Source organism: Nostoc sp. LEGE 06077 (assembly GCF_015207705.1).
Taxonomy (GTDB): Bacteria; Cyanobacteriota; Cyanobacteriia; order Cyanobacteriales; family Nostocaceae; genus Nostoc_B.
The window spans coordinates 1-86000 of the sequence record NZ_JADEWI010000023.1 but is presented as its reverse complement, the minus strand read 5'-3'; the positions used below and the strand labels follow the sequence as shown (position 1 = coordinate 86000).

The 86000-nt window shown below is 40.3% G+C and carries 62 protein-coding genes and 1 riboswitch; of the genes, 21 read left to right on the top strand and 41 right to left on the bottom strand.

What is annotated here, in order from left to right; all coding sequences use genetic code 11:
• Positions 1–129: 129 nt before the first annotated feature.
• The 18 genes from IQ244_RS16365 to IQ244_RS16280 all read right to left on the bottom strand — a co-directional run bounded on the left by IQ244_RS16365 (position 130) and on the right by IQ244_RS16280 (position 22964).
• Positions 130–1281, bottom strand: a complete 1152-nt coding sequence (locus tag IQ244_RS16365; protein WP_193895880.1) for a glycosyltransferase family 4 protein — start codon at positions 1279–1281, stop codon at positions 130–132.
• A gap of 1 nt (position 1282) precedes the next feature.
• Positions 1283–2140: a hypothetical protein gene (locus tag IQ244_RS16360; RefSeq protein WP_193895878.1), complete on the bottom strand. Its 858-nt coding sequence runs from the start codon at positions 2138–2140 to the stop codon at positions 1283–1285.
• A gap of 216 nt (positions 2141–2356) precedes the next feature.
• Positions 2357–4207: a heterocyst formation ABC transporter subunit HepA gene (gene hepA / locus IQ244_RS16355; RefSeq protein ID WP_193895876.1), complete on the bottom strand. Its 1851-nt coding sequence runs from the start codon at positions 4205–4207 to the stop codon at positions 2357–2359.
• 157 nt (positions 4208–4364) lie between these two features.
• Positions 4365–5108 (bottom strand): heterocyst development glycosyltransferase HepC, encoded by a 744-nt coding sequence (gene hepC, locus IQ244_RS16350; RefSeq protein WP_193895873.1) that lies wholly within the window; start codon positions 5106–5108, stop codon positions 4365–4367.
• A 660-nt stretch (positions 5109–5768) separates the two neighbouring features.
• Complete coding sequence (locus IQ244_RS16345) at positions 5769–7997, bottom strand: GumC family protein (protein ID WP_193895871.1); 2229 nt, start codon at positions 7995–7997, stop codon at positions 5769–5771.
• A 57-nt stretch (positions 7998–8054) separates the two neighbouring features.
• Positions 8055–9143: a glycosyltransferase gene (locus IQ244_RS16340; RefSeq protein ID WP_193895869.1), complete on the bottom strand. Its 1089-nt coding sequence runs from the start codon at positions 9141–9143 to the stop codon at positions 8055–8057.
• 475 nt (positions 9144–9618) lie between these two features.
• Entirely contained in the window at positions 9619–10932 is a 1314-nt protein-coding gene (locus IQ244_RS16335) for an NAD(P)H-dependent oxidoreductase (protein ID WP_193895867.1), read from the bottom strand.
• A gap of 66 nt (positions 10933–10998) precedes the next feature.
• Positions 10999–11568 carry a dTDP-4-dehydrorhamnose 3,5-epimerase gene (rfbC, locus tag IQ244_RS16330; protein ID WP_193895865.1) on the bottom strand — a complete coding sequence of 190 codons (570 nt, stop codon included), beginning with the start codon at positions 11566–11568 and terminating at the stop codon, positions 10999–11001.
• 32 nt (positions 11569–11600) lie between these two features.
• Positions 11601–12449, bottom strand: coding sequence for a phytanoyl-CoA dioxygenase (locus tag IQ244_RS16325; RefSeq protein WP_193895888.1), 849 nt, complete (start codon positions 12447–12449; stop codon positions 11601–11603).
• 64 nt (positions 12450–12513) lie between these two features.
• A complete protein-coding gene (locus tag IQ244_RS16320) occupies positions 12514–13347 on the bottom strand; it encodes a phytanoyl-CoA dioxygenase family protein (RefSeq protein WP_193895863.1) in 834 nt (277 codons plus the stop codon).
• Positions 13348–13354: 7 nt separating this feature from the next.
• On the bottom strand, positions 13355–14398 hold the full coding sequence (locus IQ244_RS16315; RefSeq protein WP_193895861.1) for a glycosyltransferase family 2 protein: 1044 nt from the start codon (positions 14396–14398) through the stop codon (positions 13355–13357).
• Between the two features lie 30 nt (positions 14399–14428).
• Positions 14429–15394 (bottom strand): glycosyltransferase family 2 protein, encoded by a 966-nt coding sequence (locus IQ244_RS16310; RefSeq protein ID WP_193895859.1) that lies wholly within the window; start codon positions 15392–15394, stop codon positions 14429–14431.
• Between the two features lie 102 nt (positions 15395–15496).
• Positions 15497–16525 carry an SDR family oxidoreductase gene (locus IQ244_RS16305; protein WP_193895857.1) on the bottom strand — a complete coding sequence of 343 codons (1029 nt, stop codon included), beginning with the start codon at positions 16523–16525 and terminating at the stop codon, positions 15497–15499.
• Between the two features lie 129 nt (positions 16526–16654).
• Positions 16655–17869, bottom strand: coding sequence for an L-2-hydroxyglutarate oxidase (lhgO, locus tag IQ244_RS16300; protein WP_193895854.1), 1215 nt, complete (start codon positions 17867–17869; stop codon positions 16655–16657).
• A 124-nt stretch (positions 17870–17993) separates the two neighbouring features.
• Positions 17994–18767, bottom strand: coding sequence for a glucose-1-phosphate cytidylyltransferase (gene rfbF, locus IQ244_RS16295; RefSeq protein ID WP_193895852.1), 774 nt, complete (start codon positions 18765–18767; stop codon positions 17994–17996).
• A 451-nt stretch (positions 18768–19218) separates the two neighbouring features.
• Positions 19219–21399: a tetratricopeptide repeat protein gene (locus tag IQ244_RS16290; protein WP_193895850.1), complete on the bottom strand. Its 2181-nt coding sequence runs from the start codon at positions 21397–21399 to the stop codon at positions 19219–19221.
• Positions 21400–21456: 57 nt separating this feature from the next.
• The gene (locus tag IQ244_RS16285) at positions 21457–22239 is read right to left on the bottom strand and encodes a PP2C family serine/threonine-protein phosphatase (RefSeq protein ID WP_193895848.1); all 783 of its coding nucleotides are present in this window, start codon (positions 22237–22239) and stop codon (positions 21457–21459) included.
• A 50-nt stretch (positions 22240–22289) separates the two neighbouring features.
• Positions 22290–22964: a vWA domain-containing protein gene (locus IQ244_RS16280; protein ID WP_193895846.1), complete on the bottom strand. Its 675-nt coding sequence runs from the start codon at positions 22962–22964 to the stop codon at positions 22290–22292.
• A 906-nt stretch (positions 22965–23870) separates the two neighbouring features.
• On the opposite strand from IQ244_RS16280, the gene IQ244_RS16275 reads away from it, so the two are divergent.
• The 3 genes from IQ244_RS16275 to IQ244_RS16265 all read left to right on the top strand — a co-directional run bounded on the left by IQ244_RS16275 (position 23871) and on the right by IQ244_RS16265 (position 27591).
• On the top strand, positions 23871–25250 hold the full coding sequence (locus IQ244_RS16275) for a response regulator (RefSeq protein WP_193895844.1): 1380 nt from the start codon (positions 23871–23873) through the stop codon (positions 25248–25250).
• Positions 25251–25403: 153 nt separating this feature from the next.
• A complete protein-coding gene (locus IQ244_RS16270) occupies positions 25404–26384 on the top strand; it encodes an aldo/keto reductase (protein WP_193895842.1) in 981 nt (326 codons plus the stop codon).
• Between the two features lie 169 nt (positions 26385–26553).
• Entirely contained in the window at positions 26554–27591 is a 1038-nt protein-coding gene (locus tag IQ244_RS16265) for an aldo/keto reductase (RefSeq protein WP_193895839.1), read from the top strand.
• Between the two features lie 67 nt (positions 27592–27658).
• Here the strand turns inward: IQ244_RS16265 and IQ244_RS16260 are convergent, their stop codons facing one another.
• The 3 genes from IQ244_RS16260 to IQ244_RS16250 all read right to left on the bottom strand — a co-directional run bounded on the left by IQ244_RS16260 (position 27659) and on the right by IQ244_RS16250 (position 32605).
• Positions 27659–29563, bottom strand: coding sequence for a DUF3352 domain-containing protein (locus tag IQ244_RS16260; RefSeq protein WP_193895837.1), 1905 nt, complete (start codon positions 29561–29563; stop codon positions 27659–27661).
• A gap of 352 nt (positions 29564–29915) precedes the next feature.
• The gene (thiO, locus tag IQ244_RS16255; protein WP_193895835.1) at positions 29916–31871 is read right to left on the bottom strand and encodes a glycine oxidase ThiO; all 1956 of its coding nucleotides are present in this window, start codon (positions 31869–31871) and stop codon (positions 29916–29918) included.
• A gap of 266 nt (positions 31872–32137) precedes the next feature.
• Positions 32138–32605, bottom strand: coding sequence for a hypothetical protein (locus tag IQ244_RS16250; RefSeq protein WP_193895833.1), 468 nt, complete (start codon positions 32603–32605; stop codon positions 32138–32140).
• A 453-nt stretch (positions 32606–33058) separates the two neighbouring features.
• Between IQ244_RS16250 and cimA the strand changes: the two genes are divergently transcribed.
• From cimA to IQ244_RS16235, 3 genes are all read left to right on the top strand, one after another.
• The gene (cimA, locus tag IQ244_RS16245) at positions 33059–34693 is read left to right on the top strand and encodes a citramalate synthase (RefSeq protein WP_193895831.1); all 1635 of its coding nucleotides are present in this window, start codon (positions 33059–33061) and stop codon (positions 34691–34693) included.
• Positions 34694–34826: 133 nt separating this feature from the next.
• Complete coding sequence (locus IQ244_RS16240; RefSeq protein WP_193895829.1) at positions 34827–35444, top strand: Uma2 family endonuclease; 618 nt, start codon at positions 34827–34829, stop codon at positions 35442–35444.
• Positions 35445–35753: 309 nt separating this feature from the next.
• On the top strand, positions 35754–38453 hold the full coding sequence (locus IQ244_RS16235; protein ID WP_322746075.1) for a CHAT domain-containing tetratricopeptide repeat protein: 2700 nt from the start codon (positions 35754–35756) through the stop codon (positions 38451–38453).
• Positions 38454–38798: 345 nt separating this feature from the next.
• Here the strand turns inward: IQ244_RS16235 and IQ244_RS16230 are convergent, their stop codons facing one another.
• Positions 38799–39032: a hypothetical protein gene (locus tag IQ244_RS16230; protein ID WP_193895827.1), complete on the bottom strand. Its 234-nt coding sequence runs from the start codon at positions 39030–39032 to the stop codon at positions 38799–38801.
• 161 nt (positions 39033–39193) lie between these two features.
• Here IQ244_RS16230 and IQ244_RS16225 point away from each other — a divergent pair, with 161 nt between their 5' ends.
• Positions 39194–41281: an NAD(P)/FAD-dependent oxidoreductase gene (locus tag IQ244_RS16225; RefSeq protein ID WP_193895825.1), complete on the top strand. Its 2088-nt coding sequence runs from the start codon at positions 39194–39196 to the stop codon at positions 41279–41281.
• Positions 41282–41323: 42 nt separating this feature from the next.
• Positions 41324–41725 (top strand): hypothetical protein, encoded by a 402-nt coding sequence (locus IQ244_RS16220; protein WP_193895823.1) that lies wholly within the window; start codon positions 41324–41326, stop codon positions 41723–41725.
• A gap of 65 nt (positions 41726–41790) precedes the next feature.
• Here IQ244_RS16220 and IQ244_RS16215 read toward each other — a convergent pair whose 3' ends face one another.
• Positions 41791–43374 (bottom strand): hypothetical protein, encoded by a 1584-nt coding sequence (locus IQ244_RS16215; RefSeq protein WP_193895820.1) that lies wholly within the window; start codon positions 43372–43374, stop codon positions 41791–41793.
• A 757-nt stretch (positions 43375–44131) separates the two neighbouring features.
• On the opposite strand from IQ244_RS16215, the gene IQ244_RS16210 reads away from it, so the two are divergent.
• Positions 44132–44365 (top strand): hypothetical protein, encoded by a 234-nt coding sequence (locus tag IQ244_RS16210; protein ID WP_193895818.1) that lies wholly within the window; start codon positions 44132–44134, stop codon positions 44363–44365.
• 255 nt (positions 44366–44620) lie between these two features.
• Here IQ244_RS16210 and IQ244_RS16205 read toward each other — a convergent pair whose 3' ends face one another.
• The 3 genes from IQ244_RS16205 to IQ244_RS16195 all read right to left on the bottom strand — a co-directional run bounded on the left by IQ244_RS16205 (position 44621) and on the right by IQ244_RS16195 (position 48077).
• Positions 44621–46114: a hypothetical protein gene (locus tag IQ244_RS16205; RefSeq protein WP_193895817.1), complete on the bottom strand. Its 1494-nt coding sequence runs from the start codon at positions 46112–46114 to the stop codon at positions 44621–44623.
• 86 nt (positions 46115–46200) lie between these two features.
• Positions 46201–46962: a TIGR03943 family putative permease subunit gene (locus tag IQ244_RS16200; protein ID WP_193895815.1), complete on the bottom strand. Its 762-nt coding sequence runs from the start codon at positions 46960–46962 to the stop codon at positions 46201–46203.
• 59 nt (positions 46963–47021) lie between these two features.
• Positions 47022–48077 (bottom strand): permease, encoded by a 1056-nt coding sequence (locus IQ244_RS16195; protein WP_193895813.1) that lies wholly within the window; start codon positions 48075–48077, stop codon positions 47022–47024.
• 830 nt (positions 48078–48907) lie between these two features.
• On the opposite strand from IQ244_RS16195, the gene IQ244_RS16190 reads away from it, so the two are divergent.
• Entirely contained in the window at positions 48908–50266 is a 1359-nt protein-coding gene (locus IQ244_RS16190; RefSeq protein WP_193895811.1) for a sensor histidine kinase, read from the top strand.
• A 229-nt stretch (positions 50267–50495) separates the two neighbouring features.
• Here the strand turns inward: IQ244_RS16190 and IQ244_RS33390 are convergent, their stop codons facing one another.
• The 8 genes from IQ244_RS33390 to IQ244_RS16150 all read right to left on the bottom strand — a co-directional run bounded on the left by IQ244_RS33390 (position 50496) and on the right by IQ244_RS16150 (position 60757).
• Positions 50496–51878 carry a DUF2808 domain-containing protein gene (locus tag IQ244_RS33390; protein WP_193895809.1) on the bottom strand — a complete coding sequence of 461 codons (1383 nt, stop codon included), beginning with the start codon at positions 51876–51878 and terminating at the stop codon, positions 50496–50498.
• A 297-nt stretch (positions 51879–52175) separates the two neighbouring features.
• A complete protein-coding gene (locus IQ244_RS16180) occupies positions 52176–53669 on the bottom strand; it encodes a glycosyl hydrolase family 57 (RefSeq protein WP_193895807.1) in 1494 nt (497 codons plus the stop codon).
• A gap of 78 nt (positions 53670–53747) precedes the next feature.
• The gene (locus IQ244_RS16175) at positions 53748–54623 is read right to left on the bottom strand and encodes an SDR family NAD(P)-dependent oxidoreductase (protein WP_193895805.1); all 876 of its coding nucleotides are present in this window, start codon (positions 54621–54623) and stop codon (positions 53748–53750) included.
• Positions 54624–55397: 774 nt separating this feature from the next.
• Entirely contained in the window at positions 55398–55931 is a 534-nt protein-coding gene (locus IQ244_RS16170) for a helix-hairpin-helix domain-containing protein (RefSeq protein WP_193895884.1), read from the bottom strand.
• Positions 55932–55945: 14 nt separating this feature from the next.
• Positions 55946–56320 (bottom strand): NINE protein, encoded by a 375-nt coding sequence (locus tag IQ244_RS16165; RefSeq protein ID WP_193895803.1) that lies wholly within the window; start codon positions 56318–56320, stop codon positions 55946–55948.
• A gap of 278 nt (positions 56321–56598) precedes the next feature.
• Complete coding sequence (locus IQ244_RS16160; protein WP_193895801.1) at positions 56599–59067, bottom strand: BsuBI/PstI family type II restriction endonuclease; 2469 nt, start codon at positions 59065–59067, stop codon at positions 56599–56601.
• A gap of 81 nt (positions 59068–59148) precedes the next feature.
• Positions 59149–60522: a phosphomethylpyrimidine synthase gene (gene thiC / locus IQ244_RS16155; RefSeq protein WP_193895799.1), complete on the bottom strand. Its 1374-nt coding sequence runs from the start codon at positions 60520–60522 to the stop codon at positions 59149–59151.
• Between the two features lie 8 nt (positions 60523–60530).
• Positions 60531–60627: riboswitch (TPP riboswitch) on the bottom strand.
• Entirely contained in the window at positions 60593–60757 is a 165-nt protein-coding gene (locus IQ244_RS16150) for a hypothetical protein (protein ID WP_193895797.1), read from the bottom strand. (Overlaps the previous riboswitch by 35 nt.)
• 169 nt (positions 60758–60926) lie before the next feature.
• On the opposite strand from IQ244_RS16150, the gene IQ244_RS16145 reads away from it, so the two are divergent.
• The 4 genes from IQ244_RS16145 (at position 60927) to IQ244_RS16130 (ending at position 66666) form a co-directional block, all read left to right on the top strand.
• Entirely contained in the window at positions 60927–61556 is a 630-nt protein-coding gene (locus tag IQ244_RS16145; protein WP_193895795.1) for an rRNA large subunit pseudouridine synthase E, read from the top strand.
• 199 nt (positions 61557–61755) lie between these two features.
• On the top strand, positions 61756–63081 hold the full coding sequence (locus IQ244_RS16140) for a PAS domain-containing sensor histidine kinase (RefSeq protein ID WP_193895793.1): 1326 nt from the start codon (positions 61756–61758) through the stop codon (positions 63079–63081).
• 251 nt (positions 63082–63332) lie between these two features.
• Positions 63333–65321 carry a serine/threonine phosphatase gene (locus tag IQ244_RS16135; protein WP_193895792.1) on the top strand — a complete coding sequence of 663 codons (1989 nt, stop codon included), beginning with the start codon at positions 63333–63335 and terminating at the stop codon, positions 65319–65321.
• A gap of 88 nt (positions 65322–65409) precedes the next feature.
• On the top strand, positions 65410–66666 hold the full coding sequence (locus tag IQ244_RS16130; RefSeq protein WP_193895790.1) for a protein kinase domain-containing protein: 1257 nt from the start codon (positions 65410–65412) through the stop codon (positions 66664–66666).
• Positions 66667–66703: 37 nt separating this feature from the next.
• Here the strand turns inward: IQ244_RS16130 and IQ244_RS16125 are convergent, their stop codons facing one another.
• Positions 66704–66922 (bottom strand): DUF4327 family protein, encoded by a 219-nt coding sequence (locus IQ244_RS16125; protein WP_015112211.1) that lies wholly within the window; start codon positions 66920–66922, stop codon positions 66704–66706.
• 629 nt (positions 66923–67551) lie between these two features.
• Here IQ244_RS16125 and IQ244_RS16120 point away from each other — a divergent pair.
• The 3 genes from IQ244_RS16120 to IQ244_RS16100 all read left to right on the top strand — a co-directional run bounded on the left by IQ244_RS16120 (position 67552) and on the right by IQ244_RS16100 (position 74358).
• The gene (locus IQ244_RS16120; protein ID WP_193895788.1) at positions 67552–67938 is read left to right on the top strand and encodes a tetratricopeptide repeat protein; all 387 of its coding nucleotides are present in this window, start codon (positions 67552–67554) and stop codon (positions 67936–67938) included.
• A 53-nt stretch (positions 67939–67991) separates the two neighbouring features.
• Positions 67992–72044 (top strand): methyltransferase domain-containing protein, encoded by a 4053-nt coding sequence (locus IQ244_RS32530; RefSeq protein WP_228058949.1) that lies wholly within the window; start codon positions 67992–67994, stop codon positions 72042–72044.
• 181 nt (positions 72045–72225) lie between these two features.
• Positions 72226–74358, top strand: a complete 2133-nt coding sequence (locus IQ244_RS16100) for a glycosyl transferase family 1 (RefSeq protein ID WP_193895786.1) — start codon at positions 72226–72228, stop codon at positions 74356–74358.
• A gap of 73 nt (positions 74359–74431) precedes the next feature.
• Here the strand turns inward: IQ244_RS16100 and IQ244_RS16095 are convergent, their stop codons facing one another.
• The gene (locus IQ244_RS16095) at positions 74432–76702 is read right to left on the bottom strand and encodes a RelA/SpoT family protein (protein ID WP_193895784.1); all 2271 of its coding nucleotides are present in this window, start codon (positions 76700–76702) and stop codon (positions 74432–74434) included.
• 286 nt (positions 76703–76988) lie between these two features.
• Here IQ244_RS16095 and patD point away from each other — a divergent pair, with 286 nt between their 5' ends.
• Positions 76989–77348 carry a heterocyst frequency control protein PatD gene (gene patD / locus IQ244_RS16090; protein ID WP_193895782.1) on the top strand — a complete coding sequence of 120 codons (360 nt, stop codon included), beginning with the start codon at positions 76989–76991 and terminating at the stop codon, positions 77346–77348.
• Between the two features lie 336 nt (positions 77349–77684).
• Here the strand turns inward: patD and IQ244_RS16085 are convergent, their stop codons facing one another.
• From IQ244_RS16085 to IQ244_RS16065, 5 genes are all read right to left on the bottom strand, one after another.
• Positions 77685–79133 carry a sensor histidine kinase gene (locus IQ244_RS16085; protein ID WP_193895780.1) on the bottom strand — a complete coding sequence of 483 codons (1449 nt, stop codon included), beginning with the start codon at positions 79131–79133 and terminating at the stop codon, positions 77685–77687.
• 371 nt (positions 79134–79504) lie between these two features.
• Entirely contained in the window at positions 79505–80068 is a 564-nt protein-coding gene (hpsU, locus tag IQ244_RS16080) for a hormogonium polysaccharide biosynthesis acetyltransferase HpsU (RefSeq protein ID WP_193895778.1), read from the bottom strand.
• Positions 80069–80220: 152 nt separating this feature from the next.
• Positions 80221–81162: a glycosyltransferase family 2 protein gene (locus IQ244_RS16075; protein ID WP_193895776.1), complete on the bottom strand. Its 942-nt coding sequence runs from the start codon at positions 81160–81162 to the stop codon at positions 80221–80223.
• 15 nt (positions 81163–81177) lie between these two features.
• Entirely contained in the window at positions 81178–82110 is a 933-nt protein-coding gene (locus IQ244_RS16070) for a glycosyltransferase (protein ID WP_193895774.1), read from the bottom strand.
• A gap of 134 nt (positions 82111–82244) precedes the next feature.
• The gene (locus tag IQ244_RS16065; RefSeq protein WP_193895772.1) at positions 82245–83042 is read right to left on the bottom strand and encodes a hypothetical protein; all 798 of its coding nucleotides are present in this window, start codon (positions 83040–83042) and stop codon (positions 82245–82247) included.
• Between the two features lie 179 nt (positions 83043–83221).
• On the opposite strand from IQ244_RS16065, the gene cobU reads away from it, so the two are divergent.
• The 3 genes from cobU to IQ244_RS16050 all read left to right on the top strand — a co-directional run bounded on the left by cobU (position 83222) and on the right by IQ244_RS16050 (position 85503).
• Positions 83222–83779 carry a bifunctional adenosylcobinamide kinase/adenosylcobinamide-phosphate guanylyltransferase gene (gene cobU / locus IQ244_RS16060; RefSeq protein WP_193895770.1) on the top strand — a complete coding sequence of 186 codons (558 nt, stop codon included), beginning with the start codon at positions 83222–83224 and terminating at the stop codon, positions 83777–83779.
• A 129-nt stretch (positions 83780–83908) separates the two neighbouring features.
• Positions 83909–84340 carry a hypothetical protein gene (locus IQ244_RS16055; RefSeq protein ID WP_193895768.1) on the top strand — a complete coding sequence of 144 codons (432 nt, stop codon included), beginning with the start codon at positions 83909–83911 and terminating at the stop codon, positions 84338–84340.
• 200 nt (positions 84341–84540) lie between these two features.
• Positions 84541–85503: a ribonuclease Z gene (locus IQ244_RS16050; RefSeq protein ID WP_193895766.1), complete on the top strand. Its 963-nt coding sequence runs from the start codon at positions 84541–84543 to the stop codon at positions 85501–85503.
• Positions 85504–86000 lie beyond the last annotated feature (497 nt).

The window sequence follows — 86000 nt, the reverse complement described above, 5'->3', positions numbered from 1 at the left end:
AATTACCCCTCCCCAACCCTCCCCTTGGCAAGGTGGGGTGTATTTTATCTGCCTGAGAATTGATATATAAACAAACAGGTAGAGATATTTGTAAATCATTGATGATTGCTATATAAGTGTTTTTCCATGTCAGACTTCAGACTTGAGACTTTCTGCACGAGCATGAAATTCAGCGATAGTTTTGCTATAAATTTCTGACAAACGCTGAATATGAGCATCCATCGTAAATTCTTCGTGATACCAAGCTTCGCCTTTTTCACCCATTAATCTAGCTTTGGCATAATTTGTGGCTAATTCATTAATTGCAGCTGCTAACTGTGCAACATTATTAGGCGCAACTAAAATCCCGGTTTTGTTATCTTGTACGTGTTCAGGAATTCCACCGACAGCACTAGCAATAACAGACCGATAGCGTGCATAAGCTTCTAATGTTACAAGTCCCGCAGGTTCCGGCCAAAGACTGGGAAAAATCACCGCCAAGCACTGTTGATAAAGGGTTTCTAATTGGTCAGAATTACACCAACCATGCCAAGTAATGCGATCGCTTAACCCCAAGTCATGGGCTAATTTTTCCATATTGGCCTTATCCCAACCATCACCAGCAATATCTAAGTGAATATGTCGCTCAGTTTTGGCTAAGGCTTTGAGTAACCACTCTAAACCTTTATCGGGAACAATCCGACCAGCAAATAAAATTCGCTGATTTTGATAAATTGTCCGAGTCAGAGCTTCTGTTGCAACTTTGGGTAATTGCACACCACAACGCAGCGTCATTACTCGTTCTGGTGATATACCCGCCTGAATAATTTGCTGACGCACATATTCACTATTAGCGATGAGGGGAATTTTCAGTTTTTTCAAATTACTCAGCGGATTGGCAGCATTCCACCAATTACCCAGAATTTTTTGTGGTCGCCGACTACCACAACCATCGACTAGATGACCCCAAACACAACCAAGGGGATTCATCACGCGATCGCAAATTTTGCCGCGGTCGGCTAGATATTTTGTGCCACTGGGACAGTAGCTACAGTGATTGTGTAGGGTAAAAATTGCCGGACATTCTTCGCGTAAATCTGCTAAAAATTCTGGATCGTGAATATGCAGTAATTTGAACTGCTTTTGATCCACTATCTGAATAGAATCCAGAGGGCGATCGCTAACTTCAATAATTCGAGAATTTACTAAAGAAGCTACATAAGTTTCTATTCCTCCTCCTCCATTTATATTAGTGTTAGTACAGTGATGAATCATTTGTATATTGGTTACGTTTTTGCTCATTTTATAGACCGGCATTAAACCAAAATTTGTGTCTGACATCGTTTACATAATGTCTTAAGGCAATATGTTTAGCAGCATAACGATCAGGATAAACAAATTGGTCATCTACGTTGATAATATATTTATCTGCCGCCAATGGTTTAGCATCGTCATTATGCATAGCTAAATGCACTACAGTTTGGTCTGTATAAAAGATAGGTGAATCGACAAATTTTTCTACTCTTTCTAGTGGATTGTACCAATCTAGTTGTTTTTTGAGAATAAAAAAGCCTGCATTTACCGGATTTAGTTTGTCAGTAGCTTCTAAAAGAATGCGCTCATCTAAAGAAGGTTTACAATCAGGTAAATACCAAGTAGAGCTATCATCAGATTCACATAATTTAATTAAATCCGTCGCCCCAGGAAAAAACAAAATATCAGCATCGGTGTAAATTGTTGGCTCTGTAATAGAGAGTGACATCAATGCTGCTAATCTTCTCCACATAGCCATTGTGGGGCGATGGGGATGATTCAAGGCATAGTCAAAAATATAATGAGGAATTTGTGGATTAGCTAGGTCTTTCCAATCAACAACATCTACACAAGGGTGAATATTGCATAATATATTCCGAGAATTTATTGTATAGCTACCATCAGAGATGACGGTAAATTTATTAGGAATCCCAACATGGCGAATAAATGAGCGAATGCTGGCAACTTGTACAGGTAAATCTCTTTCACAAGAAAAAGAATAAACGTTGATATCAGCCTTGCGAGATTGTTGAATAGGAAATTTGCTAATTTTAGCAACCAATTTCGTATATAAATTGCTAATAAATTGCCCTTGAATTCTGGCAGCATGGTAGCCAATATTTACCATTTAATTCACCTCAAAAATATAGAAAAATTATTAAATGTAAATGAGCTTTTTATAGAGACGTTGTATATATAGTGTTTTCGACTCTGGTGGGTTACAAAATTACCCCTCCCCAACCCTCCCCTTGGTAAGGGGAGGGTGCGCGACAGCGCGGGTGGGGTGTATTTCATCTACCTGAGAATTGCTATAACGCCTCTACAGAATTTATCGAGTAATTTATTACCCCGCTTGACCCATTTCGTATTGAGTCTTGTGATACTCCCAAAGCTTGCCTTTTAGCTCTAGGAGTTCTTGATATTTACCTTGTTCAACGATGCGCCCTTGTTCTAAAACAACGACTTTATCGGCGTTGGCGATAGTAGAAAGACGGTGAGCGATCGCAATTACTGTCCGACCTACAGATAGTTTTTCCAATGATTCTTGAATCAAGCGTTCGGTGACGGAATCTAGGGCGCTGGTGGCTTCATCTAAAATCAAAATTTCTGGGTCACGTAGCAAAGCCCGTGCGATCGCAATTCGCTGGCGTTGTCCTCCAGATAATCTTACGCCTCTATCTCCTAATTTGGTGTCAAAACCTTCGGGCATTTCTTCAATAAATTCCAGCGCATTTGCTAGACGCGCAGCTTCTCGAATATCTGCTGCGGTTGCGCCGGTTGTCCCATAAGCAATATTTTGCCAAACAGAAGTGTTGAAAATAAATGTGTCTTGACTGACTACTGCAATTTTATGTCGCAATGAAGTTATGTCAAATTTTTGAACATCAATTCCATCAATCATCACATGACCTTCTGTCGGGTCGTAAAATCTCGGAATTAAGTCAATTAAGGTGCTTTTACCTGCGCCAGTTGCACCGACTAACGCTGTAGTTTTGGCTTTTTCAATGCTTAATGTAACATTATTTAGCACTAAGTGATTGGGGTCATAACCAAAATCTACAGAAACAATATCAATAGAATGTTTTAACTCAGCAAATTTAATTTTGCCATTATGTAAGTAGGTTTTATCATCAGTTCTCACTAAATCTTTGATGTTGTCTGCTGCACCTACAAGTGTACTCAGATGCGCTCTCGTACCATTAATATCTTGAATAATGGGTACAACTCGAAATAACACAAAGAAAAATGTGAGTAATGACGCTACCTGGAGGGTGCCATTCACCACAAAAAATGTAAAAGCAAAAATAATCATGCCGATGAGAATTGTACTAGCTATACTTTCGGCTAGAGGTCTCACCAATGCCCAAATTAAGATAACTTTTTTGGAAGTACTGACTACATTATCACTAGCTTGATAAAATCGTTGTCGCTCAAAAGCTTGAGTACCAAACGCCTGTACGGTGCGAATTCCGTTAATAAATTCTATGGCTGTGGAAGTAAAGTGACCGTTAGCAATAGAAGTACTAAAACTTGTTTCTCTAGCACGCGCATTGAGGGTTGATAAACCTACACCTGCTAAGGTAAATAAAAGTAGAGAAATGATAGACAACTGCCATGATAATAAAAACATCGAGATAAAGTAGACAGTGGCAGTGATAGTTCTAGTCATCAAAAAAGCCGCACCGCTAAACCACTGTTTAATGCGTTCAATTTCTGTGGTAATTGTATTTATCAGTTCACCAGAACGCGTTGTTGCAAAGTAACTCAAAGGTAAACTTTGCAACTGTTCAAAAATTTGCTTACGCAGGCGATCGGCTAAATAAAGTTGAGTGCTTTCTGTATATACTTGTGCCAAGTAATTGAAACCAGCTCTTATCCAAGTACTCAATAAAATCAGCAAAGATATGCGATATAGTCTACTAACTGCCGAAGTATTGGCGGCTAAAATCCAGATATCAAACCACTCGACACCAGTTTGAATAGGTTTAGCATTGGGATTAGTTAAATTTTGCAAAAACGAAAGCAAAAACCCAATACTAAAGCCTTCAAATGTGGCTGCTAAGAAGGAAAATACTAAAGCAAATATAGCAACTTTGCGGAAATGTTTAAATTCTCGCAATATGAGATAGTTTTCTTGCCAGAATTTACTCGCCTTAAATAAATTGTTTAATTGTTGTTTTAGTTTAACAAGCATGAGTTTTGAACAAATATTTCCTAATTCCTACAGGTTGCTATAGATGCTCTGTGATTATTTGGCTCTAGCTTAAGTGCGGCAAATGAAGTCATCAATTACCGCACTGCTTGGAGAGGTTTGGAGCTAAATAGAGAAGATAGCAGTCAATAATTAGTAATTATGAATTATTAATTATTAAGTTTGATTCTGTCTGGACTGGCCAAGAACTTGTAATGACAGGTAATTGATTAAGTTGTAGTTGTGCTTCTGCACTCAATCGGATAGCTGCTTCTAAAGTCCAACAACGAGACCCCATAAAACTCATATCACCCCGCAGTACATTGAATAACTGTGGTAAATTTTCGAGACCATATTGACGCATCCAACGACCTAACGGTGTAATGTTGCGCTTGGTTGTGGTAGAGAACTTAATAGCTCGAAAGAGTTTACCGCGTTCTCCTACATACCACTCACCAGAAAATAGTGATGCAGGTGAGGTAATTTGCAACAAGACAAGCAATATCATCATGACTGGAGTTAGTAATAGCAGCATCGCTAAAGCCGCAATCCAATCAATGATTCGCAGGAACCATCTCCAAGGTTGGCTATTTTGTTTAAACAGTAAATTTTCTGAAGATCCGTAAAGAAACATCGGCTTATGAGCTTCTTTACAAGCATCCGCCCAAAACTTTACCCAAGTCTCACCAATTTTAGGGTCTACACTGACCAAATTCACCGGAGAATGTTTTAAGCAATCAATTAATAATTGCTTGTTTTCTAAAGCTGGTAAATATGGCTGTTGAAGTTTATCGGGGGACTTGACTAACAACTGACCTCGCCGCCATTGGAGTGTGCAGTATGCAGTGCTTGACGGAGTTGCACTATAAGCAGTCTGTAGAGTACGAACTAATGAGCTAGTCATGTGTCTTTGGATTAGTACGATAATAAATTGCTGATCTCGAAGGCGATTCATGCCAAAGACTTTGATCTGAATCTTGTCTTGCTCTCAAAATTAGTAGATGACTGATGACAAAAATATGCTTCAAATATTCATCTTGCAGAAGTTTGCTGCTCTGAAGATGGCGAAATAACAAAGATAATAACTAGGTAGATAGCAATCAATATTTGGGGAAATCTTGCAGGTAAACTCGCTGTTTTTTAGATAGCAAAGATATTGGATAGATGTAGAGGTAAATCATCCAATTACTCTTTTGCTCCATCCTTGGTAAGTTTGTGGGATTTGGTCTACCTTGGTTGTTAATTTGTTGAGTCGAAGAAAACTAGTCCACTTTTATCTTTTAGCTGCTTGAAAGGAGCTTTAATCTCTAGGATATAAGAGTCTGTAGAAATGACTATATACTGAAGTAGATTCTTTATTTAGTCTTTAAATTAGTAGGAATTAAAGATCATAATTATAAAGTAGATATGAATATACTGAATTTTTCATACGTAAAGAGGATTTAATTTTAACAATAAAAATGTTTGAGCAAGACATTTATTTTGGCAGAAATGTGCAAAAAAAATATGTGCGATCGCCTCTACCAAAAGAGCGATCGCACATATCTAAAATGTATCGTTTTTACTATTTCTCTACTGCTTGTTTCAAAGCCAAACGATATTCTTTGGGATATTGGACAAAACTACTGTCAGAGCTAGAAACGCCATTAGCTACGACTCCAATCAGATTTAGCTTCCTCAACATACCTGTAGCTTGAGCAAGTTGGTTGCGAGTCACAACACCCATACTAGCTACCAACACCACACTGCGACAGGACGATGCTGTTAACATAGCATCTACCAATCCTAAGACTGGTGGTGCATCTATCAGTACCAAATCATAGTTATCTTCAAAGGTTCGCATCAGTTGGATCATCCGGGGAGAACTCAACAGATGCGCCGGATCGGTAGGTTTCGGCCCCGCCGTCAAAATATCGATGTAGGCTGAACCTAAAGATTGAATCCCAATCTGATTTGGTAATGTCACTTCACTACTGAGTAAAGTTGATAGTCCTTGCTCATTCGGCAAATTTAGCTGTTCGTGCAAACTGGGATCGCGTAAATTAGCATCAATTAGTAGTACTCGTTTGTGTAACCGCGCCGCACTCATCGCTAAACCCAACGCCATACCAGATTTCGCTTCATCAGGTAACGCTGAAGTAATCATCAAAGACTTCAAACTAGATACAGTATTGAGCAGTTCAATATTTTTGTAAATTAAATCCAGCGATTCCCAACGAGGTGGCGACTGTAACACCTGAATTGTCCAAGGCGCAGATGTTTCTGGCTTACCAAAAGGCAACTTAATAATTGAATCTCTGGCTTTGGCTGGGGGAAGTTTGGGTGTTGTTCCCAACAAAGGTAAAGCTACTTGTTTTTCTAACTCAGCAGTTGTATGTACAGCATCATCAGAAGCCTCCCGTAAAAAGGCCGCAATACCTCCCAACATTAACCCCACAACAGCACCTAATAAAAGATTTTGTTGTAAGTTGGGGCCTAGCTGTACGCCATTGTGAGGTTCTTCCACAACTTCCCAATTAAATCCACCTTTGGCTAGTTCTTGACGCAATTGTTGTTCGGCTCTTAACAGTTGCTCTAACCTTTCCCGGCTAAATTGCAGCTGTGGTTGGATGCGATTGTAATAAGCTAACAAAGGCGGGAAGCGTTTGATTTCCAGCCGTAATTGAGTTTCTTTTTGCGCCAAAGTTTGATCGCGGGCGCTCAACGCAACTATAGTTGTTTGGGTTTCTACTAGTTGACTAGCAAGGTTTAAATCAATTTGGCCAAACTGTCCCTGTTCTAACAGCGAGTCTCTAGAACTAACTACGCCATAAGACTTTGTACCTAAAGTCCTACCTACTTCTTGTTCTAATAATGCTTTTTGGCTAGTCAATTGTTCTTGCAACTTCTGCACATTGGGCGTTTCATCTGTGAAGCGCAAGCGTTCTTGAGCTAGTGCTAGTTCAGTTTTTTGGATTTCGTTGAGTAACCCTTGATAGCGAGTAGACTGACTCAGGCGAGAAGCAACTAAGGCATTTTGGGGAGAACGGTTAAGTTGTTCTTCTAAAGATTTTTGCCGTGCTATGGCTTCTTGATATTGAGAGCGCGTTGTGCGGCGTTCTTGCTCAACATTATTCAACGCATCTTCTAGGGCTTTGGCTTGAGCCACTGGATCGATTAAATTCTGGTTGCGGCGGAATCTTTGCAAATTTGACTCAGCTGCGTTTACCTCTTCACTGGCCTTACTCAACTGTTCCCGAATAATTTGCAGCCCTTTTTGTAGACGAGAATCCTGTTGTTGTTTGTTGTATTCAACATAAACTTCCCGAACAGCCGTCAATACTTTTTGCGTCTTCACCGGGTCTCTATCGGTGTATTCTACTTGGAAAATTTTTGTGGCGACATTATCTTCTTTGCTTTTTAATTGATTTAACGCTAAAGCACCTTTAATCTCACCTATACTGATGTCTGGATATTCCCGACGAAGTTTATCAACTGCTTTTTGAATCAGTCCTGAACTTTGCATAAGATTTAGCTGGGTAGCTGTGTCTATCTCTACATTGGATTCAGTAAACTGATTTTCTACTCCACCTGTTTCTTTTTTACCTTGATAGTTAGGCTCTACTAGCAGTTGCATTGAGCTTTTGTAAGTAGGCTTTGTCTTAGCAGTCATAATTGCTGCCATTGCAATTGAAGCCACAAATACTGCCACAAACCAAGGAAACCTGCGAATAAAAACTGCTAATAGTTGTCCATAACCCGGCTCTGTGTCAGCAATTGTATTTACACTGGGATTAAGACTAGTCTGAACCACTTTTATTATCCTTCTCTGCGAGACGCTACACGAACAACTAACAAGCCAGATGAATAATTAATGAGTTATACAAGTTTGATCAATAAGTTGCTCAACCTTCTTAAAAAATACTGGTTCTGAAAAATTGTTCACTGCGTGATTACGAATATTTTCATAATTCCAAGTGATGCGTCCGGACTCTAGTAATGCAGCTTGTAGAGAGTCTGGTGTTTGTCTTTTAAAAAAGACTCCAGTTATACCATGTATTTGAGTATCTAAAACGCCACCAGCGCCATAGGCAATTACTGGTGTGCCACTAGCATTGGCTTCTACGGGAACTAATCCATAGTCTTCTAAGGCAGCAACAATCACCGATTTAGCTTGAGAAAATAAGTCTTTACGTTGGCGATCGCTCACATGACCTAAAAATTCGATATTATCTAATGCCTTGGCTTTTAAACGTGCTTGTTCTGGGCCATCACCGGAGATTAATAACCGCCACCCCAACCAATTAAAGGCTTCGACGATTATATCTAGCCGCTTATAACTGATCATCCGTGCCGATGCCAAAAAATAATCTTCTTTAGTATCTGAATAAACAAAGTTACTGGTATCAATTGGATAGTTAACTACAATTGCTGGCTTGCCATAAATTTGTTGAATTCTCTTAGCAACAACGCTGGAATTAGCAATGTAAAGGTCAGGTTCCTGAGCATATTTCAGGTCTACATTCCGCATTAACTGAAAAATTTGTTCAATTAATGGCGCAAAATATCGATAATCTCCATACTCTCGTAAATATGTTTCTGTATCCCACAAAAAACGGGTGACATTATGACAAAAACAAACATGGCGAGCATCAGGACGTTTGCGTACAGCTTTGGCAAAGCTGGTGCTACTGCTGATAATTAAATCGTAGTCTTGCAAATCCAAAGCCCGAAAGGCTGGAAAGTAAAAGGGTGCCATCATTCTAAAATATTTAGCTGCACCCGGAATTTTTTGTAAAAAAGTTGTGTTGACTATCCTCTCACCTAAATCAATAGTTTTTTGGGGGTCGTATAAAGAAGTAAAAACATCTGCTTCGGGGTAGCGCTTACATAATAATTCAAATACGCGCTCTGCCCCTCCACGCTGAGTTAAGTAATCATGGACGAGAGCAATTTTCATAGATTTTATTCAATCTGCTACTAAATTTTGAGAGATAAGTATTTTAGTCAATTACTGCTAAATCTTTCGTGTTTAGCACTATAAAATTTTACAATTAAGTTATTAGTTCATTAGAATACTTTTTTGGCAATATTTATCTGATTTTTATCTTAGTTAAGTTATTTATAATAGTTACTTCTTGCTAAAAATCTTTGTTCAGTAAAAATATTTCTTTAGACATAGAATAAAATTTGAAGTTGCCTTTCCACGCTATAGCCAGCCTAGAACATCGATTTAATAATCAAGAACTTAACCTCCCAGTCCCCTTTCCTTCTCTGTGTCGGAGAGAGGTTGGAGGAGAGGTTATTCTAGAATTACTAAATTTGTGTTCTAGGCGCAGTAGAAAAATTGAGCGACTCAGATACCCGACTTCTTCAAGAAGTCGGGTATCTGTTTATCTAAAAATAATTGAGGCTGGCTATATCAAAAGCAAGTATTAACCAACAGCCACGAGAACTTTTTCCGATGCAAAATAAGCATTTTGTTCAGCGCGGAGTTGATCGCAAAGTCTGCCTTCTGGTAACTCTACATCATCGTAAGTGAGAACTTGATCACGAGGAATATCTCGTTTTAAGCGACAGCCTTCAGCTAAACCCATTGGTAAAAGTTTTTCTGCCTGAACAATAGGAGAATTTTCACATTGACCGTAGGTCATATAGTAACCAATTCCATCAAGTGTTTCTCCGGCTTGCAAGTCAACTTTGGCAGTTGTGACGACATCTACCAATGGTTTACCAATAGGAGCCATAACAGCATCGCGGAAAAGGACAGCACGCGCCACCGATAGGGGAACTTCAAAATGGCAGAGGTGATAAGGAGTATAGAAGCTATAGAGAGGCCCTTCACCTAATTTGTAGAGGTTGAGATAGTGGCGTTGTTTGGGGTCATCATGGGTGGCGAAGACAAATACACCAGGGCCGGGTTTAGCACCAACTACATAATCAACTATCCCGCCTAATTCTTTGAGTTGGTCAATATCATACATATTGGTCATTTCATCAACATGACCTGCGAAGTCATAGCCGAGCATTCCCCGCTTGGCGACTTGCATTCCGGTGGCGTTAGCAACGATCGCCTGCTCGAAGGAAATTTTGCTACCATCAGCAAAGCTTGTCACCATGTGAGCTTTTTGTCCCCAGCGTTTAGCAAATCCTTCTTGGGTTGTGGGGTTGCGATAGGGGTCTTGCAATCCTTTGATGTTACCGCACAGTAATGGTGTCAGACCGATGCTCTGGACAAATCTGTAAAGATTCATTTCTACCCCTGGTTGGTCGCCATCGCAAGCGCTGAGAATCACACCAGCCTTGTCAGCGTAAACTTTCAGGATAGAGCCAACTGTACCGTCAAGTTCGGCATTCATCATAATGACGTGTTTGCGATGAGCGATCGCTTCCATGACAACATGAGCGCCAAATTCGACTGCGCCAGTCACTTCAATAATTGCTTCGATGCTTTCTGATTGGCAGATAACTTTAGCATCATCTGTAACGACATATCTACCGCTGGCGATCGCATCTTCTAAATCGCTGACTGTGTTAACAACTTGAATATCTTCAATCCCCGCTTCTGTATAAGCTCGTTTAGCTCCATCAATACTGCGATTGAAGATAGCAACTAACTCCATTCCCGGTACTGAATTAATAATTTGGTTGGCAATTCCTCGCCCCATAAAACCAGCACCAATCATTCCCACTTTGATGGGATTACCAGCCGCTGCACGAGCTTTTAAAGCGTTATCAATAATAATCATGAAATTCCTCTGATTGCTATTTTTATGTATTAAACAGACAGATATCAGCAGTTAATAAACCACTAACTATACACTTGCTGTAACTTCTTCACCTTCTCCCACACGCATCATACTTAACAAAGGCCAATTTAAATCTTTTTCGGAAATTTCTGTGACTTCTACAGGCCATTCAATGTTAAAAAATGGGTCATCATAACGCAAACCTCTTTCATATCCTGGTGTATAAAATTCACCAACTTGATAAATTACTTCCGCATCATCTGTTAATGCTTGATAGCCGTGGGCAAACATTTCTGGTACATACAAAGCCCGGCGATTATCTGCGGTTAGTTCCACACCAATATGAGATAAAAATGTAGGAGAATCAGGACGCATATCAATAATTACGTCATAAATTGCCCCTTTAGTGCAGCGAACTAATTTTGTTTCGGCTGCGGGTTGTAGTTGATAGTGCATTCCCCGCAAAGTGCCTTTTTTGTAGTTATAAGATAAGTTGCATTGAGCGACAACTGGCTTTAAACCGTGAGCTTCAAACTCTTGAGCGCAGAAATAACGAGCAAAAAAACCACGATGATCGCTTCTTGCTTCTAAATCAATAATGTAAGCATCTTGAAGATTTGTAGCGGTGAAAATCATGAATTACCTCGATATAAATGTGGGCTAATTAGTTAAACAACAGCTTTGTCTACTTCAGATATAGAAAGTTCGGCTCTGGGATAAGTATCATCCCAGAATTGTGTACAAAGGTCTGGTCTTTCTGGCGGGTTAGCGGTGTAACAAAAGAATAGTGTTGACCGCGTTTGGGTGCGAACAGTTCCATGATGTAAAGTATTTTTGGTATCGACAAAAATGACTGTACCTGCTGGCCCTGGGCAAGATTTCCAAGCTGATTTAGGAATGACCTTTTTCACTTGTTCATCATCAATCCCCATATAGCTTGACTTCCAAAGTTGGTAGTAAAGTATCCAATACTTCCAACTAAATAAGGGGGTTAAAGAACGAGGAAGATATTCAAAAGGCCCAGTTTTTGCTTCTACATCATTCAAGCAAACAAAGATTTTGATCAGGCGGCGGTCTTCTGCATCGCTATGCCATAATAGAGTGCCAAATTGATGATCGCTAGGAAAATCTTGGCGTAAATGTACACCATGAAAAGTAATCGGAACCCCAATATAATTTTCAATGATGTTGATTAGCCTTTCCTGGGTTGCCCAATTATAAAACTCTGGTAGACCTGTAACTGTGGTAATTTGCGGCCACTTTTCTGCTAGATGTTCGTTGTTGGGATTTTGCATCCGAGACAATTGCTCGTAAGCAGCTTTGAGTAGTTCTGAGGTAGAATCTAAGCCTAAATCTGCCAATGTTGTCACGCAAACGCCATCTTTTTGCAGCGCCTCAAGAATTAGGCGATCGCGTTTTTCTAATGCAGGTAAATTTTTTCTATGTTGCCAACGTTTGAGGCTAAAAACCAAATCGGAGTATAGAGAAGATATTTTGTATTTAATTGTCTTCAGCATGACTTGAGCATTGAAATTATGATGAGTCAAAAGTTGGGAATTACTTGAGTGACTTTCTGTGCTACTAAGAAATTTCTTGCAGCATTTCTGGTTTGCTAAAAGTATCATCCCAATATTGAGTACAAAGTTCTGGGCGCTTGGGTGGGTTAGCGGTATAGACAAAAAATAGTGCTAACCGTGCTTCTGTGCGAATAGTACCGTGATGTAAAGCCGTTCTCGGATCTGCAATCACTACTGTACCTGCTGCGCCTGGGCAAGATTTCCAAGCTGATTTGGGAATAATTTTTTGTACTTCTTCATCGTTAATTCCTAAGTAGCCGGACTGCCAAAGTTGGTAGTCAATTCGATAGGAATTTAAATGAGGAAAAGATGTTAAATGTAAAGGAATATACTCAAATGGCCCGTGCTTTTCTGCAACATCATGGAGATAAATAATTACCTTGACTATTTTGCGGTCTTCGGAATCTTTATGCCACAATAATGTGCCGAATTGGTGTTCATTGGGAAAGTCTTTGCGTAGATGGACACCGTGGAAAGTAACAGGTAAACCTATGTAGTTTTCAACTATTTTTAATAGTCTGTTGTCTTGTCCCCAATTAAAAAATTCTGGTAAATCTGTAACTGTATAAATTTGTGGTAATTTTTCACTCAAATGGGTGTTATTGACATCTGCCATTCTGCTTAATTGTTGATAAGCAGCTTTTAACATTTCTGGGGTGGATGTTAAGCCTAAGTCAGTGAGTGAGGTTACATAAGCGCCTTCCCGTTTGAGAGTGTTAACAATTTGGCGATCGCTTTCTTCTAGCACAGGCAGTTTGGGTGCATATTGCCAGAGTTTTATTCTATAAGCTAACTCTGAGTTCAGTGTTGCCATTTTGCCTTGAAGTGTATTTAGCATAGGATGATTACTTGGTTTTGATAATTGATTTAAGTTGCGATCGCCTGTTATTTGCTGTTCGTACTTCTTGCGGTGTTGGTTCGTTAGCTTCGGCAAGTTTCAATTCTTTTAAAGCCATCACATCAAAAGCAGAAAGACTTACTAAAGCCACAAAGGGAATCGCTACCTTAATGGCAGATACAGGCCATCTTCTTAAAGCACCTAAAAAAACTTTTAAATTAACTTCCTTGCCATTTTGCAACAACATCCGTCGGCAAAATTGCTTAGAATATCCACATTCTCCTAATTTCAAAATGACTTCGGGAATGTGTTTGTATTGCATTAGTAGTGCAGATTTTGGCTCTTTTTGCCAATAACTCACGCCCACAATACATTCTAAATAAGTCTCTTTGGTGACAATTATTTTGCCGTGTGCAGCACAATAACCAGCCAAGTATGCTAAAGATATCCAATTACTCGCCGCATTTGGCCAAATTTCTAAGGCGCGTTTGATTAAGTCGCTGCGGTAAACACTAGCAGTCAGGAAAATAACTGCACCAACACTTTTAGCAAAGCAATGTTCAAATATAGCTTGACTATCACCACCGCCATCTTCTACATCAGCATCAAACCAGCGATTACCAACAATTGTTGGGGGATGAACTGGTTCACCAGTAATTTTATTGCGTCCAGAAAAGTTGAGAAATAATAAGCCTAAATCTTCATGTTGTTTGAGCTTGTTAATCACATAAAGAATGGCTCTATCTTGAATTGGATCATCATCACCAATTGTCCAAACATATTTGGATGTTGCAGAACTTAGGCAATACATAATATTTCTCATTACGCCTAAGTTCTCAGAATTTTTGTGAGACTTAAAAGTGATGTTACTCAGGTTTGCTTGCCATTTTTGAATCACAGTCTGAGTATGATCTGTAGAACAGTTATCTGAAACTAAAATTTCACATTCAGACTCAAAGCCTTGAATTGCTTTTGCTAACCAAGCTAACTGTTTATCAAGTAATGCAGCACGATTATAAGTAGGTATAGCAATAGTCAGTAATTTATTCATAATTTCAGGAATAATGTTCGTCAAGCATCACTAAGTTTCGCTGTAAAAACTCGATTTAGTTACTTTTGGTAAAAACAGCAATTTACGTGTAGATACAATTACTAAAATGAGATAAGCAATAATAATATTCATTGCTAAAGCTGGCCATCTTCTTAAAGCTCCTAAGAAAATTATCCAGTCACTTTTGGTAATGATATTCTGCAAAATCATTTGTAGACAAAATGTTTGAGAATATCCAATCTCTAAAAGTTTTGCATATATTTCCGGGATATAAATATATCTCATCATGATTGACCATTTTGGATCTTGCTCTAAATAACTAGCGTGCATTGTACATTCTAAATAGTTATCTTTAGTAACAATCACGCTGCCGTGAAGCGCACAAAATCCTGTCCAATATGCTTGAGAAGCTAAATTTTTACAAGAAGATGTCCACTGTTGTAAAGCGCGTTTGACTAATGCTGTTTGATAAACAGTTGCTGTCATAAAAATTACGCCACCAAAACTTTCTTTTAGATAACGTTGTAATGCAGCTTTACCATCAGTTAGGGGAGCATCACTATCACTATTAAACCAACGTTCTACAGTGATTTGATTGGTTAATTTATCTCGTCCACAGCAGTTAAGAAAGATTAGTGCTGTATCAGGATTCTGCTGGATTGTTTTTAATAAAAATGCTAGAGCATTTTCCTGGATTGGGTCATCATCTCCCACAGTCCAAACATATTTGCTACTAGCAGCTTGAATACAGGCAGCAATGTTAGGCATTAAACCTATATTCTCTTGATTTCTCTGAGATTTAAATGTTGTTTTACTAAAGATAGACTGCCATTTTTTAATGATTTCTTGAGTGTGATCTGTAGAACAATTATCAGAAATAATAATTTCACATTCAGCTTCAAATCCTTGAATAGCTTTTGCTACCCAGCAAAGTTGCTTTTCTAGAAGTTCAGCGCGATTATATGTAGGTATAGCAATGGTAAGTAGTTTATTCATTTTTTTAGGCAAAAAAATAATTTCAAAATGAGGTTTACTGGTACTATCTAGATACCCGAATTCTTAAAGAATTCGGGTATCTAAGTTATCTAATATCAGTACTTACTTTCTATTCCAGAAAAAATCTTTGTCAATTTGTTCAGTACGGATGAGATACTCTAGCTGTTTTAAGCGAGTAAAGCCTCTAAACAAAAAGGTGTCTTCAGTCATATCAATTTGACTGAATAAGTTAAACAGTTGTTGTGCGCCTAATTGAGCATTCCAATCACATTTGAAACCAGGGAGAATACTGTTAATTTTCTCGAAGGATACGCGATAACTGCGATTATCTGCACCATTTTGACCAAAGCTTAATTTACAGCCAGGGAAAGCATCAGCAATAATTTCGGCAATTTCTTTGACTCGATAGTTATTACTGGTATCGCCAACGTTAAAAACTTGATTGTGTACGACATCACGCGGTGCTTCTAAAGCACAAACAATGGCTTTACAAATATCTAGTGCGTGAACTAATGGCCGCCAAGGTGTACCATCACTGATCATTTTGATTTCTTTGCTTGTCCAAGCTAACCCGGCGAGGTTGTTCAACACGATATCAAATCGCATTCTGGGGGAAGCGCCAAAGGCTGTGGCGTTCCGCATAAATGTCGGTGAAAAATCATCATCCGCAAGGGGTGTAACATCTCGTTCGACGAGGGTTTTACATTCGGCGTAGGCGGTTTGCGGATTTACGGAAGATTCTTCTGTCACATCGCCTTCGGTAGCGACACCATAAACACTACACGAAGACATATAGACGAAGCGGCGTACACCCATTGTTTTAGCTAAGTTAGCGAGGCGTACAGAACCTAAATGATTGATTTCGTAGGTGATATTTGGTGCTAATTGTCCGGTGGGATCGTTAGATAGTTCCGCCATGTGAACGATCGCTTCTACACCTTCTAAATCTTCGGGGGTGATGTGACGGATATCTTTATTGAGGGTTTTGGCTGTAACTTCTGTACCGTTGTATAGCCAGCCAACTTTATAAAAGCCTGTATCAACACCAATAACTTCATGGCCACGTTCAATTAACAGAGGAGGCAATAAAGAACCTAGATAGCCTTCTGTTCCAGTTACTAATATTTTCATTGTGGGAAATTCCTTTAAAAGTTTTAAGTAGTGTTGAATGTTTTTTGGGCGGGCAAGATTGCCCACCCTACAATATATTTCCGGGACTGTGGTATGTTTACACCACTCCCTACTCCCCACTCCCAATACTTATGCAACAATTACAGTTTCAAGATGGGATTGTTGGGGAACTTGAGAGGCGATCGCTTTGCCAATTTCTAAGGAAGATGTGGCTGCTGGTGAGGGTGCATTGCAGACATGGATGGAGTTTTGACCAGGAATGATCAAAAAGTCATCTACTAGTTTGCCGTCATCCATTAAAGCTTGGGCGCGAACTCCCGCATGGGTGGGAACTAAATCTTCGGCTTGGACTTCGGGAATGAGTGTTTGCAAGCTTTTGACAAATGCTGCTTTGCTGAAAGAACGAATGATTTCTTGAATACCTTCATCAGCGTGTTTAGCTGCAAGTTTCCAGAAACCGGGATAAGTCATCACCTCGGCAAAATCTCTCAAGTCAAAGTCAGTTTTTTTGTAACCTTCCCGCTTGAGGCTGAGAACAGCATTCGGCCCAGCATGAACTGTACCATCAATCATTTTGGTAAAGTGAACGCCGAGGAAAGGGAAATCGGGGTTAGGCACTGGATAAATCAGGGTTTTCACCAAATAGCGTTTTTCGGGGGTGAGTTCGTAATATTCGCCCCGGAAAGGTACGATTTTGGCTTTGGGTTCTACTCCACCTAACTTAGCAATGCGATCGCTATGCAATCCGGCACAATTGATCACAAATTTAGTTTCAAAGTTACCGTTATTAGTTTCCAGTACTTGATTGTTACCACTGGCAGCAATTTTTAATACTTTGGTATTGAGGCGTAAATCTCCGCCTTGCTTTTCAATTAATTGGGCGTATTTTAAACAAACTTGCTTGTAATTAACAATACCAGTTGAAAATACCCGAATGCCAGCGACACAACTAACATGAGGTTCAATTTCTTTTACTTCTTCTGGGCTAATTTTCTGAACTTGTAAACCGTTTTCTAAGCCGCGTTTGTAGAGATTTTCTAACCGTGGTAGTTCTTGCTCATTGGTAGCAACAATGACTTTACCGCAGATTTCATGGTCAATTTCATGCTCTTGGCAAAATTCCACCATTGAGCGGCTACCATCTCGACAAAATTTAGCTTTAAAACTCCCTGGTTTGTAATAAATACCAGAGTGAATTACGCCACTATTATTACCGGTTTGGTGAAATGCCCAGTTGCTTTCTTTTTCTAATACTAGAATGCGTGCTTGTGGATAGCGTTTACCCAAGGACATCGCTGTTGATAAACCTACTATGCCACCGCCGATAATCGCAAAATCGTACATTGGTATTACTGCACTTGAAATAATTGTGAATATGTCAATGGTTAATGCTCAATGGTCAAAAGGCAAGAGCTAGAAGCGCAAAGTATGAAATTTCACACTTCACACTTCACACTTCCCACTTCCCTTACCATACTTGCCAAGGAGCCTTACCACTTTGCCATAGGTCTTCGAGATAATTTTTATCGCGTAAGGTATCCATTGGTTGCCAAAAACCATTGTGTCTAAAAGCAGACAACTGCTCCATATCAGCCAGCTTTTCTAATGGTTCTTTCTCCCAAACGGTTGTGTCATCCGCAATTAAATCAATAACTTCTGGTTCGAGAATAAAATAACCACCATTTACCCAAGCACCATCACCATCGCGCTTTTCTCGGAAGCTGGTAATTTTAGTTTGTTCTTGTTCTAAGGAAATAGCTCCAAAACGTCCGGCTGGTTGTACAGCGGTGAGTGTGGCTAATGTCTTTTGTTGTTGGTGAAATTTAATTAGCTCGGTGATATTTACATCACTGACACCATCACCATAAGTAAAGCAGAAAGTATCATTGCCTACGTGTTCAACAACTCGTTTTAAGCGTCCCCCGGTCATAGTTTGATCACCTGTATTCACTAAGGTGACACGCCAAGGTTCTGCATAACCAGAATGCACATTCATCTGGTTAAAACGCATATCAAAAGTTACATCTGACATATATAAAAAGTAGTTAGCAAAATACTCTTTAATGACGTAACCTTTGTAACCACAACAAATAATGAAATCATTAATACCATGTGCCGAATAAGTCTTCATGATATGCCAAAGAATTGGTTTACCACCAATTTCAACCATCGGCTTGGGCTTGATACTGGTTTCTTCACTGAGGCGTGTACCAAGTCCACCAGCCAAAATCACCGCTTTCATGCAATTACCTCGGAGATTTGTAGGGAATTATTATTTTGAATTTCTGGAGATGAAGAGGATGCACTTGGTTTGAGAAAAATTGTTTTTCTCTGTTTTTCTCCGTAAATAATCTAACTAGAATTTTTGCTACTTGTATGAAGGGAAAGTAAATTAAAATCTTTTATGTGTAAAAGGTTTATGAATAGTTTTTACACGGAAAATTTTCTCACTTAAATAAATATAAATGTTACTAAAAAAATAATCAGGATGATATTTCTATAATCCTGATCTAAGTTGCTTTTGCTTATATTGATACAACAATTTTTTAGTAATAAATTAGTAGCAAATTTTACCTGTATAAAAATTATTTTGTGAAAATAAAAATTGCTAGATCCCCGGCTTATGTAAGAAGTCGGGGATCTTATTGTTAATCCTCAATCAGGATTATTGACAAATGACCAATGATTCCTCCCTAATTTGTCCCGACATTTCCCCAGGCGCTAGAACTTTGCAGCAAAGCATTACATTGACTTTCAATGATCACGCACATACTGCTGAGTGCTTGCTGGTAGTTTTCGGTATCTTCTTGTTCTAAGGCAAGTTTGGCGGCTAATTGTAAATCTTCGACGGCTTCGTGATTGTTTTTGGCGGCTTCTTTTCCACCGTATTGGGCAATTTCGTAGCGTACCATACCGCGTTTGAGATACACTTTTGCCAGTTTTTCGTTTAGTTGTAATGCTTGGTCAAAGTCCGCGATCGCTTTTTGGTATTGTTGAGCGTAATCGGTACTATATTGAGCCATTTGATAGTATACCGAACCTCGCTGGAAATAAGCTTCGGCTTTGGAGGCGTTGAGTTTAATGGCTTCTGAGAAATCTGCTATGGATTTTTGAAACTCTTGGATAGATTCACCGCTGTACTTAGCTATCTGCGCCCGGACAATCCCTCTTCTGATATAGGCTTCGGCTTCTTTAATGTTGAGGCGAATGGCGTTGTTAAAATCCGCGATCGCTAAATGATATTCTCGATCTGGATCGTTGCTATACTCAGCCAACATATAGCGAGCGTTACCGCGATTAACAAAGGCTTTGACTTCCTGGGGATTGATTTGCAGAGCTTGGGAATAGTCTGTTACTGCCCCTTCATAGTCTTTTAAGTTGTAACGAGCATTACCTCGGTTAATAAAAGCTTTGGCATAGTTTGGTTCTTCTTGGATGGCTTTAGTAAAGTTTTCGGCTGCTTGCTTAAAGTCGCGCACTTGGTAAGCAGCATGGCCTTGTTTGTAATAATCGGCAAACTGGAGAGCTTGATGACTCGGTTTGGAATTTGCCCTCAAAGTTTGTTGGGTATAGGTATTCTGTGATACCAACGGATGAGTGAATTTTACCATCACATCCAAATAACCCAACATCCCCAAACCCACACAACCTAAAACTATGGGGTAAAGTTTTGATATTTTGCGCCGCTGATAAGGAAAATATGTGGGCTGATTGTTTGCTTGCCAAGAATTTGCCCGCGCAAATGACATAGCTGGCTGTGGTATGCGTGTTGGCTGATTGTACCGTCTTGTGGGGATGGTACGGGGTTTGAGATGTTCTTTATTTTCAATTGCCCGTTGTGATGGAAAGGGATCACGCCCGCCTAAGCGCAAAGAACGTTCACACCAAGGGCAGTCGTGCAGGTGGTTGCTGTAACGATGCTGCGGATTAGTGGTGCAAGTAATCAACGAATCTTCCGCTTCGGTGAGGGCAGACAGCCAACTTTGAGCGCTAGGACGTAACTGTGGATTATTATGACCTGCTTCAAAACACTGGACAAACAATTCCTGCAAGCTGGGATGTAGCATTTCCCAAGGGGGGGCAATGGGAGTTGGCAGGTAAGGAACTTGACGGTGTTGGCTATAGGTAAAATGTCCAGCGGCAATGCGGACTTCGTAGGCTGGTGGTTCGGCGGTGCCTTGAAAAATCCCGGAAAAGGGATGTGTACCTTCCATTAACAATTGGAAGATTAGCACTGCCAAACCAAAGGAGTCGTGACTGATGTGGCGATCGTGTTGGGCGAAGACTTTATTTTGTAGTTCTGGTGGCGTAAACTCTGGTTTACCCACTCCACAGCGGTAAACCAGATTGTTTTTTACATCTGGCACTTGGAAAGAGTCAGTATCTACTAAACTCACCAGTGCAGTGTCGCTGACTAAGATGTTGGACTCGTTGACATCACCCACGCAATAACCACTGGTGTGCAAAGCCGCAAAAGCTGCCGCTAAATTACGCGCTGTGCGAACTAAGTATTGATAGTTAAATAACGGGCAGTGTTGGCGACGGGTTCTAGGGTTGTAAAAATCGATAATTGGCCGCATTCCCCGAATTCGGGGCATGATGAAACCAATAACGCTTTTGCTCCCATCTGCCGTTTTGATTAGTTCTTGCGGCCAAGCGATGGAAATATGCCCCAAGTTAGCTGTGGGATTTTCCGGTGGGTTAGCCAGCATAGCTTGCAGTTTTTTAGCATGATTGGCTGTGGGTTTGTGATAAACCTTCGCCACTAAATCGCCATCAGATGGCACTGCATAAATACAGGCTTCACCACCTCGTCCTAAGCTAACGCTGAGGTTGATAATTTCTGGCTGGGGAAGACAACGTAGTACCTTCATGTTTAAGTCACAGTTAACGGGGGTTATATAAAAAGACCGAACTTGCAGAATCCTTGTCTATGAGCGGTTGAAGGCAGCAATCATTAGTGTTAAATCATCGTCGGTACGTTGTGTAATCCGCTCCGAACCTAAAAACCTCACCAGTTGCTCTTTCGCTAATGTTTTATCCTCAGCGTTTTCAATAAAATCAAACAAAGGAAAAAAGAAGGGTTTGTGAGGTTCACCAACAACCATGTTCAACGCCAGCATTTGTAGTCCATCGGTGAGGATACCAACGTTGACTATTTCTTCACGCCATAATCTCATTTGTGCTGTATCTATAGCATCCAAGGAAGTCAAAAAAGTCGTTTCGTTGATATATTCTCCGTTATTGGGTATGGTTAGCGCAATTAAATTTCCTTGACGATTCTTTGCGACTGCCATACCGTCACCGATTTGGGCTGCTGCTACCATTTCTGGTGTGGCGATGGTGATGATTAAGGTAGTTGCCAAATCTTGGGGCTGTTGGTTACAGGCGGCGGCTTCAGTTTCTACGGCTTTTTTGGCAGCGAGTAAGGCATCACTTAACAAGGATTGCACGACCAAATCATCAGCTAAAAAAGCGCGAGAGACTTCTTTAATAGATAAATGTTCTACAGCTGCTTCGGTGGCTACCATTGCGCCAATTTTCCCCTGACTGGCAGAACCTGCGCCATCGGCTGCTGCGGCTACTAATATATTGTCTGGCAATAGCTGCCAGTTGTGAGCATCCTGACACAGCTGCTTATTTCTGATGTGGCTGGTACCACATACAGATGCGGCGACTACCCGCCAATGATCAATCTGTTTTGATGTGTTCATAGATTCTTTGTCTGGGCTGGCTGTGTAAGTATTAAACCGCGATCGCGCGATTAAATTGAACCCCAGCCAATTGGCGGTAGTGCTACTTGTTCATCTACTTGGGAGTGGGAAACAGCCGCCATACTCGCTGACAACCACATAAACATTTCCACGAAGTTAAGTCCGCGCAGTTTCAGTGGTGTCCGCACAGCTAACTGATTTAGCCTTGTCATGTTGGCGTTTTCCACACCAACTGAGAAAAAGGCTACGCGCTTATTGGCTTCGTCACCTTGAACTCGTTGTGCGGCTTGGGCTACTAAATGTTCTTGTTCACCTTGGGGTTCGCCATCGGTAATCATAAATACCCAAGGACGATAATAGGCTATGCCGTTAGCACGATATAAGGATTTGCGCTCTTGTACCATGTCTAAGGCTTTATGAATCCCTGAACCCATACTGGTCAGGCCTTGGGCTGTCAAAATGGGGGGATTAAATAAATCCGCTGTCACAAAGTCTTGGATGACGTTTACTTGGCTATCAAAAGTAACGATCGCTACTTCTACTCGCCGCGCCGCTAAGGAATTTTTGACTAATTCATCTTTCAAACTCAGCAAGCCTTGATTTAAAGCTTCTATGGCTTCTCCTTGCATTGAACCAGATGTATCTAGTAACAACACACAAGGACAACGAGGTTCAGGGTTTTCCGCAAATTCTACTACTTCATCCAGAGTTAATGTATCTTGCATAACTTTTTGTGTTATGTTATAGTCCAAAGCTTTATTTTCCTTTTTTCAAAGTATATAGTTAAGTTTCCGGAGCCTAAAGGGAATAAGTGAATTTTTGGCGATCGCTAGTTGAGTCTTCATGTAACCATTAAACAAATACTTTTCCTTAAATTCTCTACACATTTAATAAAGTTTTCATCAAGTTCTGGTTGAGAATGCAAAAATTTACGAAGAGTTTATGTTGCAGTCATTCTCGGAACTACAAGAATTTATGTAGGGCAAGCGATAGAATATAATAAACATGAAAATTTACCTAGATAAAATTTTAAAGATTTCATGTGGGATATATCATTTTTGTGCCAACAAAAAGTGTTAATTTATCCAAGTTCACAGCCAGGTAAAACGTTAAGCTCACTTTTCGCCTTCATACTGAGTCGAGCAAGTAAAATTTTCATCTTTTATTCATTTTTCTAGGGATTTCTCAGAAATAAATTATCTATCTTATGAAGGATGTATTTTTCTGAGCCTTAATCTAGCCTAATTGGGGAAACTCATCCTTAAAAAAATTAAAGATTTTTGCTTTGGCAGTTTTCTCGGTTATGTCTGTAATTGCTACTCCTTCAAGAATTCTATCTGTAGATATTAGTGAAACTGAGCTTTCAATGATGACTGAGTAAAAATACTAGTTTCATAGCTCATTTTTCAAACATAGTCATGAAACTTATTTTATGGGTATTGCCTTTTAGTCTAAGTAGTTCGTCAAGTTCCCTGAGTGAGGCAATGATTGCCATAACTTTTAATATAGATTTATATTCTTCTTCGAGAAAATAATTTTCTTGGAGACATATTAAAACTAATAAAGTAAAACATACATAAGAATCTAAATTTACATAAATTCTGTATAATCTTCTAAAACAATTTTTTAAAATGCCTAATTTCGGTACATTTACAGTGCTACGTCCTTATGGTTTATTAAAACAACTATCTAATGGTGTTGACACTACTTGTTTACAAGCCTTTAGTAACTTAGTTACTTGGTTGATTTATTTAGAAAATGGAGCCATAATCTATGCGACAAACTCCGTTGAACCTTTTGATAGGTTAGAACGCCATTTGCGCCGACTCAATTTGCTCACTAGCGAAACCCGTGTGCAATTACGTATGACCTTTGAACAAGAGTTGTTCAATCAGTCTATTGCTGATAGTAGCGATTTATCAACTCAACCGGCTGATTATCAAGCAATTCATTGGCTAATCAACGAAGGTTATCTGGATGATGCACAAGCCACAACTTTGATTCAAGAACTGGTCAAAGAAGTAATTGAATCATTTTTGCTAGTGAAAACAGGGACTTATGCTTTAAGTGATGCACAGCAAACAGTGACAAAAATCTGTCGTCTGGATGTAGAAAGAACTCTGGATATTTGCCAAATCCGCTTACAAAATTGGCAATCTTTCACCCCTCAAATTTCTTCTCCATATCAGCGTCCATACCTGTTAATTAACAGTAAATTAACTAGCAAAAATTTACCAAAACTACCGCCAGAATTAACTATTTGGATGAAAGGTTTTAGCCTACGTCATCTGGCTGTAATTATGAATCAAGATGAAATGCAATTGGTGCAACATTTATACCCTCATATTGTCCAAGGTGGGGTGATTCTACATGAACCAGATCCACCATTTGATCTGTTACCTAAGTATCAGCCAGAAGTCTTAGCATCTTCTCGATACACCACAGCATTACTTAACAGACAATTCATTGACACGGTAGTAGAACCCAGTAACCGTAACGCTGAATCGGCTGTAGAAGATTTGACGCTTGTAGTGCGATCGCTAAAAACTTCTCCACTATCAAGCCAAAATCTTCAGGAATTAATAATACTAAATACCATAAATTCCGCCCCTGAAAGAGTAACGACTAATACCGTAACTGCCAAAAAGACTTATAAAATCATTTCTGTTGATGATAGCCCGACAATTCTCAAAGAAATTAGTCGGTTCTTAGAAAGTGAGAATTTTTCTGTAGTGACAATTGATGATCCACTCAAAGCGGTGATGTCGATTATTCGCCATAAACCAGACTTAATTTTGTTAGATCTGAATATGGCTGGAATTGACGGCTACGAATTATGCAAAATAATTCGGAATAATTCTCTGTTTAAACATACTCCAATTATTTTTGTCACAGGTAATAAAGGACTTGTTGATAAAGTTAAAGCCAGATTAGTTGGAGCCTCTGGTTATTTAACCAAACCTTTTACCCGTGCAGAATTACTGAAACTTGTGTTTATGCACTTGGTTTGAAAGAAGGCAAGAGGCAGGAGGCAGGAGAAAATTTTTACTTAGCACGGGCTAAACGCCCCGCTACCGCTAACAGCACTCAGCACTCAAAACTCAGGATGAAATTAAAGGGCGATGTCCGCAGATAATACAGATGGTGCGTGATTGACAATCAAAATGCAAATCAGTCGAAAACTATCCCTATCAACTATGGGTTGTGGAACTTGGGCGTGGGGAAACCAACTTCTGTGGGGATACAGCGAAAACATGGATGACGAGTTGCAAGCCGTGTTTAACTTGTGTGTCAGTAATGGTGTGACCTTATTTGACACTGGTGATTCTTACGGTACAGGCCGATTAAATGGGCGCAGTGAGTTACTTCTAGGAAAGTTTTCTCAAGAATATCAGGGTTTAAACCAGGAAAATATTTGCATTGCGACAAAACTGGCTGCTTACCCTTGGCGATGGACGCGCCAGTCCATGATTAAAGCTTGTCAGTCTTCTGCCAAACGCTTGGGTAAAAATGTCGATTTGGTGCAAATGCACTGGTCTACAGCCAACTATGCACCTTGGCAAGAAAAAGGCTTATTGAATGGTTTAGCTGACCTTTACGAACAAGGTTTAGTTAAAGGTGTTGGTTTGTCGAATTACGGGCCAACACGGTTAAAAATTGTGCATCAAAGATTTGCCGAAAGAGGTGTACCGATTTCTACGTTGCAAGTTCAGTATTCTTTACTGTCTACTTATCCGGTGACACAACTGGGATTGAAAGATGTGTGTGATGAATTGGGTATTAAACTGATTGCTTACAGTCCTTTGGCTTTGGGGATATTAACAGGTAAATATTCCGAGACAGGGACTTTTCCCAAAGGTATTCGTGGGTTGTTGTTTAGACAGTTATTACCAGGAGTGCGATCGCTTTTAGCATCTTTAAAAGAAATAGCCCAATCTCGCAATAAAACCATGTCACAGGTAGCCATCAACTGGTGTATCTGTAAAGGTACTATTCCCATCCCCGGTGCAAAATCCCTCGCCCAAGCACAAGAAAATATTGGCGCTTTAGGTTGGAAACTCGACGCAGCAGAAATAGCAGAGTTAGATAAAGCCGCCGGAAGTACAAATAAAGTTATGGTGCAGAATATTTTTCAGACTAAATAACGTTAAAAATAGTCTTTATCACTCTTATTTCAGCCCCTACTTTCTATTCCCAACAGGTGAATTAATATATCTCTCCATCAATTCTCTTCTCCTTCAACAGTTAGATGCACCCGACTTTGGCCAGTGCAAAGCTATGAGGATGTAATAGTTTGATTTCAAGGATTCACTTGTGGAGATCAGCAGACGAGATTTACTAAAGATAGCTTCTGCTTCCGGTTTGGGAACAATCGGACTAGCAGCTTCAGCAGGACTTGCTAAACAAGCTTTAGCTCAAAATCAACCTACTCCTACTCAGACCAAAACAGGCGAAATGATCTATCGACAGTTAGGACGCACTGGGGAAAGAGTCTCGGTAATTGGTTTAGGCGGACACCACATTGGTAGACCAAAAGATGAGGAAGACGGGATTCGGCTGATCCGTAAGGCGATTGATCGCGGTATCAACTTTATGGATAATAGCTGGGACTATCACAACGGTGGGAGTGAAATCCGTATGGGGAAAGCACTCCGGGATGGTTATCGGCAAAAAGTCTTTCTGATGACTAAAATAGATGGTCGCACTAAAGAAGCAGCGGCCAAGCAAATTAATGATTCTTTAAAAAGATTGCAGAGCGATCGCATAGACTTATTGCAGCATCATGAAATCATCCGTATGGAAGACCCAGACCGGATTTTTGCCCCTGGTGGCGCAATGGAGGCGGTTCTAGAAGCCCAAAAAGCCGGGAAAATTCGCTACATCGGCTTTACTGGTCACAAAGACCCCTTAGTTCACCTGAGAATGCTTGATGTTGCTGCTCAAAACAACTTTCGTTTTGATACAGTCCAAATGCCATTAAATGTCATGGACGCGCATTTTCGCAGTTTTGAACGCCAAGTTTTACCCAGATTAGTTAAAGATGGAATTGGTGTATTGGGAATGAAATCAATGGGTGATCAAAACATTCTCAAAAGCAACACAGTTAAGCCTATAGAATGCCTACACTACGCGATGAATTTACCAACTTCAACCGTGATTACAGGCATTGAAAGTATGAAAATCTTAGACCAAGCTTTTGAAGCAATTCGGACATTTCAACCCATGAGTCAAGCACAAGTTAAAGAACTGCTAAATCGGACTCGCCAAGCTGCTGTTAAAGGCCAGTATGAATTATTCAAAACTACTAGTCAATTTGATAGTACAGCACTTAATCCTGAGTGGTTAGGTTGATTTACTAAATAATTCAGAAGGTCAGAGAATTCAAAATCTGAATTCTCTAACTTTCTAGCTTCTGTAATTACTCTTTAATTGTGGGACTAATTGGCTTTCTACTAGGAGCTAATACCATAAGAAAATCGAATTGTTCTTTATCTGATGTGGTAGAACTCGTAGCACTGAGACTGTAAACTGATCCGATAATGGGTTTCCAAGGTCGAAAATTTGTATCATCAAAGAAACTGGGTAAAAACCCATAAATCCATGATAAAGTAGACCCCCCATTCAAATAGAAATACCCATAGTTAGGACTGGGTAAACGATTAGTTGCAGTTTTGAAGTTATAAGTTGAAGGTAATTGAATATAAGGCTGTGGGACTAAATCTTGAATTGCGCCAAACCCTGTGGTAATCACAACAGTTTTCTCATCTACCCAATTATAAGCCAGTAAACTTTGTGAAGCTTCTCCGCCTACATCCCAACTGGTGACTGTTTGACCTTTTATATTATGAGTATTGACTACAACTTCTCCTGTGGAAAAAGATTTAATGAATTCATCTAACTTCTTCAAAGTAGTTTCTGCGGCGGCTCGATTGTCAGTTTCTAAAGCCATACCTATGCCTAAATTCAAGTTAGGAACTGAACCTAATAAACCTCCCTTAGAAGGAAACAGAAAGAAAGCATAGTCACCATTCATCCAATTGAGGATGTCTTTTTCTAAATCGAGTTTAGTACTGCTAAGAACAAAACTTCGGAGTTGGGTGAGATATTCTTTGAGTTGTGGCTTGGCACTGAAAGCTTCTGCTAAAATTAACCATTTCTGATTGAGGTTGTGACCAGTAGCTGCCGAGTATGTCGCAGCTGGTAATCTTGATGCTATTGCCTCTGGTTGTTCCGTTTGAAATTCATCTTTTTCTGATTTAGGAGTTTGGCGATAGGCAGTAGCTTGAAAGCGCAATCCTTCTGGTTCTACAGTTAAAAACCCATTAACACTACCAAAGTTTTTTAATTCCTCAATGTTAATAGTTTCACCACCAAGAATCGGAAAAGGTAGACTAGGATCTTTGGTGATGTCGTTAATTAAAGGCACAAAAGTTGCTAAATTTTCATAAATAGAAAACAAAGATTTAGCGTACTGAGGATTCTTGATTGTGTCCTGGAATTGGGGATTTTGGGCAAGAGTAGTATTTCCTTGAGAAGCATCAATGATCTGCTCAATGGGTTTAGCTGTAATTCCGGTGACAATGTAACCTGGTAAAGTAGCGATCGCAATTCCTCGTGGTCTTGTTTTTAACCAATCTGGATTACCTAAAATCGGTGGTATAGCAGCTAAGTTTGATTTTCTCTGAGAACTAACCTGCTTGAGTTGTGGTTTGCGTTCAATTTTGGGTGTCTTGGCTGGATCTGGCGATAATTCTGGTAATTTGGTTTCAGAATTTGATTCTGATGATTCCGGCGATGGTGTTGCTTCTGGTGCTTCCGGTGATTCTGGTAATTTTGGTTGTTCTGGAGGTTGCACTTCCACAATCGTAATGCCTTTATACTCCGTAACCTTTACCCGTTTTGGATCTCCACTTTTAAGTAAGTCGATAAAAGGCTGTATGCGTGACTCATCTTTGATAGGAGCCAGCATCACAAAATTATTATCTATGGTTGCAGTTGTACCTTCAACCTTGGGCAAAAAAGCAAATGCGACTTGATCACCTAGCAAAGACTCAATCTCGCGTACATAGCTGAGTTTAAAAGAAGGTGGTAAATATTTAGAGGCTGCTGTAAAGGCTCTTTCAAATAAATAAAAACGATTTAAGGCTGTCCAAGCATCTACCTTGGTATTGACTAAACCTACCAATGGTGCATCAGCTGGTAAGATATTAGCGATCGCTGGCGTAATAGATGTAGTAGATGCCGCAGTTTCACTAGTCTCAGCCACAGGAGAAGCAACTGCCAAAGCCGATAATAGCGATACTGTAATAATCGGTGATACCATTTTGAATTTTAGATTTTAGATTTTAGAATTGCAACCTAGTACCGCAAGGCGGAAGTCAAAATTCAAAAAGCTGATAAAGCAACCTTTTTGGCAATTTGAAATGTGTAATTTATTTACGCCGTACTGTACTAGCAACTAAATGTATAAAGCATAAAACGCAATTATGCGGATTTCTTTTTTATATTTTTATTACTAATAAATAAATAGTTTTTGAGAAAAATTAAAATTCAGTCTTAAAAAATAATTAGTTTTAACAATTAGTAGTCAATGGTCAAGAGTCAATAGCCCAAGAAAGCTTAATTTTGGACTATTGACAGCTTCAACTAAAAATCTTTGACACAGGCTTAAGTTCTTAAGTATTGATTGTCCCCGTCACAGGTGAACTAGGACTAGCGTAAGATTTGATGGGCATTCTGCCAGCTAAGTATGCCAAACGACCAGCAACGGTTGCTAAATTCATCGCGTAAGCCATTGCTGGGGCATTTTGGGCTAGAGCGATCGCACTATTAATCAATAAGGCATCTGCGCCTAATTCCATTGCTTGAGATGCTTCTGATGGTGAACCAATACCTGCATCCACCACAACTGGCACATTAGCGTTTTCAATAATGATTTGGATATTGGCGGTGGTTTTTAATCCTTGTCCTGAACCGATGGGTGATGCTAAAGGCATGACTGTTGCACAGCCTACTTCTTCTAAGCGTTTGGCTAACATTGGGTCAGCATTAATATACGGTAATACGGCAAACCCTTCTTTTACCAATTGTTCGGCGGCTTGCAACGTCCCAATGGGATCTGGTAATAAATATTTAGAATCGGGGATAACTTCTAATTTCACAAAATTATTATCTTCTTGTCCCAACAATTTTGCCATTTCTCTACCCAAACGGGCAACACGAACCGCTTCTTCGGCAGTTTGACAACCAGCAGTATTTGGCAACATCCAAATTTTTGACCAATCTAATGCTTCCGCTAAACCTTCATGTCCCGGAGTTTTGGTTTGGACTCGTCTGACTGCAACAGTGACAATTTGACAACCACTAGTAATAATGCTTTGCTGCATTTCTGCAATACTGCGATACTTCCCGGTTCCCGTCATCAAGCGAGATTGGAAGGTTTTGCCAGCAATTACAAGTGGGGAGTCTGGAAGTGGGGAATTAGGTAGTGGTGATAAAACTGGGCGATGGCCGTTGGTAAAATTGGCAGAGTGAGTGAGCATAGGGGCGGTAGATGGCTGGGTGTGAAACCGAGAATAATGGAAATGGGCAAGTATTGGATCAGATTTGTGTTCGCAGATTAAATCAGCAATTAACGCTGCTGTCACAGGCGCGAGTAAAATACCATTACGATAATGACCTGTAGCCAAAGTTAAGTTTTCACAGTGGCTAGTGCCGAGGATTGGTAATTCATCTGGGGTAGCCGGACGAAAACCCCACCAAAATTCTTGGATGGAATAATCCTGTAATTGTGGATATAGGCGAATAGCTTGCTGAAGTAAAGATTGTATCCCCGCCGGGGTGTTATTGGGAGTAAAACCCACATCTTCGCTAGTCGCACCCAAAATAATCGAACGATTCCGCCTGGGTACGATGTAAATATTTTCCCCAAATAAAACTCGCCGCAGAGGCAATTCCGGCACAAAATCAGGTAATTGGACATTTAGCATTTGTCCTTTGCGCGGAGTCACAGGTAAAGGTAATAATTGACTTGACCAAGCACCAGCCGCTAAAACATAGTGACTGGCGCGAATTACACCTGTGTTGGTTTGTACGCCGATAACTTGCCCTTGCTGTTGAATTAATCCCTCGACTGTGATGTTGTCTTGAATTTCAATACCGAGGGATTTTACAGCTGTCCGCAGTGCTTGGGCTAATGCCCGATTATCAACTTGAGCATCTTCAGGATGCCACCAGCCACCGACAACATCATTTCCCAATCCTGGCTGATATTGATGAATGGCAGTTTGATCTAACCAATAAGCAGGTGATTCACCAGCTGTCGGAGACTCTAATTTTTGATAAACAGGCGCAAGAATACCACAAGCCCAGTAACCAGTACTGACACCAGTTAAATCTTCTAATTTACTTGTCCATTCTGGGTATAAGGCACGCGATCGCCTGCATAACTTACCCATAATCTCATCTTGGATAATTTCGGCATCTGGTGCCAACATCCCCGCAGCCGCATGGGTAGCAGCAGCCTGGAAATCACGACAAAGCACGGTGACATTTGTCCCGCGCAATTTGAGTTCGACGGCGATCGCCAAGCCAATAACACCGCCACCAATAATTAAAACATCGCTAGTCATTAGTCATTAGTCATTGGTTATTAGCCATTGATCATTAGTACACAACTAAATAACTTATAACTAATAACTTGTAACCAATGACTAGTTTTGACCAAGTGCGGAGTCTTAAGTGCTGAGTGCTGAGTGCTGTAAAGCCCTGCGGGCATGGCTGCGCTTAGAGCGGTAGCGGGGCGTTTAGCCCGTGCTGAGTAAAAATTTTCTCCTGCCTCCTGCCTCCTGCCTCTGGTTGGTGAGCGCAGTCGAACCACTGCCTTCTGCCTTCTTTCCTACCACAAAGCCCGAATTGGCTCTCTTGTAGATTCGTTATCACTAACGGATGTATCAGTTGATTGTACTTCTCTGGTATTTGTTATATCTGTATTGTCAGGAGTGGAAAATGATTCGCTGGGAGTAGTATTTTGAGCAACGCTGGTGCGGCGTTCAGTTGTGTTGGTATTCAGGTTTTCCTGTCTCACACTTTCCTGCCTAGCACTTCTGCTGCCTCTAGCTTCTGTGGGAGCATTATCTTCTTGGGTAGTGCTGGCTCTATCTTCACTTAAGCCACGACTACCTCTACTGGGGGCAGTGCTATTAACATTAATATTAGCTGGGAGAACTCTTGATGTTTTGCCACCGGGAGCATTATTGCTGGCAGTTTGTTGCCCTCCACCCATTGGAAAGTTGATGCCTAGCAATGTACCCAATAAAATTGCCAAGCCTCCACCCATCAGAATAAGCGGTGTCCATCTACCCATATTGTTTTTCTCCTTTGTAACCTAACCTTTTGATTTCCTGTCCTATCCGATAGCCCTGATCCAATAATCCGTAACATCCTCTGCTTGAGGGGCTAAACGCAGGTCTATTGTAGGAGAATGGGAAGGAAGCGATCGCGGCCTTTGTGACGTTAATTCACAGTCAATACATCACTTGATTGATCGATCGCACTAGCACCATCACTACCAACTAACTGACTGTTCTTTGCTTTAGCACCACCGTTTTAGAGGTCAATACCATTTTGCTGCAAAATTTTTTGTAATTTAAACCCCAAAATTTCCCTATACGCCTTAATCTACCTGAACGCGGCGTTGGGCGCAGCGACAGACGCACGTATTTTTAGCTAGTACTTTGGGCATAGTTAAATTACAAAACTGGCTTTTTGTTGTATATTGGCACATTTCCTCTACAGTTGTCTCCCATGATCTTGTCTTATGACCACAAATTCTTCTCCGCAAATTTGGCTTTATGACACCACGCTACGGGATGGCACTCAATGCGAAGGGCTATCAGTGTCTATTGAAGACAAGCTACGCATTGCCAAAAGACTCGACCAACTTAGAATTCCTTTCATTGAAGGCGGTTGGCCTGGTGCCAATCCGAAGGATGTTCAATTTTTCTGGCAACTCCAAGAAGATCCGCTCAAACATTCAGAAATTGTGGCATTTTGTTCTACGCGTCGCCCCCATACCGTGGCCGAGGCTGAACCAATGTTGCAAGCAATTTTAACGGCGGGTTCTCGCTGGGTAACAATTTTTGGCAAATCTTGGGATTTACACGTTACAGAAAGTCTCAAGACAACTTTAGAAGAAAATTTAGCGATGATCCGCGATACTATTGAGTATTTTCGCTCACATGGTAGACGCGTGATCTACGATGCCGAACATTGGTTCGATGGCTACAAACACAACTCTGATTATGCTTTACAGACATTACAGGCCGCGATCGCCGCAGGGGCTGAATGGCTCGTTTTATGTGATACAAATGGCGGAACTTTGCCTCACGAAGTCAGCGAAAGTGTGCAAACTGTTAATAGTCTTTTATCATCTGTCATTTGTCAAAAACCAATGACAAAACCTCAAATTGGCATTCATACTCATAATGATTGCGATATGGCAGTAGCAAATGCCCTAGCCGCTGTTATGGCTGGGGCAACAATGGTACAAGGAACAATAAATGGATATGGTGAACGCTGCGGCAATGCCAACCTTTGTTCTTTAATACCTAACTTACAATTAAAGATGGGTTATAGCTGTATCGGAGAACACCAGCTTATTCAACTAACAGAAGCGAGTCGCTTTGTCAGTGAGGTAGTAAATCTTGCCCCTGATGAACACGCACCCTTTGTCGGACGTTCGGCTTTTGCTCACAAAGGCGGCGTTCATGTCTCCGCAGTTGAACGTAATCCCCTCACTTATGAACACATTCAACCGGAACAAGTCGGGAATCGGCGGCGGATAGTAATTTCCGAACAATCGGGACTCAGTAATGTATTAGCCAAAGCCCGGACTTTTGGTATTGAATTAGATAAGCAAACCCCAGAAGCGCGGCAAATTCTCCAACGCCTCAAACAATTGGAGAGCCAAGGCTATCAATTTGAAGCCGCAGAAGCGAGTTTTGCACTGTTGATGTATGAAGCTTTAGGCGCAAGACAAGAATTTTTTGAAGTCAAAGGCTTTCAAGTACATTGTGACTTAGTGGAAGGTAAAGAAACCAGTAGTGCTTTAGCCACAGTGAAAGTCGCTGTCAACAGGCAAAATATTTTGGAAGCAGCGGAAGGAAACGGCCCCGTTGCAGCTTTAGATGCAGCCTTACGTAAAGCTTTAGTCAACTTTTATCCCCAACTCGCCAGGTTTGAATTAACAGATTACAAAGTGCGGATTCTCGACGGACACGCGGGTACAGCAGCCAAAACCAGAGCCTTAGTAGAGTCAGGAAACGGCCATCAACGCTGGACAACTATCGGCGTTTCTACCAATATTTTGGCAGCTTCCTATCAAGCAGTAGTTGAGGGATTGGAATATGGTTTGTTATTACATTCCCAAGCCGAAGCAGCATTGAAGACGTAGTATTAGGAACTAGGAACTAGCGGCTGGGGGCTAGTATTATTACTCAGCACGGGCTGAACGCCCCGCTACCGCTCTAAGCGCAGCCATGCCCGCAGGGCTTTACAGAACTCAACACTCAACACTCAACACTCAGATGACTCAAACCTTACGTAAACTAGTTACATTTGATGAATTTATCGCTTGGTATCCAGACAAACAACAGCGACGCTATGAATTGCACGACGGAGTAATTGTTGAAATGTCCCCACCTACTGGCGACCATGAACAGCTTATTGGATTTTTAGTTGGAGAAATAGTTACAGAATATAAACGTTTAAAACTGCCTTACTTTATTCCCAAAACAGCGTTTATTAAACCATTGGAAGGCGAATCAGCCTATTCACCAGATATCCTGATCTTAAATCAGCCTAATTTAGTGAATGAGCCTCTGTGGAAAAAAGCATCAACTGTTAGCCAAGCTAAATCAATTCCTTTAGCAATTGAGGTCGTTAGTACTAACTGGAGAGATGATTATTTAAAAAAAGCAGCTGATTATGAGGCGGTAGGCATTCCTGAATACTGGATTGTAGATTATGCTGCTTTAGGCGGTAGGCGATTTATCGGTAATCCCAAACAACCTACTATTTCGGTTTACTCGTTAGTTGATGGAGAATACCAAGTTCACCAATTCCTCAATCATGACCGCATCATCTCACAGATTTTCCCAGAGCTAAATTTGACTCTCGAACAAATTTTTCAAAGCATTGCTTAATTTTGGCTTTTCAGGTTTTAAACAACAACATTCTTGTTTGAAATAAGAACTTTCGAGTTCTGAAGACAAAGTTGCCAGCTTTTTGCTCGAATGTTGAGGTTCAGAAGGTGAAAGGTGAGGCTTTGAGGTATAAGTGTCAGTAAATTTTCTACGTTTGGTGTTGTGGGATGTGGTTTTGTCTCACGCAGAGGCGCTAAGGCGCAAAGAATAAGACGGGAGTTGTTGAATTTTTTGACAACTGCTTTGCGAAAATTGCTGAGTCCGGCATGATCTATTTCATAGCCAAACTAAAAAGCTTGTAATTTAAGTGTGAAAAAGTTATTAGGCGCAATTCATGCTGCGGGTATATGTCTAGCACCTTGGACAGTAGCAGGTGCGATGACCACAGAGCTAATGTTGAGTATGCCGGTTAAAACTATAGCGCAACAGCAAACTCCTGCATATTCAACAGAGCAACAAGCAGCGTTAAAAGAAGCTTTAGAACTTGATGAACAGGCACTCAAGTTATATCAAGAAGGGAAATACTCTACTGGCATTCCTTTGTCAAAACGCGCACTGGCTATCTATGAGATGGTGCTGGGGAAAGAAAATCTCGATGTAGCCATTAGCTTAAATAATTTAGCAGCACTGTATCGCGCTCAGGGAAATTATCAACAGGCGGAACCACTGTATCTCCGTTCTCTAGGAATTTTAGAGAAAGTGCTGGGTAAAGAACATCCCCATGTCGCTACTAGCTTAAATAATTTAGCTTTACTTTATCAGTTCCAAGGAAATTATCAACAGGCGGAACCGCTGTATCTCCGTGCTATAGCAATTTTAGAGAAAACGCTGGGTAAAGAACATTCTCATGTCGCTTCTAGTTTGAATAATTTAGCAGAACTGTATCGCCTACAGGGAAATTATCAACAGGCGGAACCACTGTATCTTCGTTCCCTAGCTATCTATGAGAAGGCACTGGGTAAAGAGCATCCCCATGTCGCCATAAGTTTAAATAATTTGGCTAATATTTATGAGTTACAGGGGAAATATCAACAAGCGGAATCTTTGTACCTCCGCGCTTTGGCTATCTATGAGAAGGTGCTGGGTAAAGAACATCCTCATGTCGCCACTAGCTTAAATAATTTAGCTTTACTCTATCGTGTACAAGGAAATTATCAACAGGCAGAACCTTTGTATCTCCGCGCTCTGGCTATTACAGAGAAGGTACTGTCGAATGTTCATCCCAACACTGCCACTAGGTTGGATAATTTGGCAGGACTGTACCAAGCAAAGGGTGATATTACTCGTGCTATCCATTTCTTACGCCGTGGCTTAGAAGTTGAAAGACAAAATCTCAATATAATTTTTGCCATCGGCTCTGAACAAAGAAAACAGAGCTATATTGAGACTTTTTTAGGGACAACCTATGCTACTGTCTCTCTATCCCTGCAAGAAGCTCGCAATCAAAAAACAGCCGCATCTCTAGCTTTAACTACTGTACTCCGCCGCAAAGGGCTGGTGTTAGATGCCGTAGCTGACAGTATTCAAATCTTACGCGCTCAAATCAACAAAAATCCAGAAACTCAAAAATTATTTGCTCAATGGCTGCAAATACAACAGCAACTCTCAACATTAGTATTCTCTGATTCAGGACAACAAACTTCTAACCTTAAAACTCAACTGGAGCAACTGGAAGCACAAAAGGAAAAATTAGAAGCAGCTATTAGTGCTAAAAGTGACGAATTCCGTCAGCAAACTCAACCAATAGAGTTAACAGCCATTCAAGCAAAAATACCTCAAGATGCAGCTTTGGTAGAAATTGTCCAGTATCAACCATACAATGTCAAAGCCAAGACGAATGCTCAAAAGTGGGGTAAACCGCGTTATGCTGTGGCAGTTTTACGCTCCAAAGGTGAACCCAAGTGGGTTGATTTAGGTGAAGCCGCAGAAATTGATAAGTTAGCTATTGATTTTCGAGCAGCATTAGCCACCGGAAGGACATTCAAAAAACTTGCCCGTACTTTAGATGAGAAATTAATCGCACCCATCCGTCCTTTATTGGGTGATGCCAAACATATATTAATCTCACCCGATGGGCAATTAACATTAATTCCCTTTGAAGCCCTCAAGGATGAGCAAGATAAATTCCTCATTCAACGTTACGCTTTTTCTTATCTCACCAGTGGGCGGGATTTATTACGTTTTCAATCAAATGTTAACAATACTTCTGCACCTGTTGTGTTGGCAGATATTGACTACAACAATCAAGGGCAAACAATAGCATCTGCTCAAACATCGGGTGTGCGTGGTTCTCAAAATCGGCGTTCTGGTGATTTGGCAAACCTAGAATTTGACTCATTACCTGCTACTAAAGATGAAGCCGCAGGGATTAAAAAGGTTTTACCCAATGCAAAAATTCTGTTAGGTAAAGATGCGACAGAAACGGCAGTTAAACAACTACAAAGCCCTCGTATTTTACATTTAGCTACTCACGGTTTCTTCATCGCTGATGTTGAACAAAATCTCAACGCATCACTAGATTTAGAATTAACACCGCGTCAACCGAAGATTTTAGAAGTGGAAAATCCTTTGTTGCGTTCTGGGTTGGTGTTGGCTGGGTTTAACAAACGTAAACAAGTCACAAATAATAATGATGATGGTGTGTTGACAGCACTGGAAGTCGCTGGTTTAGATTTACGTTCTAATCAATTAGTTGTGCTGTCGGCTTGTGACACTGGTAAGGGTGATGTAAAGGTTGGTGATGGTGTTTATGGTTTGCGTCGTGCTTTGGTAATTGCTGGTTCGCAAAGTCAGGTTTTAAGTTTGTGGCAGGTGGATGATGCGGCGACAAAGGATTTAATGGTGAAGTATTACCAGAATTTGCAAGCAGGTAAAGGTAGGCATGAAGCTTTACGTACTGCACAGTTAGATTTACTCAATAGCCAGGAATATAAGCATCCGCAATATTGGGCGGCTTTTGTTCCTTCTGGTAATTGGACACCCATAACTAGTACAACAAGGCAAAAGTAAAAAGTCAAAAGGAAAAAGAAAGAATAGTGATACCACAAGCCTTTTAGCGATTCCAGATACTGTACTAGTGGGTTTTAAATCCACAACAGATCTCAATATATTAAGGTTGGGTAAAAGTTAACCTCAACAATCCCAAGCCTCTTGAATGTTGGGTTACGCTACGCTTCACCCAACCTACGCCAGCATTATATTAATTTATAAGAAGTGCCAGGTTATAGGAGTAACAACATTTTCCTTTCGGTGTTGAAAGTATGGAGTGCTGAGTAAAAATACTAACCCCTAGCCTCTCGCCCCTCTTTGATTCTTCGCTCTGAAGCTTGTTTTAGGAGGACTCTCTTTTGTCTTCTAGGTAAAACTTTCCCAGGCTTGAGCCAGCAATTGACTTAGCCAACGTCGTTGCTGCCGATCTAATAATGGATCATCTTCCAGAATTTGGGCGGTTAAGTCTTCCAAAGATTTACCTTGAGAACGGACAATTTTAATTACTCCGGCGATCGCGGAAGCTACAAGTTCTTCATCAACTGGCTTTTGTTGTAAGGCGAGAATGTCTTGAGGGCTGTCGGGAATGGGATAATTCATGGCGTGGGTTTACAAAGTTACAAAATGAATAAAAAAGTTTGACAAATTATTAAAAGGTCTTTACAGAATCTTTATTTGGCTAATAGGGCGGAGTCTACCGGAATTTTCGCCATTAATAAATCTGTCGAAATGAGTATTTTAAGCGGAGATGTCAAGGAAACATGAAAGAAGTCCTTTATTTAGAAGTGCCAATTCCAGACACAGCAGCGGTACGTCAATGGCTGCAAGTGGAGTTTGAACCAGGAATTGGGGAAAAATTACTGACTCCAGATGGTTTCTGCCTGAAATTACTTACAGACTATACAGCATCTGAGCAGGCTATTTCCGAAAAATTACCGACAGAAATTTCAATTTTTGTGTGGTCGGTGCAGAGAACTACTTATTTAAAGGTTTTCCGTTGGTCAGATCAGCCTTTCCCTCAAGAAAAGGAGATTTTACTCCGCCTCAAAACCGAAATCAGACAACGCTTTCCCCATCAGTACCCCAAACCACCAGCGATTGATTTATCCCAACAATCAATTTTTGAAGCGTTAGCGCCATATTATCCACTCACGGCTAAATATTTTCAGAAAATGCCTAATGGCGAGTATGACCTGAAACGCGCCTATTGGTGGGAACAACGCTGGCGCGAAGGTGTACGTTATCCCCAAGAACCGCGTCAGGTAGTTTTCTCCAATCCTAAATCTCAAACCCCAAATCCCAAGTTAGATTATGATTTGATTTACATCGGTGGCGCACTAGGGGCAGTCCACGCGGCAGTAATGGCTAAACTGGGATATAAAGTATTGTTGGTGGAACGTTTACCTTTTGGTAGGATGAACCGCGAATGGAATATTTCGCGTGATGAATTACAAAGCTTACTCAATCTGGGTTTGGTAACATCCAGCGAGTTAGAAAGCATTATTGTCAGAGAATACAAAGACGGATTTAACAAATTTTTTGATGGGAATAATCCGCCAAAATTGCGATCGCCAATTCTCCACACCCCCACAGTATTAAATATTGCTTTAGATTCAGAGAAATGGCTGCGAATGTGCGGTCAAAAGCTACGGGCGGCTGGCGGTGATATCTGGGACGAAACTGAATTTATCCGTGCGGATATTGATGATAAACAAGTTGTAGTCACAGTCCAACATTTACCCACCCAAGCAGATAAGCAAGTAACTGGGCGATTGTTAATCGATGCAATGGGAACCGCTTCGCCCATTGCGTGGCAATTAAATGGCGGTCGGGCTTTTGATAGTGTTTGTCCGACTGTGGGTGCAGTGGTTGATGGCGGATTTGAGCCAGAAGTTTGGGATTCCCAATATGGTGATGTGCTGTACAGTCACGGTGACATTTCACGGGGAAGACAGTTGATTTGGGAATTGTTTCCCGGTGCGGGTGAGGAACTCACAATTTATTTATTTCACTACCACGAAGTCCACCCCGATAATCCCGGTTCTCTACTAGAGATGTATGAGGACTTTTTCACGATTTTGCCAGAGTATCGCCGCTGCGACATGGATAAACTGGTGTGGAAAAAGCCGACATTTGGATACATACCAGGGCATTTTAGTGTGAGTAGTAGCGATCGCCAAGTTGCTGTTGATAGATTAATTGCGATCGGTGATGCTGCATCCCTGCAATCTCCGCTGGTATTTACGGGTTTTGGTTCCTTGGTGCGGAACTTAGAACGCTTAACAACTTTGTTAGATACCGCCCTCAAGCATGACTTGTTGAGTTTCCGCCACTTAAATCAAATTCGGGCTTATCAAAGCAATGTTTCAGTAACGTGGCTATTTTCTAAAGGCATGATGGTGCCAACAGGGAAATTCATCCCTCCCCAGCGCATTAACTCGATGCTGAATACCTTCTTTGGGCTATTAGCAGATGAACCGCCAGCAGTTGCGGATAATTTCATCAAAGATAGGTGTGATTGGTTAACCTTTAATCGCTTGGCACTCAAAGCCGCCCGCAAAAATCCTGCCTTGTTGTTATGGATTTGGGAACTGGCAGGCCCTAGAGATTTATTCCGATGGCTGGGTAGTTATTTTAACTTTAGTACTTATGCCCTAATTAGGATATTGCTGAGTCCTTGGTTTCCCAGTTTTCTCAATTGGATTCAACCTTGGTTAGAACTCCGCAATCCAGAGTTGTGGTTGCAATTACTAACACTCCGCTACGTAATTACTACAGGTAAACCGAGATCACCAAATCAAGCAGCCACAGTCAACCCAGAAGCAGTAATACCCATTCGTAATTCGTAAGTTAAAAATAGTTATTCAGTTTTGGAGTTGAAACTGCTTCCAATGTCATACAACGCTCTTGCTCTCATCGCACCTGATTGTGGCATAACACTTCAAGATGCTGAGATAAAACTTGTGAATTTTTTCAATCATGATCCTACTAAGCCATCAATGAGTGTCTCTCATGGTGAGAATCGTCTGACATTGAGCTTTGATCGCTGGGCGCTATATATTTACCTAGACATGGAACCATCTGTCTTACAAGAATCACAAGAAATGGCAAATCGCTTTGGTCAACATCATCCAGACAAAGAAATTATTGCCACCTGCAATTCGCGCTTAGAAATTAGTTCTGATACAGATGAAAATATGGATCATTTCAACGATTATGTTTTATCTATTGAACAGCTAGGTAAGATTCCTGGCATATTTGTGCTTGAGATGGCAGGTCTAGAATTTATTTAGCCTCAATATACAAGGTTGGGTTTAGCGATCGCTAAACCCAACCAGCTATTTTCTCAACTAATGAATTACGCATTATTTTGGCTATTTGAGCGAAAATTTGGTAATTCGACTGATGCCAACGATTTACGTCCCTTGGGTGGACGCTGGGGATAAACAACTGGTGACGGTGATTGAGGATCATTGCTATAGTCACCAGATGTTTCTTCAGATAACTCTGTTTCTGGCAATTCCTCAGTATTTTCTGGTGTAGTTTCTAACCAGAAATTTTCTGGTTCTTCCGTTGTCTTCTTGGTCAACGGCACAGTAAAAGAAATTGGTGAATTATTTTCCGGTAAAATTGTTGACTCTTCAATTACTGAACTAGAAACAGTAATTGGTGCATGATTTTCTGTTGTTAAGGCTTCCAATTGCTGTTCAAGCGTAGTTTCTGATTGTTCCTCATTTGTCACCCAAGTCTCCCATATAGGTTTTTCAGCTTGATCACTGGTGACATTAGTTTCACTGGTAGTAGATGGTGTAGATCCCGGCTGAGAAGCAAAAAACATTTGGATGAGACTATCTATTTGTTCATCGAGTTTGGCTGAAGAATCTCCTGATGAAACAGTTTCTAATGTTATTGGCTCATCTTCTGTTTCTGCGGAAGTATCTGGTTCAGTCGGTTCTGGTGTTTCTTCCTTAATTGGCCAGTTCCACGGAGATGAAGGTTGCGGAACAGGGTTACTATGACTGGATGCGGGTGGTACTGAAGATTCACCCCAAGGATGAGCCGCATCTTCGGAAGAAGATTCTGATTCTGCTGACCAAGGTCTAATTGGTTGTACGTTAGGAAATAGCGATCGCGCTTTTCTAGAAAATCTACTTTGCTTAGTCGTGCTGTTCGGAGTATTATTCCCTGTTTCCGCTGGAGAGTCGTCGTTGACAACAGGTGGTTCTAGACATTTTTCTAAAGCTGCCTTAAATTGCAGTGTTTGGCGCTGTTGACGCATTAGCCGAGTACGTAGCTCTCGACAAGTCGTTTCTGACTGCAAAACTTGTTGAGACTGTTCATTATAATTCGTTTGCAATAACGCACATTCCCGTTCTAATTGGGCGAGACGTTGCTGACTAATTTGTAGCTGTGCTTTATAAGTTTCTATGAGAGTTTCTTGACGTTGAACAGTTTGTGTAGTGGTGTCTAACTGTTGAAATAAAGACTGAATTTGTTCCTGGGCTGCAATTAGTTCTTGCGCTTGTTGGTTCAGCATTGACTCAGTGACACTGGAGCGCCTTTTCTGCCACTGTAAAGCCTTTTCCGACTCAGCTAGGTCATCTTTGAGATGTTCTACTTGTCCGTACAATTCATTGTTAGCTGCACGCAGTTCTTCATTTAATACCAGCAGTTTCTGAAATTCATCATCAATTACTGCTTGTTGTCCACTATCTGGTTCTGCCACCCATTCTTCTTGGGTAACATTTTCAGCAGATTGAGAATTTGGCGGCTCTTGTTGTGTTTCTTCTGCTGGTTTGAGGAGTGGCAATTGCCTAATAGCCAGATTTTCAGAAGGCACAACCGCATAAAAAGGACAGCTCGCCGGCTCTGGTTGTAGCGAATTAGCAGAATTGAGAGATTCCATCACAGCCCTGTTGTTTGAGGTGTCAGCTTCATTCATCACTCTTGACCCACCCACCTAAAGATACTCAGCGATGCTCATTTCAGCATTGCTTATCAACTTTGTTCGCTCGGCGTTTAATTTAGAAACCAAGTTGAATTTTTCCCAAGCATGAGTCACTAGTCATGAGCTAGTGTTCCCATTTTGCATCTAGAACTGATGACGTTATAACATTATGACCTGACAAACCGTCAACCTTAGACGGGATGAGGGTTTGTGGTTCAAATGTTACTATGTACGGACTTCAGCATAGATGTCTCACAAAGGTTGTATCTAGGTTGGCTTCGGTAAACAATTATTTTGATTTGGTAGTAACAGCTGCCTGGCAAAAATTCAGGCGCAGACAAACATCGGCGCTGTATATAATTTAGCAAACACCTTGCTTTTAAGGGAACAGGGGTGTGAGACTACAGGGGAACTAGAGATGTGAGGGTTGAGGGTGTAGGGTTTAAGGATTTAGAAAATATAGAACTCTACATTTTCCTTTAAACTTGCCGCGTTTATGCTGGGGCTTGCACAATTGAAGCGATCGCACTTCCCAAAACAGTAAAATGATTTAGATGTAATGTCAGTAAAATATCTGCTTGTGCTTTGAATGCGATCGCATCTGATATTTTTGACCTATCAAAAATGTAGACACTACATGAACAGGAATTTATATAATTTGAGTGATCGCGTGAATCAAAGCCTTGTGATTTTACATATATGACGATACCTGCCGATTTTTAGCTGAACACTTCTCATCGGACTTTGCTAGTTGGCTGATGGGAGAATCGATAACAATGACAGGCGGAGGGAGTTTATAGAGGAAGCGGTAATTTATCAGTCTCTTCAAAGAGACGTAGAAGCGAAAGCAGAGGCGAGAAAACAAAGAGAAACCGCCACTAATTTGTTAAGAGAAAGCTTACCAGTGGAAATTATTGTGCGTATAACAGATTTATCAATTGAGGAAGTTCAAGAACTTCAACCTCAAATTAATCTACAAAACTAACGTTATCATTTTAAGCCGTCAAATTGCGATACAGTAATTCAACGTGAGTTCGACGAATTTAAAAAACCCCTCTCCAAACCTCTCCCCTGCAAGGAGAGAGGCTTCTAAACCTTAATTTTTCGTCGATATTTCAAGATATTTAAGCCCCTCTCCGACGCGGAGAGGGGTTGGGGAGAGGTCATCGAACTCACGTTAATTCAAATTTAAAGACGTTGCATTGCAACGTCTTTTTAACTCAGCACTCAGCACTCATCTTTAAGGCAACCAACGGGGATGGAAGCCAATTAAAGGTAGCTTTTCTGGTTTAATTGTGGTGACAGCCGCATCAGCAATAGGTAACAATGGCATTAACCACAAACTGCTAGTAGCGATCGCTTCGCCGTCATCTGTCTTTAAACTACTTGCAGGTGCTGGCACGTTCGTGGATTGAGGAACTACTTGGTCAAACAACAAACCTAGACCATCAGGTGATAAGCTCATTTCCACATTCCGCTGATCAACTGGTAAAACTAGTAACGGTTTTTGTTGTCCATTGTTCAGGTTGATGGCGACTAAATAAGGCTGCTCTACATATTCTGCTTGGGTGATTAACTGGGTTAACAAGCAATAGAGAGTGGGTGAGGCGGGGTCGAATTGGCAATTGATAATCGAGCCTGTAGTTTTTACCAGAGGTTTTTGAATACCTTGGTTGGTGACTAAAAATAAATCTCGTGTGTAATCGGTATTGAATTTGACCATCGCCGCTTGAGAGCCATCTTTAGAGAAAGCTTGCACTAAACCAAATTGCGGCAAAAAGTCTAAGGGTTTAGTCGCATCGTTTTGTAGTGGTAAGATTGCCGCCCCTTGACCTTGAGCAACGGCGACGGCTTTACTATCGGGAGTAATCATAAAGTCTCCCCCAGGTTGGCTTTGCAGACGTTGGGGGGTGGGTTTGGCTTTTGATTTGTCCCAGGTGGTGGGCATATACCACAGCCCAAAGTCACCGGGATTATTTTTATTCCCACGTTGGACGACGATAGTTTGTCCGTCTGGTGATAAGTCAAATTTCAGATTTTGATAATCTTTATTATCTAAAATTAAGTCAACTTTACCCGCTGCTTCTGGTTTAGTATCTGATTCTCCGGTAATTCCTGTTGTGACTGTATACAACTGAGCAGAAAGTAAATCTTCGTTGTTCGCTGTCCGAGCCGAAAATAAGATTTTTTCCCCCTCTGGAAATGCTTTAAAGTCCATCACTGTGATGTCTTTGGGGGTAAGTACCTTTTTTTGCTCTTGGGTTAAGTTGTAAAGAATTAACTGCCCTTGTTCTTCTGGGTTAGCACCTATATAAATAATGACGCGATCGCGGGTGCGAAAACTGCCAACAAAGGGCTGTATAACTTTAGTTTTACTGTCTTTCTCGGCAAATTTATCTTGTGCTTGTTGTAGCTGGACTTTATAGTTTGTACCGTAGGGAGCAGGTGTCAACAGTGTATAAACCATCCGCCTACCTGCCCAACTAAATTTTCCTGCCAGCGGCGGCTCAATTTTTAAGTTATCCTCAACACTTTTAGTGTCCATTGGCCGACTAAAGGTGAGGCTAAAAGCAATATCTTCTGAGCCAATTTGCTGATTTTGCCAAGTAAAATTGCGGACGCGGGGAGAAACAACATCACCTTGTAAGATGATAAAGCCAATCAATAAACTCAGCAGCAGCATCAAGGCGATCGCTACTCGGTCTAGTGGTTGGATCAGGTTTTTACTAGTCATTGGTTAAGGGTCAATGGTCAAGGATCAAGGGTCAAGGGTCAATGTCAATAAAAATAAACTATTGACTATTGACTATGAACTCTTGACTAGTAACTATATGGATTTTGGGGTTGGGGAATTTTTTTGACGGCGTTAGCCACAATAGTGAGTTGGCGTTTTCCGTTGAGATTGTCTGTAGCCATTTGTCCTTCGACTTCTAACCAGATGTCAGGGGCGTACTGTTCTTGATTGGCTGGCAATTTCACGGGTAAACCTACGGGGTAAGCATCCGCAGCACAGCATGAGAGAACGAATTTGGCTAAAAATACATATTCTTTGCTTAAATCTGGTGGATGAATGACAAATCCTTGGACTTTGGCTTTTTGTCCTGTATATGCGTCTGGTTCAGGATAAACGTTGAGTGTCCGTACCCAGTCTACTAGCGATCGCTCTTCAGGACGAATCGAAGCTCTAAAGGATTGGGGCTTGATGCGTGAGGTTCCCAGTAAATCAGTGACACCGCGATTAAGTGCTTTGTCACTGGCAAAAACCTGCGGTGTAAAAATGAACCCTAAAATTGCCGCAGTTAATAGCAAAGCACCACCCCAACCGGGAGGAAACAAAGTCATGTGCTGGACGTTTGACACAATATCGCGGCGACGACGTTGCCAAAGTTCTTGCATTTTGAATAAACCGACAATAATCAAGCCAATACCAGCTACTACCACCAAACCGAAGTAATTCGGGTGAATCAACAAGTTCAGTTTGCCAGTCAGCCAGTATTTCAACATCAAAATTCCCCAAGCTGTGACGGCTAAAACATCCAGCCAAGGTAGTAATAGATTAAAACGTTGAGATTTGGATGTCATTTGTCCTTTACCCTCTGTCATTGGTTATTAGACATATCCGTCTTTTAACTCAGCACTTTTTAAAGAACATGCAAGTTAAGAAAAATGGTGAACAAGAATGTCAATTGCCCCGCTAAGGCGAAGAGGTAAAAAATTGCTCTAGGCTTGAAAATCGATAACATTAACCCAATGCTTTTAATGTCGATCATTGGCCCAAATACAAGAAATGCCAGCAAGGAACCGCTACTAAATGCTGAGGCAAAAGATAGGGCAAAAAAGGAATCGACTGTCGAACAAATTGAGACAACCGCTGCCAGAATCAACATCACGATGATGGAACTAACCGGGCCAGCGCCGAGGCTAAGGATTAAATCACGGGGTGCTAAAACTTGAATAGCAGCTGCGATCGCACTGCCGATCACCATTACTCCTCCCAGTTCCCGCAATTCTTGAATGCTGTTATCCATCAACAACCGCAGTTTAGCGGCCAGTGGTTTATTTGGGCTGGCAAGTGGGTCATCTGCTGGAGATAAACTCCCATCTATACGGGTGGGTATACCTGCTTTCCCACCCAAAATATATGTCCCAGATTGCAACAAATTTGGTGTTGTTGGTTCCTGGGGAAGTTGGTAACGTTTTCCCTGCCGTTGAGTTTCTACTTTGACTGGGGGATTAAATTTCATGTAACGGGCAATTGCTGGCTGGACTATGGGATTCAAGTCCTTTTGAAAACTGAAGACAAAGCCAACAATTGTGGCAATTAATAGAGAAAATACTACTCGTAAAACTACTATTTCTGGCTGATCGCGAAACGCTGTCCAAGTTGCCCAAATCACAATCGGATTAATTGTGGGCGCTGCTAATAAAAAACCAATTGCTACAGGTGTGGGTACGCCCTGAATCAGCAAGCGCCGCGCTACTGGCACATTGCCACACTCACACACCGGAAATAAAAAACCAACCATACTGCCAACTAAAGCGCCCAACAGCGGATTTTTGGGCATTTTTTCGACTAATTTGCGCTCATCAACAAAAAATAGCAGCAAACTAGAGAATAAAACCCCTAGGAGCAAAAACGGCATCGCTTCGACTAGCAGACTCAGAAATATAGTGAAACCATTGCTCAATTGATTCATGGGTGTCGCAGTCAAAAGCGGTTTAAGGTTTTGAGGTTATGTCTAGTCATTCTATCGAACTGGGGATCAAAGTCATGTACGGATAATTAAACATCATTGACACAATTAGATCATGTTTAATTCCTAGTCTTGCTTAAGCGCTAACTAGCAGCTGTGAGTTTTAGTATAGTCATTTTACATGAGTGCATTTACTGATGATGGGGATTTTTGAGATTGTCTAATTTCCGCAATAGTTCCGAACTGTCGGTTGATGAGCAGAAAACTAGGTGACGTTTAATTACCTAATGTTTATACTTACTGTAAATTATCTAATTTGTGTGTTATCTTTCACGCTTTTTCATAAAGGATTTACAGACTTTAAACATTTGGGGATCACCTGAGTTCCTGATATCGGTGTTTTAACTTACTTTTTCTAAACAAGAGATTAAGCTGTGGTTGATTTTTACTACAAAAACTCGCAAACAGCAATACCAAATTGGAATAATTTTCAGTAACCATTATGGAGATAAATTCTCCAACGACTCCAAGTATTTTCACTGCTACTCTTGGCTCAAATCTGGCAAATTCTCAATTTTATTATTATTAGTTAATATTTTGATGAATTAAGTTGTATAAAATATACATCTTTTAATAAAATAAAGGTTCAAGTCTGTCAGTACAAATAAAACTAATGAGTGAGGTCGTCAATTTGTTATTTATCAAGCTTTTATATCTGTCTAACTTGCCTCACATAATGATTTTGATAGCCAAAGACTTACTCCATAGACTTTAAAATCTCAACTTTTTAGTTATTAATTACCCCTTAAAATTTATATATATCAGGGTTGCCAGTGTCACTAGAATTCACCTCTTTAATATCACCACCAGTTCTATCTATTACCAGCGATAATTACCTCAGTTTAGAGTCAAATCTCCAACAACTGCCAATGTACGACTTTGGTGTAGAGATTAGTTGTACAGCTACTGAAGTCGCCAATTATTTGGAAAAATACCCGCGATTACCAGGTGTAGTTTTACTGGAACGAGGAAAATTCTTGGGTATGATTTCTCGACGAAGAATACTAGAATTCTTCATTCGTCCCTTTGGACAAGAGCTATTTTCTAAAGCTAATTTATATGAGCTTTATAGCTATGCACGTACAGAAATGTTGCTGCTACCAGAGACGACGACGATTTTAACAGCAATGCAGCATACACTCAAGCGATCGCCAGAACTTTTTGCTGAACCTCTTGTTGTCCAAACAGATAGCAATACATACAAATTATTAGATATTCATGATTTAAATCTAGCCGCTTGGCAAATTCGGGGAATTGAAACTCAGGTACGCTACGAACGTAGTCAAGCACAAATGATTCAAAATGATAAAATGGCACGTTTAGGACGGTTAGTTGATGGCGTAGCCCATGAAATTTTAGACCCCGTAGGTTTTATTTGGGGCAATTTAACTTACATCTCGAAATATAGTCAAGATTTACTTAAGCTAATCGCCGCTTACGCTGAAGATTTACCTCAAAGTTCAGCTACAATTAACTATCTTAAAGAAGAAATTGAATTTGATTTTTTAGAAGAAGATTTAGCCAAAGCTTTGACCAGCGCCCATACTGGCGCAGAAAGATTAAAAAAACTCGTCACCAGTTTACAAAATTTCTGTCATATTGATGAAATTTATCCCAAACCAGTTGATATTAATGCTTGTATAGATGGCATTATTCTCCTGCTGAAAAGTCGTTTAAAAGGAGAGATTGGGATTGTGAAAAAATATGGTAAAATTCCCCCAGTGTCTTGCTTTATGGGGCAATTGCACCAAGTATTAATGAATATTTTTAGTCAAACTGTGGATGGTTTATTAGATGAAGCAGTGCGACAGAAATTTCAACAAGAGAGTCATAATAACAGCAATCAGCCTCAAATTGTCATTACTACAGCAGTTATTTCCCAAGTAGCAAACCAACCAAATGCCCCAGATTCTCGTTGGGTTTGTATTAGTATTGTTGACAATAGTTCTGGAATGTCGGAAGAAGCTCAAAAACAAATTCTGGATTCTTTTTCAACTGAGAAACGGGCTGATGTAGAAACTAGTTTAGGCGTTAGTTATCGGATTATTACAGCTAGACATGGTGGTAAATTAGATTTCCGTTCTCAGATAGGAGTAGGGTCGGAATTTAAAATCCTATTACCTTTGGTTTAGGGGTGTAAGGAAAAAAAATTAGTGGCTGAGAGTGGTGGGTAATATCGATCATATAAAAATCTGATTTTGACCAAAATTTCGACATTGCCCATTTAACCTTAATATAGCAATCTGATTTGATTTCTGAACTTACTCGTGAAGGTAGGGAACAGGGAATAGAAACTGTACTGAGTTTTTTTAAATATCAAATATGATTCCTATAGTTATAAAGTAGTCAGTATAAAATATCTTAAATATGCTGATAAAACTGTAATCTGCCAAAACCTAAAAATTGACTGTGCGGTTTTTCTCCTGTTGGGAATGCTGTCACGCCAAAGAGATAAACACCACCGCGTTGGGGATTTTGTTGGGCTTTTAAAGCAATGGTAATTTTTGCCCCAGGGGATACTGGAGGATCAAAAGTGAATGATATTGTTTGGGTTTGGCGATCGCTGCTGATATCTTTTAATTGGAGTTTTTCTCTTTTTTGAGAACGCCCTCCTTTAAAGGCGACACTTTCTTTGAGATGAAAGCGAATGTATTCTGCACCTTCGCGTTGGTTAATTGTAATTTTTTGCAGTGCAGTACCAGCATCCTCTGGTAAATTAATTGTAAAGGAATAAGTTGTACCTAAAGCTTTGGCTTGATTGTCATCTGTTTTTACCTCAACTAAACTCGGCTGTTGAGCAAAATAATTTGTTCTTGGTGAAGCTAACGGCGGCGTAGGCGATGTAATCGGAGTTGGTGGAGTATTAATTATTTCTTGAGTGCGGGATGATTGGGGTGTTGTGACAGAAGATGTCATATTATTTCTGTTACTCTCATTTGTGGAATTAAAAGCAAAGGAACCAACTAAAGAGGACGATTCCCAAGGTGTTTGTTTACCACTAGTTGTTTTGAGAACATCAGCCCGCACTTGCTTAAACATTTGCTCCACATCTAAGTTAGGAGCTTTCATATTCTGTAATAAAGCTGTAGTATAAGGGCTATTGCGCCCGTCTCCATCAAAAGCAACTTTTCCCGGTGCGGTAGAATAAGCAATGAGTGTACCTTTAACTGCTTGGGTTGGTGCAGCTAACCCGCGTTGTAGAGAACGCCATTGACGCGCAAAGGGATTATTTCGGCAAGCATCTAAAATAATAACGTTGACATCGTTATTTGCATCTTCCATAACGTTGAGAACTTTACCCATCGCCATCGCTTCATAACGGACATCTTGTTCTCGTTCTAGTCGCGCACTAACAGGTATTAAATAATTTTCTCCGTCTACTTGCACTCCGTGGCCAGCAAAGTAAAATAATCCTACTCCACCTTGACGCAAGTGGCGATTAAAATTTTCAATTGCTTCTTCCATCTGGCGCAAATCTGCATCTTTGAGGAGTGTGACATCAAATCCCAATTGCCGTAATGAGTTAGCAATATCTGTGGCATCATTGACGGGATTAACTAATGTATCGGCTAATTTGTAATTGGAATTGCCAATAATTAGGGCTGTACGATGTTGGCGTTGTACGGGAATGGGATTTTGGGCGATCGCCTGATTTATCCCTATTTTTGGATGAGCTAAACTAAACGTTAATGGCAACACTAGTGCCATAGTTCCTAACAATAGTTGCCATTTTTGGCACAACATTTTGTTACTTCTCACTCAATATTTAGATAAAAATTAAAATTTGATTATCTAACACTCAAGTTTAATTCACATTAAATCATAATTTGAATAACATTTAATTAAGTTTACAAGCAAGCTCCTAGCAAGGGCATGATCATGCCCTTCTTACTAATATATTGTTAATTGATCAGTATCCTTGTAATAAAGTTTCACCTCGTTGATAAATTTCTCTGGCATAGTCTGTCCAAGAAAGCTTGTAGGGTGGGCATGATCATGCCCACCCTACTGTGGTTTATTCATATAAAATCCGCTGTAAGTTTATAAATTTGCTTGCAGCAAAGTCTCCCCACGTTGATAAATTTCTTTGGCATAATCTGTCCAAGTACCTTGTCCCCAATATCGAAAACAGCTTGTTTGTAGCAAGAAATTATATAGTAATGTCTGGCGATATTGAGATTTTTTTGTAATGGCTTCAGATCCATCATTTAGCAGTAATTTATCTATTTTTTCATGAAATAAGCTGCTGAGTTGATTCATTGGAGACAACACATTTTCATATCCTTTTACCCAACTAATATGATTTGTCCAGGAAGCACCATCCATGTGAAAATTAGGATTGATTTGCTTTAACTCTTGAATGGCATTTTCTACAGCTTCAGGTTGACAATTATCTAGGGAAACTCGTTGCCAAATTTGATGTTGTCCTACTGGTTGGCAAGCAGGATAATCTTCAGTTTTACAACCTGCGGCTGCGATTAACTCTAAATATTCTGTGCCGCACACACCGACAACGCCGGATTTACCACCGCCATGATTGACAATATCCCACCAAGCTTGTTTGAAAGCGCTGGGAAACTCATTCATCATCACGCCGCCATTTTCCCCATCACCAATTTGACTAACTATTGGTGGGATTAATAAATTTCCTACTTTTTGTTTGGAGAGTGTTTTCGCTTCGTAATATGGTTGCATTTGAGCAACTAATTTTGTATCAGAACCTTGAGTTTTAATTAAGGCGGTAATGCTAATTGTTTCGCCTTGGGAATTGCGAGCGATTAAGCGGTGTGGCAAATGTTTATATCTTAGGGGTTCACCATTGATTGTTTCTACAGAATGTTCTTGGACAAGTAACCAACGATAGCCACATTCTTTCAGAGATTTAATAAATTCAAATAGAGTGTCGGGGTGATTTGGTAGGTGCATTTCTGGCGGTGAAAAACCTTTGACTCGCGACAATGCTTCCCAGCCAAAAATAGCTGCAAAATGTTGTTGCCAAGCAATAATATGTAATTTAATATCGGGTATGGGTGTGGAAGGAACAACCGCATGACTCCACATTGTTCCCAACCATTCAACGTAAGGTTGATAAGCGCGATCGCAAGTAATCCGTTTGAGGTTGTCAAGGATATCGTTGCGTCCCATCTGACGCAATCCCCACAACAAATTGCCAGAGTAATCTAACATGATGCGGGGATTGCAACCTTGGCTGACGAGTTCGGGAATAAAGTCTCCCATCCGGCTGTAGCAATAAGCAAAAGGCGCAGCGTTGTGGTTATCCCCTTCGTTGGGATGTTCAAACATATATTGCAGATTGCTGATCAGTTCGCCATTATGTCCCGCAGGGATGGTTGGCTGGTGCATATGCAAAGCGATCGCAAATACTGCATTGACATCCTCTAACTTGATGTTAGTTGAGGGTAAAAAAACAGGTTCACTGTGATTGACTACAGCAAGCACCTCTTTTTCCCAACCAGAAATACTTGGTAAGCCATCAATGATTTCTGGGGGAACAGTTGTAGTTAAGGAAAGCATAAAGTATGAGGAATAAAACTTTTCATCCCTCATACTGTATCTTTATTGTTGCGACAGGCGATCGCGTCCTACAATCTCTTAAGACTTACGTGCAGAGGCTAAGGGAGCCACGTTTCTAGATAGCAAAACATCACAGAAACGATTAAGTCTGCTTAATAAGCTGGGTTTCTCTGCAAGCTGCTGCTGTTTTGGCGGTGTGGCAATTTTTAAAATCAACTCTAACAACCAAGGGGCGAGGCGTTGACACCACACAGCTAGATGACTTTGCCATCCGACTAAAATTTCTGGTGCATCATTCTGCAATCCAACAATTAATGCTTGCGCTACTTGTTGCGGTGTCATCGGGATCACCCAACGGAATAGTTGCAAGTCGCGCACCATATCTGTGTCGGTGAGAGAAGGTAATAAGGCTTTGACTTGAATATTGTACTCGGCTAGTTCTTGACGCAAGGCTTGGGTAAATCCTAAGATGGCAAACTTTGTAGCTGAATATGTTGCCATTGTCGGTGCAGCGACTTTCCCCATTAAACTAGAGACATTGACAATTGTCCCTTGTCGTTGGCTGGCCATCCGTCGGGCTATAAGACTGGTGAGGGTGTACATTCCCAATAAGTTCACCGAGAGTTCTTCTTGCACTTGAAAGAGTTTAGAACGCAAGAACGAGGTTTGATATGCAACTCCCGCACAGTTCACTAGTAGATTAATTGGGCCATGATTGCGCCATAGTTGCGCGACAGCAATATTTACTTCAGTGGCGCGGGTTAAATCTAGTGTCATAATTACGGCTTCTGTTCCCATCGCTTCAATTTCTTGGGCGACTTCAGTTAACTTTCGGCGATCGCGTGCTACTAAAATTAGGCGTTTCATTCCTTGTTGCGCGAGTGCTAGGGCGATCGCTCTGCCAATACCACGAGAAGCCCCTGTTATTAGAGCAACATTACCTTGAATCTTCATCAGTTTTCATCTCCAGAATTTAAGTCTTAGTCCGCGTTTTCGGCTTGCAGATAGATGCAATTACAGCTACTCGTTTCCCGCGGGTAAGATAAATCATCGATTATTGTTGAATTGCAGAGGAGAACTCAGCTTTTAGCAATGAGATATTTTTGTGTCAATCTGCATTGCAGAAATCCTCTGCTTTCCAGATAGCAAATTAATACTTCACGCAATTGGCTGAATAGATATGGCTCATAATTTTTACCTCTTTTAGATTTAGAGCATTGATCAGCAGCGTTGCTAACCACACGTTAACAACAAAATCAAGTAGTAGCAATATTTTTTAATAAGAATTTCTTAACACTTTTTAACCAAGGGAATATATATATAAAATATTTTGGGAAATAAGTTTTTATGAATACGGCTAGATAAATGTCATCATTCCTTGATAATTACTTGTGAAGTCTATATATACAAGACAATGTAGAAATAATTATCAGCCAAATAAAGAAAGCTGATATTAATTGTTAGACATAACAAATACACAAAAAAGCCATATAGCAAAAAAGAGAAAATTCCCCTGAAAGTCCCTTATAGTAAGTATTTGATGATTATTTTTTATCCTAATCTAACGGGCAATTGCGATAAAGATTAGTTCCCCACCTGATGAACTAAGACAGGGATCAAGGAGTTCATAATAGGGATCTTTTAATTAATAAATAATTTGATAAAGCTGTGTATGTTGACTGAATTTAGTCCAGAAATAGCAAATGATAAATAGCAACCCACGATGAATTAAAATCGCAGAAAATACATTAATTGAGCGATCGCTTCGGCAGACAATTGTAATCTTTGCTGAAAATCAGCTAAATTACGGTATGCTCCAGCTGCTAGGCGATTTTCCACCACAGCTTGAGCCAGAGATACATCAATAAATGGTGTTTGCGCCAACATCTCGACTGTGGCGGTATTTGGGTTAACTAAATGAGTTGAATGAACTAGAGACTCATTGTCATAGTAAACAAAATGCAGCAGTGGTTCTAATGGCTTGAGTCTTTGCACAGGTAAACTCAAAGCTGCGGCAATATCTTCGATACAGTAAAATTTAACCCCAGAACGGGAGAGTTCGACAAGCGATCGCGCCTGGTGAATCGACAAACCCGGTAAGCGCAACCAATCATCCACCGTTGCTTGATTCACATCAATACGGATACCCAATTGTGCCGCTATTTGAATTTCCTCGCCAGATTGCAACCGATAATAAGGATCATTCAGCAATTTGGCGCGGAGTTTTTGTAACTTGAAGTTTAAAGGTAGCCAGTTTTGCATCATATTTACTTGTATCAAGAAATTTGGTCAAGCAGCTGGCGGCGCTTTTGCTCAAATTCATATTCAGAAATCAAACCATCTTGACGGAGTGTATCTAACTCACGCAAAGCTTTGGCGATGCTTTCCACCTGATTACTTGTTTGTTGAGAAAACTTGACAGCTGACTTCCCTTGATTAAAATTTCGGTCAAAAGCTTCTTCATCTTGAGCTAAATACCAAACACCTTCAATAGCACTAGCCACCTTGGGGATTGGTGTCCAAGAAAGTAGAACATATAAAATACCCCACACCGGCTGTCCCAAATAAAACTTGTGTAATCCTGAAACGGTGAGTGTACCAGAAAAAGCGAGAATAGCAGCAATACTTCGGCTTTTGCGTTTTATTAACATACTTACTATAAATTTACCACTATCACAGTTAGATCAATCAAACAGCGATCGTAGCAAAATACCTAATTAAATTCAGCATCATATAATATCTGAGAATAACCAAAATTTAACCCTTATCCTGATGCTATCTTAAAATATTTCCAGCAAAGTCAGGCTATATGGCTGTTGAGGGTGATGTAAGAGGCGATCGTGAAGCTGTATTTCAGCCTGAATTGTGAGAAGACTGGAAATACTGAAAACGATAACAGTAGTGATATGGAAATAGCTAGTTAAACATTTTAGCTTTCATACGGGCCGAGAAATCTTTCCCCATTAAAATGAATCATGTGATCAGGTTGATCTGCTACCCACACTTCTGTTTCCCAAGAAATCTCAGCTAGATATCGAGTCATTTCTTGGCGACTGGGAAAGGCAGTTACAAACACTAATCCTTTACGAGTGGACTGAAACAGTTGCTTTAATTCATTGCGACGTTTCAAGTCTACCGGGCCGTGACTTGTCACAGCCTCTATTAATATCAACCAGTCTTGTTGTTCATGGTAAACTACAACATCTGGCATTTTACCGTGAGTGTCTATCTCAATTCCCAGTTCTCGGAGTTTCTGAGTTTCATTGATAATAAACTTATCTCCAGCATCACCTACATAAATAACAAAACCTCCTGGTGTAAATTTGGGACAGAAACTTTCTAAAATGTCCTTGATTAATAAGTTTTGTCCACCTGATGAAAGCTGAATAGCTTGGCCATTAGGTAGTGTTACAGGAATTATTGGTCTATTTCGCTTTCTGTCCTGCAATAAATTTGTCGCTGAAATAGCATAATTGTGACGAGCTTCTTCCCATTGTGCAGAACCGTAGGATTTAATTAGTGATAATGCTTGTTGATGAAGTTGATAACACCATTTTGGGCTGTTAATCGGTCGCTCCGGTTGATCTGGATTCTCCACAACTATCCCCATCTGCACAAACTGGTGCATTGTCTGTCGCCGCACTGTTTCGCGTGTATTCGGTGCATATTGTTTACCGTAGTGATCACGAAACCAATCCATCATTTCTGTAATTCTACGTCTTGGTGCTGTTGCTTGATCCCAAGGTGTTTTAGGGCGAATGTCTGCTAAAGCCAGTAAACACAATGCAGATCGTTCGTTCTGTTGAGCTTTAGGAGCAGAAATAGCTTTGAGAATTGCTAACGCCTCCTCAATTCGTTTACTCGCCTGAATTGCATTTATGGCTTCGCTCATAATCGACAAAGTTTGATGTACAACTTGATCAAGTTGCTCCTGATCTAAGTGAGAATCACCAATTTGGCTTCCTAATCGAATTAAATCATCTTTGCTGGGGTATTTAAGTTGACGCAAATCTGTGGCGTTAACTTGTGTATGTCCACTAAATTGGCGGAAGTAACTATCTAATAAAGTTGAATTGAGAAATGCTGTTAAACCTCGTGCTAAATCGGGGTTTATTCCTTGACCGTGAGCATGGTAGTAATTTAAGTGGTTTTCTATACCAATTACAGGAGAATAAATATGAGGACACACGGCAGCCACAACACGACGTTTTTCTTCCTTAGCAGAAAACCGCTTTGTTAAAACATACCAACCTGAAGGGACTAACCATTTTGCTGTTTCTGAGTTTTGTGTAATAGCGATCGCTTTACGAGGATTTCTAGGGGGAAAATATACTTTCCCGGCCTTGAGCGCTTCTGGATAAATCAATGGCACACTGTTATCATCGCAGCAAGTTCTCAACGCTGATTTGAGCCGAAAATCCACAACTGGCCCCGTTGAAACTTCTAAACCAAGGTCATCTAAAGTAAATGAGAATTTATTAATTTGCGCTCTCAAATAATCTTCAAGAGAGTTGGTCACAATATGAATAAAACTTTCAGAATCATGAGGATCAACAACTTGACTATAAGGAACATATCTTAATTCTAAAAATTCATCAAACTTGCTATCGATATTTCTAGTAATTTCTACACAATCATGTCTGGTTTGTATTTTAATTGCGTGAACAATAATATTTTCTTGTAATACCTTATCTTCTGTAAAAGTGGCTGAACGACTTTCAAAAAGATGAATTTTAGCCAGTGCCATAGTTTGCAAAAAAGCTTGCCTAAAAGGTCTAAAATAAAGGCCATTGCAAAAACTTCTAGGCGTAATAGCAACTATTTCTCCGTTGTCAGACAAATTTAAAACAGTTAGCCAAACAAATGCACTATATAAATTTACAGTTTCTATTCCTAATTGTGACAAGATTTTTCTTTCTATTGATTGGCTATTAATTTTTTTATAAGGTGGGTTAAGAATTGCATGGGTAAAGCTATTAGATGACTGATTAAAAAGTGATAAATCTATTTCACTAATATCCTGAATAAAACTTTTTTGATATAAGCAATAATTTGCTGTAATTCCGATTTTTTCTAAAGCGATACAACACTCTGTCAGGCATTGTCTCAAAGCTGGTATAAAAACTGATTCAATTTCATAAGCTGTGAGCAAACAACTTTCTACATTATGAGGATTTGCTAATAGTTGTTCGACAAATGCAGCAGTTAACGCACCAACTCCAGCCCCCGGATCTAAAAGATTAATATGACCAGATAAATTGCTGAATTGTCTCGCCATCAACCTAGCAACTGGGGCGGGAGTAAAAAACTGTCCCAATTCACTACGTTGCTTTAAATTCAGTTTTGAGGAGAAATGAATCCGGTTAATATCAGTGGAGTCTGTGAGAAATGTAGTCATTTTGATGTAAAAAATTAGCCTGCGATCGCAGGCTATGGTTAATAGCCCCAGATTCTTGATCTGAAGGCTATTGGCAACTCATTAACCTTGTACTACAGCTTCTTTAGCCAAGAACTTCTCTAGTTCAGTCAACGCATCAGCATCAACTTTAGTTTGCATCGGACAGAACTTAGGCCCGCACATCGAGCAAAATTCAGCCGTTTTATAGATGTCTGCGGGTAAAGTTTCGTCATGATATTCCTTCGCTCTTTCTGGATCGAGGGATAATTCAAACTGACGGTTCCAGTCGAAGTTGTAACGAGCTTTAGATAATTCGTCGTCTCTATCTCTTGCACCTGGGCGATGTCTAGCAATATCAGCGGCGTGGGCTGCTATTTTATAAGCAATCAACCCATTTCTGACATCTTCGGCGTTGGGTAGTCCTAAGTGTTCTTTAGGTGTAACGTAGCACAACATAGCTGTGCCATACCAGCCAGCCATTGCTGCACCAATAGCGGAAGTAATATGGTCATAGCCAGGGGCAATATCTGTTACCAACGGCCCCAACACATAGAATGGTGCTTCAGAACACTCTTCCATTTGCTTGCGGACGTTAAATTCAATTTGATCCATTGGAACGTGTCCAGGCCCTTCAACCATGACCTGTACATTGTGTTCCCAAGCTTTACGTGTCAGTTGTCCGAGGGTTTTCAGTTCTGCTAACTGAGCTTCATCAGAGGCATCATGGGTACAGCCAGGACGTAGGGAATCACCCAAGCTGAAGGAAACATCATATTTCTTGAAAATTTCAATAATGTCTTGGAAGTGGGTGTAAAGCGGGTTTTGTTTGTGGTGATGCAGCATCCACCGTGCCAAAATACCACCACCACGAGAAACAATACCTGTGATGCGGTTTCTGACTAGGGGCAAATGCTCTATCAAAATTCCAGCATGGATGGTTTGATAGTCTACCCCTTGCTGGGCGTGTTTTTCGATGACGTGGAGAAAGTCATCCGCGGTGAGGTTTTCAATTGTGCCGTGGACGCTTTCTAAAGCTTGGTAAACTGGCACTGTTCCAATGGGAACGGGTGAGGCGTTGATAATAGCTGTGCGAATTTCATCTAAGTTACCGCCACCTGTGGACAAGTCCATCACGGTATCAGCACCATATTTCACCGCCAGCTTCAATTTGTCTACTTCTTCTTGAAGGTTAGAAGAGTTGGGTGAAGCACCAATATTGGCATTTACTTTGCACTTAGAGGCGATACCAATAGCCATCGGCTCTAGGTTGGTGTGATTAATGTTAGCTGGGATAATCATTCGTCCCCGTGCTACTTCCTCACGAATCAAGTCAGCAGGAAGATTTTCCCGCTGGGCAACGTAAGCCATTTCTTCGGTGATAACACCCTGACGTGCGTAGTGCATTTGAGTTACATTGCTCTGCCCACGCCGCTTGGCAACCCATTCTTTCCGCATGATTGAAATTCCTCAATAAACAGCTTCCCTCCGCTGGTATTACCCAGACTCAGGTGTTAAGGGTGTGATCTCAGCCTGGAATCTCAGGCACCCCTAGCATGGATGTAGATTGTACCATTTTGTTTAGGGTGGAGAGCAAGGAGGTTAACAATTTATGAGGTATGGGTGAAAGCGATCGCACTTCACTTTTCTCAACACCAGAAATTTTCGGGCGATCGCCTTGTTGAAATATCATCCAATCCCAGGAACAAGAAAGAACGTCGGCAAATCTGAGAGTTAAGCATCATCAACTTATCTTGATCTGGTTTTTATTAAAATTCCCAAATTTTTGCATAATGTCACTTAGTCAACCCTGTTAAGTCTAAATTGAGAATTCTAGGAGTATAAAAAATAGACCATATCTCATGATAAATGGCTTTCGGTATCTGATTTTTCATAAACCCTACGGCGTTCTCAGTCAATTTACGCAGGAAACACCGAACCAAAGCACTCTCAAAGATTATATAGATGTACCTGATGTCTATCCTGTGGGGCGCTTGGACTGGGACAGTGAAGGGTTATTACTGTTGACTAACGATGGAAAATTGCAACATCGGCTGTCTGATCCGCGTTTTGGGCATCAGCGAATTTACTGGGTGCAAGTAGAGCGGATTCCTGATGTAGATGCTATAACCAAATTGCAAACGGGTGTAGAAATCCAAAATTACCGTACTCGACCTGCAAAAGTGAGGCTGTTACCAGAAGATCCACCAGTGTGCGATCGCCATCCCCCTGTCAGATTTCGCAAAAATGTGCCGACAGCTTGGCTAGAAATAGCTTTGACAGAAGGCAAAAATCGTCAAGTGCGGCGGATGACTGCGGCTGTAGGGTTTCCCACTTTACGACTTATCAGGGTGAGTATAGCCCATCTCAATTTGGATGGACTACAACTAGGTCAGTGGCGCGACTTAAGTGCATCGGAACTGAACTTGCTGCATAACTTACCTAACAAATCTTCAGCATCTAGACCTAAGAAGCCTAAATTTTCTAAGTGAACAAATTTTTCGGGTCAATTAAATAGATGTAAATAAACGTGATGAATAATCTGTGGGTGTTAGCTATCAATAGAAAGCATTAAACACTGGGAAAGAATCTTTTTGGCTGTAATTGGTTAAATCTAATCAAAAAAAGTATAATAAGTTTTTTTTATTCCCTATTAATGAATTTTAGCCTGTGAGTACAAGTTTACGTCTTATGAGCTTGAATCAGCGATCGCTCTGGCATCAAACGCGCGAACCACAAGATACCCTGTCAGCACCTCCTGCTTGCTTGGAACTCGTGGCTGAACGAACCTCGGATTTAGAACTGTACACAGCAGAAATGCTTCGCCGTACACAAGCAGAACTCCAATGGTATCGAACCCTCTATGAAAATACGCCAGCGATTTATTTCAGTTTGAATGCAGCCGGGAGAATTGTTTCTGTCAACCAGTTCGGAGCTAACTGTCTGGGTTACACACCGGAACAATTAATCAAAACTTCCGTATTTAATCTATTTGAGCCAACAGATCAACAAAAACTAGCTGAGGCATTAATTAAACTCTTCAGTGCTACTCACCCCAGCCCATCTATCAATGGAGAATATCGTTTAAACTGCCCTGATAGTGAAATTACATGGGTCAAAATTCTACTCCAGATAGCGCCTGATCAAGAATATCCTGAGAAAAGTCCTGTGATTTTGATGATGTGCGAAGACATTACCGTTAACAAACAGCAGGAAGTTAGCCAACAAACCAGCCAAACTACAATGCAGGCACAGTTGGCAGAAATAGAAAGCCTCAGCCACCTCAAGGAAGAATTTCTCAGCACAGTCTCCCACGAACTCCGCACACCACTGACAAATATGAAAATGGCAATTCAAATGCTAGGAATTGCACTGAACAAAGAGCAAAATTTTTTGGTGGAAATGGCCAAGCCACCAGCAGAACGCTCCAAAGCATCTCGCTATTTTGAAATTTTAGATAACGAGTGCGATCGCGAAATCAACCTGATTAATAATTTTCTTGATTTACAGCGGTTAGATAGCAATGCTAAACCTTGGGTACTGGAAACTATTCAAGTCCAACAATGGCTTTGGCGGGTTGTAGAGCTATTTCAAGCACGTAATCGCGCTATGTGCAAGCAAAAAATGCGTCTAGTTATAGCGCCTAATCTCCCGCCATTGGCTGGCGATCCTTTCAGCCTAGAGCGTATATTCATCGAACTGCTGACTAATGCCTGTAAATTTAGCCCCCCTGATGCCGAAATCACTATTTCTGCCCAATTAAAGTTACAAAATATTCAATTTCAAGTGATTAATTCGGGTGTAGAAATAGCCAGTGCGGAATTACCCCAGATATTTGAAAAATTCTACCGCATTCCTAGTAATGATCCGTGGAAACAAGGTGGCACAGGCTTAGGACTGGCATTAGTGCAGAAATTAATTAAGCAATTAGCAGGAACAATAGAGGTAGAAAGCGAGTCAAATCGTACCTGTTTTACTATTCAATTACCATTGCATCGTCAAGTAAGTAAAAAGTAAAAAGGTAAAAGTAACGGGAGAATTTATGAGCAAAGTCAATATTGCTTATAACTATGTTGATCAGTAAAAATTTATTTGCCGTTATCTCAAATATTTAGCTAATATGCGTCACAATTAATACTGCCACCAACATTCACTGGTGAAACCACAATCTCTTGTAAGTCTACTGTAGGCAGGGGCAACTAAAATTGTGGCACTTTGGATATTAGTGGCTAGAAGCACCTTGGAACGGGAATAAAGGAACTTCCACTATGCTGATTTGCCCTCAGTGTAAATTTGAAAACCCCAATGCGAATAAATTTTGTCAAAACTGTGGCACCTCCTTAACTCACCATGATTGCCATGACTGTGGTACAGAAGTACCATTGAATGCCCAAAGTTGTGATAACTGCGGTGCAGAATGTGGGCAAGTTTGGTGGGCAATTATTACGAAGGAAGGCAGCGGGGACTGGGAATTAGGCAGTTGGCAAGATGATCAGGATGATTTACCAACTTTACCTCTTTCCACGGAAAATACTTTACCGCTGACTGCTAGACCTGTGATGAAAGCTGGTTCTTACATAGATAAAGAGCAGCGTTATCAATTGTTAGAACACCTACCCATTTCCGAGGAAAATACCAGCCAGACAGAAATTTGTGTGCGAGTTTTAGATTGTTATCCGTATCAAATATCACCAATTACAGCAATATTAGAAAACCAAAATCAAGGATTGTTCACTTCAGCAGGTAAAGAAATTGGGATTCCTCGGTTAGCCAAAGCCTACGTACAATTACAATCAAAAGGTCAATCGGAAATGCCAGTCATTCATGATGCGTGGCAAGAGGGCAACACCCAGGTTGTGCTAATTGAAGACCGTTCTGATTGGCCAATGTTAACTGAACTCTGGAAAGAAGAGACAACTAGTTCGTTACAAATTTTACATTGGTTTTATCAAATGACCCAGCTTTGGTCAGTATTAGAACCAGTGAAATGCCGTCAAAGTCTACTGGAGTTGTCGAATCTGCGATTAGATGAAGACCAAACCCTAGCTTTAGCCAGATTGTATGGGGAGGTTGAGGCAGAAGCAGATGCCGAAGCTGAAGACGAAACATTGTCACTCACAGAACAGCCTTTTAGTGTGAAAGTTTTAGGGGAGATTTGGCAGGAGTTATTTAGGCAATCCCAACGTACGCAGTTTGGTGCTGTATTGCAGATTTTTGAGGATTTAAAACTAGGGAAAATTCAAACCATCGCCCAGTTGCGATCGCGCCTAGAAGCGATCGCCACAGAACTAGAAACATCGCCAATTCCCAGTTTTTCTCCAACCGCAAACCAACATCCAACTGCGCCCACAATCATTCAATTAGAAGATGCGCCAGGTGAAGACAGTGCTGGCAAAAGCGACGACTTACCCACCATTGTGCTGTCAATGCAATTAAGCAGTCTAGAAGATGTCGGACGTACAGACGTAGGTCGTCAGCGTCAGCATAACGAAGACTACTTTGGCATTGACACTAAAGTTGAGAAGCTGGAATTACCCAAAAACAGAATCTTCCAAGCCCGTGGTTTGTATATCCTTTGCGATGGAATGGGTGGCCATGCTGGAGGTGAAATTGCTAGTGAATTGGCAGTTAACACCGTGCGGCAATACTTCCAAGAACTTTGGACAAGCGACAAGCACCCAACTGAAGAAAATATGCGCGAGGCAGTTTATTTAGCTAATCAAGCAATTTATCAGCTAAATCAACAAGATGCCCGTTCAGGAGTTGGGCGTATGGGTACTACTTTGGTCATCCTCCTCATTCAAGATACTGAAGTAGCGGTGGCTCATGTGGGAGATAGTCGCCTTTATCGCTTAACTCGCAAACGAGGATTAGAACAAATCACCGTAGATCATGAAGTTGGACAACGGGAAATTGCGCGGGGAGTAGAACCCAGTATTGCTTATGCTCGTCCAGATGCTTATCAATTAACTCAAGCTTTAGGGCCGCGTGACGAAAGCGCCATCTATCCTGATGTTGATTTTTTTGACATTAATGAAGATAGTTTGCTGATCCTAGCCTCTGACGGTTTATCAGATAATGATTTACTAGAAACCCATTGGCAGACTCACTTACTTCCTTTGCTCAGTTCTGGCGCTAACCTAGAACGAGGTGTCACCGAATTAATTGATTTAGCAAACCAAAAAAATGGTCATGACAACATCACAGCAATACTTGTGCGGGCAAAAGTCCGCCCAAACATGGAAAGTCAAAAGTAAAAAGGTAAAAGTCTTTTTACTTTTGACTTTTTACTTTTAATTTTTAACTTTTTAATTTCTACTCCCTATTTTTTATGCAGGTTTTATTGTGGTTATTGTGACACTGTTAGAACCACAAAACAAAACACCACTGAAACAGTGGTGTTTTGAGAACTCCGCCGTGATTCGGATTGGTCGAGCGGCGGATAATCATGTGGTTTTATCCGATAGTTTGGTTTCTCGACATCATCTAGAACTCAGGCAAATCAGTGCTGGTGGCAATGATGAATCTTGGCAGATATATAGTCAAGGTACAAATGGTACTTTCCTCAATGGCATTTTAGTCATTCAAAGTCCATTACCTAATAATGCACTCCTGCAACTGGCACAGGGAGGCCCAATACTGCAATTTCAAATTCAGGAGATATTGCCAGAAAGCAGTGCAGCCGAAGAAAAATTGGCGGCATCAGTGTCTTTAAATCATGACCCTGGCAGAGGCTCTTACACTTGCACCCACGAAGGTAATTCTCCGAAAAATTTATTTTGCATTCATTGTGGTCAACCTTTATCAGTGCAACAGACGATTCGTCAGTATCAGGTGTTGCGAACTTTAGGACAAGGAGGTATGGGTACCACTTATTTAGCTTGGGATACAAAAGGTTGGATGACTGGAAATCCGCAACTTTTGGTCTTAAAGCAAATGAACGCTGATATGGCTAAAATTGCTAAAGCCCAAGAATTATTTGAGCGGGAAGCGCATACGCTGAAATCCCTCAACTATCCAGGCATTCCCAAGTATTATGACTTTTTCGTGGAAGGCGGCAAAAAATACTTGGCTATGGAATTAGTTCATGGGCAAGATTTGGAAAAGCGAGTCCAGATGACTGGGCCTGTAACGCCAAATCAGGCGATCGCCTGGATGATTCAAACCTGCGACATTTTAGACTATTTGCATAGCCAAGAACCACCACTAATTCATCGTGACATCAAACCCGCTAACCTGATGGTGCGAAATGCCAATAATCATATAGTGGTGCTAGATTTTGGCGCTGTGAAAGAAATTGGCACGACACCAGGCACTCGAATTGGCGCAGAAGGGTATTGCGCCCCCGAACAAGAACGGGGACAACCTCTGATTCAATCAGATTTATATGCCATCGGGCCAACACTAATTTTTTTGCTGACTGGGGAAAATCCTTTTAAATTTTTCCGCCAAAAAGGACGAAATTTTCGGTTTGATGTGGCAAACTCTCCCACGATTACACCCCAAATTAGAGAGGTGATTGAACGTGTTACTGAGCCATTGCCACGCGATCGATATCAAACTGCTGGGGAATTAGCAACTGCATTAGCGGTCATCATTTAGGGATTAGTAAGTGAGGAGTAGTTAATTTTCCTACTCCCTATTCTTCATCCCATGCGTCTACTGACAGCAGTTCACTAATTGGATCTTGCATACTGAAGCCAAAGTCTAACAGTTCCTGTTTCCAGTGCTGCCAGTCATTGCCATAGAGAAAGGCAATTTTCCAAATGCTATCAGTTGGTTTGATGATATTGGATTCTACGAGTGATTGCACGTTACGCTGCAATTTCACCATTGGGTGAATTACTTGCTGAGTCATAACCTAGATTGAATTCAAATTTCGTTTGGGTAAATGCTTAATCAAAACTGCTTTCCGCTTGGCAATTGTTATCGATGCGTAGAGCGTTGGAATTGGTAAAGCTAGTCTTAACTTTCTAACTATACCATAACAAACACTGCTTATTTTGGGATAAATTCGGTTTTGTACGGTAATTACCACCACAAAACTGAGAAGTTTCCTTACAAGTCATCGTGTATGCGTAACGAAAAAATAGCCGTCTTGACAGTTGCACTGATAACACAAGTTGAAGTTGCAGAATTTTATCTACCTCGGCCATCAGTATGTGAGTACTTGTTGGAAAAACAAGGATTTTGGCTGGTTTGAGGTTTTTCAGACACGGAGAAGGAGAGCTTACCGCGCGTATTTAGACGTAACATACGTTATCGCAAGCATCTGAAAAGTAGATATATTTATTACAAAAATTTATATAAACTTAATTTTTAAACGAAGATTAACCGTAACATAGCTGGTTATTTCATCATTTGAGTATGCCACTTAAGAATTATAAAAACTTTACAATCTAGATGATAGTTTATCTAGGGTGCTGGGTACTCTCATAACTGGAGGCTTGCTGGTATCTCAGTATTTCTGACAGCAACTATTGAGACATGTCTAGTTCTGGGGATGATTATCTTATTTCCCGTCAAAAGAAAATTGAGCGGAAGAAAAGGGTTTTAACAATAGTCGGGTTAGTGTCTTTCGTAGGTTCTACGGTATTTGGGGTGGTTAGTGGATTACAACAAACCCATCAGCAGCCGCCCTCAAAGAATGTAGCGATTGAGTCTTCTTTACAGCAACAAGCACAAGGTTATGAACTCGTTTTGCAACGGGAGCCAAACAACCAAGCTGCTTTAGAAAAACTAGCTATAGTGCGACTACATTTAAAAGATACCAAAGGTGCGATCGCGCTGATGGAAAAGTTAGTGCAATTGCATCCTGACAGGCAAGACTACAAAGTTGTTTTAGCGGATGTCAAGAAGCAGCAAGGTAGGTAAAAATAAGGCTCACTACTTAGAGAAAAATATAATTATTTTAGGGAGAAAAATATATGATAAAAAAACTTACTCAGTCCAACATATCAGAATGCCAAGAAAAATTTAATCTTTCTTACCATGTACATTTTTCTTTAAGGTGCGAAGAATTAGTAGGATTTGCGAATAAGAATGTTTTAGAGGTTGGAGGTAGTCTACCTCAAGAATTTGTTTTCGATTATTTACATGCTAAAACCTGGACTGCTGTTGAGTCCCCAGAATATGAAGATACTCTTAAGGGAGTGAGCAATATTTCCCAAGCATCTATATTGCGTCATCTATCGAATGAGGAAAAATTAGATTTTACTGAGAATAAAAATATAAATAGTGAGAAGTACAAATTTTATGCAGCAAATATGGAAGAGCTACCTCCTGAGTATTACAATCAATATGATTTAGTCTTCTCTATAGCTGCATTTGAACACATACATAAGTTTCCTACAGCCTTAGAGAAAATGTTTTTAGCTTTAAAACCAGGAGGTCAGCTTTTCTCAGTTTTTTCTCCTATTTGGTCTGCCCATGATGGGCATCATCTACCTACAATTACAGACTCTCAAGGGAGAAGTTTTGATTTTCAAGCCTCTCCTATTCCGCCTTGGGGACATTTATTAATGCGTCCTCCAGAGCTTTGTCATTATCTCTATCAATTTACAGATAAAGAAGCTGTAGATTTAATGATGTATCATGTTTATAACTCTGGACATATTAATAGGTTTTTTACGGAAGATTATCTTAATTTTATCAATCAAAGCTCTTTCACAATCAAAAAATTTGATCTAATAGGTTTATGTACAATTCCTCAAGAGATTCAGCAGCAACTAAAAACTTTGTATCCTGGAAGAGAGTATTTTTCAAATAATGGCATTTTAGTAGTTTTAGAAAAACCTCATAATCACCCAAATATTGTATCGGATTCATCCAATACAATAAATACTTATCATGAAGATTCAGTAAACCAGATTCAAGGGCATATAAATACTAAAACCTCCTTTAATGAAATCAATATTGATAAAAAAAATACTCCAATAAAAAAAGAAAAAGTATTAGAAGAGAGTCATAAGAAGAGTGATTTTTTAGGCAATAGTCTTTCCGTTTGTATGATGGTACAGAATGCTGAGAAAACATTAACTATTGCTCTAGAATCTCTACAAAATATTTATGATGAATTAATAATCGTTGATGGTGGTAGTACTGACTCTACTTGCGAAATAGCTTTGAATTATGGAGCTAAAATAATTCATTCCCAATGGAGCGGTAATCATTCTAATCAAAGAAATGTCTATCTCCAATATGTCAATACAGACTGGGTTTTTGTTCTTGATTCTGATGAGTTTATTGATCAGAGAACTCTTGATTTTTTAAAAATTATCAAGCAAACATTAATTTCCGATACTGATAATTTTTGGCTTCCGAGGAAATGGATAACTCCTTTTAATAAAAAACAATATATATCTAGTAAACCCCACTATCCTGATCCTCAAAGGAGATTATTTAGATTTAATAAAAATATTTATTATGAAGGCAAAATCCATGAAACAATTAATGGGCTGTGGCATCCTGGCAAATTAATGCCTGATTTGAGTATTTACCATCTAGATTTATTAATTAATAGTAAATCAAAACGCAAACTCAAAGTAGATAAGTATTACCAAAGTTCCCAACAAGATGGACTGCCTCATTTTTACTTACCAGAACTAAAATATCTCAAAAAACAAGTATGGAATGTTGAAGACCTCATACCTTCAGTGCAAACTTTCTTTAGTAATTTATCTATTGTATGTAAAGTATGTGAATCTTCTTCACATGACTTTGCTAAAAGTATTGTACTCGGTCAGTATGAAGTTGATTATTTTCAATGTTCTGATTGTGGATTTGTGCAAACGGAAGAACCTTATTGGTTAGATGAGGCTTACTCGGATGCTATAGCTCGTACTGATATTGGTTTAGTATTCCGCAACAATAATTTATCACGAAGAACTGCTCATATCTTATTCAATATCTTTGACCATGAAGCAAAGTTTTTAGACTATGGCGGTGGCTATGGTCTATTCGTGAGAATGATGAGAGACTTTGGATTTGATTTTTATTGGTATGATAAATTTTGTACTAATTTATTTGCTAAAGGTTTTGAATTTGATGAAGCAAATAATAGTTCGTATGAATTAGTAACGGCATTTGAAGTATTTGAGCATTTTATCAATCCAATAGAAGAAATTGAAAATATTTTAAATATTTCTAAAAATATTTTATTTAGTACGGAAATCCTGCCTGAAAATAATCCTAAACCTAATGAGTGGTGGTACTATTCACCTCATGACGGACAGCATATCTCTATATATACTATTAAGACTTTATCAAAAATAGCAGAAAAGTATAATTTAAACTTGTACTCAGATGGTTCCTCTTTTCATCTATTAACTGAAAAGATTTTACCTCCAGATTTATTTAATACTCTATGTCATTCTCCCATAGAACCATTCAACAAACAGTCTCTACTTCAGCAGGATTACTCACAAGCAGTTATCTCACTAATCAATAGGAATCATAATAATTTTATCAGGGCTGATAACTATAATGATTCTAGTACAGAGAATCCAATAATATTAGTGGATGGTGTATTCTTTCAACTCTATGAAACTGGGATTGCCCGTGTCTGGAAATCATTATTAGAAGAATGGGCAACTAATAGATTTGCTAAACATATTGTTGTCCTTGACCGTGGTAATACAGCACCTAAAATTTCTGGAGTTAGGTATTTAGACATTGCAAATTATGACTATAACAATACTGAAGCAGATAAACAGATGCTTCAACAAATCTGTGATGATGAAGGTGCAGATTTATTTATCTCTTCTTATTACACAACACCGATTACAACACCTTCTGTATTCATGGCCTATGACATGATTCCAGAAGTTATGGGATGGAATATGGATAATCCCATGTGGCAAGTAAAACATCAAGGTATCCAGCAAGCTTCTGCTCATATAGCAATTTCAGAACATACAGCGCGTGATTTAGCAAACTGCTTTCCTGAAATTCCTGTAGAGTCTATTACCGTGGCTCATTGTGGGGTTAGCAGTAATTTTTCACCAGCAAAGCCGGAAGAGATTAATACATTTATAGCTAAATATGGTATTACAAAACCTTATTTTCTTTTAGTTGGTGCTGGTAGTGGTTATAAGAATAGTATGTTATTCTTTCAAGCATTTTCTCAACTGGCTAGTAGCTATGGATTTGATATTATTTGCACAGGTAGTGGCGGGATATTAGCACCTGAATTTAGAGATTGTACATCAGGTAGTTCTGTTTATATGTTGCAGCTGAGTGATGAAGAGTTAGCAACAGCTTATTCTGGTGCAGTGGCTTTGGTTTATCCTTCTAAGTATGAAGGTTTTGGGATGCCAATTGTAGAAGCAATGGCTTGTGGCTGTCCAGTAATTACTTGTCCTAATGCTTCCATTCCTGAAGTTGGATGCGAGGCAGTAATATATGTGAATGATGATCATATAAACGGACTAGCAAATGCTTTATGTGATGTGCAGAAACCTAGTATTCGTCAAGCATTGATTAATGCAGGTTTGGCTCAAGCACAAAAGTTTTCTTGGTCAAAGATGGCCAATATAGTCACTACTGCTTTGATTAATGCTAGTTTGCTATCTTTAAATCTTAAGGAAATTAATCTAATTGTTTTTCCTGATTGGTCGCAATCAGAAGATGTGCTTGGTTTAGAGTTAGAATCTGTAATTAAAGCGATCGCAACTTCTCCTGATAGCCAAAAAACTACTTTATTAATTAACACCAGTAACATCTCTGCTGAGGATGCAGAACTTTTACTCTCTGGGATTACAATGAATTTGCTGATGGAAGCAGATTTGGATATCAGCGAGGGACTAGAAATTTCTTTGGTTGGTAGTTTAGCAGATATTCAGTGGCAAGCTTTATTACCTCGCCTTAGCAGCCGAATTATTTTGGAACATGAAAATAAAGCTGCTTTAGCAGAACTACCACTAGAATCACTACCAGCCTGTGAACTAGAAAGCTTTATTAAGCAACTTTGTATTTTATAGAGTTAATTAGGGTGTGTTAAGTAAGGCTATGCAAAAATTTGCAAGTGAAAAAATAATCACTAGCCGTAACACACCATATTTAGTGGTGTGTTATGCGTTGTTTTAACACATCCGACAATTTAATCACTACTCTAATTTTAAAAAGCTGTCTAGATAATATTTAATAATAGGAGAATATACATTGATTACTACATCAGAAGAATTAATCGATGATTCAGATAATCTGAATACAAGTAATATCAATGTAATTATCTTTCCTGATTGGTCAAAGCCAGAAGAGTCTCTTTGTCTCAATTTAGAAAGGGTGATTGAGGCGGTGAATCATCATCCTGATAGCAGCCAGATGACTCTAATTATAGATAGTAGTAATATTTCTGAAGATGTAGCTAATTTAGCATTATCTGGAGTATTGATGAATCTGCTGATGTCAGATGATTCTGATATGAGTACAAGTTGTGAAATTTCTCTCCTGGAAAGTTTAGATGCTGAACAGTGGGAAACAATGTCTTCTCAAATTCATGCAAAAATTATTTTAACTCAGGAGAATCAGAAAGATTTAAGTTATTCGCCAGCCGATAATATTCCCGGATATTTAATAGATGAATTTAGTAATATATCGATAGTTCAACTTATTTACGATTTAGCTAATCGATTATTTCAAAAAGGACAGTGGCAAGCGGCGATCGCCCAATATCAAAAACTGCTAGAATTACAAGTCAATGGTTTAGAAATTTATGGGAATTTGATTCATTGCTACAGAAGTTCCCAGCAAACTGAGGCATATTATACAACGCTGCGTGAGGCGATCGCATTATACCCCACTGAAGGTAGGTTACATTTTTCACTAATTATTGATTTACGTCGTAATGGTCAAATACAAGAAGCAATTGCTCGTGCTGAGAATGCTTGTATATGCTTGCCAGATGATTATACTTTTAAACTTCTCAAATATTTAACAGTTCCCAGCATTTATGACAATGAAGATGAAATAAATTTTTATCGCGATCGCTATACCCAAGGATTACAAGATTTAATTGCACAGACTAGCTTAAATACTCCTCAAGAAAAAAATAATGCCTTAGCTGGTATAAGTAGGCTGACTAACTTTTATCTATCCTATCAAGCTCAAAATGATCGAGATTTGCAAAGTGAATATGGACAATTAGTCCATAAAATTATGGCTGCAAATTATCCTCAATTGATTGCGCCTTTATCTATGCCAAATATTCAGCCACAGCAAAGAATTAGGGTTGGGTATGTTTCTAATTTCTTACATTCTTATAGTGGCACATTATGGTTAACTGGCTGGCTTCGCTACTGTAATCATCAACTCTTCGAGATTTATTGTTACTATACAGGCAATGAACCAGACCCAGTAACAGAACAATTTCAAGAATATAGTGATGTTTTTCACCATATTCCTCATAATTTACCAGGAGTTTATGAGCAAATAATTGCGGATAATTTACACATTTTAGTGTTTCCCGAAATTGGTATGAACCCGCAAACTATGCAAATGGCTGGACTGCGGCTTGCACCTGTACAATGTGTAGCCTGGGGACATCCTGTCACAACTGGTTTACCAACAATTGATTATTTTTTATCTAGCGAGTTAATGGAACCAGAAAATGCTCAAGAACATTATTCTGAAAAACTCATTCGCTTACCGAATATTGGTGTATCTTACCCTAAACCTTATATTCCCCCCGTCATCAAAACGCGCTCAGATTTTCAACTTGCAGATGATGCGGTAATTTATTTATGTTGCCAAGCACCGTTTAAATATTTGCCACAATATGATTTTATTTTGGCGGAAATTGCACGTCGGGTTCCGCAAGCTAAGTTTGTATTTTTACGAGGAACGTTACTTCAACAGCGTCTCAAACGTGCCTTTGCTGGGATAGGTTTGAATAGTGAAGATTACTGTGTATTTTTGAGTATCCCAGAACGTTTAGACTATTTGATGATTAACTTATTAGCAGATGTTTATCTGGATACTTTTACATGGTCTGGTGGTAATACTACCTTAGAAGCGATCGCTTGTAATCTTCCGGTTGTCACTTGTCCAGGAGAATTTATGCGTGGTCGTCACTCCGATAGCTTTCTCAAAATGCTGGGAGTAACCGACACCATCGCGCAAAATGAAGCAGAATATATTGATATCGCTGTCAAATTAGGGCTAGACTCAACTTGGCGAAACAATATTGCCGCACAAATGAGTCAGCGTCATCATCTACTATTTGATGACCAGGCTTGTGTTGCTAGTTTAGAAGCTTTTTATCAACAAATTGTCGAACAACAGCCAAAGTTTTAGGACATTAGTAGATGATAAAACCTAGACCGAAAAAAGACTTTTCACTCTATCATCTGTCACCTAAAATAACAACCTACTCCTCAGCTTGACCAACGCGGCGAATATTGACAATATCGCTCATTTTTTTGATTTGGATAAACACTTGTTCCAGCTGCGAGCGATGGCGTATATCTATACCTAAGTCCATTAATGCTGGTTGTCCAATAGCGGTTTTGACTTGTGCATGGCGCACGTTAATCCCTTGGTCGCTCAAACGTGACAAAACATCTTTTAAAACGCCAACACGGTCAAGAGCTTCAATTTGGATATTAACGGGGTAAGTATGGGGACGCGCACTAGTTTCTACAGCAGAGTTCCATTTTACTGGGACTAAGCGATCGCACTCAACATTTTCCAAATTATGACACCCTTGACGATGAATAGAAATTCCTCGGCCGCGTGTCACTACCCCAATAATCGATTCACCAGGAATCGGCGTACAACATCCAGCCAGATGATACACCAAACCTTCGACACCCACAATTGGCGAATCACTGGCACGGGAGCTACTGTGAGGTACATCCCGTAAAGCTTTGGTTGTGGCTGATGATTCTTTGGCGACAAAGGGCGGTATCACCATTGTTGCAGGTTGCTGTGACTTGACAACTTCCCGCCAGCGATTGAGTACCAAATTCAGGGTAATTTCGCCATAACCCAAACCTGCAAGTAAATCTTCGACGCTGTGATAGTTGCACTTTTCCGAGACAGTCTGCATTGCGTCTGATTTTAACAAACTCTCAAACCCAGTTTTACCGAGTTCTTTTTCTAATAAGTCCCGGCCACGAGTGACGTTTTCTTCGCGGCGCGATCGCTTGTACCATTGTTTAATCCGATATTTAGCAGCAGAAGTCCTGGCAAAATTCAACCAGTCTAAACTGGGATGGCTATTCTTTTGGGTGAGAATTTCCACAATATCGCCATTTTGCAACCTTGTTGATAAAGGTACTATGCGCCCATTCACCCTTGAGCCGGAACAATGATTACCAACTTCTGTATGAATGCGATAAGCAAAATCTATACTGGTAGAACCAGGATTTAAAGGTACAACATCGCCTTTGGGCGTGAAGACATAAACATCATCTTCAAATAAGTTATCTTTGACGCTATCTAAATATTCTTGGGCATCTTTCAGGTCGCTTTGCCATTCTAATAGCTGACGTAACCAAGTAAACTTTTCATCAGATGCTGTGAACGGACTATTAGAACCACCTGTTTCTTTATACTTCCAATGGGCTGCGATCCCGTATTCAGCAATATGGTGCATTTCCAGGGTGCGAATTTGGATTTCTAAAGGACGACCAGTTAAACCAATGACCCCAGTATGCAACGATTGATAACGGTTTGGCTTAGGCAATCCGATATAATCCTTAAATCTGCCGGGAATTGGGCGAAAAGCATCATGCACAACCGCTAAGGCACGATAACATTCTTCATTTGTTTGGACAATAATTCGCAGCGCCGCTAAATCATAAATTTCATGAAACTCCTTTTGCTGTCGCTGCATTTTTTGATAAATGCTATACAAATGTTTGGGGCGACCGCTAATATCTAAGCAATGAATTCCTGCTTGGGGTAAACGTTCGCGTAAAATTTCTGTAGCTTTGGCTAATTTTTCTTCTCGCGCCGTGCGTTTTTCGGAAACGTGTTGCTGCATTTGGCGAAAAGCTTCAGGTTCGAGATATTTAAAGGCTAAATCTTCTAGTTCCCATTTAATATGCCAAATACCTAAACGGTTAGCTAAAGGTGCAAAGATATCTCGTGTTTCTTGGGCGCTGCGCCGACGGCTGTCTTCTGACATATATTGCAGAGTTCGCATATTATGCAAACGATCTGCTAACTTGACTACAATAACTCTGATATCTTGAGCCATTGCCAAAAACATCCGCCGGAAATTTTCGGCTTGGCTTTCGGTTTTACTTTTAAAATTAATTTTAGAAAGCTTCGTTACACCTTCGACTAATAGTCGTACTTCTGCGCCAAATAGCTCTTCTATTTCTTCAATTGTGACATCTGTATCTTCAACTACATCATGAAGAAATCCAGCTGCTATCATAGCAGGACTACCCCCTAAGTCGCGCAGCAAACCGGCTACGGCGACGGGATGACAGATATATGGTTCTCCCGATTTGCGAAATTGTCCATGATGAAGTTGATAGGCAAATGTGAATGCTCGACAAATTAATGATTCATCATAATGCCTTCGGTCTTCTGCTTCGCCACTTCTTGGTGATGACTCTCGCAAACATTTGTTGAGCCATTCTGGAAGTGTAACGTCAATTGAAGTACTAATAGCTATGCCGCTCATACAAAAGGTGATCGGGGGATAGTAGAGATGGACGAAAATTACAGCATCAATCTGGTGATGATACTGTTGCCCTAATGGGTGTGGTAAATGCAGTGTGAGGATGATGACTCAATTGCCTGTGGTAATCATCCATATTTAGCTTTTGAGAAGCATAAGCTGGAGAAACCATAGATGGCTAATAAAGCCTCAAAAGGGAATTTGAGGCTTGTGATAGTGATAATGGTTCAAAAAGATATACTGTAGAAGAAAAATTTCTTGTCATTAATACTATCTTAAATGGCACTAGATGTCTTTAAATTGTGATAAATATCAAGCACTAGCAAATTTATTAGTGCAATTACGTTCTGATATCACGGCTGTGCAACTTGACAAAACCCATCTGCGACAGTGCGTTGCTGATTTACAGCAGTTATTTCAACGGGAGATTGTACCTTTAGCGACAGTAAACTCCAAAGAGCAGTCGTTTCGGACTGAAATTAGTAAACAATTGCGCTTATTGGAAATTGATGTCACATTTTTCCAAGGCGCACGGCAGGCCGCAACAGCAACAACAAGACTTCAAACCATTAGCGATCGCCTCACTACTGTAATTCAATATTGCCATGCAATACTGCAACAAGAGACACCAGAAGTGAATGAAGATTAATCTGGCTGTCAAGTTTTGCCGTTAAATGGCTCAGGATCAAAGAAATCTTGTAGCCAACATAGCGTCTTGAAGTTTATGAAGATTTGATGCTGAAATTCTCAGTATGTTATCTCAATTCACCACAATCTTGATACATATACAAGAACTTGTAAGGTTTAGGCTCTACCCTTACACCTGTATTTGTATCATCCATAAAGTAAAATTGCCAGACTTACGCAACTGGCTGGCACATCTAGTTTCTGGTACAAGAGTCAAGGATCAAGGGTTAAAAATCAAGGTTTTTTTGAACTTTTGACAGCCTAAACGCAAAAAATATGACATTTGCGTAAGTCTTAACTAATTCTTCCTAAGTTCTAACTTTTGCTGATGGCTGACTTCCAAAGGTAAGAATATAGTTAACACCTCACCATATTGCGGGCGTTGGCGCACAATCAACTTACCGCCAATTGCTTGGAACAGTTGTTTAGTTGCAGTTAAATTCAAACTAATCGTACCTGTCTCTGGTTGAAACATTAACAATTGACCCAGAGCTTTACGAATCGGTGGTGTTACAGATGTATTTGCTGCATCTGTGTTTTGACAATGAAGATGAGGCGATAGTTGAAGCTTGAGTTGATCACCAGCGGGGATAACCTGTACTTGAATATGGCTACCAGCAGGTAAGCTACGGGTAAAATTCTCCATCAAACCAGTGAGAACCCGATCCAACATTGTCGGATTACTAACAACTGTAGGTAGTTGTTGTGGTACAACTACATCTAAAGTCAGGTTACGTCGAGTTGCAGCTTGTTGCCAACGAGGAATACTCTGTTGCAAAACTTGATTGAGAGACATTGGTGTGAGATGAGTATTCGCAGCTTTCATGGAAGCACAAGTTTCTAGTTCTGCTGCCTTGAAAAGTAATTCCATTCGGTCAATTTGCTCAGTACACTCATGATCAATAATTTTTAAGCGATCGCTTACACCTGTAGGTAAGTCACGCCGCTTGAGTAGTAAGCGAGTCATGGTGCGGATGGTTGTCAGAGGAGTACGAACCTCATGAGCAAATGCTTGAAGCAACTCTACATCGGGGACTGGGTGTTGCGAATTGGGAATTGACGGTTGGGGATGAGGGAAGCTTGTTGCTGTTTCCCAGTCTTTACTGGCTTCTGGTTCTGGCAATTCCTGAAGTAACAACTGGCTAAACTGGGCTGTAATTCGATAATCTGGAGCTACTGGTGAATACTGTTGCACTAAACCATCTAGTTCCGCGCAGAAATCGGGATTAGTCAGCATTACCCGCGCCCCTATGGCTCGCCATGCTTGCTGAACTATCTGTGGGTCAAAGGAAAATGAAAATATTTTGTTACCATTTTTACGTTCTGCCAAAATCAGTACTAATCTGAATCTACCTGTGAATACCAAGCAAAATTGCTCTGCCACTAAGGGATCAGCTGGTAGTAAAGGCAGGACTGCTTCTTGAAAAGAATGTTCTTCAGCAACTGTCGCTGTTGTCGGCATTTGAAACGGCATTAAAGCCAAGGGGTTAAATGGCTTGGCTGTAAAAGTAACTGTCTGTAAGTTTTGAGTTAATGCTGGTTGACTAAATAAGGGTGCTGGTGCAGCTAATATCAATGCTGGTGAAGCACATGGAGAGGTAATTCCTAAAGTCTCAATTAATAAATGTTCTGTGGCTGCTAAACTCATGCGCCATTGCCGCTCTGCCTTGGCTGGTGAACATTCAACCATAGTTGATTGACTTTCGGCTAAAACTTCACTCAGGCTTGGCAAGATCCATTCGTACACAGGTTTTCACCCCTTGGTTGCAGAGCGACTAAATAACGTGGAAAAGTAATGTTTTACCACTACTTTAGAGGTTATATTTATTTGTGTACGACCAACAGTAGTATAACCGAACAAGAAGGGGGCAATTTCCCCGTCTTACTTGAATTAACGTTCAAAGTCATAGCGGTATGCACCTGAATAAGATACAGGCTCGACTGGAAAATCAATACACTAAAAAACTTTCAAACCTGTTCTCTGCTATATAAAAATACAGATGTAGCCAAGGTAGTTAGGACATCGGTAAGCGGTAAAACTTAGACAATCAAAGACTTTTAACTCTGTCACCTGTCACCTATCCCCTGCCATAACGCTTAAACATTGGGTTGATTGACTTAATTTTTCAGTCTAGAGTGATGTGGCTTACAAGGACTTCCCCAACAAACTTGTCCACTAGGCATACTAGCAAACACAGTGCTACGAGCGCCGATTACAGCATTCGCGCCAATTTCAACTCCGGGGCCAACAAAGCAATCTGTTGTTACCCATACCCCATTGTTAATAGTAATTGGCGCTGTTTTTAACCTAAAAGCCGGGTCTTGGATGTCGTGGCTACCAGTACACAAGTAAGTTTTTTGGGAAATCACGCAGTGTTCACCAATGCTAATTTCATCCAAGCTGTAGAAAACTACGTCATCACCAATCCAACTGTAGTCACCGATAGTAATTTTCCAAGGATACGTGAAGCGGGCGGTGGGTCTAATTAATACGCCTTGACCAATCCGCGCACCGAATAGCCGCAGTAAAGAACAACGCAGACTATTCAAAGGATGTGGAGTTAAAGGAAAGGCGATCGCCTGGACAAACCACCATAACAAAACATACCAGGATGGACGGCCACGGTCAAACCAGGATTGATCATACTGGCGTAAATCTACAAAGGATTGGTTATTAGTCATTGCTCAAATGGTCAATAGTCGATAAATAAAAGAGACTGGGTAGTATAATTTTCCCAGTCCCTCATTTCTCAATAAAGCAACCCATTACCAATCGCTCCACAGCTGATGAATTATCCGGGTTTCTTTATTTCAGACTTCTTACGTCATACTTACTAAGTTGCTGTCTGTTCGATTTTTTGAGGTAGAGATGGTGGTAAAGATTTAGTAGTATTTGCAGTATTTAATTTACCACCACAGTTACGTAACTCATAGAGTTTTACGCCAATTTGATATTCATATTGACTTAGCAACCGCCCGTAAATATATCCAGCTTTGCCATCCAAAAAACCACGTTGAATAATATAGAACAAGATAAAGCGTAAAATTGGTTTAAAAGGCAAATGTACCCAAACTTTCTTCAAAAAGCGCTTACGTTGAACAGCATCACCAAATAAGTTAGCGCCAATTGTACCTTTTTCATCTTGGCCAGTGAGAATATTGTAATAAACGCGAGCTTCCCAATTGGAATAGCGATTGTGTCTTTCTAACCAGTGGAACAAATCGCGGAAGTCTTCATGGAGCATATCATTTTTGAGATAGCCGACGTTACCTTGTAAAATAACGTGTTCGTGAACTTCGTTGTCGCCTGTGTTGGGAATATCTTCAGTATTTAGATTTTCGTAACGACCAACTTTATGTTTGAATAAACGCAAATTCCAATCGGGATATTTACCCCCATGCTGAATCCATTTACCTAAGAAAAATACCCGACGGTTGAGGTAGTAACCGTTAAATTCTGCATTTTGAATTGCTTGAGCAATTTCATCCCACAATTCGGGAGTGATACGTTCATCACAATCGACAATGAGTACCCATTCATTACGGAAAGGTAGATTATCTAAAGACCAGTTTTTCTTTTTTGGCCAGCGTCCATTGAAGTGAAATTGCACAACATTGGCACCGTGATTGTTAGCAATCTCGATGCTTTTATCAGTACTTTGAGAATCTACAATAAAGATTTCATCTGCCCTTTGCAGACTAGCAAGACAAGCTGGCAAATTAGCTTCTTCGTTTTTGGCAGGAATAAGTACAGAGACGGGAATTTTAGATGACATATATGTTGTTATTTGTTATTTTTTATGGGATGTAGCAAATAGACCCTGAATAGCAGCATTTAAATAACCTATTTGACAATATGTATACACAAGTTTGTCGAAGCGTTCTGCTGGATCAGAAAAATACTGTAATGACTTATATAAACCCCTAATTAAGCGTTCGCTACCGCGCTGTAATTGACCGATACCTGTTTTGCCTGCCAGTTGTTCTCGATAGCACTCACTAATACCTTGCCACCAACCGCGATTTAAAAACCAAGAGCGATTGAGTCGTTCGGGTGCAACGTTATGAGCAACTAAAGCTTCAGGAAGATAGGCAACTTGCCAACCATGCTGAAGTGCAAATTCCGTCATTTGCAGTTCTTCATTAGATAACAAATTTTTCCCCACTCGACCGAGATGGGGATCAAAACCACCAATTTCTGCTAGAAAGCTACGCCGGATCGAATAATTTAAGCCTCTGGGAGTTAAACCAGGCTGCTCGATGTAAACTAGTTTATCGCCTAGATCGTAAGCTCCCAAATTGCCTGCTAACCCAGAAGATAGCCATTTGGGTGGTTGGATAGTTGGTGGCCATAAAAGCGTTACTTTGCCACCAGCGATCGCTAGTTTGGGGTTGCTTTGATAGGCAGAATACAATACTTGCAACCAGCGATCGCTGGCTACGGCATCATCATCTAAATAAGCGAGAATTTCGGCACTAGCAGCTTTAGCACCAGTGTTACGGGCAACAGATAAGCCAGTGGTGGGTTCAAAGATATACTTTAACCGGGGATTGCAGGCTCTTTGTTCGACAACTTCGCGGGTGCGATCGCTGGAGTTGTTATCTACCACTATCACCTCAAAGTCAGCAGCAAAATCCTGCGCCAAGAGGCTATCAATCGCCGCACCTAAATAGGTATCTCGATTGTGCGTACAGATAATGGCAGAGAGTTGGATGTCTGGCATAGGATTAATTTTAAGTTGTCACCCTTGGATTTTAGATTACTGTCTTCAATCCAACGGTCGCCTGCTCTGTGCTAATCTATAACAAAAAATTCCCACCCACCAACCGCGTTTCTTCGGAAATAGTCCTTAATTCTTCACGCTTGTTGAATATGACTGTGTAAAACTACGAGAGTTTCGGCTAACTGACTCAAGCGCGTTTCTAAATATTGTTTGCGTCCTAACAGCTGGCGTAATTTTTGATGCCGCGCGATCGCCATACTAACTGTAGGTACTTGATCTGGTGGACAGGGACGTGACCAAACTTTACCTGAGCCATCCAAACCACAAAGGCGATAACCTGTCCGCGCAAATTGATAAGCGTCTTTACTACCAGTGGTACAGATTTCTTCTACATAGTTCATCAAACGATCAACTTCTGCATGGCGGAGTGTTGCAGTTCCAGGCTGTTCTGGTTCTTTGGGATTAGACTCTAACCAACCATTAACTATTGGCCCTTCTAGATAAAGTTCTTGGATTTGTTGCAGAATAATTTGGAGTTCTTGCTGCCAACCAGCCACATGAATTTGAATTTCTTGCAACAAATTCATTGCTAAGGCTGGGTTCGCTCCATGACGATGGTTACTAAAGCTAGGACTTTTAAACTTGGGTAGGCTTGGTGTTTTACCACCAATTTCTTCCCCCGAAAATGTCTCTACAGAATGATGCTGTTCAACAGTGCTGTCATTTTGCGAGTGAATATCTAGGTTATCTATGATTTCTGGGGTGATGGTCTCATCATCTGATGTATCTGTACCTGGGGTAGTCGCTTTGGCAGAAACACTAATTCTAAAAGATACTGGGTGCTTTGGTGTATCACCCGCTTCGACAGTTGCATTGTCCCGATTGCCTAGATCGTGTAGAGTTGCCTCAATACGTTTTAGTCCTGTTTTCATAAACGCAATCCTGTATGTGTGCTGCCCTCTGTGGTGTTTCATTATCCACAAAGGTGTGTTGGGAATTTGAGCTTTTGCCAATTTTGGCACAAATTAATGCTGGTGCTAATTTTATCTTTTAAAAGATATTTGCCACAAACAACCTCAAAATCATTGTCTAAAAGTATTAGGAAATATCTGTGGGTAAAGTTATTTTAATTACGGGGCCTGCTCGGTCGGGAAAAAGTGAATGGGCTGAATACCTAGCAAAGCAGTTAGGTAAAAAAGTTGTTTATGTAGCCACCGCCACAGAAAATCCTGCCGATATAGAATGGCAAAAACGTATTCGCTCACATCAACAACGCCGTCCTCAAAATTGGGCAACCTTGGCAGTACCCATAGAATTGTCAGCTACTTTGGCTGATGCTAAACCTGATAGTTGTCTGTTAGTTGATTCTTTGGGAACTTGGGTAACGAATCTTTTAGACCAGGATGAGGTTGGCTGGCAAAATACAATCACAGAGTTTTTAGAGACAGTACAACTAGTCGCGGCTGATATGCTGTTTGTGGCGGAAGAGGTAGGGTGGGGTGTAATTCCTGCTTATCCCATTGGGAGACAATTCCGCGATCGCCTGGGTTCTTTGGTACGTCAATTAGGTGCTGTTTGTGACACTGTTTATCTTGTTACTGGTGGTCATGTGTTGAATTTGAGTGTGCTGGGAGCGTCACTACCAAAAGAAATAGATGATGAATTGTAAAGTATATTTTTAAGAAAAATTAAAAGAACTTGATTATTATTTTGTCTGCCTATAGATAGTCAAATTTTTAATAGAAAATTAATAATATACACAAAGCAAGTCTCCTGATGCCGAATGTACAATCATGGTATGGCAAACACAGAAGATATAAAGAAGTATCTTGCCTACTGGTTTCAGTTAGGTAAGAAAGTAGTGATCGGTAATGGGGCAGCAAGCTTGTTACCTCAACCTGTATATAGAGGCGATCGCTATAGTCAAGAATTTGAAGAATGTTGGCAGCAAATCATCTCATCAAAATCGGGCGATTGTTATTTAGAAGGCACTCATGAAACCATTGCAGAATTGCTGACTTCTGCATGGGAAATTACGCCTTGTGGTCGCTGCAATATGCCGATACCGATGAGAAACGTAGGGATGCCAGCAGAAACTTGCCCATGCAATAATTTACCCGGTTGGCCGAATACTGATTTACCCGCACCACGTTCGGCTATCGATAACCAAGAACAACTAATGGGAATTCGCGATCGCCTTTTAGAAAATATTTCCGCAAAAACTAAATAAGCTTTGTGACGCAATTCATTTCCGAAAGCTTGTAACCGTGGTTTATCATTAAAACTGCGGTATTTTTATCCGAACTTGGATGAGAAATTAAAAAAACTCGTACTTGGATGTGCTGTGTTGAGAGCAAAATTTTTTTGATAAACCATGTCAACATATAGAATAAAGCGCCAAAATCAGCAATAGGAAAACGAAAAAACGCTGTGCAGATAACATTTTTAGGGACAAGTTCCGGTGTACCTACGCGATCGCGTAATGTTTCTAGTGTCGCCCTGAGATTACCCCAACGAGCAGAACTGTGGTTATTCGATTGTGGTGAAGGTACTCAGCATCAACTTTTGCGGAGTGACCTAAAAATCAGCCAACTTTCCCGAATTTTTATTACCCATCTGCATGGCGACCACATTTTTGGTTTGATGGGTCTGTTGGCTAGTTGTGGTTTAGCTGGCAATGTTGACAGAATTGATCTTTACGGCCCACCTGGATTAAATGAATATATCCAATCAGCATCACGCTATTCTCATACTCACTTCTCCTATCCGATCAAAGTTCATGCTATCCGTCCAGGAGTAGTTTATGAAGATCAAGAATTCACTGTTACCTGTGGCCAATTGCATCATCGGATCACAGCGTTTGGTTATCGGGTAGCCGAAAAAGACCGCGCAGGACGTTTTGATATTGAAAAAGCTAAAGAGCTACAAATTCCACCTGGCCGGATTTACGGTCAACTCAAACGGGGTGAAACCGTCACCTTAGACGATGGGAGAGTGATTAAAGGTACGGAACTTTGCGGCCCTACAGAAATTGGCCGGAAAATAGCTTATTGTACAGATACAATTTATACAGAAGGCGCAGTGGAATTGGCGCAGGATGCGGATGTTTTAATTCACGAAGCAACCTTTGCCCATGCAGACGCAGAGATGGCTTTTCAAAGATTGCATTCCACAACCACGATGGCAGCACAAACAGCTTTAGCGGCTGGTTCTCGGCGGTTAATTATGACTCATTTTAGTCCTCGCTACGCTCCTGGCAACCCCATAGAATTAAAAGATTTGCTTCAGGAAGCCCGTGCAATTTTTCCGTACACTGATATGGCTTATGATTTTATGAGTTATGATGTGCCAAGACGGCGGGAAGTGGAGTTGAAGCAAGTGTCTGTAAGTTAAGGCGATCGCATTACTATTGCATCGCCCCAAGTCAAGCGATAATTACAATGTGCTAAAAGCAAGCAAATTCCAGCCTGGATTTCTTACTAATACTGGTTATCACTCATATAAATCAATGGTTTTGAGAGCCATTACTGTGTATCTCTATTGCCCGGTCGGGGCTTGGTAAACTTTTTGTATCTCGCTCAAAAGGATACAATCTCACCTTTAATTACTAGCGTATACACATTTTGATAAAAATGTAAAGTTACTAGATATTTAATATATAGAAACTTTAAAAATAAAATTTCCTTTTTTCGCTAAAAACACTTGAGATTGCCTAAAATACTGTAAATTTCTTTCTTAATAATTATTAAATTATTGCTAAAATGTTTATTTTTAGATGGTTTTAGGTTTTAAAACAGATATTTAATAGATGTTCTAAACATATATGAAGAATTTATAAAGATTAAGTATACAATTAAGTAATTGTGCGTAAAAAACTTACATTATTAAAA

What these genes read in the sequence shown, in the direction of transcription:
- IQ244_RS16310 (WP_193895859.1), bottom strand. Translation starts at nt 15,394, where the DNA reads ATGAATAAACTACTTACCATTGCTATACCTACATATAATCGCGCTGAA.
- rfbF (WP_193895852.1), bottom strand. Translation starts at nt 18,767, where the DNA reads ATGAAAGCGGTGATTTTGGCTGGTGGACTTGGTACACGCCTCAGTGAA.
- IQ244_RS16220 (WP_193895823.1), top strand. Translation starts at nt 41,324, where the DNA reads ATGTCATACAACGCTCTTGCTCTCATCGCACCTGATTGTGGCATAACA.
- IQ244_RS16055 (WP_193895768.1), top strand. Translation starts at nt 83,909, where the DNA reads ATGGCAAACACAGAAGATATAAAGAAGTATCTTGCCTACTGGTTTCAG.
- thiC (WP_193895799.1), bottom strand. Translation starts at nt 60,522, where the DNA reads ATGCGGAAAGAATGGGTTGCCAAGCGGCGTGGGCAGAGCAATGTAACT.
- IQ244_RS16160 (WP_193895801.1), bottom strand. Translation starts at nt 59,067, where the DNA reads ATGACTACATTTCTCACAGACTCCACTGATATTAACCGGATTCATTTC.
- hepC (WP_193895873.1), bottom strand. Translation starts at nt 5,108, where the DNA reads ATGACTAGCTCATTAGTTCGTACTCTACAGACTGCTTATAGTGCAACT.
- patD (WP_193895782.1), top strand. Translation starts at nt 76,989, where the DNA reads ATGTCTTTAAATTGTGATAAATATCAAGCACTAGCAAATTTATTAGTG.
- IQ244_RS16240 (WP_193895829.1), top strand. Translation starts at nt 34,827, where the DNA reads ATGACTCAAACCTTACGTAAACTAGTTACATTTGATGAATTTATCGCT.
- IQ244_RS16165 (WP_193895803.1), bottom strand. Translation starts at nt 56,320, where the DNA reads ATGTTAATAAAACGCAAAAGCCGAAGTATTGCTGCTATTCTCGCTTTT.
- IQ244_RS16205 (WP_193895817.1), bottom strand. Translation starts at nt 46,114, where the DNA reads ATGACTAGTAAAAACCTGATCCAACCACTAGACCGAGTAGCGATCGCC.
- IQ244_RS16290 (WP_193895850.1), bottom strand. Translation starts at nt 21,399, where the DNA reads ATGAAGGTACTACGTTGTCTTCCCCAGCCAGAAATTATCAACCTCAGC.
- IQ244_RS16360 (WP_193895878.1), bottom strand. Translation starts at nt 2,140, where the DNA reads ATGGTAAATATTGGCTACCATGCTGCCAGAATTCAAGGGCAATTTATT.
- IQ244_RS16180 (WP_193895807.1), bottom strand. Translation starts at nt 53,669, where the DNA reads ATGCTTTCCTTAACTACAACTGTTCCCCCAGAAATCATTGATGGCTTA.
- IQ244_RS16280 (WP_193895846.1), bottom strand. Translation starts at nt 22,964, where the DNA reads ATGCAAGATACATTAACTCTGGATGAAGTAGTAGAATTTGCGGAAAAC.
- IQ244_RS16140 (WP_193895793.1), top strand. Translation starts at nt 61,756, where the DNA reads ATGAGCTTGAATCAGCGATCGCTCTGGCATCAAACGCGCGAACCACAA.
- IQ244_RS16250 (WP_193895833.1), bottom strand. Translation starts at nt 32,605, where the DNA reads ATGGGTAGATGGACACCGCTTATTCTGATGGGTGGAGGCTTGGCAATT.
- IQ244_RS16340 (WP_193895869.1), bottom strand. Translation starts at nt 9,143, where the DNA reads ATGAAAATTGCTCTCGTCCATGATTACTTAACTCAGCGTGGAGGGGCA.
- IQ244_RS16125 (WP_015112211.1), bottom strand. Translation starts at nt 66,922, where the DNA reads ATGACTCAGCAAGTAATTCACCCAATGGTGAAATTGCAGCGTAACGTG.
- IQ244_RS16175 (WP_193895805.1), bottom strand. Translation starts at nt 54,623, where the DNA reads ATGAAGATTCAAGGTAATGTTGCTCTAATAACAGGGGCTTCTCGTGGT.
- IQ244_RS16230 (WP_193895827.1), bottom strand. Translation starts at nt 39,032, where the DNA reads ATGAATTATCCCATTCCCGACAGCCCTCAAGACATTCTCGCCTTACAA.
- rfbC (WP_193895865.1), bottom strand. Translation starts at nt 11,568, where the DNA reads ATGATTTTCACCGCTACAAATCTTCAAGATGCTTACATTATTGATTTA.
- IQ244_RS16335 (WP_193895867.1), bottom strand. Translation starts at nt 10,932, where the DNA reads ATGATTATTATTGATAACGCTTTAAAAGCTCGTGCAGCGGCTGGTAAT.
- IQ244_RS16325 (WP_193895888.1), bottom strand. Translation starts at nt 12,449, where the DNA reads ATGCTGAAGACAATTAAATACAAAATATCTTCTCTATACTCCGATTTG.
- IQ244_RS16075 (WP_193895776.1), bottom strand. Translation starts at nt 81,162, where the DNA reads ATGTCATCTAAAATTCCCGTCTCTGTACTTATTCCTGCCAAAAACGAA.
- IQ244_RS16170 (WP_193895884.1), bottom strand. Translation starts at nt 55,931, where the DNA reads ATGCAAAACTGGCTACCTTTAAACTTCAAGTTACAAAAACTCCGCGCC.
- IQ244_RS16365 (WP_193895880.1), bottom strand. Translation starts at nt 1,281, where the DNA reads ATGAGCAAAAACGTAACCAATATACAAATGATTCATCACTGTACTAAC.
- IQ244_RS16195 (WP_193895813.1), bottom strand. Translation starts at nt 48,077, where the DNA reads ATGAATCAATTGAGCAATGGTTTCACTATATTTCTGAGTCTGCTAGTC.
- IQ244_RS16260 (WP_193895837.1), bottom strand. Translation starts at nt 29,563, where the DNA reads ATGGTATCACCGATTATTACAGTATCGCTATTATCGGCTTTGGCAGTT.
- IQ244_RS16200 (WP_193895815.1), bottom strand. Translation starts at nt 46,962, where the DNA reads ATGACATCCAAATCTCAACGTTTTAATCTATTACTACCTTGGCTGGAT.
- IQ244_RS16275 (WP_193895844.1), top strand. Translation starts at nt 23,871, where the DNA reads ATGCCTAATTTCGGTACATTTACAGTGCTACGTCCTTATGGTTTATTA.
- IQ244_RS16285 (WP_193895848.1), bottom strand. Translation starts at nt 22,239, where the DNA reads ATGAACACATCAAAACAGATTGATCATTGGCGGGTAGTCGCCGCATCT.
- IQ244_RS16120 (WP_193895788.1), top strand. Translation starts at nt 67,552, where the DNA reads ATGTCTAGTTCTGGGGATGATTATCTTATTTCCCGTCAAAAGAAAATT.
- IQ244_RS16320 (WP_193895863.1), bottom strand. Translation starts at nt 13,347, where the DNA reads ATGCTAAATACACTTCAAGGCAAAATGGCAACACTGAACTCAGAGTTA.
- IQ244_RS16150 (WP_193895797.1), bottom strand. Translation starts at nt 60,757, where the DNA reads ATGATATTTCAACAAGGCGATCGCCCGAAAATTTCTGGTGTTGAGAAA.
- IQ244_RS16315 (WP_193895861.1), bottom strand. Translation starts at nt 14,398, where the DNA reads ATGAATAAATTACTGACTATTGCTATACCTACTTATAATCGTGCTGCA.
- IQ244_RS16070 (WP_193895774.1), bottom strand. Translation starts at nt 82,110, where the DNA reads ATGCCAGACATCCAACTCTCTGCCATTATCTGTACGCACAATCGAGAT.
- IQ244_RS16225 (WP_193895825.1), top strand. Translation starts at nt 39,194, where the DNA reads ATGAAAGAAGTCCTTTATTTAGAAGTGCCAATTCCAGACACAGCAGCG.
- IQ244_RS16305 (WP_193895857.1), bottom strand. Translation starts at nt 16,525, where the DNA reads ATGAAAATATTAGTAACTGGAACAGAAGGCTATCTAGGTTCTTTATTG.
- hepA (WP_193895876.1), bottom strand. Translation starts at nt 4,207, where the DNA reads ATGCTTGTTAAACTAAAACAACAATTAAACAATTTATTTAAGGCGAGT.
- IQ244_RS16095 (WP_193895784.1), bottom strand. Translation starts at nt 76,702, where the DNA reads ATGAGCGGCATAGCTATTAGTACTTCAATTGACGTTACACTTCCAGAA.
- IQ244_RS32530 (WP_228058949.1), top strand. Translation starts at nt 67,992, where the DNA reads ATGATAAAAAAACTTACTCAGTCCAACATATCAGAATGCCAAGAAAAA.
- lhgO (WP_193895854.1), bottom strand. Translation starts at nt 17,869, where the DNA reads ATGTACGATTTTGCGATTATCGGCGGTGGCATAGTAGGTTTATCAACA.
- IQ244_RS16215 (WP_193895820.1), bottom strand. Translation starts at nt 43,374, where the DNA reads ATGAATGAAGCTGACACCTCAAACAACAGGGCTGTGATGGAATCTCTC.
- IQ244_RS33390 (WP_193895809.1), bottom strand. Translation starts at nt 51,878, where the DNA reads ATGTTGTGCCAAAAATGGCAACTATTGTTAGGAACTATGGCACTAGTG.
- hpsU (WP_193895778.1), bottom strand. Translation starts at nt 80,068, where the DNA reads ATGACTAATAACCAATCCTTTGTAGATTTACGCCAGTATGATCAATCC.
- IQ244_RS16135 (WP_193895792.1), top strand. Translation starts at nt 63,333, where the DNA reads ATGCTGATTTGCCCTCAGTGTAAATTTGAAAACCCCAATGCGAATAAA.
- IQ244_RS16270 (WP_193895842.1), top strand. Translation starts at nt 25,404, where the DNA reads ATGCAAATCAGTCGAAAACTATCCCTATCAACTATGGGTTGTGGAACT.
- thiO (WP_193895835.1), bottom strand. Translation starts at nt 31,871, where the DNA reads ATGACTAGCGATGTTTTAATTATTGGTGGCGGTGTTATTGGCTTGGCG.
- IQ244_RS16065 (WP_193895772.1), bottom strand. Translation starts at nt 83,042, where the DNA reads ATGAAAACAGGACTAAAACGTATTGAGGCAACTCTACACGATCTAGGC.
- IQ244_RS16145 (WP_193895795.1), top strand. Translation starts at nt 60,927, where the DNA reads ATGATAAATGGCTTTCGGTATCTGATTTTTCATAAACCCTACGGCGTT.
- cimA (WP_193895831.1), top strand. Translation starts at nt 33,059, where the DNA reads ATGACCACAAATTCTTCTCCGCAAATTTGGCTTTATGACACCACGCTA.